This window comes from Butyricimonas sp. BSD2780061689_150309_C8 (assembly GCF_015560935.1).
Lineage (GTDB): Bacteria > Bacteroidota > Bacteroidia > Bacteroidales > Marinifilaceae > Butyricimonas > Butyricimonas paravirosa.
Map to the genome: position 1 here is coordinate 144,620 of NZ_JADMSV010000002.1, position 115,343 is coordinate 259,962.

Here is a 115,343-nt window from a genome sequence, read left to right on the forward strand (position 1 = left end):
ATCCCAAATAATGCCTCCCCTACTCCGCTCCTACCATAAATGCAAAATATTGTAATCAGATATTAGGTATTTATAAGTATATACCACCTGCTTTATAACATGGTCATAGTTATCTCGAATATAATATTCTCCCGATGAGTTAATTTGCAGATTCAGACCATTTTACTTTATCCCGCCATGCGATCCCGGTAACCCGTCCCGGAAACGAATACTCACGTGCGTCCCGTCACAGAAAGGTTTGTTCGATGACGCCCCGCAACGACATAGTGTAACCCGATTCCGAAGTTCGTACCTCACGCCCTCCGTGTCGTCAATCGGAATCCCGCCCCGTACGAACAAGGGACCGCTACAACGCTCCTGTGGGTCTTCCAACAGTACCAGTGATGGTTCCAGTTTATTTTCAATAAATTCCCCCTTATCCTTATCCCAAGCCTTCAAACGACCTGCCGGACAATAATTAGCCTCCCGGATCGTCAACTCCCTAGCCTCCGGATCATCGGACTCCTCCACGAGATTCCAAACCTTCCCGTAAGCATCACAAAAACGGGCAAAAGCACAATATTTCTCGTTATCCGTCAGTTCAAGCGTGGGCCCGTCAACCACATCGGCATCTTTCAATAAAGGAATATTATCGGCTGTCAGCGTGGGGTCCCAATTCGTGTTCAAGTGAGCCCCGTCGCAATACGGCTTATTGGCAGAAGCCCCGCAACGACATAAAGCCGTGGGTTCATCATTCATATCGTACTCAATCCCATCCCGGTATGACCATGAACTTCCCTCGTCATTCTGCACGATAAACTGTTGTTTTAAAAGCGGATGACCATACACCAAGTAAGGCCCTTTTCTATCAACTACAATGGAATACTTTTTATTGATTTCAGGTGTTCCCGGTTCTATCTCTCGTTCTTTCATAGTTAAATCAGATTAATTATTACGGTTAGATATACCTACAAAAAGTCTTTTTTGTTTCTTCCCGGACCAAATATTTTAGAAAAAGTTGCAGACTGGGAGGCAACATGAAATATGTACCTGCAACTCTTTCTGTTTTACTTCTTTATTCGGGTAAAGAAATAACGTTCCTCGTCCGAGAGATCAGCATTAAACGTGTACCCATCCCAGTTGAAAGCTTTCAACTCCTCGGGTTCCTCAACACGATTCATCACGATATATCTCGTCATCGTCCCCCGTGCAATCTTGGCATAAGTACGAACTGTTTCGTATTTACCATCCCGCCATTCCTGAAATTCCGGTGTAATCACTCTCACCTGTTTCCTCAACTCGTCCATTTTCAACGCTCCCTGAATATCCATACTGGCCAGATTCACCATAATCCCTCCAACCTTACGCACATCTTCCAATAATGGAGTCGTCAGCTTCGGAACCCAATAATCGTACAGGTTCGCCCCATCCAACTTCACGGCAAACGCGATCCGGTAGGCTTGGATCAAATCCAACGGACGCACCAAACCATAAAGCGTTGAGATAATCCGGACACGATCTTGAGCATACTTCAAGTCCTCTAAAGAAAAAGAATTCGGACCAATAGCTTTGAATACACTTCCGTTATAAGCCAACAATGCCTGTTTTCGAGGATTCGAAAGCGATCCGAACCTCTGATAACGTTCGTAATTCTCCGCCGCCAGCTTAGGACTGATCTTTAACATCTTTTCTAACTGGGATTCGGAAAAGCGGCGCATTTGCTCCGCCAGATATTCCGCCTCTGCCGTGTACTCCGGAGTGGTACCCGGAAACTCCTGTTCCACCACGGACATATCCATGGTCTTGGCCGGTGATAAAATAACTAACATCGTTTATCTGAACTCTTCAACTTTATACCCCGCGTTCTCAAACGCCTTCTTCACCGAGTGCGTATCTCCGGTCTTCAACATAACCGTCAGCACCTTGTCCGGATGTTGCAAATCCACGCTCCATTCCGTCACGTCTCTCAAACTATTCAAAAACGGAGTGACTTTCGATACGCAGCCACTGCATTTCAACGTTGTCTTAAATCTGAACTTTTTTTCCATGTTGCTTTCTTTTATTGGTTTATATAATAGCTACAATTTCTTCCATTTAATTCTCAAACTATTAGTCACCACGGACACCGAACTGAAAGCCATCGCGGCAGCCGCAATCATCGGGTTGAGTAAAAAACCGTTGATCCCGTACAACACCCCTGCCGCTAAAGGAATACCAATTATATTATAAATAAACGCCCAGAACAAATTTTGTCGAATCGCCCGCACCGTCTGATGCGAAAGCGCGATAGCACGGGGAATCACGTTCAGATCGGAAGTAATCAAAGTCACCTTTGCCACGTCCATGGCAATATCCGACCCTTTTCCCATGGCAATACTCACGTCAGCCTGTGCCAACGCCTGCGAATCGTTGATTCCGTCACCCACCATGGCCACCACTTTCCCTTCGTACTGCAAGGCCTCCACGAAATTAGCCTTCTCACCCGGCATCACTTCAGCCTTAAAATGACGAATACCCACCTGATCTGCCACAGCACGAGCCGTCAAGGCATTATCCCCGGTCAGCATATAGACATCAATTCCTTTTTCATGCAGCGTCGTAACCGCCTGACGAGAACTTTCCTTGATCTTATCGGCAATAGCAACCAATGCCAGCACCCGACCCTCTCCGGCAAAAAAGACAACCGTTTTGCCGTCGCCTTCCCACCGGACAGCAAGCTTCTCGTTATCATCATCTAAAATAACATGACTCACTTCCAGTAAAGCCCGGTTCCCAACAAGATATACCTTATCCCCGACTTTTGCAGTCACCCCTTTACCGGTCTGATTCTCGAAATCCGAAACCGATATTTCATTCACAACCTTCTCTTTAAACTTCTGCACCACGGCATCTGCCAGCGGATGTTCCGAACGCCGTTCGATCTCCAAGAGGATGGATGGATAACGCTCGTCTTCCGACCCCGGAGTCCAGTAAATATCCGTCACGACAGGTTTTCCCTCCGTGATCGTCCCCGTCTTATCCAGCACGATCGCATTCACCCGGTACATCAGCTCCAAGCTCTCGGCATCCTTGATCAGTATATTATGTTCCGCCCCTTTACCGATCCCGACCATGATCGCTGTCGGCGTCGCCAATCCCAGCGCACACGGGCAGGCAATAACCAGCACCGTGATGGACGTCAGCAATGCATGAGTGAAAGCAAGGTCTCCACCTATCAGCATCCACACGATAAACGTGATTACCGCAATCCCCATCACTACCGGAACAAAAATTCCGGCAATACGGTCCACCAGTTTCTGCACGGGAGCTTTACTTCCCTGTGCCTCCTGCACCATCCGAATAATATTGGCCAAAACGGTTTCTCCCCCAACCTTATCGGCACGGAAACGGAAACTTCCCTTCTCGTTTATTGTCCCGGCATACACGGGTTGTCCTTTCACCTTCTCCACGGGTATCGACTCCCCGGTAATCATACTCTCGTCGACAAAAGAAGCCCCTTCCGTCACTTCCCCATCCACCGGAATCTTTTCCCCCGGTTTCACGACCAGAACATCCCCTACCGCCACCTCACGGATAGGCACCTCCTCTTCGCTGCCGTCGGCAAGAATTTTAGTCACCGTTTTGGGTTGTAACCCCATCAATTTCTTTATCGCAGTCGAAGTACTGAACTTGGCCTTTGCCTCCAGCAAACGCCCCAACAAAATCAGAGCAATAATCACCGCAGCGGCCTCGTAGTACACGTGAGCCTCCAATCCCCGACTCGTCCAATATTCCGGCCAAATCGTGTTGAACAGACTGAACAAAAATGCCACTCCCGTACTGACGGCCACCAACGTGTCCATATTCGCACGTCCGTGTTTCAACTGCATATAGGCATGGACAAAAAAGTCCCGCCCGAAAAACGCCATCACCGGAATCGTAAAAGCCAGCATAATCCAATTACCATAGGGCATATGCATAAAAAACATACCAATCACGAACACGGGTATCGCCAAAACAATAGCCCCGATCGTCTTTCGTTTTAACGCGAGAAACTCTTCCCGCTGCAAACGATCCGCTTGATCCGTATCCTCCGTGTTTTCCACCACCAGTTCGTAACCGGCAGCCTCCACGGCCTTTTGAAGTTCCACGGGTGTAATCACCTGCGGATTATAATCCACTAAAACGGTTGAACCGGCAAAATTTACCTTTGCCTCGTAAACTCCCTCTTGAGCACCGAGTGTTGTTTCCACATTCAAAGCGCAGACAGCACAACTCATGCCCAAAACTTGGAAAGTCTCTTTCGTATGAATTTCTTTTCCTGACATTTCACATTGTTTGAATATATGTTTACGGAATATCGTAACGTTTAGTTACAATCTTACCACTAACAACCCTTAACTTGCATCAAATCTTATACCAGCGAACTGTTTTATTTTAACATTTTCACAAGAAATGATTGTATACTATTGACGAATTACGAGTATTTGACCTCCTTACTTACAAAAATAGCATCAAAATCACCTGTGCCATAATAACCCTCACGAACATCGTCAGCGGGTAAACCGTCGCGTAAGCCACCGAAGGCGTATCACTATCCACCGTGCTATTCACGTAATTCAACGCCATCGGGTTCGACATACTCCCGCACAACATCCCGGCCACCGAACCGAAATCAATCTTCATCCATTTAATAGACACGGCCGCAACAAGAATCACCGGAATCACCGTAATCGCAAATCCCAATCCGACCCACAACGCCCCTTCTGGACGAAACACGGTTTCAAAGAAATGAGTTCCCGCATCCAGTCCCAGACAAGCCAGATACATGGAAAGCCCCAGCGCCCGCAACATCAGATTGGCACTTATTGTCGTGTAAGTCACCATGTGAATCCGAGGACCGAAAGCCCCCACGAGAATCCCCATTACAATTGGTCCCCCGGCCAATCCCAACTTTACCGGAAAACTGATACCCGGAATCGTCAAAGGAATTGATCCCAGCAACAACCCCAATACCATCCCGATAAAAACGGCCACCAGATTCGGCTCATCCAAATCCTTCACGGCATTCCCCACCACGTTCTCCACCTTTGCGATAGCCGATTCCTCCCCGACCACCGTCAACCGATCACCCAACTGCAAGGTCAAATCCGGCGTGGGCAACAACACGATACCCGCCCGGTAAATGCGGGTTATATTTATCCCGTATTGATTTCTCAACCGCAACGCTCCTAACCGTTTCCCGTTAATCTCCGGTCGGGTAATCACGATCCGGTGGGACACCAATTGACTATCAATAGCATCCCAGTCAATATCTTCCTTATTCCAATCCCTCGTATCTCGCTTCCCGATCAACATCGTCAGCGCCTCCACGTCCCCTTCCGTCGTGATCATCAACAAACAATCCCCCTCTCTCACCACGGTATCGGACGCCGGGATAATCACCTTCTCATCCCGCCACAACCGGGAAACCACAAACTTCTTCGACGATTGCCGGGCGATCTCTTGGATGGTCTTACCGGACACACCGGGATTGCTCACGAGAAATCCCATAACCACCGTCTTCTTGTGGCTATCTTCATCACTTTTCTTGAAAAATATACTGGATGCGAAAAGTTTACGTACAAAAATAACAGCCAGAATCACACCCACCACCCCTAACGGATAAGCCACGGCACACCCCAATGCCAGATCTGATTGTTGAATAGCGGGATCATTCAATTGTTTCAACGTCTGTTGAGCCGCACCCAAAGCAGGCGTATTTGTCACCGCACCACTCAGAATTCCCACCATATCCGGCAACGACACTCCCGTGGACCAATGAAATCCCAAGGTCATCACGATTCCCAACAAAACCACCAACATGGCCAACATATTCAATTTCAGCCCTCCCTTTCCCAAGGAAGAGAAAAAACCGGGTCCCACCTGTACCCCCAAGGCATACACGAAAATAATCAACCCGAAACTCTCCGCGTAATTCAACATCTGCGGATCGATCGACAACCCGAAATGTCCTGCCATGATGCCCACGAAAAACACGAAAGTTACTCCCAACGACACGCCCCACATGCTGATTTTTCCTAAAGCCAGCCCCACCGCAGACACCAGTGAAACCACGATTACTGCCTGAATCACTGAATGTTCTGTTAATAAACTACTCAACCATTCCATAATCTTATCTTTGAACGCCAAAATTAATTAAAAAAACAGGAATACGTATCAGGAGCTATTTTGTTTTTAATTTCACTTTTCCTAACTTTGCAAACAACCAAAGCGGATTATGGAACGTGTGCAAGACAATAAACAAAGTAGCCTCGTGTTTGAACAATTATTCAAGCAACACTATCGTACCCTCTGTTTCCATGCCATGAGCTTGGTAAACGATCTGGATGCCTCCAAAGACATTGTACACGACGTGTTCCTCAGTTTATGGTATCACCGGGCCTCCATTGATTTCACCCGCCCCATATTTCCCTACCTGTTCAGCCTCACCCGTAACCGGGCGTTGAACTATTTGGAACATAAAAAAATCCAGAATAATCACGTACGTCAACACCTTGCAGACGACCCGACTTACACGCTATCGGATGATTCCGCCCGGGAAGAATTGTTGGAACGCATTCTGGCCCGCATAGAACTCCTCCCCGAACGTTGCTCGCAAGTGATGAAACTCAGTTTTATCGAATGTAAAAAGTATAAAGAAATTGCCGAAGAATTAAATATTTCGGTGAATACCGTGAAAACTCACATCACGACAGGCTTAAAAACCTTACGGGACGAATTTCCCGCTTCTCTCTTGTTGCTTCTGTTCTCACATCCGCACCGACGTTTCGACTGATCCGGCATCAGTCATTTTCCCCGTTATTAAACACTCTAAACCTTTCTTTTGCCTTATCCAACTCTCCCTCATCGACCTCAATACCCGGTATAAAGAAAGAAGACTCAACCCCTAATGCTTTCTTTTTAGTAGACTTATTCCAATTCCCAACAATCTTCCCGTTATACAAAATCACCGGGTAGAAAATTCCAAAAGTATTAAAAGCCTTCCTATAATATTCCGGCGCCAATGCCATCGAACGATCTTTATAACTAATAAGATATTCATCATACGAGGGTAACAAATGTATAACCCGCTTCGCCCGTACATTCCTTGCACACGAATGATGGATTAACCAGTCCGTCTCCCCAATCCTCTCCGTAATCAGTTCCGCATCAATCAACCCGACGGCCTGTTTTGCCTCCGTTATAGATAACCCCGACCACCAGATAAAATCCTGCAAGCTGGCAGGGGAATGACTTCTGAAATATTTGATCGCCAATTTTGCCAAAGCCTCTTCCTTGTGTAACTCTTTCATCGGGGGCACCCGTTCATCCAGCAAAGCATACGTACGTTTATTTCCCTTATCCACGCCATTACAGATGATACTGTCAACTTCCGCCCTTCCCAGAAAATACCCGACCAGATCATCCCCCACGATAACACCCGCTCGGTTCAACTCCTCTCCAATCTCCTGTCGGGTCAAGTAGCGATTCCCCTCCAAAGCCCTCACGATCACTTCAAGACTCTTGATATACAACTCTTCCGATATTCCATGATTTTTCCAATACGAATCGTACGCCAACTTCACCCGTCTGACAGACAATTTCAACATCCATCGAATATCCTCCGCCACCACCAGATGCCAAGTCGGGCGCAACACGTGAGTCCGCAATATCTCCCCTTTCTCCAAAGCCGCCTCCACCTTCCGGATGTCCGGTTTCTTCAACCGTAACCCCACGGCCCACTTCGCCATACTATACTCCTGCCCCTGCAAAGCCCCCATCCATGCCACAAGTTCCTTGGGATCATTAAAAGCCGGATTCACCAATTGCTGACTTCTCAAACGAATATCTGTAATCATATATTTGTATTTTTAGAACTACTTCGTTCATTTTTTCAAATATATAAAGAACTCTCTATAAAACAGCAGAACCGGGTAAAATAAAGTAAATATATCTTTCAATTAATATATCCTCACCCGTCTATCATTTTGATAAAACGTGCAGGAACACCGCCTACAATCGCATTCGCCGCCACATCTTTCGTAACGACCGCACCCGCACCGATAACAGCATTGTCACCAATGGTTACTCCTTGAAGAATTGTTGCGTTGGAACCTACCCACACATTTTTACCCAACACAATAGGAGCCGGATAAGTCGTTTTACGATCTTCCGGGGCTAACCCGTGGTTGAGCGTGGCGAAAACAACATTATGCCCAATTTGGCATCCATCGCCAATGGTCACCCCGCCATGATCTTGAAAATGACAACAGGCATTAATAAATACGTTCTCCCCAACAGTAATATTCTTTCCAAAATCCGCATAAAACGGAGGAAATACCCGAAGGGACGACGGCACTTGATAACCAAACAATTCGGAAAGCAACCCACGTACTTCGTCCGGTGTACGGTATGCCGTATTCAACAGGAATGTGATCCGTCTCGCCTCGTTACTCATGGCATCCATAAAACGATGTATTTCCTCTGTATTAAGCGCCTTACGCATCTTTACATACTCTTTAAATTCCTTCGTTGTCATATCTTTATTTCCTTTCAAATCTTATGGGTACATCCCCATAGTACAAAATTAAAGGACGTATTGTAATTACATACTACTTTACAGTCCATGAAGGTAATGCTTGTTTTCATACTCAAACTCCTCCGTCACTTCGTGCCACCTCCTCTATAAACAGAGGAGGAGCTGGTGACTCTTCCCGAAAATAGAGAGTATTTCAACGCTCCCTCTGTTTATAGAGGGAGTACCCCGAAGGGGGGAGGGAGTTGATGTACTGCAAATTCATGTATAAATTCCAATATTTATTATGCTTGGCATTCAATATTATAAAGTCGTTCCACTTCGGCCGGGGCGTGCAAATCAAGAATCGTGCTGCATCCCGTATCCATGGCATCAATTGCCGCCATATCCTCCACCGACAAAGTGAAATCTCCGATATTGAAATTCTCCTCCATCCGAGTCCGATGTACCGACTTCGGGATGGCAACAACACCACGTTGCAAATGCCAACGCAGTACGACCTGTGCTGCCGATTTACCATATTTACGACCGATTCCGGTCAATATTTCATCGGTAAACAGCCCGTTCCGTCCTTCGGCCAAAGGTCCCCATGCCTCCATCTGTACGCCAAGTTCCCCCATGATCCGCACCGCCTCACTCTGCCGGGTATAAGGATGCATTTCAATTTGATTGACTGCCGGGATAACGCTCGCATTGTGACACAAATCCGACAATCGATCCGGTTCGAAATTACAAACCCCGATGGCTCGTACACGGCCTGCCGAATAAAGTTCTTCCATTGCCCGCCACGCCCCGTAATAATCCCCGAAAGGCATATGTATCAGATAAAGATCAAGATAATCCAAACCTAAACGGGCTAACGAAACATCGAATGACCGTAACGTCTGTTCGTATCCCATCTCCGAGATCCACGCTTTGGTTGTAATAAACAACTCTTCCCGCAAAATACCGCTGTTGCGAATAGCCGCCCCGACAGCCCGTTCATTTCCATATACCGACGCCGTGTCGATAAGCCGGTAACCGGTAGCGAGAGCATCGGTAACGACTCTCTCGCACTCGGTTGCATCGGGTATTTGGAAGACACCGAAACCTTGCATCGGCATCTTCACCCCGTTATTCAATTCCCTGAAATCCATAGTTATACAGGAATAATTATTTAGTCTGTTCGAGCTTGTTGTACTCTTCATCCGTAACCGGTTCGAGCCATTCGTTGGAGGTTTTCTCTCCGGGAACCTCGAAGGCCAAATGAGCAAACCAACTATCAGCGGCTGCCCCGTGCCAATGTTTCACGTTCGCGGGAATATGGATGACCGTACCGGGCAGAATCTCCACGGGAGCCTTACCCTCTTCTTGATACCACCCCCGTCCGGCAACACCGATAAGCATTTGCCCGCCACCTTTCGTTGCACGATGGATATGCCAGTTATTGCGGCAACGCGGTTCAAACGTAACATTGGAAATCGCAACTTGCTCACGAGAAACCGGGGCGAGGTAGCTATTACCAATAAAATACTTCGCGTAGGCCGTATTCGGCTCGCCGATAGGGAAAATCATTTCACGTTGGAAAGCAGCCTTAGCATCATTACCTGTCGAATCTTCTGCCCACACTCCCTTGGCCAAATTAAATGCAGCCCACGCCTTCGGCCAACCGGCATAAAATCCTATATGGGTGATAATCTCGGCAATTTCAGTACGGGTAATTCCGTTCTTTTTTGCCGTCTGAAGATGATAAGTAAGCGAACTATCCGTAATACCCTGACTAATGAGGGAGGTAATGGTTACTAGACTACGGTCACGCAGACCCAGTTTATCCGTGCGGCTCCAAACTTCACCAAAAAGTACATCATCATTAAGTTCCGCAAATTTAGGGGCAAACTCTCCGAGTTGATTACGCCCAGCCGTCTGTACGATCTTTTCTTGTGCCATAACATTGAATGTTAAAATACTGAATACTGAAAATAAGAGAAATTTATTCATAGTCGTTTTGTTTATTGAATGAAGTTATTAATTTGATTTGCAGGATTAAGGGGCGTCTGGTCAGAAAGCGTCAGTCTCTTAACCATGTGCAACGTTCCCTGTTTGTACTTTTGAAAATGTTCCGATGCAATATGTAACTCGTAAGCCTTTTGACTGGCATAGGTTTCGAGAATCGTTACCATACAGGGATTCTCCTTTTCGCTGACAGCATACATAGTCAACACCCCCGGTTCGATGCGCAGGGAAACTTCGCCCACTTCCGTTGCGTATTTCATATACTCGTCAAGATACTCCGGATAAACCTCTATTTTCGACAGGCGCACAATACCATCAGCCGCCATCGGTTGTTTCGCACACATACCGGACTCCTCATCCAGATTCAGACACTTCCCGATCACCTCCCCCGTGGCAAGGTAAGAGTAAGTCGGAAATTCAAACAACACAGGCTTTAACCGGGTATAGTCGAGTTTACCGTTATGATCAAGTACATCGGGAAGCGCATAGGTATTAACCACGGTGCAGATGAAATTATCAAACCCCTCGGTTTCGTAAATATCCACCACGTTACACTCCATTGTCAAAGGCGACACGTCAATCACAGGCGTACCATTCTCCCCGATATGATAAGCGAACACGCTCGATTTATCAACCGTCTCCCCGCTCACACTACCCACATAATCCGCTTTAGGCAGCATCTCCCGGCTAACGAGATTAATGGAGAGTTTTTTCGATTGCTTGATTCCCTGATTGGAATAATGTTGTTTACTCATACTGACGAGTACGCGATCATGACCGATAACACCCGTATGTCCGACAACAAGCCAATTCACCTTTCCTTCCACCTTCGTACCAACAACTGTCATCGGCTTCGGATAGAGAGCCAACAGTTTGCCGAGATTTTTCTTTTCCACTTCCATTATATTGGGCTGGTCAGTATTCTCTTTCACTGTCGGGCTGCATGACAACATGGTAAGCAGCACAAAACTCGATACTGTTTTCAAAAGGTTTCTCCCATCCATAATTTGCTATCTTTTATTATTAAACTTCTGATGGCAAATTTACGGCAATGGAACAAGCGGGTTTGTATATGAATTACGGATATTCATACCCAAATTCCCGATTTTGTAATTACCCCCACGGGTGAATATGAATTTAAAAGGTGATCATGAATGATGTCCCCAAAGTAAGCGTATTCATGTATTCATTACTATTTTTACTATGCGACGGAAGTAAATTATAATCGAAGAAAAAGCGGACTCCATAATGTTCCTTTGCTTTGAATGTCAACGAAATGCCACTTCCGAAACAAAACCCGTTTCTTGCGGGAACCAATCGGTCGGTGAGTTTCAATTGCGGATAATGTACATATCCTCCCAAAAGTTTACTGCCTATCAACCATCGTGAAGATAACGGATATGAAAAATAACTTCCCCCACAAAGCGATAAGGCATCGAACGTGTTATTCTCCGCCCGATCTTTATTGACTATTATTGATGTATTGGAGACCGTGAAGCGCCCACCAATACCCACGTACGGGTTGAAGAAATATGCCCCCTCCACACCGGCCGAACTACCTGATGAAGTACGGAACTCCGTTTGCTCGTCAATATCGTACCCACTTAACGGGATATTCAGACCGAGATACAGACTCACGAAAGAAGGCTTATCCATGCGATCGAACATATCTTCATTTGCGAAACGATTAATCCCTCTTTCCTTGAATATCAAATCCGCTAGATAATAGCCTACCTCTGTTGAAAGTATACCAATACCCGCCCCGGTCAAGACATCACTCAACCAATGTTTGTTGTTTGCCATCCGCATCAATCCGGTAGCAGTAGCAACACCGTATGCCCCGATACCAACCCACGGACTCTTATGCCCGTATTCCTTATTAAACATGGTGGCAGTCATAAATGCCGTAGCGGTATGCCCGGAGGGAAAAGAGTGTTTATTTGACCCGTCCGGACGCTCAACATGAGTTGTTTGTTTCAATAAATTTACGACTCCCCCCATAAGAAAAATAGAAAAGGCATCGGAAACCAGCATCCTGCCCCATGAGCTACGACTTTGTACTCCAGCCACTTTCATGCCAAGCATTACCGCGGCAGGAGTATATTGTAGATAATCATCCAAATGCCGATCAAACTGCGGCAGATAAGTATTACGCAAACCCCGAAAATGGTCGTCTTCACTTTTCACGATCAAGCCACCAACCACTAACGGCACACCGATATACGTCATTTGGTAAAGCCGGGAAGATGAGAACCTGTCAAGCCTTTTACTAAAGTTACTTGTCGCAGGAACACGCAGACTATCCTCTTCTACTAAATTTTGAGCCGATAAGAAAGCAAAGCTACAAATGCCAATGATATATAGTACAATCCTTTTCATGCTGTCATAATCTTATTGAATTAGGACTGTAAAAATATCGGACGATTTTGAAGAAAATTTGAAGATTTACCAGAATCTTACCGTAAACCCATTGTTATTTATCTATGTTTCATCCATTCTTTTTATAAATTAACAACATCATACTCGGCAATACCAACAAAAGTAATGGTAAACCGACGATAAATCCCCCGATGACAGCCACCGCCAACGGTTGTTGCATTTGTGCGCCCAACCCAATTCCCAAAGCCAAAGGCATGAGAGCAAGTACCGCACCAATAGCCGTCATCAGTTTGGGACGAATACGTAGGGCTATGGCATAATCCACAGCTTCAAAAACATCTCCACCCGAATGGCGATTCATCTTGTACTGCCACACGGTGAAAATAGCATTCTCGGCAATAATACCTACCACCATAATAATACCCGTATAACTACTCACATTAAGGGGTACACCCGTCAACCACAATGCCAACAAGCAACCGCAGATGCCCAGCACGGAAATAAACAATACGGTCAACGATATACTCCATTCACGGAAAAGAAACATCAGAACGGCAAAAACCAACAACACAGCAAGCGCAAGAATCATCATCAATTCGCGGAATGACTGTTGTTGTTCAGAATAGGCCCCACCGTACGAGATACTGTACCCCTGAGGAAGGCGAAGTTGCGTATCAAGAGCCGCTTGCAAGTCGGCTATCGCACGGCCCAAGTCCCTGTTTTCCAATCGAGCGGTAAGAGTAATATTACTTTTCAAATCTTCACGCCGTTGCTCTATTTCTCCCGGAGTGACACGTACATCACAAAAGAAATTGAGTGGACGAGTGCTACCATCAGGCAAAAAAATAGGCTGATTCTCCAACCATTCAGGGGAATTATCTTTAAAATCCGTAAAACGGAGTAAGATTCGGCGCATTTGTTCCCCCTCCTGCACGGAACCAATCTGCAGTCCACCCGTCATGGCTGCCTGGGCAGGATTCGGCTCGATCATGTTGGAGGACTGGCAAAGAGGAATTCCACCCGTGTGTGCTGTAAGTTGTTCCTGAAAATCAGTCACCGAAATCCCAAATTGTGAAAGACGTTCTTGATTGGGGGTAAAGACCAATGAGGCTCCGGCAGGTACAAGACCGTTATCTATATCAACAATACCCGAAACAGCCTGCATAACTTTTTCCGCATCACCCGCCAACCGTTGTAAAACAGCATAGTCATCACCAAAAATTTTCACCTCGATAGGTTTGGGCGTACTCATCAAGTCGCCTAACAAGTCTGAAATACGTTGCCCGAAATCAATCGTCATCAACGGGACCGCAACAGAAATCTGCCGGCGCAGATCGCTGATCACCTCGGGTGTACTTACTTTTCGGTCGGTCTTCAATTGGATCAAGTAATCACCGAAATTACTGGGACGAGTCTTAAACGACATACCTAGAGCCGTGCGCCGTGAATAGGCCTGTACATCGGGATGAGCCATTATGATACGTTCCATCTGTCGACACAAACGATCAGTTTCCTCTATATCCGTTCCGACAGGAGAATGATAATCAAGTACAATCGTTCCTTCATCCAGATCAGGTAAAAAACCAGAAGGTAATCGAGAAGCGGTATACCAGCCCCCCATACCCAAGAGCAGGACGAATCCGGCAGCAATCAACGGTTTACGGTAAACTACCGTCAGGAAATGAACTTTCCGGATGGAATTTTCTTCCAGTTTCTTGACGTCCAAATCCTTCGGACGAAACTGTTTCTTATATCCTATAACGAGATGTAACACGGGCAGTAACAACCAAGTTACGAGAAACGATGCAACAAGCGTAAGTTGCATCGTATCGGACAGTTCCTTGAAAAAACTACCTGCCAACCCACTCATCAACCGGAACGGGAAATGAATGACAATCGTTGAAAGAGAAGAAGCCACCATGGCAGGAAAAAGGTTTCGAATGGCATGGCGTACCACCGTGAAACGGTCTATACCGGGCCGTTCTTCATGCTCCCGATAAATCTGTTCGATAACGACAATGGCATCGTCAATAATCAGCCCTACCGAAGCAGCCATCGCACCAAGTGACATGACATTAATGGTAATACCGGCCAAATAACAAAGCAGAATACTAAAAGCCACCGTAACGGGAATAGTCAGCATAACCACCAAACTAGACCGCCATGAACGAAGGAAAAGGACCATGACAATAAGAGCAAGGAACAAACCTTCATAGATCGTTTTCAGCACACTGTGAATACTATCGCCTACGAAAGCACTTTGATTATAATAAGGTTTAAGTTCATAACCCACCGGAAGTTGCTTTCTTATCTCATCAGCCTTATTTTCCACGTGTTTGGCGAAATCTATCAGATTCACCCCCGGCTGTTTCACCAAATCAACGAGTACGGCATCATTTCCATCCGCATTAATTTTCAAAAATTCTTGTTGCTCCTGAATCTCAACGGTTACTATATCACGTAAACGGATGATCCGCTTACCATCATTACGGATAATCACATTCCGTAACTCTTCCATATCATTGATTCGTGTATCAGTCAGTGTCAAATACAAACGACTATAATCTGCCACGTTACCATTCCCCAGTACAAAATTTGTTTGTGCAAAAGCTGTTTTTATCTGTGCTGGAGTGATACCGAGAGCTGTCATCTTTGAAGCATCGGGCTTGACAACAAACTCTTTCACCTTCCCCCCACGCACCACAACATTACTGATACCGTCCACTTGCGAGAACATCGGACGAACCACTAGATTTCCCACATCATGCAGGGCTATCCGGCCATGTGTCTTACTTTCCAACGTGAACCCATAAACCGGAAACAAAGACTGGTTCATCGCTTCGGTCGAAATAACCGTGCCATCAGGCAAAAAATTTTTAATCTCATTAATGCGACTTTCCAGTTGGGTCTTTAAGGCATAAATATCCAATCCCCAGTTGAAATAAACATCTATCACACAACTGCCCCGGCTTGTACTACTTTTGACAACAGTCGTACCCTGCACTTTCTTCACCGCACTCTCCAAAGGTTTGGTAACGGTTATCATCATGCGATCAACAGGCTGTTGCCCGGCATCGGCTATCACCGTAATGCGGGGAAACAACACCTCCGGAAACAAATTGGTCTGCATCCGCATATAACACCACACTCCCGCAAGCAACAAAAGCAATCCCACGAATAGAATCGGGCGGCAATACAGTTGATGGAGACCTTTTTTCTGTATCGTATTCATAATTCCTCCTCCCCTTTCACAATGAACACTTTTGCCCCGTCTTCCAAACCATAACCGCCAGTGAGGACAACACGATCTCGTGGAGACAAGGCGGACGATTTAATTTCAATTTCCAAAGCGTTGCTGTTACCAATTTCTACTGGAACTTTGATTGCCGTGCTATCGTCAGATAACTTCATAATCCAATGTTCAGTAAGCGTCTCATCGCTCTGTACAGCACCTTTGGGAAGTATCATACCATTACCCGACGACGAATCACTTACTGTAAACACAGCCTTAACATTCATCCCTTCAGGCAGGAAAAGTGTTTTTGCTCGTGCAATCACCCTCTCGGCCTGTGAAGTCGTATTCATCATTACCAATGGAGAATGAACCGTTGCCGTCAGTCGGGTTCCGTCAGGTAATTCCAGTATGCACTTATTCCCGGCACGCGCATACCGTTGTTGCTCGTAAGGAATATTAATCTCGAAGGCAAGGCTTTCTAATTCGGCGATAGAACAAAGTTCCGCACCTTCAGTGACATAACTTCCTACCTGTTGCTGTACGTCAAGAATAATACCGTCACGTTCCGCTTTTATGGGAATGGAGACATGATCTCCATTCCCTAAAGCGTGTTGTTCTTTACTCTCGATCTTGTAAAGAGTCTGCCCCATTTTCACCCTTGCTGCCGGGGTCACGAGAACTTCCGTAATGAAAGCAGGAATCGGTGCGCTGATAACCGACTTATTTTGAAAGACCGTGGTTGCAGAGAATACGATTTCTTTCTCGATTTTACCTAAAGTCACGTGAGTTAATGTAACAGAGGTCCGGGGTTCTTCTTCCTTTACATTTACCGTCGACGCATCCCTTTGTTTGCATCCATTAAGCCCCAGTACAAGCGATAATAAAATAATAAAATATTTCATAACCATAATGATTTAATATTACCAATTCCAATAATTATAGGCGGCTATAACAAGCTGTTTATTTGTCCGGAGCAACAAACGGTCTTTCTCCGTTTGAATCTTATTCCGAAGAACCGTGATATAATCTAACATTGATACCTGACCGACGCCCATCTCCTTGTTGTAATCGGACAGAACAGATTCATACTCAGCAACCTGATTTTCCAACATTCTTTCTCTTTCATCATATCTATTCAACTCGGACAGGCATTGTCGAATCTTCATACTTCTTTGATATTCTGAATTATCTTTATAAGCCTGAATACTATTCTGTTGTAACTGAGCTTGACGCTCTTTCCAGCGTTTCTGCCTGCCATCGAAAATTGTCCATGAAAATGTCAATCCGGCACTCCATCCGAAATGCCGATACCATCCGGTAAAATCACCAATTTGTATTCCCCCATTCACAAACAAATCTAGCCGGGGCTTGTATTGCAGGTTAAAGGAACGCAAAGATGCCACCGTATTTAGACTATCCAACCGGAATTGCTCGGTAAAAAAACTTTGCTCACCATCCGCCTGTAACCGGATGAACAGGTTTATATCTGGCAATACCACATCTGTCGTGTCATCAATGCCGCAAAGTAAATTTAAATCCATCAGATGGGTATGGTAAGACTGGCAAGCCGCAGCATACAATTCCCTATTTGCCTCCCGCTCAATGGCAAGCAGTTTCAGATCCGATTGTTTGGATAGTCCATTTTCAAGCAGCTTTTGAACAATCTCTATTCGACGATTAATCATGCCTCCAACGGAATCCGTAAAATCCATTTGTGCCCTGTCAAGGAGGCAAAGCAGATATTGTTCTGTGACAGAACGTTCCAACTGATGTTCCTCCATGCGGATACGATAGTCTGCCATATCCGTATTTATTTTTTCTTGCTCTTGCGCAACCTTGTATGAACCTCTGCCTAAAAGAGGTTGTGTCCAAGTCGCTCCGGCATGAAAGGAACCACTACTTTCACCCAAATCATACCCGTAATAATCCGTGGCAGAACGCGCATTCCATTTGAAAGCCGTTCGTCCGCCATCCTTTGAGATAATCGGTACAAACAAATAATCCCCGTTCAACTCCAACCGGGAATGTGTGTACATGGCTTTCAACCGTTCAAGTTCTGTTTGCTCTATCGCCCTTTGATTCCGGTAATCCGTTATCAGTGGGCTATTCTCTTTGGCAGTTTCTATATAATAATGTAGAGACCTACCATTTTCTTCCTGCCCATATGAATGCAGGCTGACCATGCCAAATGAAAGTAACAATAATAACCGATTCATATTCTATTCTATTTTTTGGGCGAAAATAGAATATGACTTTGGGGAAATTTTGGAGAAAATATGAAGCATGATATCAATTTGTACATTTGAAACCTTTCATTTATCTCTATCGCGAAAGAATCCTTGGGGATTAAATAAGGATTTTCTACTCTTAATCATGCAAATTACCAGGGAGTTACCAGACTATTGCCAGCCTGTTAGGCGCTCTCGCCGCATTGTCGCCGCCTTATCGCCCGATTATAGCCGCCATTTTAACAGATCATAAGTAAAGATAACATTTGCCTTATTTCTATTTCAACCTCTAACAAACAATCTACAAAGTAGCAAAAAGATTCATACACCCATATACTACCCCAAAGTAACCCTAGAATTAGGTATATCTATCGGAAGTAACAACATTTGTAATTTTCCTTTGAAAATATTTCATTTTTCACTCACCCATTTTTCAACCTCACCTGTGTATATAGTGTAAAAGATCAAACCAGAGACAAATGAAAGAAAAACTGGATAAAATAGAATTCATACTGGAACACCTCCGAGAACCGGAACGGCTACTGCAAGAAGAGTTCGTGAGCTGGTTGCAGGAAGAAGAGAATAAACACTTGTTCGAGGAAGTGACTACGAACCGGATGGCATTTTTGCAAAAAGAATACGGTCAACAAATAGAACCGGAACTGGAATGGCAAAAATTATGGCAACAAATGCAAAAGGATTCTCATACCCCCATTCCGGAAAAGAGAAAAATCAACCGAAGGGTATGGTATTCCGTGGCAGCAGGGGTATGCGTGCTGACGGCTTTAGCAGGAGGTTTGTTGTTACAACAAGGGAAAGAAAAAAAATCAGTTTCCCCTATGGTTCAAATTGAACACGTGGGAAAACGAAATGCCCAGTTGATCGTTTCCACGGGGGAAGTTCTTGATTTATCCCAAGAAAAAATTTACCAAAAAGCCGTGGACGGAACGTTGATCACGAATGACACGTTAAAACTACTCTCCTATCAAAGCAATGCAGGGGAAACATACACGACCGGAACCAATGCCCCGGAAAAGGTAAACAAAGAAACCGTGTATCACACATTACGTGTTCCGGCTGGTGCCGACTACCAAGTAACATTAGCAGACGGCACAAAAGTATGGTTGAATTGTGAATCGACGCTGCGGTATCCCGTAGAATTCGGGGATGAAAAACGGGAAGTATACCTAGATGGAGAAGGATATTTTGAAGTAAACAAAGCCGCAGAGTGGCCCTTTATCGTCAACACGGAACAAATGCAAGTAAAAGTCACCGGGACAAAATTCAACGTGAAATCTTACACCACCGAACCCATCGTGCATACGACTCTCGTCGAAGGTTCTGTATGGGCTTACACCGATCAGACACAAGTGCAATTAACCCCATCCGAGCAATTCCGATACGATAAGGAGACCGGAAAGACATCCGTACAAAAGGTTGACACGGAACTCTACACGGGATGGATTGAAGGTATGTTCGTGTTCCGGAATCAACGTCTGGAAGACGTGATGAATGACCTCGCACGCTGGTACAACATGACCATATTCTATTCCACGGCAGAAACCAAGGAAATCCGAATCTCCACGAATCTGAACAGGTACAAGAATATTGACGATCTATTGGAAATTATTAATGAAAGTGGTAAAGTGGTTGTCGCCCGCAAGGACAACACCATAACCATCCACGCCCGATAATAAGAAAGGATCGGGGCCTGCGCCAACATTTCCCGATCCTCTGTATTAATTAGTTATAATTAAAACATTTCAAAGGTATGAAAAAAAGATGGAAGAGTGATTTTCCGTTAGAGAGAAAATTGCAAAAAATTTTTAGATGTATGAAATTAACCTTTCTACTACTCACGTGTTTTGTCGTTCAGACTTTTGCTAGCCTGAATGCACAGACTGTCACGATCAAAAAACAAAACGCGTCACTGGAAGAAGTGATTTGGGAGTTAAAACAGCAGACCCGGTTCACGTTCATGTACAACAACGAAGACATCGCCCGGATAAAGGGGATCGATTTGAATGAAAAAGAAGTGGACGTGGAGAAGATTCTACAAAAATGTTTGAAAAACACGAATTTGGAATACGTCGTGTTAAACAATGCCATTGTCATAAAACTTAAAATGGACACGTTGGACGAGAAAAAGTCCGTCACGTTAAAAGGTTGGGTTTATGACAAGAAAAAAGAACCCATTCCGGGCGTGACGGTCAAACTGACCAATATTAACCTCGGAACAGCCACCAATAACAAGGGATGGTTTTCACTTTCACTCCCGCTAACCAAAGGGACATTGGAATTTTCTTTCGTGGGCTTTAAAACCCAAAAAGTAAATTTCACGGAAAAGACAGATACCCTCCGGATCACTCTGGAAGAAGATATTCAAACACTGGATGAAACAGTGGTTGTCGCCTATGGAACAACCACCCGCCGGAAATCGACAGGTGCCGTTTCCGTGGTAAAAGCAGAAGAATTCAGAGGGATTCCTTCCGGTAACATTGCCAATCTTTTACAAGGTCGTGTAGCCGGACTGGACATTACAAATCTTTCCGGGGCCCCCGGAGGCGGTGACGTGGCTATTACCGTAAGAGGATATAACTCATTGGATGTAGAAGCCGGACGGAGATTCTCAAATCCGCTATGGGTAATCGACGGAGTACCTTTAAACACGTTTACTTCCCCGATCACAGGAACCAACCTACTCTCCGACTTGAACCCGGATATGATCGAATCCATACAAATATTGAAAGATGCCTCTTCAGCCGCCATATACGGTTCAAGAGCGGCTAACGGGGTCATCATCGTTACCACGAAAAAAGGAAGACAAAACCAAGATGCCACCTTTTCCGTGAATTTTTCAGAAACATGGAGTACACTCCCGGAATACCCGGCCTTGACGACAGGACGGGCTGAAAGATTGTTACGCTTGAAAAGTACGGAAAACAATTTTAGAGCCTATCTGGACAAGAAAACCAACAGTTACAAATACCCCCAAAGTCTGGCAGAACAATATGAAAACACGCAAAGCTATTATAACGGTTTCTGGTACCCGGACAAAAACAGTATGCCGGAAGGAAACGGGAGTATATATCAAGATAGTCTGAACTCATTCTACAATCATTCCACAAACTATTTCCCAATTTATTTCGAGACGGGAAAAATCACGAATGCGAATATACAAGCGTATGGTGGAAGTGAACGAATCACATACGGCATCGGACTAGGATATTACAATGAAACAGGTGTTTTCAAAGGCACCGGATTCAAACGAATTGATTTAAATTCTAACATGAGTGTCATTCCTGTTCCCAAGCTAAGCGTTGACATTCGTTTCAACGCCTCGCTGGCACAAAAGAAAAGGGCATCATCCAGTGCCGACGACCACCTTCGTTTTAGTGGAGCTTTAGTCCCTATCGAAACCATTCCCGGAGAACCATATAAACTTTCATCTTTACTTCCCGGTGAAGAATCTGTCGTGTGGCAGGAAGTTCTAAAAGCATACAGAGGAACGAAAGAAACTAATCGAGCTATCCGTCTACGTAGTAATTTTCGTCTAGGGTACGATATTATTGACGGATTGAATATTTCCAGTTCTCTAGCCGCAGACTACGCTATAAGCCGAAGAAATTATTTCTCCCCTTCGTACATCGCAAGCGACAACAATTCAATCTCCATCGGGGAAACTGGGATCAACTTGATGGTGTTGAATGAAAACCTGTTAAGTTACAAAAAAACAATTCATGAAGATCATAATATTGAATTTATGGCAGGTTTTTCCTATCAATATGATCAAGAAGAATACAACGGAGGATCAGCCCGAAAATCCCCAAGTGATAAAATTTACTACGCTCCTTATGGTATGCCGGATTTAGAAACTGTAGGCTGGGGAGATTATGCGGAGATCCGGGCGCTTAAAGATTACCAGTCCGATATGCAGGAAAAAACACTAGTATCTTATTTTGCTCGCTTAGAATACGGTTTCCGGGAAAAATACCTCTTTTCTGCCAGTATTCGAAGAGATGGGAGTTCCACGTTCGGGAAAAACAACCGCTGGGGAACTTTCCCATCTGTAGCCGCAGCATGGAGTTTCTCGGAAGAGCCTTTCGTGAGAGACAATCTCGGGTGGGTATCTTTTGGAAAAATACGAGCCAGTTGGGGACGTTCCGGGATGCACTTTTCCCAAAATTACTTAGCATTAGGAATTATGAACGTGGGAAGTACATCTTACCTCGGAAATAGTTATATCGAACCCCAATGGGGTGACGGGCTTTATAATGACAAATTATCATGGGAAGAAACGGACCAGTATGATTTCGGGTTAGATTTGGATATGTTTGATCACCGTTTAGGTATCACGATTGATTATTACTACCGTTATACAGACAAATTATTAGACCGGGTTCGCTTACCTAGTGCCGGGATAAACACCGGGTATGGTAGTCAATGGCGCAATGCAGCAGCCGTTTCCAACGAAGGTTTGGAAGTCATGGTCAAATACGAAATATTCAGGAAGTCCGATTTATATTGGAAAATATCCGTGAACGCTGCCCGTAATTGGAATCGTTTCGAAAAATCATATACTGGAAAAGATTTAGACTTGGTTCGAGTAATCGGAAAATCACTAAATGGAATATACGCCTTGAAAACAGACGGGTATATCGACTATCAGGATGAAGTCCCCGTTTTTTACAACCAAATAGGTATAAAAGCCCCTTTAGCATCTGAAACGGGAAGCTCCACGTTTTACAAACCGGGAGACTACAAATTCATTGACGTGGATGGAAATCGTAAAATAAATGCTTTTGACGATGAGGTATATTGTGGAAGTGCTTTACCGAAAGTCTCCGGGGGAATCGTGAATGAATTCCAATGGAAAAATTTCGATGTGAATATCCTATTAAGTTTCCAATTAGGACGACACATGTTGAACATTACCCAAACGAGATGCCTATCTGGTTTTGGTGCTGCAGAATACCCGGCCATTGTCATGAACTTAAATAAAGTATCTTTCTGGGAGAAACCCGGCGATAATCCGGACTTCCCTAGATGGCAATTTGATTGGGACACTTATTTATGGGGTGGACGATATGTCGATCGAAGAGTTGAAAAGGTCAACTGGCTGAAAATAAAAACAGTATCTATCGGTTACACATTGCCCAAAGCATGGATGCAGAAATGCGGGCTGGACGAGTTGAGGATCTTTGCCAGCGGGGAAAATCTACACACGTTCACCAATTACTCCGGTATTGAACCTGAAATCGTGGACATCCGCAATGGTGAAGACGTGGGGAGTTCCTACCCCTTAGCTCGCAAATTAACATTAGGTTTAACATTGAAATTTTAAGCGATGAAAAAACGATACTTATTTTTAACGCTAATCGGGGCATTCATGATGTGTGCCTGTGAAGAGTGGGTCGAATTAAAACCGGAAAACTCGGTCACCTTTGAAAACGCCTTTGACACGGAAAAAGACATAGAGGCAGCCTTATTCGGGGCAGAACAAAGTTTACGGGTAAACATGACCTCGGCCCCGTATTCACCGGAAATGCGAGGAGAATATTCAGACTATCGCCATAGTAATTCCTATGACTTTTTAAGAGAAGAAGATCCCGAAGCGTATGTCGCACAATGGAATTGGAATTACAACGTAATTGCAGCAGCCAATGTTGCTTTACCCTATATTAACAAAGTCGATATGCCACAAGAAAGACGGGACTTTTACAGGGGTGAGATCGCTTTTTTCAAAGCATTCGTTTACCTAGATCTAGTCCGTCGCTGGGGGGATTGCGTGATGATACAGGATGAAGTGGAGCTAAAACCTATCGGTAAAACAAACTGGCCCAAAGTGACGGATTACGCAATATCATTAGCAAAAGAGGCCGTACGCCTTCTCCCGGAATGGAACGAACTGAAAGAATCCAGTGGAGCCTCCGTAACCCACAGGGCTCGCCCGTGCAAGGGAGCAGCCAACGCCGTACTGGCCCATCTATGCGCTTGGAAAGCCGGATGTAAATATATGGCACAACCGCAAGACCGGGACTATGATGAACAACTATTATGGCGTATGGTTGATACAGCTTGTACGGCAATTATCAATAGACCGGATATTTATGATTTAGAATCAACACCTGACGAAGTTTGTACCAAAACATTCGTGGACGGTGGCAAAGAATGTATTTTCGAAAGTGTATTTCGAGGATATTGGAATGAATTTGATGAAATGACAGAAAGTAACATGACCAACCTAGGCCGGCGCTACGAGGCTTACCCGGCTATTCCCGGTAAAAAAATCGGAGATAATAAAAAAACAGAGTACCGAATATTAAATTCAACCGTCCGGGAAATGTTTCAAGACTACACCGATGGAGGTACCCCTGTCACCGATTTACGCAGGGACGCTTGGTTTTACGAGTTCGAAACGATGGAACAAGAAGATGAAGAGATTACCGGCGGATACGCCTATCCTTACAAATGGCGCTATGCCCGAGTGGCCACGGACGGGTACATGGCCGGACAATTTATCAACTTCGACCAAAACAAAACATGGTGGAGACTGGCTGACATCTATCTATTACGTGCAGAATGTCGGGCCAGATTAAACGACCGGGCAGGAGCTATTGCAGACTTGAACAAAATACGCAATCGGGCAAAAGCTAAACGTTACAATGAATCCGAGTATGACGGCAATCTACGCTATGCCATATTCAAAGAACGAGAAAAAGAATTATTGATGGAAGGAACCCGCTATTTTGATGTATTACGGAACGGGTACTACAAAACGGAACTTTACGGAAACTTCCGAAATGTTTCTGACCAAGACGTGGTTGACGGAGTATTTTTCAATGCTTTGGAAAGCACCTTATACTGGGATAATCCATTAATGAGGCAGAATACCTATTGGCTAAAAAGACAATAAAAGAACACAAATAAAAATGAACATATCATGAAAATAGGAATAAATATATGGGTATACTTTCTGATTCTCGCGGGACTTTCCGCCTGTGATACAAAACAAGACTGGTTTGATTCCGGTATCAGTTCACCCTATCACGATTGCAGCATCATGGAATATTTACAGAAAGACACGGCCAACTGGAAATTAACCGTAGAATTAATTGAAAGGGCGGAACTCACCCAACTTTTCGAGGGGAAAGATCCAAATTACAAAGAAATCACGTTCTTTGCTCCCCCTTCCCTGTCCATTCTTCGTTACGTGTGGGATAAAGCTTCCGGAAAAGAACAATTTCCCGGAGAGCCTGAGCGTTGGAGAACGCTCTCAGAAGATGAAAAAAATCATCCGGAACATCTCGTTCAAGCACTCGACAAAGATTGGTGCCGGGAGATGGTATTGCGCCACGTTATTAAAGGTAAACATTTGAAAGACGGAATTGCTTTCCGGGACCGGGATTACGAAATTGAATCAGAAGAACAAACCGGAGGAACAGATTTTACCTGCGAAAGTGGGAACAAATTACGGGCTTACCGAGAAAAAACAGATTATGGTGGTGTTAAGGATGCCGGAGCAATTTTCATGTACTTATACTCGTTTGATGTCATGGAAATGGTTCCATTAGCCTCCCCAGATATTCAACCGCTAAACGGGGTAGTACACGCATTGAACTATAATTATGTACTAGGCAAAATCTAACATGGAACTTAAAATTTAAAAATCATGAAAAATCTAATCATATTGGGAATACTCGTTCTCGCAGCCTGCTTAGGATCAAGTTGCCAAGACGTAACGATCGGCTTTTTGCAAACAGAAGATGCCGGTTATAATCCCGACACGATGGTCGTTAAAAAAGAACTGGACACCACTCCCCCTCAATTAGAAGAAGTGGATAACCCGCTTTACTATGAATTACTGGCAGAAGACCCGAATTATTATACTCCGGAACTATTGATCAGTTGGGGTATCTTACCCACTCAAATTATAGAAGTCGGTGCCGGGGAAGATTATCAACGGGCCCAATGGGGTACGCCGTGGGTAAGTAACCCGATTGAAGGAGTGGACGGAACGACCCAGATATACGTTTCCATAAAAGACATCAAAACGACAACGGGAAATGCCGAGAAGATGTGGGAATATTTGAAAGTATATGGTGACGGGACCTTCGAAGTACCTTTAGAACATGATATTCCCACGGGACATTATTTAATTTCATTAAACTTCAAAAACGAGGGATATTCTAAAGACGTGAACGATTGTTTTACTATTATCGTGAAATAATCCTTCAAGTGTGTGTTTCAAGAATAGGTGGAAATTCTCCACCTATTCTCTTTTATACCTACATCACAAACTCGTCAAATAACTTATCAAAAGTAGCATCCGGATCAGTCAGAAAACCGGGATGCGGACGAGAGGTTTGGATAATCGTGCTACGAACGGCCGTCAGCCAACGAAAACGCTCCGGAATATCCAACCCGGCAATCGGTCCGCCATCACGAGAACCGGAACATATCCGATCGAAAATTTGCAGGTTCACCCGAATTTCTTCTATATCAATTTCCGGAAATAGCATCTTTAATTTTTCCTCGTGAAGCACGTACTTTGCCCGCAAAAATTTTTTCCGCTTGGAGAATAAAATGATCCCCACGTTAATAAATTCTTCCCGTTCCACCCGCGGGACAACCCGGATAACGGCATATTCATACAAGTATCTCTCTGGCATGTTCTGCTTCTTTTATAAATATTTCCGAATGTGCAACCCGTTCCGTTAAAAAACGAACATATGTCTCCCGTATTTCTTGATTTGTAATACCCAGATCATCCCAATTTAACCAATCCTCCGGGATCAACGCCACGATTTCCCTTATCTTTTCCGGGGTCAATCGAGCTTTCAATCCGGCATCGACTTCTGCCAGTTGACTTGCCCGAGGCAATAAAACATGATTCTTTATTTCCACAAAAGGACTCAAAGCGTGTTTCTGCCAATTTGTCCAGGAATAATGGAAATAGAGAGACGAACCGTGATCTATCAACCATAATTCCTTGTGCCACATCAACAGGTTCGTGTTACGAACCGTGCGATCAATATTCGTCAGTAAAGCATCCAACCAAACGATTTTCGAGGCCAGTTCCGCATCAATCACGTTTACCGTGGGGTCAAATGCGAGAGCCCCGGATAAAAAGTGCAACCCGAGATTTAATCCCCGGCTCGCTTTCAACAAATCCTGTATTTCCTCATCTCCCTCCGCCTGACCAAAAGCCTCATCCAGTTGTAGAAAAACCAGCTCCGGCACTCGTAACTCCAAAACACGAGCTATCTCCCCTCCGATCAGTTCGGCTATTAAAGCCTTCGTGCCATGCCCGGCACCCCGAAATTTCACCACGTACTTGAATTCATCCTCCGCCTCCGCCAATGCCGGTAATGAACCACCTTCGCGTAAAGGCATGATGTATCTTGTCACATTTTCTGTTCGTAATTCCATTTCTATCTCCTTTTTACTCGAACAAAGATAATCAATAAAATCACAACACGCTATCTACACCTCATGGGAATACACCCGGATAAATCCAATTCGCTCGACTAATGGAAGTATTGCGTCCCTACTCACGCAACACGTCCTACCGTTAACAAGGCCTGTTTATCCCCTATTAAATGAAATATACTAAATTTTCAACAAATATTATTCATACTTATATTATACCAACTCCCATTCAACTCCTATTCATTTCCAATTCAACTCCTATAAAAATAAGAAATAAGTTATAATTCTATAATAATTATAAAATCAATATTATGTCATTACTATATCATATAATCAATTTATAATACACACTCAGGTATTAAATCCCCATATTTACCCGGTGAATACCCACGGATTACAGGTCATAGACAAAAATATCGTCCACGACCTCACTTGAAAAAAGAACCAATATTGATTTAGTAATTCACGATCAAATGATTAAACCTTCACTTCCCCTTTCACAATCAACTGGATCGTAGGTTGACGGGGATCGTTACAAAAGAGAGTGATGACTTTACGCTGTTTACCGTTTCGCCCAGCAGAGTGAAAGATGACATTCAAGTCCATTTCTTTACCGGGCAGAAGAACACGTTGACTGGGGAGTACTGCGGTACAACCGCAAGTGGTTTCTATTTTACGGATGATCAAGTTACGTTCTCCAACATTTTGGATTTTAAAAATCATCTTAGCCTCCTCTCCTTCCCGAAGTGTTCCAAAATCACGTTCCGTCGAATCCACCATGAAATGAGGGGCTTGTGCTTTTTCCTCTTCGCTCCAATGTGCAAAATCCTCCCGTACAGGCACATCAATCATAAACCCATAATCGTAATCCACCTCCCCGTTTATCATGAAACGCATCACATTATAATAATTACCTAACATGGACTCATTCTTTAAACGTAACGTCACGATTAACGTGTCACAAGTTCCGGGTTCTACGGTATATCCTCCTAAATTCCAATCCTGCTCAGAGTGTCCGATCTTCCGACAAGTGATTTCCGGGAAATGATTAAAACCTTCCAGACGAATCCCCGCTTTCGTGGGATTGTACACCAGCACCGTGTCGGCATACTCCTTATCGATATATACCTCACTCCAACTTGCCTTTTCCTTACTGAAAAATAAATCTCCTGCCGGGTAAATACACTTTTTAGAAGGCTTGTCCGAAGAACAGGCACCCATCAAAAGAGCAATAATGATTAACCCATATATTTTCATCCTCATGTCATATATCATTCACAAATTCAAAATTACTATTTAATTCTATTTTTTCTTCTTATACATGAATTTTTAATGCTAAAACGTACTTTTGTCTTGAAAAACAACATCAATAACTGAAAAAAAGCAATAATTAATGATTTGTTAGCAGATTATTTATCGATCTGTTTACCCTTCGGGGATAAATTTGTTGATGGTAAAATGAATTAAAATCATTAATTATAAATATCAGTTCACTATGAAAACAAAACATCTATGCGTTGCATTCATTTTGTCCCTGCTCGCTTTTCAAGCCTGCACGACAGATGACGTATCATTTACCGAAGACTCTGGTCCGGATGACAAAAGCAATCTTTATACTATTAAAGATAACGCTTTCGGGGAGTATTTAAAATACCTGAAAGTGACAGGTGTTTATTCCCAAACCACGACGGAAGACGGAAATGCAGTGACCTCATACGTCATTGACACGGTAGAATCCAAAGAATTTACAGGAGATATTAATCTCAGTAAAACAGAGGCGTCTATCACAAAACTGCAAAAAGCCGGATTAACTACAGCCGCAGACAAGATTCAAGATGTTGATGGAATCCAATTCCTTACCGGACTTAATTCCCTTGCACTCACGTCCAATAATATCACGTCACTCGATATAAGTAAACTGGTTAATTTAACCGAACTGAAAATGAACTTTAATAAAGTAGGTTCTTTGGATTTAACCCATAACACGAAGCTCGTGACCTTCAATTATCGTGGTAGCGGTGAAGCGGCAGAAGGACAAAAACTGACCTCTATCGACCTATCAAAAAACACGGAATTAACCTCCCTCGATCTGCGTGTTCACGAATTAACAAATATAGATTTATCACAAAATAAAAAACTTACCTCGGTATCGTTATCAGATAATCCCGGTGCACCGTTTACAATTCCAGAAGAAATTTATAACAACCTAACGACAAAAGACGGTGTTGAAGGCGGTGATGTCCCAACACCCCCGGTAACTGACGAATACTATATTATTCCGAATAAAGTTTTGGGAGAATATTTAAATTATCGTCTCGAAGGTAAGGGTATCGTGGTTGAAGAAAACGGTTCTTATAAAATAGACAAGAAAAAAGCAGCCTCATATACGGGAGAACTAAATCTCTCCAAAAACGGGAAAATTCCAACTGAATTAGAGAATGCGGGATTAAGCACCGCCAAAGATAAATTAACTGATTTGGATGGAATACAATTCTTCACAGGGATTACGTCTTTAACGTTAGTAACTAATAACGTCACCGAAATAGATGTATCTACATTGATAAACTTGGAAACTTTAGATTTAAATAATAACAAAATAAGTTCTTTAGACGTCACAAAGAACACGAAACTAAAAACTTTAAGATGCAAAGCAAGCACACAAGCATCTGATTCCCAAAAATTAATCACGATAGACTTAAGTAAAAACCTAGAATTAACAACTCTTGATCTCATAAATAATAAACTGGAAAGTATCGATTTATCGAAGAATACTAAATTGACTTCCATAAAATTAAGTGAGAATCCGGGAACGCCGTTTACAATTCCGGCTGAAATATATGATAATTTATCTACCGCTGACGGAGTACAGAAATAATTACAATCATGATTTACATAGGAGCACTTATATCCATTCAATTCATCGCCTTGACAGCTTATTGGCTGTTTAAGAAGTATCATGCCCAAGCGGTATTACTTTTCAGTGGACTGGCCATGTTGACATTGGCCTTAATCTTGGGATTTGACATCCCGGAACTGAAAAATGCCACGGGACTAAAAGAGTTCGACCTTTTCAAGGTGATACAAGAAATATTCAGCGAGAAAGGTGCGGGCGTGGGACTGATGATTATGACCATCGGGGGATTCGTGGCTTACATGAAACAAATCAAAGCAAGTGATGCTCTGGTATATGTTTCCATGCAACCGCTATCCATCTTCCGGAAGTACCCCTATCTGGCAGCATCGCTAGTGATCCCTATCGGACAACTTCTGTTTATCTGTACCCCCTCGGCCACGGGCTTGGGGTTATTGTTAGTAGCATCCATCTACCCCGTACTGGTAAGCCTGGGAGTCAGTAAACTATCCGCCGTATCGGTGATTTCAGCCTGCACGGTATTCGACATGGGTCCGGCATCGGCCAACACGGCCCGGGCATCGGAACTCGTGGGAATGAATAACGTGATGTACTTTATAGAACATCAAATGCCGCTGACGATCCCTATGACGATACTGCTCATGATCGTGTATTATTTCAGTAATCGCTATTACGACAAAAAAGACGCTTTGAAGAAACAAACAGAAGAAGTGAAACAGGAAGATTTCAAGGTTGACGTTCCGTTAATCTATGCCATTCTCCCGGTATTACCTCTGATTCTGTTGATCGTGTTCTCCAAATATATCCAGCTATTCAGTTTTTCGGTAGAACTCGACACAACAACAGCCATGCTGATGTCATTCTTCGTTGCCATCGTTTTTGAATTCATTCGTCAACGCAATATCAAACAAGTATTTGCATCCATCAAAACGTTCTGGGACGGGATGGGAAAAGTATTTGCCACAGTCATCACGTTGATCGTGGCGGCAGAAGTCTTTTCCAGGGGATTAATCAGCCTAGGGTTTATCGATTCACTCGTGATGCTTTCACAACACATCGGTTTTTCCGGTGCAGGGATCGCCATATTAATGACATTACTCATCTTCGCAGCCTCCATGCTCATGGGAAGTGGTAACGCATCATTCTTCTCTTTCGGTCCACTCGTGCCGTCTATCGCGGCAAAAGTGGGAGTTGAAGGGGTTCACATGATCCTACCCATGCAGTTGGCCTCCAGTATGGGACGGGCTGCCTCCCCCATCGCGGGTGTGATCATTGCAATATCGGAAATCGCGGGTGTATCTTCGTTCGATCTGGCCCGCCGGAATCTGATCCCGTTATCATTCACGATGGTTGTCATGCTAATTTATCACTTTTTTATTGCTTAAAATATGAATATAACAATCATAAAGAACGCAAATATATATGCCCCTGAAAAATTGGGGATAAAAGATCTGCTCGTGTGTAACGGGAAAATCGTTATGATTGACGACCAGATTGATTTAACGGGTGTAAAACACTCTATGATCGATGCCGGGGGCTTGATCGTGACCCCCGGTTTCATCGATCAACATATGCACATTATCGGTGCTGGAGGGAAAAGCGGCTACTTTTCCATCACCCCGGAAGTACAACCGAGTGAACTGATTCGCTGTGGAACAACCACGGTTGTCGGTATGCTGGGAACAGATGGGATCACAAAAGAATTGACCACGCTCTACGCCAAGTGTAAATCGTTAGAGCAATACGGTATCGGGGCATATATGCTCACAAGCTATTTTGCAGTACCACCCAAAACCATCATGCAAAGCGTTGCGGAAGATATGTTGTTTATCGACAAGATTATCGGTTGTAAAGTAGCCATCAGCGACGAACGGTGTTCATTCCCCACAAAACAGGAGTTACTGCGCCTAATCAACCAAGTACACGTGGGCGGTTTGACTTCCGGCAAAGGAGGGGTTCTGCACATCCACCTAGGCGCCTTACCTTCCCGGATGCAGATTCTCCTAGAAATTGCACGGGAATACCCGACTTTGGTAAAGCACATCTCCCCGACTCACGTGGGACGAACGACAGCACTTTTCGAAGAGGCCATTGAATTTGCCTCTTTAGGAGGAATCATCGATATATCCACGGGTGGGACCAAGTTCGATGAACCGTACAAGATTCTATTACACGGGTTGGAAAAAGGCGTGTCAATCGAACAAATGACCTTCAGTAGTGACGGAAACGCGGGAATGAGTAAAAAAGCCCCGGAAACCGGAAATCTCATTTTCTACAAAGCTCCCTTACATCTGAATTTACAACAAGTACAGAAACTGGTAAAAGAAGGCGGTATGCCCATAGAGGATGCCATTCGCCCGGTTACAACGAATCCGGCTAAAAACATGACCCTACGGACGAAAGGACGTATCGCCCCGGATTACGATGCCGACCTGTGTTTCTTTGACAATGACTTGAACCTGCAAAATGTAATCGTGGGCGGTACCGTGTGGATGCAGGGAGGAAAATTAGTCAAGGCTGGAAATTTTGAATAGATAACTTGAAATTAAAAAGATGAAAAAATATAAGTTCATAGTCATGCTGTTCATCTTGATTCTGTGGTTCCCCGCTTTTTCTCAGGAAACGGATTCCGAAGATAGTGACACAGAAACTTTAACAGCAGATTCCGATGCAGCCAAGATCATCGTGAATAAATACCGTTTGGGAGACGGGATCACTTTCTCTGCCCCGGATGGTGGATATAATATAAACTTGAGAGGTTTCTTGCAAACCACGTTTGAAACCCGTAAATACGAGGGAGACGATCAGTTCTACTCCCGTTTTCGTATGAGACGTTTACGCCTACGCCTCTCCGGAGACGCGTGGGGTGGTAAAGTCAGCTACCGTTTACAAACCGACTTTGCACAAGCCAACGGGGGTGACGGTGAATTAAGCGGTATGTTACTGGATGCCTTTATTGCCTACAAACCCGTGAAAGGACTTACTTTAAGTTTCGGACAAAAATCCACGCCAACCGATAACCGCGAACTCGGAATCACTTCAAATACCTTACAACTCGTGGATCGCAGCAAACTATCCTCTTACTTCGGGTCCATCCGGGAAGTAGGTCTTTTCGTTGACGGATCATTCCGCATCGGTCATACGGCATACCTTCGTCCCTCTATTGTTATCACTGACGGTGACGGTAGTGCCACGTTTACCCGTCGTCACGGGGGACTCAAATACGGAGCCCGCATCAATTACCTGCCTTTCGGTTTATTCCGGGCATACGGGGAGAACCGGGGTGGAGACATGGCAAGGGAAGTTACCCCGAAACTCTCTGTCGGTACAACTTTTAGTTATAACGTGGGAATCAGTGACCGGAGAGGCCGGGAAAGCGGTTCCATTCTTTACCTGAATGACGAAAACAAGGAAGCCCTGCCGGATTACATCAAATTCGGTGCAGACTTCCATTTTAAATACATGGGTTTCTCCGTACTAGGAGAATTCGTGAAAACCTGGGCTCACGTTCCCAGTGAAATCACCCAGCGGGTGAGAAACGACGGGACCACGTCCACCGATTTCAGCGGAAACATGAAAGACTACGTGAAAGCCCGTATGATGCTGGGAGCCGGGTATAACATTCAAGCGGGGTATATGTTCCAAAACCGCTTGTCTATCGACGCCCGCTACACACATTTCGACCCGGATAAAAACTCTTTCCTGCACAACGAACTCTATTTTAACCGTAATAACTTCTACGAAGTCGGTGTTTCCAAATACCTGACCAAATCATACGCGGTGAAAGTACAGGCCTCCGTCGTGTTCGTGGATGCCGAACCGGGAAGCAAGAACGTGAATAGCATCGTAACGGAAGGTAACGAGACTTTATTACAAGCCATGATTCAATTCTCATTCTAAAAACTGCAAAAGATGAATACAATGATAAAATACTTATTTACATTATTGATTCTCCTACAAACAGGTGCTTTATGGGCCCAACAACCTGCCAAGGTGGCCAAAAAGTTCTTTGCCGATCCGGAGATGGATATTCACACGCCGTGGTTCCAGAAAGGGAATGTATGCACGACTTACGACGAAATGATGTCCTATATCAATAACTTGATTACCCGCCACCCGGAGACAGCAAGTTTGTCCTTTATCGGGAAAACCCAGAAAGGGGTAGAAATACCTGCCGTAAGAATTGCCGGAAAGACCCGAAATGTCAAATTACGAGTTTTATTTCTCGGCCGAGTACACGGTGACGAACCGGGAAGCACCGAAAGTATGCTCTACACAATGGATCGCCTATTAAACGATCCCGACTTGGCTTATTTGTTGGAACGCTTGGAAATCACCATTATTCCGATGGTAAACATCGACGGGGGAAGTCATTTGGAACGAGTGACAGCCAACACGCTGGACTTGAACCGGGATCAAAGTAAACTGGCTACACCCGAGGCTGTTGTATTGAGAAATTTCTACAATCAATATGCCCCTCAAGTCGTTATTGATTTTCATGAATTTCAACCACTTCGTGCCGACTACACGCTAATCAGCACGGACAACATCACGAATTCATTCGATGCCATGTTCCTCTACACGGGTAACTTGAATGTTCCCCAAGAGTTACGGAACCTGACAGCCCAGACATTTGTCGGTAACGCCCGCAAAGCACTGGACGCAAAACAACTGCGACACCACGACTATTTCACGACAGCCAAAAAGTTCGGAGAAATCGTTTTCAACGTGGGTGGAATCAATCCCCGGTCAACAGCAAATGCTTTCTCTCTTGGAAACTCCGTTGCTATTTTGATGGAATTGAGAGGTGTGAAAATAGGTAAGACCTCTTTAAAAAGAAGAGTCTGCACGGCATTCACGCTGGCAGAATCTTACTTGAAAACAGCCTACGACCATGCAGATGAAGTAATGCGCATCACCCGACAGGCCGCACAAACTCGGAATGACATTGTCGTTACCAGTTCTCCCAAGAGCGTGGATGACTACGTACTACCGTTTATCAGCATGAACACGAACCAAATGGTGAACGTGAAAGTATGCGCCAATCTATCTTTAGAGTCCACCCCTACTCTCGTTCGGAAACGCCCGGAGGCTTATTATATTTCAGCTCTCCAACCGGAGATCGCCCGGAAACTTCAGGAACTAGGAGTAAAGGTTGAAACATTGACCGTCCCCATGACGCTCAACGTTGAAACTTACACGGTAGATTCTTACAAAGAAGAATATTCACTATTTGAAAAATTCTACCCGGTAAAAGTAAAAACGACCGTGAACACGAAACAAGTCTTCTTCCCTGCCGGAACATTCGTGGTTCCCATGAACCAGAAAAATGGAAACGTGGCAGCCTCGGTTCTCGAACCGGAAGCCGCAAACGGATTTATCAATTACCGGATCTACGAAACAAAACAAGGAGAGGAATTACCGGTTTACCGAAAAATGAACAGTGACAAATAAGGGAATAACAGCATTATGAAAACATTATTTATAGCAATTATAACATTATTATCAGTAACCGCAACAATTGCACAGGATAATAAAAATACCGCCAAATTCGAATTAGGCAAAGGACTTGACATTAATTTGAATGGTGGCGAATATAACTTCAACCTAAACGGTTTTATCCAAGTTTACGGTGCCTACCGGAATGAAAAAGATGGCGAGGATGAATCATTATTCGGCGTGAAGAATGCCTTCTTCGGATTCAAAGGAGGTGCTTTACACAATAAATTCACGTTCATGCTGGAAGCCAATTTTGCCGACTCCAACCCTCTTATGGATGCTTGGGCTGCTTACAACCTAAAAGATTACCTGACCATTACCGTCGGGCAAAAACAAACATTCACCAATAACCGGGAAATGATCATGCACGAAAAGAACCTGAGCATGGCAGACCGTAGTATCGTGAGCCAGTACTTCTCAGGTACCGGACGTGAACTAGGACTCTTTTTTGAAAGCAAACTCTATCTTGGAAAAATAGCATTAAAACCTTCTATCGCCATTACCACGGGAGACGGAAGAAACTCTTTCGGTTCCAGTTCTATTGACGTCGATATGGGAGGTTTAAAATACGGGGGGCGTTTAGACGTACTTCCATTAGGAGAATTCAAATCAGGTAATGACGGTGTGGGAGCAGATTTTGCTCGTGAAGAATCACCGAGATTATTGGTTGGTGGAGCCATGAGTTACAATGACGGAGCAAGCAACAAAGTTGGTGAAGGACATGGAGATTTCGTTCTTTATGACAAAGACGGAGGCTCTAAATTCCCGGCACTTCGCAAAATCGCTGCCGACTTATTATTCAAATGGCAAGGTTGGAGTATTATGGCCGAATATGTCAACGCATCGGCTACTGACTTGAAAGGTATTTACACGAAAAGCACGGGAGACCAACCCCTGCAACCGGAAGAGATTGCCAATTACCTAAATCTTGGAAACGGGTATAACGTGCAGGTGGGCTACCTTTTGAAAAGCGGTTGGGGATTCGATGCCCGGTTCAGCAAAGTGAAACCGGAATTCAAAGAAACGGAGACCTCCCCGCTTTGGGAGACCAATGAGTATGCAGTAAGCGTGGCAAAATATTTTATCGACAACCGCTTGATGTGTCAAGGAGCTTTTACCTACCTGAAGAACCCGAACTTCAAAACGGCAAACGAAAAGCTTAGCGCAGAATTTTCAGTTCAAATTATCTTCTAATTTCAGATACGATGAAAACCAATTTAATCATATCATTATTCATCACCTTCTTCTTGTGCAGTTGTGAATGGAAAAGTGACGTGGACGACCCGGTTTTAAATAAACTGGGTACGGGCCACGGGATTGTAACCTACACGGATTACGAGCCCCTGAAAGCGAAACCGATCAACCTGCATTTCTACATTCCGGAAGGAGACATCAAGACCATGCCGATCGTGTTTATCCTACCCGGAACCGGAAGAAACGCCAACGATTACCTGGCAGCGTGGATGAAGAATTTTAGGAGCAAGGAAGTTATTGCCATTGCTTTGGAATTTCCACAGGAATATTATTCCACCAGTGAATATATCGAAGGCAACATGTTCAAAAAGAACGAGGCTCTTCCCGAAGAGCAATGGTCTTTTTCCGTGATCGAGGCTATATTCAGTTACGTGAAGGCTGAAACCGGGAACCAAGTCAACCAGTACAACCTGTTCGGTCATTCGGCCGGAGCTCAATTCGTACATCGTTTCGTGACCTTTAAACAGAACACGCATCTGAACAAGGCTGTTGCTGCTAATTCCGGCTGGTACACGGTTCCCGACGTACAGGTTGAATATCCCTACGGGTTGAAAAACTCTGGTTATACAGACAACACGACACTCTCCCACTTGTTCGGTTCGAGCCTCATTGTCGCATTGGGAGATCAGGACATTGATCCCAATGATAATTCCTTGCGGCATGACGAACAATCCGATGCCCAGGGATTGTATCGTTTTGCCCGCGGAGAATATTATTATAGCGAAGGCGAACGCATTAGTAAAGCCAACAATATGGTATTCAATTGGAAGAAAGTCATAGTCAAAGGTGTGGCACATGATTTTGAAGCTATGATGGTTCAAACCATAAACTATTTATTCTAGACTTTTTGCAACCAAAGTCTACTTGAGACTGCCCGACACCCCTCTATCTTTATTTGTCGGGCAGTCATTTTTTACTTTCGATTCTCGTCCGCAAATATTATATTTGCAGGGCATGAAAAAATCAAAGAAATATATAATTATAACAAACACCTATCTCGCACTATATAAACTATGCGTGAGCGTTTTAGTTATACTCCTGCTCGTTATTTCCAGTCAAGTCACTTTATTCGCACAAACAAACAATAGCGAAACAGAAAAGAACGACACGATCCCGGCAGACAAAAACCGTTATATTTATTTGAAAAAACGTCTGCTATTAGATTTTGATATTTTACTGCAACCTCGGCAACAAATTTATTTCGGGCCTATCTTACAGATCAAGTCCAATGAAAATGAATATTATAACGTATTTCTCGACTATCGCAGGGGAGAATTACAACAACTCATTGTTTATTCGAAAGAAAACCTAAGGAAACTTCCCATTCCCCAGTTTAAAACAACATCCGGAGAGCAGGAAATCAATATCAAGCTGACACTCTTTCAACAAAAGAAAGAGTTCATCATTCAACTCGGTGACACACTATACACCATCAACAACCTCGGTTTTAATCCCAAAGCCGGATATAAATTTACCTTTACCGCTGACAAGGAACAAGTGCTTGACCCGAGTGGAAATCCCGCTTTACAGATCAGCAATATCCGTTTCATTGAAACAACCGACAAACATATACCTAAAAGTATATGGTACTGGTTCGTGTTTATCTTGATTATCGATTTATTGATATTCAGCGGGGTTCATATCCGAAAGAAATTATTACGTCGGAAACAAACGGCCTCTGCTGTCCAACTGGAAAACGAACTGGAGACTATTCCTGATAGTCTCCCGGCCTACTCTCCCCGCACCACGAATGCCATCTACCTGTTTGGCGGGTTCCACATCTATGATGCGGAAGGAAATAATATTACCAAAAAATTCACCCCGCTCTTGAAAGAGCTGTTTTTATTGTTGGTGACCCACACTCCCGAAAAAGGAATCACCTCGGAACGCTTGAAAGAGATCCTTTGGTTTGATAAAACCGAACAAAGTGCCAAAAATAACCGGGCCGTCAACATTGGAAAGCTCCGGAGTATTTTGGACACCCTAGGAGAAAATGAAGTGAGTAATAAAACCGGAAGTTGGGAATTATTCTTAAACCCGGAAACCATCTATATCGATTATTATGACTACCTGATACTGTATAGCAAAGGAAAACTTTCCTCCCGGGAAGACATCTTGAAACTACTCCAACTCACCCGTCAAGGAGGTTTCCTCTCGGATACTGGATATGAATGGTTAGATCGTTTCAAAGCCACCGTGTCTGATTATATCATTGACACTCTTGTTAGTTACTCGACAACTTCCGTGAATACCATCATGGAACCGGATTTGGCATTACAAATCGCAGACTCCATATCCGTGTTTGACCAACTTAACGAACACGCACTTCAGTTGCGGATAAATGCCTATGCGGCTCTAGGGAAACACTCTTTGGCTAAAAAAAGTTACGAGAAGTTCACGAAAGAATATCTAAACGCATACGGGGAAAAATTCAACAAATCATTCACAGACTTCAGATAACACCTTGATTGACGCTTTTCTATTGGTATTCCCTATTTCTCGAAAAACTCAAGAAACACGGAGTGAAGGAAAGAAATCTTGAAAAAACGAAGGAAAGAGGCGGGATATAGATAAAAAAATCCTAATTTCGTGCCAATTTACATGACACAAAAATGCGTAATTACGATTATATCATTGTCGGGAGTGGTTTAGCGGGTCTTTACACGGCCTATCGTGCGTCTGCCTACGGGAAAGTTGCACTATTAACTAAATCAAACATCAGGGAAAGTAATTCTTATTTCGCCCAGGGAGGTATTGCGGCTGTCACCGGAGAAGATGACGCCCCGTTATTTCACTTTCAAGACACGATCACGGCAGGAAGAGGTCTATGTGACTATCCCGCAGTGAACGTACTGGTAAATGAAGGGCCTGCCCGCATACAGGAATTAATCAATGACGGTATGCACTTTGACACGGAAAACGGGGAGCTGGCTCTAGGGCTAGAAGGAGGCCATCACCAGAAACGAATTCTTCATGCCGGAGGTGATGCCACCGGAAGAATGATCACGAATTTCGTGATTGACAAAGTGGAGCATTGTCCTACCGTGGAAATATTCGATAATCATGCCGTCATCGCCCTGTTACAGGATGAACACGGATGTTACGGTGTCAGATGCTGGGATTTTAACGAGAACCGGGAAGAAATCTTCACGGGACACAACGTGTTCCTGACTTCCGGAGGGACCTCAGCCATCTATAAACGAACGACCAATCCTCACACGACCATTGGAGACGGTTTGGCTTTAACCTATAATGCGGGGTGCGAAATCGTGGACATGGAATTCATTCAATTCCACCCTTCCGCTATCTACACTCCTACCGGAGAGGCATATCTGGTGAGCGAGGCCGTACGCGGTGAAGGCGCACATCTACTGAACCAGCAAGGCGAACGCTTTATGGTGGGAAAACATGAATTGGCTGAACTTGCCCCGCGAGACATCGTGGCCCAGTCCATATTCCAACAAATGAAAGAACACCACGAGGACTACGTTTACTTGTCATTAAAACACCTTGACCCGGAAAAGATCAAGAAACGTTTCCCCAACATCTTCGAGAAATGTGCGGAATTAGGTATCGACATGACAGACCGTATTCCGGTGGCTCCTGCAGCACATTACACCGTGGGCGGGGTGAAAACGGATCTCACGGGACGTACCAATATCCCACACTTGTACGTATGCGGAGAACTCGCCTCATCCGGTATCATGGGAGCCAACAGACTGGCGTCTAACTCCCTGATCGAATGTTTGGTGTTCGGGAAACGCGCCGTGGAAGACTCCGTACGTAACCGACGGGAAGACCCGATTCCGGAAACCATACCTTCATTCTCCTTGGATCGAGAGAAACTAGATGCCTACCTGTCTTTAAAAAACAAGGTCGCCGACATCATGACTCAAGAAGCTGGTATCATCCGCACGGCAAACGGATTACAGGAAGGATTGGAAAACTTGCTCCGTTTGGAACAAACCGAAATATTTGAAGAGAACGAATACTATTCGCTGGTAAGTAAAAACCTACTTACCGTTGCCGAATTAATCATCCGTTCCGCTCTCTTCCGTAAAGAGAGTCGCGGAGGTCATTTTCGTTCCGACTACCCCACCCCGAATGATGACTATGTTTGCCATATCATTCAACAGAAGGGTAAAGAGATCAAAACAACACCGGTAATCCTGAACAATTGAAAATGGAAAATGGAGAATTGAAAATGAGAACTCCTCCGCCCTTCGGGCACCTCCTCTATAAACAGAGGAGGAGTTTAGTTACTCTTCAATCTCAAGATGGTATTTTTAACTCTCCCTTTGTTTATAGAGGGAGTACGGCGTAGCCGGGAGGGAGTTTAATTTAAAATCATAAATCAAGAAATTAGTTGAATTTAAAATCTAAAATTAATATATGTACGATTCGCTCATAGACAGACTCATCGACCTTGCGATAGAAGAAGACATCGCAACGGGAGATATTACGACCAATGCCATTATCCCGGTACACGCTAAAGCGGTTGCCGAAATGAAAGCAAAAGCCGACGGTGTTATTTCCGGACTGGAAATCGCGAAACAAGTATTTGAAAGATTTGAAAAAGATATAGTATGGGAGCCTCTCGTTACTGACGGGACTGCCGTAAAGAAAGGGGATATTATCCTGCGCATCGAAGCCAGCTACCGCACGTTACTTTGCGGGGAACGTCTATCATTGAATATCCTGCAACGAATGTCCGGTATCGCAACAGCTACCTCTCACTACATGAAAGAGCTGGCAGGAACGCATACCCAGCTATTGGACACCCGGAAAACAGCTCCTGGTTTGCGGGTATTGGACAAAATGGCCGTACACCACGGAGGGGGTTCCAATCACCGAATGGGACTTTACGACATGATCATGCTGAAAGACAACCATATCAAGATTGCAGGAGGTATTCCCAATGCAGTGAAAGCCGTGAAACAGAATCTTCCGTTAAGTATCAAAGTGGAAGTAGAAACCACCACCTTAGAAGAGGTACAACAAGCCATTGACGCAGGTGCAGACATTATCATGCTTGATAACATGAGTAATGAAACTATGGCCGAAGCAGTGAAACTTATTGCGGGCAGAGCAAAGACAGAGGCATCCGGAAACATGAGTATCCCCCGTCTCCAAGGTGTTGCCGCCACCGGAGTTGATTACATCAGTGTCGGTGCCCTCACCCACTCGGTTACAGCTTTGGATATTAGCATGAACATTAAGATGAACTAAAAGATTAAAACTAAAAGATAAAAATTGAGGATTATAAAACTTACTTTCGTAAGTTTCAATCTAAAATCATTAAATCTAAAATTATTATATCTTTGAAGTCTCAAAAAACAAGGTTATGACGCAGACAGAGATTATCGACAGGATAAAACAACTCAAGAAAGAGAAAAACGCCATCATTTTGGCGCACTACTATACTCGTCCTGAAGTACAAGACATCGCTGACTATTTGGGTGACTCTCTAGGACTTTCCCAGATGGCCGGAACCACAGAAGCCGATATTATCGTTTTTTGCGGTGTGCATTTCATGGCAGAAACAGCATCCATCATCTCCCCCAATAAGAAAGTGCTGATCCCCGCAGAAGGAGCCGGTTGCTCTTTAGCCGAGGGAGTAACCGGGTATGACTTGAGAGAATGGAAAAAAGCAAACCCGGATGGTCTCATTGTCAGCTACGTGAACACCACTGCTGAAGTCAAGGCTTACACGGACTATTGCTGCACGTCTTCCAATGCCTTGAAAATAGTGCAAAGCCTGCCGAAAGACAAAAAGTTACTTTTCGTGCCCGACAAGAATTTGGGTGCTTATATACAAAAAGTTACCGGAAGGGAAATGGAAATTTGGAATGGAGACTGTTGCGTACATGACAAAATTGACACCCAGATGGTATTGGATAAATTGGAAGAATATCCCGATGCTGACGTGCTGATTCATCCCGAATCCAGTTGTTCGCACGACGACCGGGTATTAAATCATCCCCGTGCCTTCATGTATTCCACGGCAGGGATTATCAAACATGCCAAGGAATCCCCGAAACAACGATTTATCATTGCCACGGAATTGGAAACCATCCATAAACTCCAAGCGGACAACCCGACCAAAGAGTTCATCCCCATTCACCCGAAAACGATATGCGGACAGATGAAGAAGGTAACTTTAGAAAAAGTACTCGAAGCTCTTGAAAAAGAGCAATACGAGGTACGGCTCCCGGAAGACTTGAGAGAGAAAGCTTGGTTACCCATTCAACGTATGTTAGACCTTAGTTAAAAGGATTCGGTGATTGACGATTTAAAGACTAGGTGATTAACCTATGGGGAAAAATCACAGAATCAAGAATCAATAAATCACTCAATAAATAGAATCTAAAATTTACAATCTAAAATCTAAAATTAAAATATGAACGTATCACTGAACTGGTTGAAAGACTATCTAAAGATCGACCAAAGCACTGAAGAGATTTGCAAAATTCTGACAAGTATCGGACTGGAAGTTGGCGGGTACGAAGAATTTGAGGCAATAAAAGGGGGATTAAAAGGATTGGTCATCGGTCATGTGTTAACTTGCGAGGCACATCCCGATTCGGACCATTTACACGTGACGACTGTTGATTTGGGAACGGGTGAACCGGAACAAATCGTTTGCGGGGCTCCTAACGTGGCTGCCGGACAGAAAGTAGTCGTTGCCACCGTAGGAACAACCCTTTACAAAGGTGATGAAGAGTTCGTGATCAAGAAATCAAAAATACGGGGTGTAGCCTCTAATGGTATGATCTGCGCCGAAGACGAAATCGGTGTCGGAACCGATCATGCCGGAATCATGGTATTACCCGAAAATACCCCGGTTGGAATACCGGCCGCAGACTATTTCAACGTTTACCGGGACACGGTTATCGAAGTCGATATTACCCCGAACCGGATTGACGGAGCCTCACACCTTGGTGTAGCTCGTGATTTAGCCGCTTATTTACAACAGACACAAGATATTCACTATACTCTTCCCTCCGTGGAAAATTTCCAACCGGACAGCACGGATGCTAAAATCACCGTACGAGTAGAACGTCCCGAGGCTTGCCGTCGGTACGCCGGAATATGTATCGAAGGAGTAACCGTTAAACCGTCTCCTGAATGGTTACAAAACCGGATGAAAGCTATCGGATTACACCCGATCAATAACATCGTGGACGTGACCAACTACATTCTTTTCGGCTTGGGACAACCTTTACACTCTTTCGATAAAGACAAAGTAAAAGGAAACGAAGTTATCGTGAAGAGTGTTGCCAAAGGAACTAAATTCACCACTTTAGACGGAGTAGAAAGAGAATTACACGAGGATGACCTGATGATCTGTAACACCGAGGCCCCCATGTGTATTGCCGGAGTATTTGGTGGACAGGAAAGCGGTATTTCGGACACAACAACAAACGTGTTCTTGGAAAGTGCTTGTTTCGACCCGGTATTTGTTCGCAAAACAGCTCGCCGTCATGGTTTGAACACGGATGCCTCTTTCCGTTATGAACGGGGAACAGACCCGAACATCGTGATCTACGCGCTGAAATTAGCCGCCATGATGATTAAAGAAGTTGCCGGAGGTAAGATTACTTGCGCTCCCATCGACATCTACCCGGAACCCGTGAAGGATTTCGAAGTGTCCATAAAATATGCTCACGTAGATCGATTGATCGGTAAAAAAATTGACCATGAGGTAATCAAAAACATCCTCCGTTCTCTTGAAATGAAAATCATGGAAGAGTGCGAAGAGGGTCTTTTATTGAACATACCCCCCTACCGTGTTGACGTGCAAAGAGAAGCTGACGTAATCGAGGATATTCTTCGCATCTACGGTTTCAACAACGTGGAAGTACCTGCCAGCGTAAGATCCACGCTAAGCTATTCCGAAAAGCCGGATGACTTCCAGTTGAAAAATATCATCTCAGACCTATTAGCAGCAAACGGATTCTGTGAAGTAATGAACAACTCATTGACGAAAGCTAGCTATTACGAGGACTTCAAGTGTTTCGATCCCACGCAGACGGTAATGTTATTCAACCCGCTTAGTGCAGACTTAGGAGCTATGCGTCAATCCCTGCTCTTCGGCGGACTGGAAAACATTGCTTACAACATCAACCGGAAAAACAACAACTTGAAATTATTCGAATTCGGTAAAGGCTACACCTTCAACAAAAAAGAAGGTATTGACAACCCGCAAAAACAATACAAAGAAGACAACTTGCTTTCTCTCTTCATCACAGGGAATAAAAACATGACCACCTGGAATGTCAAAGAGGCAAAAACTGACTTCTTCTATTTGAAAGCGTATTGCGAAATGATATTAACCCGTCTAGGACTTCACCCCGATAACTTGAAAATTGATGCCACTGACAAGGACATCTTCCGGGAAGGATTAACGTACAAAGCCGGGGATAAACATATCGTATCCATGGGTATCTTGAGTAAAGCCCCGCTGAAAAAAGCAGATGTTAATCAAGAAGTCTATTACGCTGAATTCTCGTGGGAAAACATTCTGAAAGCCATCAAAAACCTCAAGGTAACCTACACCCCGCTACCGAAATTTCCTTCTGTAAAACGGGATTTAGCCTTGTTGCTTGATAAGAAAGTCACTTTCAAGGAAATCAAAGAAACGGCGTTCCGTACAGAAAAATCATTACTGAAATCCGTCACGTTATTCGACGTGTACGAGGGAGAAAAACTCGGTGCAGACAAGAAGTCCTACGCCGTCAGTTTCACCCTTCTCGATGAAGAGAAGACCCTCACGGACAAACAGATCGACAAAATCATGAACAAGTTGATGGGTACCTACAAACACCTGTTCAACGCTGAAATCAGATAGTTACAAGTTTACAGGCTACAAGTGGAATGATAACTTGTAGCCTGCCTTTTAATTTTCAATTCTCAATTTTCAATTGTATGAAGTCCCTTCTCCCCTCCTTTATCCTTATTCTTCTATACTTCATTGCCGAAGAGTTTTTTGGTCCGAAAATCGGTTTGATAGCTGTAATCGTGTTAGGAGCCGGAGAGTTTTTCTATTCATGGATCAGGGAGAAACGTATCAACAAGATGACACTCTTCAACACCCTGTTCTTCATTGCCCTTGCGGCAGTCAGCGTGTTGCTCGAAGGAACTTCTTTTGAAAGGATACAACAGACCATCGTAGAGGCTGCCATGTGTGTGCTAATCGGGATATTTGCATTTTCGAAAGCGGACATGACTCAGACATTGCCCGAATCATACCGTAAGACATTACAAATCACCCCGGAACAGCAACAAGCCATGCACCGGATGCTACGCCTGCTATTTTACCTGCTCGTATTGCATACCGTCCTAGCTTTCACTTCTGCCTTTATCTTTGACGAAGAAATACATCAATTCATAGAAGGACCTCTATTGTATATTCTGATTGTCCTGTTCTTCCTCACGTTATTTGTTAAGAACAGACTACTTGCCAAAGCAGCCAGCCAGGACGAATGGTTACCTATCGTGAACGAGAAAGGCGAAGTCGTCGGCAAAGCTACCCGTAGAAGTTGTCATTCCGGCTCCATGCTCCTGCATCCCGTCGTGCATCTCCACCTTATCAACGAACAAGGGGACATTTACCTGCAAAAACGCAGCATGAAAAAGAACTTTCTTCCCGGAATGTGGGATACTGCCGTGGGCGGACACGTCGCACTGGGAGAGAAAATAGAAGATGCCTTAAAACGGGAAACTTTCGAAGAATTGGGTATCACGAAATTCAAGGCCCGTTTTCTCGGTTCCTACGTGTGGGAGAGTTCCTGCGAACGAGAACTCGTATTCCCTTTTCTTTGTACCTCTCATGACGCCATTCACATCAATAACGACGAAGTAGACGAGGGGCGTTTCTGGTCACGCAAAGAGATCGAACAAAATGCAGCCGCCAACATTTTCACCCCGAACTTTTTACACGAATACAATCGTCTGTTGAAAAAGATCAAATAATCGATCAGCGTCCTAACTCCTGCAATTTGGTCTTCGCCCGATCCATACCTCGATTGGCAGCCTTGTGATACCATTTCACGGCCTCCTCAATATTCTTTGTCACACCGTAACCATATTCATACAGTAATCCCACGTTAAACTCCCCATACATGTTACCTTGTGCGGCAGCCTTACGATACCATTCCATTGCCTTACCATAATCTTGTGAAATCACCTCCCCGTTATAATACAGGTTTCCAAGACTATTCTGGGCAGAATCAAATCCTTGGTTAGCCGATTTTTCGTACCATACTTTGGCCATAGACAGGTCTTTCGAAACACCTTTCGCATACTGATACATCCGTCCCAAATTATATTGAGCATATTTGTTTCCCTTATTTGCGGCATTCCGATACCACCTTACCGCCTCCGTTAAATTCTGACCTACCCCGTTCCCATTCTCGTACAGGATAGCCAACTCATTCATAGCGGAAATATTCCCTTGATTAGCTGCCTTCAAAAGCCATTTAGACGCCTCTCTGTAATTCTGTGTCGTCCCCTTGCCATTTTTATACAACCATCCGACCATGTATTGGGCATAGGCATCATCATAGTCAGCCACTACTAAATAATTTTTTAGAGCTTCCGTGTAATTTTGCTCGTTATAATACTTAGCCGCCCGACTAGAATACTCCTTGAGTGCCGCTTCTGAAAGAGTTGCCCTTTCACCTGATAACAACTTCAGTCTTTCAGTAGCTTGCTCGTACCCTAACTCCTCAGCTTTCTCGTATAATGCCTTAGCCATATCTTTATCTTTACCAACCCCAACTCCGGTTTCGTACATCACACCAAGATTAAACAAGCCCCTGTTATATTCTTGATCAGCTGCTTTACGATACCACTTAACGGCTTCGGCTACATCCTCTTCAACACCCGCTCCACACTGGTACATATATCCCAAACAGCACTGCCCTCTTGCATTCCCAAGCTCTGCCGATTTCCGATAACATTTCACAGCCTCAATCACATCCTTGACAACCCCTTTTCCCTCTTCATAAAGAAGACCTAGGTTACAATATGCTTCATCAAAATTCTGATCCGCCGCCTTACGAAACCACTTTGCAGCCTCCGCATAATTTTGAGCAATCCCCTCGCCATCCTTGTACATTAACCCCAAATTATTCTGCGCATAAAAATCACCGTTCAAAGCAGCCTTCCGATACCATTTCACCGCTTCCGCGTTATTCTCCGGCACACCTAATCCTAAATCATATAGCAATCCAACCATATTCTGAGCTTCCGTATTCCCAGCATCTGCTGCCAAGCGATAGTATTTCATCGCCTCCCCGTAATTCTCCTCGTCGTAATACTTCCCCGCTTGTTTCATCCAGTTTTGTACTCGCTCATCATCCTGTATGACCACACATCTTGCATGATTTTTACTTACATCATTTCCTGCCTCTCCGGCATATGAAACCGTGTTCACTCCCAGTAAGCACGACAACACACCTATCATACCTATTGTTCGATTTCCCATATCGTTCCAATTTTACACCTCTTTTTATATATTCTCTTAATTTATAACCACGTAAACCTGCCCGGCCTGGTATTTAACCACCCGTACCACTTTTCCTCTCTCAATAAAAGCACCCGTGTCTGACACGGCGTCATACACCTCGTTTCCGATCATTACCTTCCCTGCCGGACGTAAATCTGTGAATGTAGTTCCCACCTTACCAATCTCCTCCTTTGCCGCCATATCCACGCCCACGAAACCATCCTCCACTTTCTGTTCTGCATGAAGAGCAAAATTCAATCGCCGGGAACCAAACAATTTTCGGCTCAACCAAATACTCCCGAATAGTGAGAGTAACGAACAACTCACCACGAAAAACAATGAGCGAATAATAGCACTTGTAAAATCCGGCAAGAAATCAAACGTGAAATCATCAATCCCCGCCAATACCAGCGACGCCACCACGCAAACAATTCCCAGTACCCCAGTGACACCGAAACCCGGTATCACGAATATCTCCAGCAGCAACAGGATAATCCCCACCACAAAAAGGATCATCTCCACGTAATTTGCCATCCCTTCCAAATACAACGGGGCAAAATACAACAAACACGCTGTTATCGCTGCTACCAAGGGGAACCCAACTCCCGGAGTCTGTAACTCGAAATAAATTCCCCCGATAATAATCATGATCAAAATCCCTTGCACGATCGGGCTAATCAGAAACCCTATAAACCGATCCATCGTCGTCGGTTTATACTCGTGCAACTTGTAATTCGTAATTCCCTCTTTCTGTAACACTTCCACCACGCTCTCCGCAATTCCGTCACAGAACCCGTATTGTATCGCCTCATGCGGAGTAAACGTTACCACTTTCCCGCTATCCGTTACCCCCTCAACTACAACCCGTTCGTCCACCATAGCTTCGGCAATCCTCGGATCCCGTTTCCAACGAATCACCCTTTGCCCGTTCTCTATCACAGTATCCTTCCCGTGCGCCTGAGCCGTGGCCCGAATCATCGATCGCATATATGACTGGTACTTATCGGGCATGGCATCCCCCGTTTGGTTCACGACTGTTGCCGCACCTATATTCGCCCCCTCCCGCATATAAATACGGTCACAGGCAATAGAAATCAACGCCCCCGCGGAGGCTGCATTATTATCAATAAACACCCACACCGGTTTCGGATAATTCAATATCAAACTACGCAGAGAATCGGCATATACTACCATTCCCCCGTACGTGTTCATGTGTACCAAAATAACATCTGCATTTTCGTCCGTGGCCCGGTCAAAAGACCTTTTCACCAACCGCCATATACTAGGACCAATCTCGTCCTTAATATCCACCTTGTAAACCAGTTCCCGATTCTCCCCCGAATCATTTTTTTCCTCCCCGGCAAACATCTGCAGGCTTCCCACCAACAAAATCAAAACTACCAGCCACTTTCTCATCATGCAATATCTTTTATTTTATGAATATTCTCCTCCCCCAACTGTTCCTCGACCACTACCGTTCCCGCCACTACTGAAAGTAACGACACGAAACTGCAAACCACTATACTCCCCCACGGGATCATCAACGACAAGGCAAACACAGTCCCGATAGCCGTCACGCTTCCCGCATTATGTCGCATATAACGAACGCTCTCCTTTACCCGGAAACGCTTTCTCTCCACGGCATAATCCATAAAAGCGAACCCATAGAAATAAGCCCCCACTCCAAAGGTCAGTACAGGCATAACCAATCCGGCCAAAGGAATAAAAGAGCCGAAAAACAACACAATCATCACGAGTAATTGCAGGATCATACAACGTAACGAAATCGCAATACCTCGTCCGATTTCCCAAACCAATTGTTTCAGGTTAAACGGGTACTCCCGTCCCGACACGATCGCTTCCGTCCGTTCCGAAAGCCACGAGTAAACGGGCGACATCACCACCATTACCACGTATCCCCCGAACGAAATAAATAGTATATAATACAGGAAACGGGTTAACAACTTTACCAAGAATCCGGCCACTCCCGACACCCATTCCAACCACGATATACCCTCGATCCACTCCGTCATTTTCGCCTCGATCACACCGGAAAGTCCGTCCCCAAAATACCCCACGGCATAATTACCGGCCACGAACAACACGATGACAATTACCACCGGGAAAAGCATAAAATACCACAACTTACTAGAAAACAACAAACTTATCGCCTTCCCGTATGCTCGTATTCCTCTCGAAAAATCTCGTGCAAAACCCATAAACAGTGCATTAAATTTCCCGTAAACTTAAACATTTTTTCGCAAACATCAAGGCAACGACGTTGCCTTAGAGTTCATAAAGTTTGTAAAGTCGAATCTTCGATTCTGAAAGTTCATAAAGTCCAAAATCACGGGCGTCCTCCGGACAGTATCTGTCGGCAGTTCCTGCAGCCATAGACAAAACGCCCTACTAGGAGTCCACAGACTTTACGAACCTTACGAACTTTATAAACTTTCCACTACTTTATAAACTTTACGAACTATTTTGTACTTTCGCGTGAGAAAGTAAATTCCTTGATTTAACAATAACGTGAAAAACAAATAACATATGCAAGCATTAACAGCAATTTCGCCGATTGACGGCAGATACAGGGACAAAGTAGATAGCTTGGCAAACTACTTTTCCGAGAGTGCCCTGATTCGTTACAGGGTAATGGTAGAGGTTGAATACTTCATCGCTCTCTGCGAGTTACCGTTACCACAACTACGGGGATTCGACCATGCGCTGTTTGACAACTTGAAAGAAATATACCTGGACTTTACCGTCGAGGATGCCCAAAAGATCAAAGACATCGAGAAAGTAACCAACCACGACGTGAAAGCCGTGGAATACTTCATCAAGGAACGGTTCGACGCACTGAACCTCCACGAGTACAAAGAATTCATTCACTTCGGGTTGACTTCACAAGACATCAACAACACGGCAGTACCCTGTTCTTTCCGTGATGCCATTCACGACGTGTACTATCCCGTGATTGACGAACTGATCGCCAAACTCGAAGAGCTGGCCGAAGAGTGGAAGGATGTACCCATGCTGGCAAAAACCCACGGGCAACCGGCATCCCCGACCCGATTGGGTAAAGAGATCCGTGTATTCGTCTATCGTCTGACCAAACAACTGGAACTACTGAAAAAAGTAGCTTGTTCCGGTAAATTCGGAGGTGCCACCGGGAACTTCAACGCCCACAACGTGGCTTACCCGGAGATCGACTGGACGGCATTTGCCAACAAGTTCCTTACCGAAAAACTGAAAATAGAACGGGAACAATACACCACCCAAATATCCAACTACGACAACTTTGCCGCCGTGTTCGACAACCTGCGCCGCATCAACAACATCGTGGTGGACTTGGATCGTGACTTCTGGACGTATATCTCCATGGCCTACTTCAAACAAAAAATCAAGGCCGGAGAAGTTGGCTCGTCAGCCATGCCCCACAAGGTAAACCCGATCGACTTCGAGAACTCGGAAGGTAACCTGGGAATAGCAAATGCCGTACTTGACCACCTCAGCAACAAACTGCCGATCTCCCGTCTGCAACGTGACCTCACGGATTCCACCGTCTTACGTAACATCGGGGTACCCTTGGCCCACACGATCATCGCCTTCAAATCCACGCTGAAAGGATTGAACAAACTGATCATCAACAAGGCGGCCATCGAGGCAGACCTAGAGGATAACTGGGCCGTGGTAGCCGAGGCCATCCAGACCATACTTCGCCGCGAAGCTTACCCCAACCCGTACGAGGCGCTAAAAGCCCTTACCCGTACCAACAGCAAGGTAACACAAGCCTCCATTGCCGAGTTTATCGACACTCTTGACATATCTGCCGAGTTGAAAGAACAACTCAAACAAATCAGCCCGTCAAACTACACGGGAAAACTATAAAACAATTGAAAATTGAAAATGGAGAATTGAAAATGTATTCTATTCTCATTTTCAATTTTCAACTTTCAATTTTCAATTATTATGCGTGATTTCATACAAATTTTGAAGAGGTTTATCCCTCCTTACAAATCCAGACTCGGAAAAAACATCTTCTACAATATTCTTTCCGCTGCTTTCGGCTCTGTTTCGTTCGTGTTACTCGTACCCGTGCTAAACATCCTTTTCAACGTGACGGAAGAAGTAACAGAACTCGTTCCCTTCGAACTAAACAAGGAGAGCTTGATGACAAACTTCAACTATTACGTCACGCTATCAAAACAACATTTTTCCGCATCAACCACCTTACTATTTGCCGGTGGTTTCTTCGTACTGGCCGCATTATTCAAAACGGGATTCTCCTATCTCGCCTCCTACGAGATCGTGTTCATCCGGAATGGTGTCGTGCGGGATATTCGTCGGAAAATATACCAAAAGATATTATCATTGCCCCTTCCCTTCTTCTCCGAAGAACGCAAGGGTGACATCATCGCCCGAACCACGGGTGACGTACAGGAAGTGGAGAACTCCATCATGAACTCGTTGGAAATGTTCTTCCAGAACCCCATTATCATCCTGATCTACCTCTCCGGAATGATCTTCATGAGCTGGCAACTAACCCTGTTCGTGCTGGTACTACTGCCCATCATGGGTACCTTGATCGGTAAGGTGGGAAAGACCTTAAAAAAGCGCTCCAAGGAAGGGCAGGACAAGATGGGTGAAATCCTGTCCAACATCGAGGAAACCCTTTCCGGCCTCCGCGTGATCAAGGCATTCAACGCCGAGGATAAGATGGATAAGTTATTCACCTCGCATAATGAACAGTATCGCCAGATCATGAACCGCCTGATGTGGCGTCGTTCACTCGCTCACCCGATGAGTGAATTCCTCGGAACCATCGTCGTGGTAATCGTCGTGTGGTTCGGAGGCCTTCTTATTCTCGGGCAGACACCTCTCATGGATGCCTCAAGCTTTATCGCCTACATCGCCCTCTTCTACTCGATCATCAACCCGGCAAAACAATTCTCCACGGCACTATACAGCATCCAGAAAGGAGCCGCCGCCATGGACCGTATCGACCAGATACTAAATGCCGAATCAACCATACTGGAACCCGAACAACCGAAACCGTTAAACGGGTTCAATAAAGAGATCGAGTACCGCAACGTGAGTTTCGCTTACCGTCCGGACCGCATCGTCCTAAAGAACGTGAATGTCAAAATAGGAAAAGGACAGACCGTTGCCCTCGTCGGACAATCCGGCTCCGGGAAGAGTACCTTTGTCGATCTCTTGCCTCGTTTCTATGACGTGATCAAGGGTGAAATTCTGATCGACGGCATCAACATCAAGGACGTGTCGTTACACGGCTTACGTGAACTCATGGGGAACGTGAACCAAGACCCGATCCTCTTTAACGATACTATCTTTAATAACATCGCCTTCGGCGTCGAATCGGCCACCCGGGAAGAGGTCGAACGGGCAGCCCGAATTGCCAATGCCCACGAGTTCATCATGCAAACCGAGAAAGGATATGACACCTGTATCGGGGACCGCGGGGGCAAATTAAGCGGTGGACAACGCCAACGCTTGAGCATCGCCCGGGCCGTGTTGAAAAACCCGCCCATCATGATCCTCGACGAGGCGACCTCCGCACTGGACACCGAGTCGGAAAAGCTCGTGCAGGAGGCCCTCGATAACCTGATGAAAAACCGCACCTCCATCGTCGTGGCCCATCGTCTTTCAACGATCCGCAACGCCGACATGATCTGCGTTTTCCACGAGGGTAAAATCGTGGAACGGGGACGCCATGAAGAACTGTTAGCTCTGGATGGCATCTACACGAAATTATACAACATGCAAAACTTCTGATCATGAGTATTGAATCCAAAGTCCTCGGCCAACAAGTTGCCTACCCGACCGATTATTGCCCGTCAATTCTCGTTCCGGTCCCGCGTAGCCTGAACCGGGAGATTTACGATATTCATACCCCGGAAGAATTGTTCCTAGGATTCGACACCTGGCACGCCTACGAGGCCGGATTCTTGGCCCGAAACGGCTTACCCGTGTGCGGCGTTCTAAAACTGGTATACCCGGCCAACAGCCCATGTATCGTGGAAAGTAAATCGCTGAAACTATACTTGAACTCCTTAAACATGACCCGCCTCGGGGAAGACACTCCCTCGGGCATAGAAACATACCTCCAAACCGTAAAATCGGACCTCAAACAAATACTGCAAACCCGTGTAGAAGCCACGTTTTTCCGTCAAACCCCCGAAAAACCGTATTTCGATTTTCAAGATTACACGCTATTGGAAGCCACGCCCGGCATCGAACGGGAAACCTTCACCGAGTACAATGAAAACCCGGCATTACTGGAAAGCCGGACAACCGGAAGAGGGGAAATCAAGGTATGCAGCCACCTGTTACGGAGTAACTGCAAGATCACGAAACAACCCGATTGGGGTAGTATCTACATCCACATACAAGCCGACTGCCTGCCGGATCATACCTCCCTCTTGAAATACATCGTCTCCCTGCGAAACGAGAACCACTTCCACGAAGAGATATGTGAAATGACCTACAAACGCTTGTGGGACCTCTTCCACCCGGAGATTCTCGCAGTATCCTGTATCTACACCCGTCGCGGGGGCATCGACATCTGTCCCTCCCGGGCCAACCAAGCGGAATACCTCCCGGAACACCTCCAAGCCCCGGAAACATTAACCCGGAAATTATTAAGACAATAGCAAAAGGACTGCCTAAACGATATTTAGACAGTCCCTGCAACCAGTCCCCACTTTACGGGTCTGACAACCACTTTACACTATCATTTTTTGATTCGTTAAACGAAGGTTTATAGAGATCGTCCAAAATGACTTTTAGAAAGTCATGCTCGAAGAACAATTACTATCGTTTAACCATTGATTACAAACATATTAAACCTTATGACAACTTTTTTGGTAATTAAAAGAAAATAACTACATTTGTAATATCAAAAAAGGTTCGTTAAATAATACTCGAAACAAGCCCTAGTTTCATACCTAAATCACACCTTCCAAGCCTCAAAATCAGTCATATTAATTATTCCCGTTGACTTACAAGCAACAATACGATATTAAATAAAAAGACCGCACCTGAATATTCAAAGTGCGGTCTTTTCAGTAAAACTCATCTATCTCACGTCATGAAACTTACGAGTTTCTATATTCCACAGTAAACGCCTAGAATTTCCAACCGGCTGATAACTGGAACACCCGATTCTGGTTATTACCACCGAATTTATCTTTCTCGATCACGTTCGTCAACCCCAAATTGTAACGGGCAGAAACGACCAATCCCATGTTGAAATCGTAAGACAACCCCATAGCAAAACTCAAATCCACCGTGTTTAAATGATCAATATCCGTTTTCACTTCCGTTCCCCCGGATTTTGTTTTATTCTTACCATTCAAGGCAAAACCCAGTTGCGGCCCGAGATCAACGCTAACCCCTTCCCAAACATAAAATTTAGCCAAAACAGGAATATTTAAATAATTCACGCGGGCCCATGTCTTCACACCCCCGGACTTTCCTTTATCTCCTTGACGAGAATAGATCAACTCCGTCTGCAAACCGAAAAGATCATTAAATTTAAACTCGGCAAAAGCTCCTAGATGGAAACTAAACTTACTCTTGTTCAAACCGTCACTGATACTTGCCACGTTAAACCCGAACTTCGGACCAAAATAGAATTCCGTCCCGGTTAAACCTTCCACCTTGTTTTTAAACGACGTTTGGGCCTGCACGCTACCTAACATGACCATGGCAAGCACCACTAATAAAAACTTCTTCATTCCACTAAATTTAAGGTTAATATGGTAGAACTGAAAAACTCGTTTTTCAGTTCGGTTACAAGTTAACAGGTTACAAGTTACAGGTTAAAATACCCTATACACGCCATAACTGTTAACATTAATAAATATTTGCAACAAAAAACAGGCCAAAAGATCAAACTTAAAAACTCATTTTTTAGTTCGCTTACAAATTAACAGGTTACAAGTTGAGGCCCAAATATTCAAATCCCCGAAACCTGTAACCTGCCAACCTGCAACTTATCAAGTAACGTCCCGTTACTTGATAATCTTCCCATACGTCCCGTCATGCAATGCCTTCACGGCAGCTTTCAGTATCTTGTTCTCCTCGTTAGAGATTCGGTACAACTCGTTCATATTCCAAAGATCACGGGCGATCAGCGACTTCACGAACAACTTGATTTCCGACACGATCGGGGTGAAAAGTTTCTCGTCCTTCTTCACGCCTTGTTTCTCGCCGTTTTTCACGATCTCATCAATCATATCACTTGTCACCTGGAAATTCTTCTGGAACATCTCGAACTTCGGATATTTCTTTTTAAGCGACTCCCGGTTCTTGTCCACGTAATTCAACACATATTCATTGATCACGCCCTTTGCCAGCAAACGATTAAAGTAGCTGTAATTGATCCCCGTGTCAATCGGTACAAACACGTCAGGAATAATACCACCCCCACCGTAAACCAGACGATGATCCTTCTTCGTGTAATATTTCGTGGAATCCGTCAACTCGATACTATCGGCACTGAACATCTCGCCACTATTATACCGTTCGAACACCTCGGCCTGATAATCCTTCCCCTTGTAAGGTTTCTGGATGCACCGACCCGACGGCGTGAAGTAATGCGACACCGTCAGACGAACCATAGAACCGTCCGTCAACGGGAACTGCCGTTGCACGAGTCCCTTACCAAAAGAACGACGTCCCACGATCAACCCACGGTCCCAATCCTGCACCGCTCCCGACACGATTTCGCTGGCAGAGGCCGAGTTCCCGTCAATCAACACGACCACCCGGCCGTCTTGGAACAACCCGGCTGGTGTGGACGACTCGCCCATACGCCCGAAAGCGGGACTATCCGTGTACACGATCAACTTCTCCCCGTCAAGCAAATGATCGGCCAAACCGATAGCGGCACCCATGTAACCGCCCCCGTTTCCTTGCAGGTCGATAATCAGGTCTTTCATACCCTGCGCTTTCAATTCGGTCACGGCCTTTTCAAACTCTTCCACCGTGGTTGCGGCAAAACGGGCAATCTTGATATATCCAATATTCTTATCGATCATGTAAGAGGCATCAACGCTATAAATCGGAATCATGTCACGCGTGATATTGAAATCAATGATCTCACCGCCTCTCTTCACTTTTACCTTCACGATAGACCCTTTCTCGCCTTTCAACCGTTTCCGCACGTCTGTGTTGCTAATCCCGATTCCGGCGATATTCTCCCCGTCAACGGCAATAATCCGGTCTCCGGCCAGCAAACCCACCTTCTCGGAAGGTCCCCCGGCAACCACATCCACGACCAGCAACGTATCGTTAAGCACGTTAAACTGTATCCCGATCCCGAAAAAGCCCCCGTCCAGCGGTTCATTCGCTTCTTCAACCTCTTCTTTGGAAATATACACGGAATGAGGGTCCAAATCAGCCAGTACCTTCACGATGGCATCTTCCGTCAATTTCTTCAGATTCACGGTATCCACGTAAGCGGCATCAATCATTTGCATTAATCGCTGGTACTTAATCGCTTGTTCCTGCACCTCACGGGGCTTTCGTTGCGCGTCAGCATTTTCCCAACTCAAACAGGCGATTAGCAATGCAACCGCCGATAGTAATACTCTTTTCATACTTTATTATATACTTTATGTTCTTCCTATTCTACGTGTAATTTGCACAAATGTAACAAACAGAAAGCATTAAATGTCCTAACAGACTCTTAAATTATTTATTTTTCCAACTCGATCAATTCAAGGTTTTCAATCCGTTCCCCGTTAATCTCGAAACGGGCTGCAGTCCGTACCGTGTGGAACCCGAATTTCCCGGCTGCCCCCGGATTGATATGCAGGCATCCCAACGCCTGATCATACTTCACTTTCGCGATATGCGAGTGACCGCACACGAAAAGCTGCGGGCGTTCCCGCCGCAACGTCTCCGCGATCTTCCGGTCATAATGCCCCGGGTAACCTCCGATATGAGTGATGACCACTTTCACGTTCTCGCAATAAAACACCTCTTTTTCCGGGAATATCCGGCGCAATATACCCCCGTCAATATTCCCGTACACGGCGTGTAACGTGAACCGTTTCGCCAGTGCATCCGTAATCGCCACGTCCCCGATGTCCCCGCAATGCCACACTTCGTTACAATCCTTGAAAAACTCCACGATCTTCGGGTCCAACCACCCGTGAGTATCTGATAACAAACCGACCTTTACCATATTCAATTAAGTTTATAAAGTTCATAAGGTCCATAAAGTTAATAAAGTGACGGGTGTCCTTTGGACTGTGCTTATCGGCAGCTCAAGCTGCCGCCAGTAAAGCGCCCGCGGGGTCCATTAAACTTTATGAACCTTACAAACTTTACAAACCTTATGAACTCTTTCATTTTCAATTTTCAATTATCACCACGCTTCCCCTCTCCACCGTGTTCTCCACGAATAAACACGCCGGAACCTCCTGCTGCATTTCCTCGACATGAGAGATCAGCCCGACCACCCGGTTCTCGGCCCGCAAGGATTTCAAAGTTTCGAAGACGACACTCAACGACTCCCGGTCCAGCGAGCCGAATCCTTCATCCAAAAAGAAAAAGTTCTGGCTACTCCCTGTCAGATGGCGGATATTATCCGTCAATGCCAAAGCCAACGATAACGAGGCTTGGAACACCTGTCCCCCGGAAAGCGTGCGGGCGCTCCTCACCCGTCCCTCGTTCATGAAATCACGTACCACGAAATCATTTTCCTCGCTCAACTCCAGTTTCAAGCGCTGGCGGGTCATCCGGTAAAAACGCTCGTTCGCCGCGTTACAGAGATTCTGCAAGTAAATCGACGAAACGAACTTCACGAAATCATTTCCCCGGAACAACCCCTTCAACATCTGCAAATTCGTCAACCGCAACTCCAAACCTTCCAACTCCCGCCCGATCTTCTCCCGGGCCGCCACACGGGTTTCCATATCCTTGATCTGGTTTCCTAAAGCTCCCTGTTCTGCCAGCATTTCCCGTTCCCGTACCAGCGCTGCCTCCACCCGTTGACATAGCGCAGCGTGTTCTTCCTCGTTATAAGACACCCCGGCAAGCAACACCTCCAACTCCGCTTTCCGAACCTGCACGGCGTGAACCTGCTCCCGGTAACGGTTAATCTCTCCCCGCACCCCAGGCAAATCCAGCTTAGCGGCCAGCACCTCCCGAACCGCTGCCAGATCGGGATAGGCCGAATTTTTCAACAAACGTTCCAACTCCTGTATTTCCTCTTCCAATTCCTGCTGCAAACGGGTCACCTCCTTACTTTTTTCCTCCACGCTCCCTTCCCACTTCCGAAAGTCCGCCTCGATCACCTGCAACCGTGTGGCATCCCGTTGATAATCCCGCCCGACCTGCTCGAAACGCTGCCTACATCCTTCCAGCTCCTTACCGACTTCCGTGTCGGGCAACCCCTCGTACTCCTTTTCATCGAACCCGGCCTGCTGCTCCCGCAACAACTCGGCCTGTGAATCCCGCTGCACGATCTCCCGGCTGATTTCGTCAAGACGGGCGACGTACTTTTCAAGATTCACTCGTTTCTGCTCGATGCTCTTCTCCGTGTTCCCGCACACCGTCTCCCGCTCCCCTTTCTCCTTATTCAAGAATGCCACCCGGTTCATCTCATCTGTCAAGTGCTGCATATTATCGGGCGTAAACCCTTCCCATGCGAAACGGGTCAGATGCTCCCGTAACCGTTCCCGCACAACAGCCTGCTGTCGGGTGATTCGTTCTTTCCGTTCCCCTGCTGACCGCAACCGTTCCCCGATCACGGCCAGACGGGACACCATCCGTTCCAACACCTTCCCTTCTTCCTCCAAGCCCGCAACACGGTCGGCCTTCTCCTTCAACTCCCCCTCGACTTCCGTGGCGTGCAAGGGTGCGGGATGCGACAAGGCCCCGCAAAGGGGACAAGGTTCACCCTCCGACAACTCCCTCGCAAAATCCACCAATCGCTGGCGGGTACTTAAATGTAACCACTCCTCCCGCATCTTTTGCACGGTGGCGGCAAGTTGTTCCTGCCTCTCCCGGCAAGCCTCCTGCAACACCTCGTATGTCATGGCCTGTAACGCCCCAAACGCGGGATATTGCTCCTGCACCATCCGCACCTCCCCTTCCTCCCGGGCGATTTCCTTATCCACCCCGACTAACTCCTCCTGCCAACGGGTCAACTCTTCCCGGAGATGCTGTTGTATATTATACCATTCCCGAATGTCCGATAACATCTTCATATCGGGAATCGACTGGTTCAACTGTTCTAACCTCTCTTTCTGTTCTCGTAACCGCTCCTGTAACACCTCGATCTCCCGCCTCGTCGCCACCACGATTTCTTCACCCTTGCGATGTCGCTCTTTCAATTCATCCTGCTCCTTGCTTATCGTACGTAAATGCAGCAACCGTTCCAATTGTCCGGCACGCTCTTTCAACACATCCCGTCCCTCGTACGCCTGTTTCAATTGAGAGAATTGTCCGGAAAAACGGGTAAGCTCGGCCTGTTTAGCGGTCAGTTGCTCCCGGTAACCGGACAGCACCCGCACAGACTCTGCCAACCGCCGCCCCGTCTCGTCGTGGCGGCTCAACGGTTGCTGGAACTGTTGCAAACATCGCTCGTACTCGTCCACGCGAGCCTGCAAACCCGCCATCGCCTGCCGTCGTTCCAACAGCTTTCGTTCCTCTTCCTGTCGTGCCACCCGCTCGTCAGTGAGTTGTTTCACTTTCTTCCCCTTCTCCATTTGCTCCTGCCCCTCGTGAATCTCTTTTTTCACTCCGGCAATCTCTTCCTGCAAGGCCACGTAACGCTGTTTCCGCTCGGCCAACTGCTCTCCGTTCACCTCGCCCAATCCCGTGAGTTGTCCCCGCAAATCGATCACCCGCCGGGTCGTCTCCCCCTCCAGGTAAGCCACCCGCCCACCCAGATCGTAGCGCCGGAGTTCCCCGAAAAGCTCCATCATCATATCGGTACGCTCCTTGTCCCGCAACATCAGGAACTCCTGAAACTTCCCCTGCGGGATAATCACCACCCGCTTGAAATTCTGTGCCGTCAGCCCGATCGCCCCGACCACTTCTTCCCGCGTACAGGGCAACCACTCGTCGCCTTCCCACACGTGGTAAAGGTATTTCGGCGAACTCACGTCAGCGAACCTTTTCTTGTTCCGCCTACACTCCACCGTCGCCCGGTACAATCGTCCGTCCTCTCCCGCCCAGAACTCGAAGTCCACGAACAGGCGGTCGGATTGCAGGTTCATCACGTTATATTTCACGTCATTACTCAAACGGTCAATCGTACCGTAAATGGCATAGATCATCGCCTCCAATATCGTCGATTTTCCGCTCCCCACCGGACCGAATATCCCGAACAACCGGGCCTCCGTCAATCGAGTAAAATCTATCGTCTGGCGCTCCCGGTAGGAGTAAATACCTTCAAGGGTTAATTTAACGGGCAACATAGGAAATTGAAAATTAAAAATGATAGAACCTGTAACTTACCAAAGACAAACACGGGGGATAATTTAGAAAGTTTCATCTTTTAGTTTTTAACTTTTATCTTTTAACTGTCACTTTTCCTCAAATCGCCATCCATCGACAACGCCTCGCGGAAAAGTGACCTGATTTCTTCATTCGGTTCCTGTCCCTTGCGCTGGCGGAAGTACTCGGCAAAGAGGGCGTTAACGTCCGAGCGCAAGTCGTGGATAGAAGCCACTCGATCGTTCACGAGAGAAGCGTCACGCACATCCGGGATGATACAAACAATACCGTCATGCGCGGCGTGCAGGGATTTTAATTCTTGCGCCGTGAGGAAAGTATCCGTGGCAACGGTCAGTTCCACCCACGTATCGGGATGTTCCGCAAGCCATTGCAAGGCAGCCTCCACCCCCTCGAAACGACGACGCACCAAAGGACGCCCGCTCGTCAGCCGACGCTTCCTGATACGAGCCGGACATCCCGGTTCAAGGTCCACGAGCGTCACGTATTTATCCTGCTCGGCCTCGCTGAAACTGTAACTCAAGGGACTGCCGCTATATACTGCGGGACAAGGCTCCGTGTCCACGGTTTGCCAGCGATGCAGGTGTCCCAGCGCAGCGTACTGTATGGCGGTGGGAATCAACGAAGTATAGATGACATCGGCACCACCGATATTGATCGGTCGCTCGTCCTCCGGCTCTTCGGGCAACTCACCGCCCTCCCTCGCCATGAAAAGATGGGCCACCAACAGGTTCACCCCCTCCGTGTCGCAATACTTGTCGGCCAACCCTGCCCAGTGATCCCGCAGGAAAACCCGCAACTCCTCGTCGGCATCCTCTGCACCCATGTAGCGTTTGGCCCGTTGCCCGTTCGTGTAAGGGGTAAGTAGCACCCGCAACGGGTAATCGAACCCCGGTAAGCGGAACTCGGCAAACCCCTCGTCCGACCGAACCAACGTCACCCCGCCTTCCGTTCGCATCTCCCGCGACACAATCATCGGGTTCCCGGCAAAGAAAATCCCGCTCTCCCGTGCCAGCACGTCGGGCGAATCCACCCGGTCCGGTGAATCGTGATTCCCGGCAATAGCCACCACCAGACGCTGCCCGCCCCGTGCCAACCGATGCAACGTACGGTAGAGCAACTCGATCGCCTCCACGGGCGGGTTAAACGTGTCGAACAAGTCCCCCGCCACGATCACCGCGTCTGCGGCCTCCTCGTCAGCCACCCGCACGATCTCGTCCATCACGGCCACTTGCTCCCCAGCACGCTCTCGGTCATTCAACCGCTTTCCAAGGTGCCAGTCTGAAGTATGTAATATTTTCATCCTCTATTTAATTAGAGCCTCCACGTTCCGGAGTCCCTCGTCAATACTCTCTTTCACGCCGGGCAAATCCCTAGCGTACTCTTCCGCAATCCTGAAATACTCCCTCGCCCGGGTCAACACGGCCCGCGTCTTCCGGTTATAATTCAACAGGAAAACCGCCTCGTTATAGTACGTCACCGCCATCACCTCCTTGTTCCGCGGGTTAAAACGGTTCGCCCGCCGGGCAAAAAGCATCTGTCGTTCATCCCTCGGCAAGCGCCGGAAAGCCGCAATACTATCCGTGTAATTATAATAATCTCCCCGCTCGCCATCCGCCAAATTCCCCTCGATAAACGCGTCCATGGCGTACGGCCTATCGGTCAACTGCCACGCCGGATCAGCCGGCATGTGAGTGGTCAGAAATTGTTCACCCCGCATCAACACGTACTCCGGGTTCCAGTGCCGTCTGAACACCCATTCCCCCGCCGCATCTCTCCCCAACGCTCCCACGGCCCACATCATATCGACGTGCCACCACTCTCCCGCCACTCGCACAGCGTTCCACACGTGATTCGTCCGCTGACACGTTTCCCCACGTCCCCGGCCATCCTCGGCCACGTACCCTTCCACCCGCTCGTTCTCGATCCCCAGCCTGTTGCATAACTCCCCGAACAACCCCGTGAAATCCCCGCAAATTCCTTTCCTCTCCTTCAACACCTCGCGGTAATCTCCGTCCGGCCCTCCCGTGAGAAACTTCCCGGCGTCAATCGCCATATACTCACGGAACCATCCCGCCAGCACGACCACTTTCTCCCGTTCCGTCCGTCCCCACCGGGCCACGCTATCGACAAGTACCTCCACGCTCACCTCACCGGGGAGGCTCCCTCCTCGTTCAAGCATACCCTCTTCCCCCGGCAAGACTTGTGCCACGAGAGGCATCCCCGAAAGGACAACTACCGCTGTCAACAACCATTTCACAGACGCACGCACCGGTATCATTTCACGAAACCCTTCAACATCCGTATTTCCTCCGGCCACAACGCCTCGTCCGGCGTTTCCAGTATCAATGGAATACCGTCAAAGCGTTCGTCCTCCATGATCCACTTGAAAGGCTCTATGCCCAACGTTCCTTTTCCCAAACTATCGTGGCGGTCCACCCGTGAACCCAGCTCTTTTTTGGCATCGTTCAGGTGCATACCCCGCAGGTACTTGAACCCGATCACGTTGTCGAAATGCTCGAACGTCTCGGTGAATCCTCCCGATGTCGCCAAATCGTAACCCGCAGCAAAAGAATGACAGGTATCAATGCAGACGCCCACCCGGCTCTTGTCCTCCACCCGGTCGATAATATAGGCGATCTGCTCGAACGTATAGCCGAGATTCGATCCCTGTCCCGCCGTGTTCTCGATCACCGCCGTCACGCCGCGGGTCTTATCCAGCGTCAGGTTGATCGACTCCGCGATCAGCGCCAGACATTCCTCGTCGCTGATCTTCTTCAACGTGCTGCCGGGGTGAAAATTCAACCGATCCAGCCCCAACTGCTCGCAGCGCTGCATCTCGTCGAGGAAAGCCTCCCGCGACTTCTCCAGCGCATCCGCATCCGGGTTACCGAGATTAATCAAATAACTGTCGTGCGGCAATATCTGTCGAGGCGTGTACCCGAATTCCTCGCAGCGTTCTTTGAACAGTGCGATACTCTCCGCCGTCAGCGGTGCCGCCTTCCACTGCCGCTGGTTCTTCGTGAACAAGGCAAAAGCCGTCGCCCCGATTTCGCAGGCGTTCAACGGCGCATTCTCCACTCCTCCCGATGCACTCACGTGCGCTCCTATATACTTTTCCATAGCTTACTTTTTATATTATATGCAAAGCTACGATAAAGAATTGAAAGTAAAAATTCACTCCTGCCAAATTTTGGGTTACAAGTTGATACCTATCTCCTCCAGAATGAAGTACCCCTTGAAATTGGAGGAAGTGTAGCTTGTAGCCACTTCATAAGACTTGTTAGGCAACTTCTTTTTACAAAGAATCAAATAAAAAATAGCAATCGTTGTACCCTGTTTTCTCTATTTATTCGTTTTAAAAGAAGATTGTAATTTTATCATGATAATATAAACCAATAACTATGAAAAAATCATTATTCTTTTGTTACTACCGTGGGTATTTTCATGTTCCAATGAAAATTCATTCCCCTTCGAAGAAGAAATTATAGAAGAAAACGATGAAAGTCTATCTCGGTCTTTTCCTATATATTGGGATATTTCAGATGCTTGTGAATTAGCTCTTCAAGAACCTATAAATGAAATTCTTTCTGAAATGGTAAACACTTATGAATATGAATGTATGCATGACTTAATACTTATGAAAAAACACAAAAATAAACTATATTTATATATACCAAGACAACCATAATTCTGTTGCCGCTTACGAACCTAAATTCAAAATGATGTATTTCCGAGATGAATATGTTGTTCATGACGCTTTTCCTGAAGAATTCATACATTTTATACAAGATTTAGCTTACGATGGTATTTACGGGAGATCTAAAGCTGACATCGAATTTGAAGCAAAATTCTTCCAAGACTGCTTAGGTTTAAATGACGGTATTCCTTTGAGAGGAATAGGTGCTCAATACGGAAAATTGTACATGGACTGGCTATTAAAAATCTTTGATCAATTCTACGTAACGGCACGTGTTTACGATACCATAATGGAAGGAATATCTGGCCTCACTTATGACGATTTTCTTGAAGACTTTGCCACAAAAAACTCTTCTTATGGGATACCAGAGCATTGCGGGGCTCGATTATTAGAATATTTATACAATTAATAAATTACATATTATGAAAAAGACGATTCTACTACTTGCCATTCTTACGATTTGTGCATCCGTTCTAGCACAGAAAAACCGCATGGAACAGGAATTCGGTAAACGTTCAAAAGTAAAAATAGAGAACACGATTTACACGTACGACCGCACTCTACAAATCGTAGAAGACTCGACAAACAATGAGGCTCGCTGGGCCATGAAATGTCGCGAACATTCCAACTTAGAACTAGCTAAAGACCGCTTGGATTTCTTCCGTTCCGTGTTTACCACCGAGCGAATCAAGGAATTGAAAGGGAATCGCGTACATATCATGCTATTGCTTGATGATAAAGGCAACATCCTCGAATTTAGGTTTTTCCTGAGGAATGCACCGGATGTCACCCTCAAAGACCTGCACGCACTAGCAAAAGCCTTGAAAAAAACGAAACTCTTCAAGACACGTCGTGACACGGGCGCAGAGGAAGGCGGCGAGATCTGGACCCTCCCTCTTGTCTTTAGTGATCTGTAACAGGATACAAACGGTTCACGTTATCCCGGGTCTCCTAGTCCCGGGACAACTCTAGTTAATTTAAATAACTATACATAAATACTTTATATCCGTCGTGAACCCCATAGACTTTATTCCCGAGCGTTATAAACTTTCCGAAAAAAAAACTATCTTTGCACCCGCTAAAAAAAACACGTAATAAGCATGGGTTTCAAGGAAGAAATATTAAAACGACGCACGTTCGGTATCATCAGTCACCCCGACGCGGGTAAAACGACCTTAACGGAGAAATTATTGCTTTTCGGTGGCGCCATACACGTGGCAGGAGCCGTGAAGTCGAACAAGATCAAGAAAACGGCCACCTCCGACTTCATGGAGATCGAGCGCCAGAGAGGGATCTCCGTGGCCACCTCCGTCATGGGTTTCGAGTACAAGGACGTGAAGATCAACATTCTTGACACCCCTGGCCACCAGGACTTCGCCGAGGACACGTTCCGCGTGCTGACGGCCTGCGACAGCGTGATCATCGTCGTTGACTCGGCGAAAGGCGTGGAGACGCAGACCCGCAAGCTGATGCAAGTGTGCCGGATGCGCCGGACCCCGGTCATCGTGTTCATCAACAAGCTCGACCGCCCCGGTCAGGACCCGTTCGACCTGCTGGACGAGATCGAGAAAGAGCTGCAAATACAAGTCACCCCGTTAAGCTGGCCTATCGGTAACGGCGACCAGTTCAAGGGCATTTACAACATACACCGCGAGAACCTTTGCCTCTACTCGGCAAGCGTGCAGACCATTCAGGATGGCATCGAGATCAACGACATCAATGCCGACGAACTCGACGAGCATATCGGCGAGCGCTCGGCCGATAAGCTGCGGGAAGACCTCGAACTCGTTCGGGAAGTGTACCCCGCCATCGACCGGGAGGCATACCTTGACGGGCAACTGGCCCCCGTGTTCTTCGGATCGGCGCTGAACAACTTCGGTATCCGCGAGATGCTGGATTGTTTCATCGAGATCGCTCCCAGCCCGCTTCCCCGTGAGACGGACGAGCGTCTCGTGCAACCGGACGAGGAAAAATTCACCGGTTTTGTCTTCAAGATCCACGCCAACATGGACCCCAACCACCGCGACCGTATCGCTTTCGTGAAAGTGTGTTCCGGCGTGTTCCGGCGTAACACCAACTACCTGCACGTCGGCCTGGGCAAGAACCTCAAGTTCTCCACCCCCACGGCGTTCATGGCATCCAAGAAATCCATTATCGACGAGGCGTACCCCGGTGACATCGTGGGTCTTCACGACACGGGTAACTTCAAGATCGGTGACACGCTGACGGAAGGTGAGAAACTTCATTTCAAGGGTATTCCCAGTTTCTCCCCGGAACTCTTCAAATACATCGAGAACGCTGACCCCATGAAATCCAAGCAACTGGCCAAGGGTATCGACCAGCTCATGGACGAGGGGGTGGCCCAATTATTCACGAACCAGTTCAACAATCGTAAGATTATTGGAACCGTAGGTGCGCTCCAGTTCGAGGTTATCGAGTACCGTTTGCTGCACGAGTACAGCGCCGCCTGTCGCTGGGAAAATATCAATCTTTACAAGGCTTGCTGGATCGAGGCTCTCGACCCGAAGGAACTGGAAGATTTCCGTCTCCATAAGGCGCAGTACATGGCCAAGGACAAGTGGGGGCGTGACGTATTCCTCGCCGAATCACAGTACATGCTGCAAATGGCACAAATGAATTACAAGAAACTGGTGTTTCATTTCACGTCGGAGTTTTAGAGGTCGTAAATATTCATAAAGTCTATAAAGTTCATGGACTCCTGCGGGCGTTTCGCCTAAGTCAGCTTGTATGCCGTTAAATATTCTCCGAAGGACTCCCGTAGTTTTTGACGTTACGGACCTTATGAACGTATAGACTTTATGAATTTACAAACCTTATAACTAAAAAAAGCCGGCTTAAGCCGGCTTTTCCCTACTCCGTGGGATACAAACAAATGGATGGTGAAGCTTTTTTCTTCGTACGGGTTCCCGCAAAGGTATAAATGAAGATATTATCCTTATCCCACCAATCGGGTACGATGAAAGTAGTAACACCGTTTTCACTCCGATCCCGCAACGTTATGAATTCGGCATCTTCATTCTTTCCATCAATAATAAGCGCATAAATCTTGTCGTCCGGATTGGCACGAGTTCCTCCCCGTTGGTCCGCCTCCTGCGTGAAGGTCAAGGTCCCGGTGGCCTTTTCAAACGTCACGGCCACGTTAGGCCGAAGAAGATTCCCGGCGGCCACCACCATTAGTTTAAAGCTATAAACACGTGTCATATTCCCCTGTTCGTCTTTCTCTGACTTACACAGCACCTTGGCATTGTACTGCATGAATTTTCCCATGGGTTGTTCACCTCGCTTTTCCCGCGGGAAGCCAATCTTGATTGCGTCATTCACGACTGCCGAGAAATGACTGCTACCGCCATACCCTTTCATACGCGTGTCACGCTTCTCCTTGTCCTTCTTGTCCATGAAAGTCGGTTCTTTCGAGGGCGGGGTCACCACGATTTTACCTGTCGCAAGGGTACGATACAATTTGTCCCCAATTTTCCCATGGAGTTCACTTGCTAAATCTGATTTAATTTCAGCCATAATACTTTTTTTAAAATTGTTCTTATTATAATTGCCCACCCCAAGAAAAAAAAGGGGATCGTTAGTAGTAATTCAATAATGATAATTATGTCATTATTTACATATGCAATATTACAACATTATCATCCCGTAAACAAGGAAAAAGCAATAATTTTTTAAAATATTTTAATATTAGATTACATATATTACAAACTTAGTATCCACTTTTTAACAACACTCGACAAGGTATCGTTTAACATATCATCATTTCAAAGCCCTTTTGCTATATCCTAAGCCCCGCCTGCCTTGAAGTAAGCTATATCCTTACTTAACCTCTTCCTTCTCCACCACTCTTCCACCTGTTCATGACCACTCCTCCACCTGTCTGTTAATGGTAGAGAGATCGTGTTACAATTGTTAATAAATAAAAATATAATAAGAGCATGAAATAGTATTCCAATAATAGACTATAAGTCATAAGAATACTACGTAATAATTCAGACTACAATATAGCTACATAGCTATCACATGGAAATATTAACACTTATTTCTTTGAAAAAGATGGTAATAGTCATACATTTGTGAAAATCAAAAGCCCATGAACCTATCTCTAATCCACCAGTTACTCACGAGCGGCGTGAAAAGCATACGCGTCGGTAACATCATTTTCTTCCTCAGAATGGGAAAAGTTTGCCAGCGTGTGTTAAACGGTGCAAACTCCGGAAAGAACTGGAAACGCACGGAAAAACGAGTCGAATCAAACGAACAGTTCGCCGGGGACAGACGCATGAGTTCACACATGAAGGATGTTTACGAAATGCTTCCCGTGTGGCAACACGCGGCGGCCTACCGAACCGGGAACACCAAAACCTCCGATAGCTACCGCCACCGGGTGAATCACGGTTTCATCACCCCACAGGGTGAGGTGAAAGATTTCAAGCATTTCGTGGTCAGCGACGGGGCGTTACTACTCCCCCTCCACATGTCGATGACCCGCGAGAATAACGCCATTACCCTCACGTGGGACAACCAAAGCCACTCGGCATCGGCACGGGCAACGGACATTATTCACGTGATCGTGATCGGCAGTACCCGACCCGACGCACTGATGCTCCTCCATGGCCCGGTTGTCACGAGAGCCGAGGGCACAGCCACCTTCGAGGTCGAAGCTGAAAAAGGCGAGATTCTCCACGTCTACCCGTTCTTCGGTAATGCCGAAAACAACACCTTCTCCCCGAACGAGTATTTCGAGGCCCTCGCTAACATTGAAGCCTCCGCGTGAGATTCCCGTTACATTCCCTATCTTTAGAGATTGTGTAGTCTGTCTCCAAGCGCTAGAGCGTTTCAAGTAATTTGATAAGACGTTCAGCGTGCGCTACCGATACATTTTTTTGTTGCTCGATAAGTTCCGGGGTGGTACGGTTGCCATAACTTACGCCACAGGTATAAATACTACCGCTATATTCCATTTGCGTCAGGCGGCAAGTAGCTTTGTAGCAAGGCAAAAACTCATCGATCGTGTAGCCCATAGCCCCCTCATGACTATACAGCGCTTCGGGTGCTCCGGTTGTGAAAGAAAGAACGAGTTTCTTGCCTTTGAGCTTGTCCCCGGTGCTTCCGTGCGAGAAACCGTGACGGAAAGTCTCTTCCATCCAGCGTTCCAATATGGAGGGTGCGGAGTACCAGAAAAGGGGGAACTGCAACACGATGATGTCTGCCCGGAGCAATTTCTGCTGTTCGGCTTCCACGTCGATTTTGAAGTCGGGATAGAGTTCGTCAAGCTTCACGATTTCGGCTTCCGGCAGTCGTTCGTTCAAGGTTTCGAGAATCGTTTTATTAGCCACGGATGCGGCAAGGTCTGTATGACCGCTGATAATCAATACATTTTTCATGTTCATTCTTTTTATTGTTATTTATTTTATGCACCTACACCGCCGTTCACTTTATAGTCGGCCCCGGTTACAAGAGCTGTTTTTATGATTTAATGATGGATATATATTTCTCATTGATTTTGTTGATTTTAGTTTACTATCTCTCCGCCTTGGCCACTGTCTGCTGATGCCCTTCGATAGTCCCCAACTTGGCAATATCCTCGTCCGTGCGATTTCCGTGTATGGTAATATGACTTAGAGCTTCGTTCATGGCGGCATATTCATCAGCCGTAATAGTTACTTCCGCGGCACCCAAGTTTTCAAGAATACGGGCATCGCTACGCATACCGGGTATAGGGACAATATGACCGGAATACATCACCCAAGCCAAAGAAATTTGCGCGGCGGTACAATGCTTCTCTTCCGCATAGCGATTGATAAGATCGAGCAAGACTTGATTGGCACGCATATTTTCTTCGGAATAACGAGTAATCACGCGCCTTACATCATCTCCCTTAAATTCAGTTGCGGAGTGGTATTTACCGCTTAAAAAGCCGCCTGCCATAGGCGAATAGGCAATAAAGCCAATGCCTTCAGCCTTGCAATAGGGAATGACGTCCGCCTCCCACTTGCGTTCCATCAGCGAGTATTCGCTCTGCACGGCTGTTATAGGTGTAACGGCATGGGCCGCCTTGAGTTGTTCGAGGGTAGGTTCAGACTGTCCCCATGCACGGATTTTCCCCTCTTTGATCAATTCCCCCATCCAATAGGCAACCTCCGCGGGATCATTCTCTTTGGGTACACGGTGTTCCATGTAAAGGTCTATATAGTCGGTTTGCAAACGCCGTAAAGAACCTTCGACGGCTTGTCGGATACCGACACGACTAAGTTTGCCTTCCGGATTCTCTTGACCGGGTAGGACTGCCGGAGTGAATTTCGTAGAGATTGTTATTTCATGCCGGAAAGGTTTTAATGCCTTTCCCACGAGTTCTTCATTCTTATAACAACTATATATTTCAGCCGTATCGAAAAAAGTGCAGCCTTCGTCATGGGCTTTACGGATAAGACGAATGGATTCCTCTTCACTCGGACAAGTCCCGTAACCGTGCGTGAACCCCATACAGCCAAGACCGACAGCCGAGATTTCCAATGTCCCGAATTTTCTTGTTTTCATCATTCTGTATCTTTTATTTGTTTATCTTACGAGTTTTATGCCCCAATCCATATTCCCGGTAGCACTAAGCGCGGCTACCCAGAACGCGCCGAGCATTTCAGTGTAGCGGGAATTTCATACTTTTATTTCTTATTGTCCGGGTTAAATTGCTTGTCGTAATTCAGAAGGAATTTTACGAGTTCGGGGTTACGGTGCGACCAGCGGAAATCGGCAGGTTTATCGAGCGGACGGATGCTTTCCATATCTTCCGGTGTAAGCGCGAAATCGAATACATCCAGATTTTGTTTCATACGCTCGATACGCGTGCTTTTCGGAATGGCGATGATGCCGCGTTGTACCAAGTAACGCAGGGCAACTTGCTGTACCGTTTTATTGTATCGCCCGGCCAAGGACGTTAGTACGGTATTGGTCAGAAGGTCGGGGTCGCCTTGTGCCAGTGGCCCCCAAGCCATGATACGTGTGTCATAGGGCTTCATTTCAGCTTCAGCGTCCCACTGCTGACTGAACACATTGGTTTTTAGCTGGTTCACGGCGGGTTTGATTTCGGCACATTCGGCCATGTCCACGAAACGGTCGGGATAGAAGTTCGAGAGTCCGATGGCACGGACTTTTCCGGCCTTTACCGCATTCTCCATCGCCCGCCACGTGCCCGGATAGTCGCAGAACGGCTGGTGGATAAGCAATAGGTCTATGTAGTCGGTGCGCAACTTACGGAGCGATTCGTCGATGCCGCGAGTTGCTTTTTCCTCTCCGGCATTGGTAATCCAGACTTTGGTGGTGAGAAAAAGTTCATCACGGGACACACCGCATTTGGCGACGGCATTACCCACGCCCTCCTCGTTATAATAAGCCTGCGCCGTGTCTATCAACCGATAGCCCACGCTGATGGCATCGAGCACGCAACGCTCGCACTCTTCGGGCGATACCTGAAATACACCGTATCCTAATAGCGGCATTTCGATGCCGTTGTTTAATTTCACAGTCTGCATATCATTCTGTTTTAATGGTTTATATTCTATTTGAGTGATATCATTTCTTTTTTACAAATTATTCGTGTATGCGATGTAACCCGATACCTTTTACCGTGGGCAAGTCCATGTCGTCGTAGATGGGGCTTTTTCCCGTCTCCAACATTGCGATGGCATCCATTTCCTCTTTAGACAACGTAAAATCGAGGATATTGAAGTTCTCGATCATCCGTTCCTTGTGTACGGATTTCGGGATAACCACGATGTTACGCTGATTCAGCCAGCGAAGGATCACGGCCCCGACGCCCTTATCGTGTTCCTCGGCTATCGCTTTCAATGTAGGATGATTGAATATATCATTCTGCCCTTCGGCAAAAGGTGCCCATGCCTCGTGCTGGATGCCTTCCTGCTGCAAGAAAGCATTGGCAGCCTGCTGTTGGAAAAACGGATGTGTTTCAAGCTGGTTAACAACAGGTTTTATTTCGTTATGCAGGAAAAGGTCTTGCAAGCGTTCGTTGGAGAAACTCGTAACCCCGATAGCCCGGATACGCCCCTCTTTATAGAGCCGCTCCATCGCCCGCCACGCGGCATAGTAATTCCCGTAGGGCTTGTGCATCAGATAGAGGTCGAGATAGTCCAATCCGAGCTTTTTTATCGAGAGATCGAAAGCCCGCAGGGCATCGTCGTACTCGTAGTCCTGCACCCACAATTTGGTGGTTATGAAAAACTCTTCACGTTTGATGCCGCTTTGCCGGATGGCATTCCCCAACTGTTCCTCGTTGAAATAAGCCGCGGCAGTATCGAATTTCCGATAACCGACCTCAATAGCATCATTCACGACTCGTTCCGTTTCGTTTTCAGGAATCTGAAAGACACCGAACCCGATGGCAGGCATCATCACTCCATTGCTTAGTCTTACATTTTTCATATCCTTTATGGTTTTTAATTCTGATACAAAGTTACAGGGTTCCTATCATTTTATTGTTACATTATTCGGGGAGGAATTTTCACTATTCGTGGTTTTTCGTTATTTTTGCGAGAAATGAAAGAACAAATGAGACACACGGACTTCGACGGGATTATTTTCGCTGATACATTGCAGGAGTTTAATGCCTTACGATATGCAGGAAGAGTAATCCATATTCTTTGCAGTGGGGGAAATATGGGTTTCACGTTTCAAGATACCCGTTATAACATCGCGGCTGGGGATTATGTAATTCTACCCAACGCCACGCTCGTGTCGGAATTTTCGGATTCCGAAGACTTTCAAGGTATCCTGATGAACCTTTCGGATGCGTTCGTTTCCTCGATTGCTATTCGCAGCAATTACGGTATTATCGGGTACCTGTCGCTTTTGCAGAATCCGGTCATGAAACTTTCAACCCGTGATTTCCAAGTATGCGAGCAAGCGATGCAGTGTATCCGGCAACGTCTGGAAGATAGAGAGCATCTGTTTCGAGAGGAGTTGATGGGAAGCCTGCTTACCGCACACATCCTCGACCTTTACGATATTCATGCACGCAGTCAGAATAACATACAGGTGTCAGAGCATATTACAGCCTTATTGCGAAATTTCATAGAACTATTATATAACGGTGAATATATTCAAAACCGGGATCTTGATTTTTATGCTTCCCGACTTTGCATTACTCCTCATTACCTATCGGAGATATGTAAAAAGGTAAGCGGTAAACCTGCCACGTATTGGATCGACCGCTTTACTCTTCAGGAAATAACCCGCTTGCTGCGACAAAAAGAACTTTCCTTGACAGCGATTGCCGAGAAGATGAATTTCTCCTCTGTTTCTTATTTCAGTCGATATGTACAGAAGAGGATAAAGATAACACCGTCGGAATATAGAAAGGATATATATATTCGTTAATTTTTATGGCATTCGATATAGAATCACAATAAAGTAGCTGTCTCAAAATTTCTTCTAGATCCTTTGTTTACAACCTTCTTGCACTAATCCGCTTCCATTTTCGTTTTTTATTTTTATCTTTACCTCAAAGATAAAAGACCCATGGACGAGGTGTTACAACAATTTTTCAGTGAAGTGTACGAGATCACCCGGCAGATCCCGCGGGGAAAAGTACTCACCTATGGCAGGATCGCCGCGCTGGCGGGACGACCGCAACACGCCCGATGGGTAGGCCGGGCAATGGCACAATCCCCGGACGACAAGACGCTCCCCTGCCATCGTGTCGTGAACAGTGCCGGACAGACCGCACCGGGATGGACCGAACAACGGACGCTACTCGAAAACGAAGGGGTCACCTTCCGTCCCAACGGCCACGTGGACATGAAAAAACATTTGTGGGAAATCCTATCAGCCGATGAAGTCACAAGTTAAGGGGTAGCATCTCCTGTAACTTTTTAATACTTGTCGTTGCAGGTATTAAAATTTATCCGTAGCTTTGCCATGAGATATTCTGAAGGGGTGCCTAAGAAGCGAGGGATTTTCCCGACACTTCTACCTGCCGCGAGAAGGCAGGGTAATACAACGGGCTGAGATTATACCCATGAACCTGATCCGGGTAATGCCGGCGGAGGGAAAGAGTTATAATACAAGCTGGATTTCATTGTAGACTTCCCGGAGGATTGAAAAAAGTTTAGAATTTAGAGTTTAAAATTTAGAGTGGACTACCCCCTCTAACTCCCCTTTGCACAGGGGGAGAAACGGACGTGAGAAACGCCACAATGTTACAATGTAGCGTGTCCTCCCTCTGTGTAAGGGGGAGCTAGAGGGGGTAGTTGGAAATTAAAAATTTATATACAATGCAAGTATTTATAAACGATAAATCCTTCGAATGTGCCCCTGGCACGACACTCCCCGAAGTACTGGAAGCCAACGCCATCCCGACGGGCAACATTGCCATCGCCGTAGACTTCAACGTCATTCCCCGTCCCGACTGGGGTAAAACCGTGCTTCAAGATGGTAGCAAAATTATCATCATCAAGGCAGTACAGGGAGGATAAAGAAAAGATAAAAGTTAAAAACTAAAAGTTGAAAGATAAAATTAGTAAATTAATTAAGATATGAGCCAAGAATTTACCATTTCAAGCGGCCCGCTACCCGGGTCGGAAAAGATTTACGTGAAGGGCGAGATGTTCGACATCGAGGTGCCGATGCGCCGGATTAACCTCACGCCCACGGTTGACACGGACGGGACGAAGATCGAAAACGAACCTGTCGTGGTTTACGATACATCGGGACCCTACACGGACCCGAACTACACGGTGGACCTGCACAAGGGACTGCCCAAGATCCGGGAACAATGGATTGCCGACCGGAATGACACCGTGAAACTGGAAGGACTGAGTTCCGAGTACGGCCGGGCGCGCCAAAATGATCGCTCGCTCGATGCCTTGCGTTTCGAACACGTGAACACCACGCCGAGAGTGGCGAAACCGGGACACCGCGTGTCGCAGATGTACTACGCCCGTCAGGGAATCATCACCCCGGAAATGGAATACATCGCCATCCGCGAGAACCAGATGGTCGACAAGATCCGGGAGGCCTACAAGAAAGAGAAAGGCGAGCCGCTGGGCGCGAACTTCCCGGAATATATTACCCCGGAATTCGTGCGTCAGGAAGTGGCCGCCGGACGGGCCATCATCCCCGCGAATATCAATCACCCGGAGAGCGAGCCGATGATCATCGGGCGCAACTTCCTCGTGAAGATCAACGCCAACATCGGGAACTCCCCCATCACCTCGTCTATTTCCGAGGAAGTGGAAAAAGCCGTGTGGGCTTTCCGCTGGGGAGCCGACACGATCATGGACCTGTCGACCGGGAAAAACATACACGAGACACGCGAATGGATCATCCGTAACTCGCCCGTACCCGTGGGAACCGTGCCATTGTACCAAGCACTGGAAAAGGTGCGGGGCAAGGTGGAAGACCTCACGTGGGAGATTTACCGCGACACGCTCATCGAGCAAGCCGAGCAAGGCGTGGACTACTTCACGATCCATGCCGGGTTGCGCTGGCACCACGTGCCGCTGACACTGAAACGCCTCACGGGAATCGTGTCACGCGGGGGAGCCATCATGGCACACTGGTGTACGACCCACAAGCGGGAAAGTTTCTTGTACGAGCATTTCGAGGACATCTGCGAGATTCTCGCCAAATATGACGTCGGGGTATCCATCGGTGACGGGTTGCGTCCCGGTTGCATCGCCGACTCGAACGACGAGGCACAGCTTGCCGAGTTGAAAACGCTGGGAGAACTGGCCCGGGTAGCTTCCAAGCATGACGTGCAAGTGATCATCGAGGGACCGGGACACGTGCCGATGCAGAAAATCCGGGAAAATATGCGACTGGAACAGGAATGGTGTGACGAGGCCCCGTTCTACACCCTCGGACCGCTCGTGACGGACATCGCCCCCGGCTACGACCACATCACCTCCGCCATCGGTGGTGCCATGATCGGCTGGTTCGGGACATCCATGCTCTGCTACGTGACCCAGAAGGAACACCTCGGGCTGCCGAACCGGGACGACGTGAAAGAAGGCGTGATTACCTTCAAACTCGCCGCCCATGCCGCCGACCTTGCCAAGGGACACCCCGCCGCTTACTATCGGGATTATGCCATGAGCAAGGCACGCTTCGAGTTCCGATGGAAAGACCAGTTCCATCTCGCGCTGGATTCTGAAAAAGCCTTGCGTTTCCACGACGAGACATTACCCGCCGAGGGACACAAAGAGGCTCATTTCTGCTCCATGTGCGGGGAACATTTCTGCTCCATGCGTGCCAGCGAGAAGTTGAGGAAAAAGATAAATGAACAAGAAGGATAGAGTTCAAACCACATACACATGATCGTAATCATCACCCCTCCCCACACCCTGCCTGACGAAGAGCATATCGTGAACAGACTCTTTGAAAGCGGCTTACACTTGCTGCACCTGCGAAAGCCGGGAGCAGACCGGGACACGCTGGAACATTACATCCGGGGTATCCGGCCGCATTTCCGGGAACGTGTCGTCCTGCACGACCACTTCGAACTGGCTGAAGAGTACGGGTTAAGAGGGATTCACCTGAAATACAACGAGGCACGGACGTTCACCGGACGGGATCGACTCGCCCACGTGAGCGTGTCGTGTCACTCCTTCGAAGAAATCGACGCCTTGCCTTTCGAGCCGAACTACGTCTTTCTCAGCCCGGTATTTGACAGTATTTCCAAACCCGGATACCCGTCGGCCTTCGCCCCGGAATACCTAAAGGAAAACTTGCAAAAGAGACGCGTACCCGTGATCGCCTTGGGAGGTATCACCGCGGAAAAAGTCGCGGAATGCCGGAAAATGGGATTCCGCGGGGTCGCCTTGCTGGGACACGTGTGGGAACAGCCGTCGGAGGCCGTTGCCCGTTTCACCAATATCTTGCCCGACGAGGTGCTAAGTATTGCCGGATTCGACCAAAGTTCCGGGGCCGGGGTGACGGCTGACATCAAGACGTTCGAAAGTTGCCGGGTATATGGACTTGGAACGAGCAGTTCCATCACCTTCCAGAATCAAAACACGTACCTCGGGACGAAGTGGCTCACGCCGGACGAGATCATCCGGCAATGCGAAGTCCTGTTCCGGGAGTTCAGCCCCGCTTACGTCAAGATCGGGTTGATCGAAAGTTTCGACACGCTGGAACAAGTGGTGAACTATCTCCGGACGGCTCTCCCCAAGGTAAGGATTATCTGGGACCCGATACTGAAAGCCAGCGCCGGGTTCCAGTTCCATGACGGGGAGAATCTAACTCAGTTGCAGGATATACTTCGAAAGATATACCTGATCACCCCAAACACGGACGAGCTGAAAACACTTTTCGGGAATCACCCGGACGTGGAAAGCCTGCAAGCGCTGGCCCGCAGCCTGAACCTCAATATCCTCTGGAAAGGCGGTCATAACGACGGGGCGCTGGCCTCCGATCGACTGGTCACCCCGGACAAGGTGTACACCTTCTCGGTGACACGGGCAAGGCACGGGAAACACGGGACGGGATGCGTTCTCTCCTCGGCCATCGCCTCGTATCTCACGCTCGGCTATCCCCTCTCCGACGCTTGTCGGCTGGGGCAGCACTACGTGGCGGGATTTATCCGCTCCAACGACACGAACCTGGGGATGCATAACCGTATGGAAAGCACCGCCCCGGAAGTTGACTTGTACCGGATTCCTTTGCAATACATCACCGACCACAAGGAGGGAGTTTCTATTCCCGAACAGGTGGAGGCCGTGTGCAAGGGAGGATGTCGATGGGTGCAACTACGGATGAAAGAGGCTGACCGGGAAGAATTTATCCGTGTCGGACGTACCGTGAAAGAGATTTGCAAACGTCACGGAGCCTTATTCCTTGTCAATGACAACGTGGATATCGCCCTTGAACTGGATGCCGACGGGGTACACTTGGGAAAAGAGGACATGGATCCCCTCGAAGCACGACGGATTCTCGGTTACTCGAAGATTATCGGGGGAACGTGCAACACGTTTGAAGATGTGGTGACCCGTTTTCGTCAACAGGTAGACTACATCGGTCTGGGACCATTCACGTACACCTCGACGAAAAAGCGTCTCAGCCCGGTCCTCGGTCTCGAAGGCTACCGAAAGATCATGGAGGCCTGCCGGGAAGAGGGTATCTATCTCCCCGTCCACGCCATCGGAGGCATCCGGGAGGACGACATTCAACCGATACTAAACACGGGAGTAACGGGCATCGCCCTCTCTTCCCTGCTTAAAAACAGTGAGGATATAACGGGAAAGACGAGAGAAATGGTGGAACAATTGAAAATAAAAGAACTCCCTCCCCCCTTCGGGGTACTCCCTCTATAAACAGAGGGAGAGTTGAGTTACTCTTCATTTTTGGGAAGAGTCACCAGCTCCTCCTCTGTTTATAGAGGAGGTGGCAGCGAAGCTGACGGAGGAGTTCAATCTAAAATTTAAAATCTAAAATCTAAAATTAGTATGGCTTTAAAAATAGCAGACAAAGAATTTACCTCACGCCTATTCACCGGAACCGGTAAATTCGCATCGAATCAACTGATGGAAGATGCCATTCTGGCATCTGAATCACAACTTGTAACCGTTGCGCTGAAACGCGTGAACATGGACGGTAAGGACGATGATATTCTGGCTCACCTGAAAGCACCTCATATCACCTTGTTACCCAATACTTCCGGCGTGAGAACCGCCAAAGAGGCCGTGTTCGCCGCACAACTAGCGAGAGAGGCTCTCGGCACGAACTGGCTGAAACTGGAAATACATCCCGATCCCAAGTACTTGTTGCCCGACCCGATTGAAACCCTGAAAGCGACCGAGGAACTGGCAAAGCTGGGATTCGTGGTGTTACCCTACATTCAAGCCGATCCGGTACTTTGTAAACACTTGGAAAATGCCGGGGCCGCCACCGTGATGCCGTTAGGTGCACCGATCGGCACTAACAAAGGGCTGGTGACCCGCGACCTGCTGGAGATCATCATTGAACAGAGTAATATCCCGGTAATCGTGGATGCCGGAATCGGGGCCCCCTCCCACGCCGCCGCTGCCATGGAAATGGGTGCTGCCGCAGTGCTGGTGAATACCGCTATTGCCGTATCGCCTAACCCGGTAGAAATGGGGCGGGCATTTAAACTGGCCGTGGAGGCCGGACGCATGGCATTCGAGGCAAAACTTGCCAAACAATACCGCCACGCACAAGCCAGCTCCCCGTTAACGGCATTTTTGGATTAAATGAGTTCATCAGGTTTATAAGGTTCGTAAAGTGACGGGTGTCCTTCGGACAGTGTTTTAACGGCAACTTATGTTACCGATAAAGATTAAACAACCCCCTCTGGCTCCCCCTTACACAGGGGGAGAAACGAACGCAAGAAGTCGCTTCAATATTTCAATGTAGCGCATCCTCCCCCTGTGTAAGGGGGAGTTAGAGGGGGTTGTTAACACACGAAACAAAACCTTATAAACCTTATGAACTTTACAAACTTTTAAACATCATGTAAATGACTTCATTTTACGATACCTTGAAAACCTACGACTGGGACGATGTGAAACAGAACATCATGGATAAGTCGAAAAACGATGCTATCGCAGCAATCAATAACCCGCATCGCACGTTAGATGATTTTATGGCGTTGATCTCCCCGGCGGCAACACCGTTGCTGGAGGACATGGCTGTGGAGGCTAACCGTCTGACCCTGGAAAGATTCGGGAACACGATCCAGTTGTACATTCCCCTGTACGTTTCCAATTACTGCACGAATTTCTGCGTGTACTGCGGTTTCAACCACGATAACGATATTCACCGGAAAATGCTTACTCTCGAAGAGGTACAGGCTGAAACCGACGTCATTACCGGGTGGGGATTCAAGCATCTGCTGCTCGTGTCGGGCGAGGCGCCTGCCGTGACCACGGTGGACTACTACGAGAAAGTGATCCGTGCGGTACGGGACAAGTTCTCGCAAATCGCCCTTGAAGTGCAACCTCTCGACACGGACGACTACGCCCGGTTACACGAGGCCGGGTTGAGTTTCGTGTGCGTGTACCAAGAAACGTATAACGAACAACAATATCCCAAGTACCACCCCAAGGGACGGAAGGCAAATTACCGCTACCGTTTGGAAACTCCCGACAGGGTATGCACGGCCGGGGTTCAGAAAATGGGTATCGGGGCATTGCTCGGTCTGGAAGACTGGCGCACCGACTCGTTCTTCACGGCCCTGCATTTGAAATACCTGGAAAGAACCTACTGGCGTTCCAAGTACTCGATCTCTCTTCCCCGCCTGCGGCCACACGCCGGGGCCTTCATGCCGAAAGACCCGATCAACGACAAGCAGATGGTGCAACTGATATGCGCCTACCGTTTGCTCGACCAGCAGGCCGAAATCTCCGTATCCACGCGGGAAAGCCGGGAGTTCCGGGATCACGTGATGCACTTGGGAGCCACGTCCATGAGTGCCGGGTCAAGCACGGAGCCGGGCGGGTACGTCGTTCCCCACAAGGAACTGGAACAATTTGCCATCAACGATAACCGTACCCCGCAAGAAATGGTCGAGGCCATCAAAGCACAAGGGTATGAACCCGTGTGGAAAGATTGGGACGCTTGGATGTAGTTAACAATAATAGGGTTTGGTAGCCGCCAAACCTTATTATTATATGTTTGATAACTTCTTTTAACTTTTGAAAAACAATAAATATTCTTCTCCTTTTGTTACGTTTGTCTTTTTAATACTCTAAAATCATTTTAATTATGGTAGTTGCATATTTGCGAGTCAGCACAAACAAACAACATTTGGAAAACCAGCAGGAGGAGATCAAGAAATTTGCAGCCCACCGGGGACTTGATATTGACAAGTGGTATCATGACGTTGTCAGTGGAAAAGTACACAGTAATGACCGAAAACTAGGCGATCTTCTGGAATCTTTGCAGGAAGGTGATTGCCTTATCGTCACGGAAGTTTCGCGATTGAGCAGGACATTGATTGACATCATGAATATCATCAATACCTGTATTCAACGTAAAATTGTTCTTCATAGCACGAAAGAAGGATACACTTTCGAGAATAACCTGAATAGTAAAATCCTGGGATTCGCGTTCGGGCTAGTCGCGGAAATCGAACGTAATCTTATATCCATCCGGACAAGAGAGGCTCTCGCGGTAAGAAAGGCCGAGGGAAAAAAACTGGGGCGCCCGTATGGCAGTTGTCCGCAGTTGAACGTGTTGATACAAAACAAGGAGAAGATTATCGAACTCATGGATAACAGCGTACCTTACAAGAAAATAGCCAAGAAATACAAAGTATCCATCTGCACCGTCAACCGATTTGTCAAACAACACATTAACGAAAGCAAGTAACAAGAGTAGAATAAATTAGAATTTTCATTACCGATGCCACTGACCAATCAAGAACAAGAACGTTATAATCGACACATTATCCTACACGACATTAGAATTCAAGGACAAGAAAAAATTAAAGAAACGAGCATACTGGTCGTAGGAGCCGGGGGATTAGGCTCACCTATATTATATTACCTCACGGCAGCAGGAATCGGCCATATCGGCATCATGGACGACGATGTTGTTTCGGAATCCAACCTGCAACGCCAAATATTATACGACACGACTCACGTGGGAACTCCGAAAGTCACCGTCGCCGCCACGAAATTAAAACAATTAAATCCATTCACCCGGATTACACCATATTTTACCCGGTTATCACTGGATAACGCACTGGAAATCATTTCCGAATACGATATTGTCATGGACGCGACAGATAATCTCCACGCCCGTTACCTGATTAATGACGCTTGCGTGAAGCTGGGAAAACCGTTCGTTTACGGCAGCATTTGCGAGTTCAGCGGGCAAGTGTCCGTGTTTAATTACCAGAACGGCCCCACTTACCGGGATCTTTTCGAGTACAATGACGAGATCGAGAATTTCTCGCAACCGCTGGGTGTCATCGGGGCATTACCGGGAATTGTCGGTTCCCTTCAAGCGAACGAGGCAATTAAAATCATACTGGAGAAACCCGGCGTACTTTCCGGGAAATTACTGACTATTGATATATTGAATAACACGTACCTTACTTTTGCCATCCGGAAGAAGGAACGAGGGGAGGAATCCCTGTTTAAATAAGTTTATAAGGTTTGTAAGGTAATGGACCCCTGGCGGGGCGCTTTGTCAATGTCAGCACGCGCTGACATTAAAACTACCCCCTCTAACTCCCCCTTACACAGGGGGAGAACACGTTCCATTGTAACATTGTAGCCTTTTTACCTGTTTCCTGCATCGTACCCCCTTCCCGGAGAACACGTTCCATTGTAACATTGTAGCACCTTCTCGCGTTTGTCTCTCCCCCTGTGCAAGGGGGAGCCGGTGGGGGTAGTCCTTACAAACCTTATGAACTTTATAAACCTTTTATTTCTTCTCGTACCCCGGCTTACCCAGCAGCATGAACATATTGTTCTTGTAGGCCTCCACGCCCGGCTGGTCGAAGGTGTTCACCCCGAGGATACCGCCGGAGATGCCGCAAGCCAGTTCGTAGAAATAGAATAGCTGACCCAAGTAGTACTCCGTCAGTTCCGGGATAATGACCCGGATATTCGGTACCCCACCATCCACGTGGGCGAGTTGGGTTCCTAGTTCGGCCATCTTGTTTACCTCATCAACGCGTTTACCAGCCAGATAATTTAGTTTATCAAGGTCATGGGCATCACAAGGTACTTGCAAGCTGTATTTCGTTTTATCGATGGAAAGAACCGTCTCAAACAGATTGCGACGTCCTTCCTGTATATACTGTCCCATGGAGTGCAAATCTGTCGTGAAGTCAACACTGGCGGGGAATATACCCTTATTCTCTTTGCCCTCACTTTCCCCGTAAAGCTGCTTCCACCATTCGGCAACGTAATGCAGTTTCGGATTGAAGTTCACCGTGATCTCAATCACATACCCTTTTTCGTAGAGGGCATTCCGAACAGCAGCGTATGTAGAGGAAAGCTCTGCCCCGTTACCTTTGCTGTACGCCCGCATATCCACGGCCCCTTTGAGTAAAGCCCGGACGTCAAACCCAGCAATAGCCACGGGAAGCAATCCCACCGGGGTCAGCACGGAGTAGCGTCCCCCAACATTGTCCGGGATAACAAAAGTCTCGTACCCTTCCCGGTCCGACATCGTTCGCAAGGCCCCCTTTTTCTCGTCGGTAATGGCCACGATTCTCTCCCTTGCCACGGCAACTCCCTCTTGCTCGATCAATTGATCCTTCAGTAAACGGAAAGCCACGGCAGGTTCGGTCGTGGTTCCCGATTTGGAAATCACGCATATACCGAATTCCTTATCTTTGAGGAACGCCTGTAACTCGTATAGATAGTCCTCGCTCACGTTATTTCCCGCAAAAACAACTTTCGTACCGGAATAAGCATCAAAACTACCGGACATGGCCTTGATCACCGCTTTGGCTCCTAGGTAAGACCCCCCGATACCCACGATGACAACAACATCGGTTTGTTCCCTTAACTTATTGGCACAAGCGGAAATACGATTCAATTCATCATCCGTGATATGGACGGGCAGATCGAGCCAACCCAAAAAGTCACTCCCTTTACAAGTTCCATCTTCCAAGTCCTTTAGAGCTTTTGTTGCTTTTTCTCGTTGCACGGTGATCTCTTCTTCCCCTACAAACGATAACACCTTCGAGTAGTCAAGTTTTATGCGATCCATTGTTTTCATGTTTTATATATTATTCCTCCTTCCTGGCTTTCAGCATATCCCTGAAGCGAGAGGCACTCTCGTAATCCTCGTTCTTCACGGCCTCATCCAGTAAACGGGTTAATTCTTCTATCGTGAAATTATACTCGGTTGTTCCGGATTTCTCCGGTTCAACAGGCTTTTGCCCGCTAAATTCTCCCGCGGCAAGATCGGAGATCGGGATGGCTGTCTTGGCAATCACGCTGGCCGCAATGTAAATCGGACAATTATAGCGCAAGGCAAGGGCGACGGCATCAGAAGTACGCGAATCAATCTTCAGCAGTTCCTCGCCATTCCTGAAACGCAGTTCTGAGTAAAAGATGCCGGATTCCCAACGATATATATAAACCTCTTCCAGAACCACTCCCAGACTATCCGCCAGACTCTTCATCAAATCGTGCGTCAAGGGACGCTGCGAGTGCAGGTGTTCCATCTGTATGGCAATGGATTGAGCCTCCGCAATCCCGATAATGATGGGGATGCGGAAGGCATCGTTCTCTTCCGCCAGAATCAGCGCGTACGCTCCGGTTTGTGACATACTCTGATAGGATAACCCGAAAACTTTTAACTTAATCCTGTCCATAAGCCTTGTATAACTTTAGGTCTACGATTTTCTATTCTTAGTTGTTACAATTAATGTACCATTCCGGCTCGTCAGCCCCGAATTCAACGCTACGATTTTTTCAACGGAGCCCTGTATATACGGGCCAGACCACCGAGACTTGTCTCGCGATACTTGGCCTGCATGTCGCAACCCGTCTGCATCATGGTCTCCACCACGTCGTCAAAAGACACCTTGTGCCGGCCATCCGAGAACAAAGAATAGATCGCACACTCCCGCGCTTTCTGCGAGATAAAGGCATTTCGCTCGATGCAGGGAATTTGCACGTAACCACCCACGGGATCGCACGTCAAACCTAAGTTATGCTCGAATCCCATTTCCGCGGCGTACTCGATCTGCATCGGGGAACCTCCCAGAATCTGGGCCGCCGCACCGGCTGCCATAGCGCAAGCCGTTCCCAGCTCTCCCTGGCATCCTACCTCGGCACCGGAAATGGAACCGTTGGTTTTCACGATGTTACCAATCAACCCGGCCGTGGCCAGACCTTTTATAATTCGTTTATCACTAATCTCCTGATCATGTTTCAAAAAGAACAACACGGAAGGTACGACCCCAGCCGACCCGCACGTGGGAGCCGTCACGATCTTACCTCCTGCCGCATTCTCTTCGGCAACCGCCAAAGCGGCAGCAAATACCATTCCCATGTGGCGTAGCGTACCCGCCGATTGCTGGGCCCGTACGTGGTAGGAACAAGCCTTGCGTGCCAACCGTAGGTTACCGGGTAACACACCCTCATTTTCCAAGCCGTTATGAATACTTGTAACCATCACTTTCCAAACCTCTTCGAGATAGTCAAAGATTTCCGGTCCCTCGTGCAGTTCCACGTACTCCACGAAAGAGCGTCCCTCGGCCTTGCACCAGTCCAGTATATCCGTCATTTTCGTGTCGGGATAGACATCTTCCTCCTTGAAGGTTCCCAGTTCATCCCATAAAGCACCACCACCAACACTGTATACCTCCCAACGATCCACGACTTCCCCGTTTCTTAAAGCCTCGAACAACATCCCATTCGGATGATGGGGCAGAGATTTCGTAGACTCCCATATAATTTCCGTGTCGTCCGGCCGATCGATCATCTTCTGGATGGCAACATCCGTTCCGTGCCCCACTCCCGTCAATGCCAGACTCCCGTACAAGGTCACCCGATAGCGCTCGGCATCCGGATTCTTTTCCTTGAAATAATACGCCGCCCGTCCCGGTCCCATCGTGTGACTGGAAGAAGGCCCGTACCCAATTCTAAATATTTCTCTGATTGATTTCACGTCCTAATTATTGTTATAGATTTTATTAATTTCCTGATTTATGATTTTAGATCAAGTGATTTCCACCTTATACCAATGTTTTTCTGAATCATAAATCGTAGTTCATAAATTGCGAATTAATCGGTTTTCAATAAAAAAAAGGCAGGCCTGTAAGCCGGGTTCTGTACCTTGCGGTTTCTATCATTTATCTACTCCGCGGATCACTCCGCAGCTCTAGCGACCTACCCCCTGGCATCGGTCGGGCAAACCTAAGCGCCAGTGTACATGGTCTTGCAACTCGTGAGGTGTACGGCTACCCCGATCACCCGGGATACCGGTGGGCTCTTACCTCACCTTTTCACCCTTATTCCGCAAACGGAACGGTTATTTTCTGTTACACTACTGCCCCCTCTCGGAGACCTTCCCGTTAAGAAGCACGATGCCCTGCGTTGCCCGGACTTTCCTCTCTCCCTCGCGGGACAGCGATAGAACGGCCTGCCTTTATATTTTAGATTTAATGATTTTAGATTTTAGATTCCAACCACACAAGGCCAACGCTTTAACTACCCCCTCTAACTCCCCCTTACACAGGGGGAGAACACACCACAATGTCACATTGTAGCGCCTTCTTGCGTTCGCCTCTCCCCCTGTATAAGGGGGAGCCGGTAGGGATAGTCCCCTCTAATCTCCAAACTCATCAAATCGTCTTCATTTTCAATTGTCAATTCTCAATTTTCAATTAATTAAGAATCGGGTCTTCCGGGAAATTCGCCCACAGCTTGTATCTTCCCCCCAGAGAACTCATGGCTTGTTCCCATAATCCCTCGTTCGGGATGGTAAACAACGTGTCGGTAGGAATCGTCCCCACCATCCAAGAATTCTCCTTCAATTCATTCTCCAACTGGCTATCTGTCCAGCCACTATACCCTGCAAAGAAACGAATCTCTCCTTCCAATACCTTTCCGGCTTTCAACATCTCCGTCAAAGCCTTAAAATCACCTCCCCAGTATATCCCCTTCGCAATCTCTTCCGAGTCCGGTATGTCATTTCGCCGATGGATGTAATACAACTGATTACGCTCCACGGGACCACCAATGTACACGGGGAAATGTACGCCTTCGAGTTCTTTTACCAACTCGGAAGTCGTGTAAGGTAACGGCTTATTCAATACAAAACCCACGCTCCCGCTCGGATCATGTTCCACCATGTAGACCACGGAACGGTTAAAATATTTACCTTCCAGAAAAGGTTCTGCAATCAACACCTTTCCCACCTCAACACGGTCATCATTGTGACGTATCTGAAACAGATCCTGAAATTCCTTTTCCACTAATTAATATTTTTACAAGTCAAATATATCTACTAACTTTGTATTGATAAAGCGTTAATGCAAAGATATAAAAATGTGCAAAATATTTATCATATCACTCCTATCTTTATTTATTAACAGCTTTGCAACAGCGCAGAGTGTTGTCCCGTCCGTGATTATGGGCAGGGACACCGTGCCCCATGTTCTTCTCCATGAAGTAGATGTCGTCGCCCGATTGAAGAATCCCCGGAAATACGCTCTCCAGCAACAACGGAATCAAAGGATGGTTTATAACGTGAGAAAGGTGTTCCCGTACGCGAAAATAGCTGCCGCCAAGATCAACGAGATTGAAAATAAACTAGCGCAAACGGATTCCGAGGCAAAACGGAAGCAGATTATCAAGAAAGAGTACAAGGAACTCATGCACACGTTCAAACAACCGTTGATGAAACTGACCGTCACGCAAGGGAAAATTCTCGTTCGCCTGATCTACCGAGAGACAAACAACACGTCGTTCAATCACATCAAGGAGTACAAGGGTACGGTGAATGCCTATTTCTGGCAATCGCTGGCCCTGTTGTTCGGGAATAACCTGAAAGCCGATTACGAACCGAACGGGCGGGACCGGGAAATCGAGCAGATCGTGCGCTCGATCGAAAAAGGGGGCCCTTCTCACATCACCCGGCGATAAATCCTGTTCTTGGCACTAAAATTACCACTCTTTGATATGATCGGAATTTAAAGTTTATTACTTTTGCCTTATGAAATACGAAGAGATAGTTGCAGATTTAAAAGCAGGGAAATATGCCCCGATTTACTTTCTATCGGGGGAAGAGTCCTATTTTTTGGACGATATAGCGACACGCATCGAGAAAAACGCCCTCACGGAGGACGAGAAGGCGTTTAACCAAACGATATTGTACGGGAACGATGTCTCCATGACCACCGTGACCGACACGGCCCGCCGCTTTCCCATGATGTCACAACGTCAGGTTGTCATAGTCAAGGAGGCCCAGAATATCCGGGATTTCGAGAATTTACTGCCTTATATTGATCATCTTCAACCGACAACGATCCTCGTGTTTCTCTATAAAAACAAGAAACCGGACAAGCGTAAAGGAGTTTTCAAAAAATTAAGCAGTTCTTCGCATTGCATCTATTTCGAGTCGGCCAAACTTTACGACAATAAGATCCCGGACTGGATTATCTCGTACTGCAAAGACAAGAAGTACATGATTTCGTTGAAAGCCGCAGGTATTCTCGCAGAAAGTCTGGGAAACGATTTGAGCAAGGTGGCCAACGAACTGGACAAGCTCATGCTCCTACTTCCCGGTGGCGGTGAAATCAAGGAGAATCTGGTGGAAGAACACACGGGGATCAGCAAGGAATTCAACACATTCGAACTCACGGCGGCTATCATACAGATGGATCACCTGAAAGCAAACCGTATCGTGAATTATTTCGAGGCTAATCCCAAGAACAACCCGCTGGTTCTCACGATCAGCATGTTGTTCCGGTACTTTCTGAACCTACTGACGTACCACTACCAGAAGAAAAGTACCCCAAACCAGCAAGAAATGGCCCGGTTACTGGGTATCAATCCCTATTTTCTGAAAGATTACACGGAAGGAGCGAAACGATATAACGCCATGAAATGTGCCAATATTATCTCTTGGTTACGGGAGTATGACCTCAAATCAAAAGGTGTTGGTAACGCTAACATTTCTGACGGCGAGCTTTTGAAGGAGTTAATATTTAAGATAATGCATTGAAATTCGCCACAGGTGAATTTCTGGTTACAAGTTGACAAGTTACAAGTTGGAAAGATAAAATCTAAAATGAACAAGGCTATATTTCTGGATCGGGACGGGACCATTAATTCTGATGAAGGTCATTATTACATATATAAGGTTGAAAACTTCGTTTTCAATCCCGGTGTTATCGACGGAATTCGTCGACTGAACGAGGCGGGTTATTTGATTATCGTGGTTACCAATCAAGGCGGGGTCGCTAAAGGGGAGTACACGATCGAAGATGTGGACAACCTTCACGTTCATATGTGCAAGGAGTTGGAAAAGCACGGGGCGCACGTGGATAAAATATACTACTGCCCTCATCACAGCAGCATTGCCCCCTGTAAATGCCGCAAACCATCGCCTTACATGATCGAACAGGCTATCCGGGAGTTTGACATCGACAAATCTGCCTCGTGGTTAATCGGGGACGGTTCACGGGACATCGAGGCGGCAGAGGCTGCCGGAATCCGGGGAATTAAAATACCTAAAAACAGCGACTTAACCCCGGTTATAGACTCCATCCTCAAGCAATAAGAAAGTTAACGATACGTCATGTTCGCAATCTTATTTGCCTTACTGCCAATGGTTATACTGATCATATCCATGGGGATATGCAAGTGGCCCGGAGATAAGAGTAGCCTGCTTACCCTTGTTATTACCGTTATGTTGGCCACTTTCGCCTTTGGTATACCCGCGCAAGAGATCGGTTTCACTTTAATAAACAGTACCACACGTGCTTGTATCACCATTCTTTCCGTTATCTGGATGGCCGTGTTTAGCTATAATATTCTACTGGATTCCGGCAAGATTAAAGTGTTAAAAGACCAACTGGCAACGATTTCCACGGACAGGAGTGTACAGGTATTACTGATCACGTGGGGGTTCGGGGGGCTACTGGAAGGAATGGCCGGCTACGGGACCTCGGTCGCCATCCCGGCAGCCATACTCGTAACGCTGGGATTTCGCCCGTTGTTCGCCGTCCTCGTGAGCCTCATCGCCAACAGTGAACCCACAACCTTCGGGGCCGTCGGTATCGCGGAAACCGTTCTCATGGAAGAGACCGGCTGCCCGTTACCTGAATTGTGTAAGGCTACCATTCAACAATTATATCCTTTTATATTCTTGATCCCGATAACTTTGGCTATATTGGCTGACAGACGCCGCCAAGCTTTACTCAAGAACATCTTGCTCGGTACGATTGTCGGGGGCGTATCCTTCCTAGCACAATACGCCACGGCCGTATATCTCGGCCCGGAGATGCCAGCCATTCTAGGCAGTATTTGTTCCATCATTATTATTATCGCATGGAGTAAATGGAACAAAAAAAGTGACACAATTCCCACGAAACACTCGCCTCGGCAAATATACCAAGCGTGGAGTGTCTACGGCCTTATCATTTTCTTTATATTACTGGCTATTCCCTTCAATTTCAAGGCAACGAGTTTATTGCTTTTTGCCGGAGCTTTTATCGGGGGACAAATACAGGGTATAACGACAAGCAGACAATTCACGTTACTAGGCCAAACTCTCGTACAAATCCGCAGTACCATTATTATGGTTATCGCCTTGGTCAGTATATCCGCACTCATGGAAATATCCGGCATGGTGCAATTACTGGCCAACACACTCACTTCCATCTCCGGGAAGTATTACGCTTTCTGGTCCCCTCTGGTCGGGGAAATAGGAACATTTATCACGGGTAGTGGTACTTCGGCAAACATTCTTTTCGGGAAGTTGCAAGCAGGAATCGCCGCAAACATGGACATCGCTCCTTCTTGGCTTGCCGCCGCCAACACCACAGGCACTACTGCCGGGAAAATTATCTCACCCCAGAGTATTGCCATTGCCGCCTCCGCATGTCAATTACAAGGCCAAGAAGGGGAAATCTTGAAACGAGCTTTTCCCTATGCACTGGTGTATGGAGTATTATTAGGAATTATAGTCTTTATAGGGTAATTAGAAAGCAGCCATCAATAAATCAATATCCCTGGAAACCAAGCCATAGCGATCGGCAATCACCCGTTTTGTCAACACACCGTTATAAACATACACGCCATGCCGTAATCCCGCATCATTTTTTATGGCAGTATTAAAACCACCCGCCCGGGAAATCTTATCAAATAAAGGAGTGAATAAATTACTATAAGCGATAGATGCCGTGCGAGCTACTCTCGACGGGACATTCGGGACACAATAGTGGATTACCCCGTTATATACATACGTCGGGTTCTCATGAGTCGTTGGCCCTGATGTTTCAATACATCCACCATGTTCAATGGACATATCCACGATCACCGCCCCCTGTTTCATCAACCTTACCTGTTCTTCGGACACGGTAATCCCGAAATCATCATCGAAGAAACGCAAAGCCCCGATCAGCACGTCGGCAGACAACAACGCCCTTTCCAAAACCGGCTTATGAAAAACAGAAGTATATACCCGTTGTCCCAGACAATGATTTATCCGGCGTAGACGCTCCAGCGAATGATCGAACACTTTCACCTCAGCCCCCAAAGCCAACGCCGTGCGAGCCGCATATTCCCCCAAAGTTCCGGCTCCCAAGATAACCACCTCGGCTGGAGTGATTCCCGTCACCCCTCCCAGCAAGATACCTTTCCCTTCCCGAGAATTGCTCAAGTACTCGCTGGCAATCATGATTGCCGAACTTCCAGAAATCTCACTCATCATCTGCACCACGGGATAAACCCCGTTCTCGTCTTTCAGAATATCGAACCCGACAGCCGTCACTTTCTTCTGCATCATCTCCACGACAGCCTCTTTTCGTAACTCGAAAAGCTCGATCGGTGACAGTATAACCTGCCGATCATGCATCATCTCCACGTCTGCCTGCATCACCGGAGTCGGTTTCAGTATAATATCCGCCGTGTACACTTCCTCGCAGGTATCCAACATCTGGGCGCCCGCATCGGCGTACTCCCGGTCATGGTAATGTGCAGCCTCTCCAGCTCCTCGTTGTATCATTATCGTATGCCCCATATCAACCATCATGGCCACGGCCTCCGGGGTTAAACACACCCGGTTTTCCCGTCGCTCGGTCTCGTTCGGTAAACCGATTGTCAATCGCTTCTGCCGGTATTCCCCAAATACCTCCTTTTCCTGGTATAGAAACCACTCCCGATTAATTTGGGCTCCCAATAATTTACCCGAGTTATCCATAACCTACACTTTAAAGTTTTTCTTCAATCACCAATTCTCTCCGGCCATCTGCCAGTTCGGAAAACTTGCATATCAACGTGTTTTCCGGTAACAGAGGCTCCACCATCTCCGGCCACTCGATAAAACAACGATTCCCGCTATAAAAATATTCCTCGTAACCGAAGTCCATGGCCTCCTCAATATTCTTCACCCGATAGAAATCGAAATGAAAAACCGAGTCTCCCGTGGCCGTCAGATACTCGTTTACGATAGCGAACGTCGGGGAATTCACATCATCCTCTATCCCCAAACACCCGGCTACCGCTTTCACGAAAGTGGTCTTTCCCACTCCCATCGGCCCGTACAGGGCATATATTGTGTTATTTCCGGTCCTTTCCAAAAACTCTTTTGCTACCCGATTCAAATCATCAACACCGTCAATTATCCAGCGCATAAACTTTCCTCTATTTTATGAATTGATTAATTACCTTTGTCATATACCCGATTGGAGTATACCACAAAGGTAATTATTAGTAAACGAAAAAACGAAACTAAAAGTTAGAATCTCCCCTACTTCTCAACTTCTTCAACGATCTCATCCTGTTGTCCGGCATCCGTGGTTTTCTCTTCCGTGGCGGCACCTTTCAGGAAAGTCGGTAGATTCAGCCCGGCCATGTTAAACAAATCATTCAACGGGGGAACCGATTTCATCATCCCCGAGATGAAGTTCGCCGTGGAGGTATTCCCGTTCCCGGCATTATTGCCATCCCAAACGGTAACCTTATCGATCTTGATATTCTTAACAGCCTCCACTTGTGTTCTCACCAGCTCCGGCAACTTATCGGTAATCAACATCATCACCGCCTTGTCGGGATCTCCGGCGGCGGCTTTCACGATTTGGGCATATCCTTCCGCCTGTTTTGTCAGCACCTCGTATAAACCTCGTGCCTCGGCATCCATCTTGGCAAAAATGGCATCAGCCTCTCCTTTCGCCAACCGGCGCAAACGTTCCGCCTCGGCCTCAGCATCTATAATCGCTTTCTCTTTGTCAATCTGTGCGGGAACCACGATATTAGCCGCTTGTGTGGCTTTTTCTCTTTCGGCACGAGCAATCTCGGCCTCTTTCTCTGCCATGTACGCCTCTTCCAAAGCCTTTGCAGCCTGCACTTTCTCTGCCGCGATAGCTTTACGGGCAGCCTCGGCCTCTCTCTCCCGACGGATTGCATCCGAATCGGCAATTAAAATCTTGGCATTGTTTTCTCCCTCCACCGCGGTTGCATTAGCCTCGGCCGTCCGGATACGAGTGTCCCGCACGGTTTCCGCGATACGAATATCTTTATCCCGATCTGCCTCGGCTTTACCGATCTCTCCAAATCGATTCTGCTCGGCCACGCTCTTCTTGGCATCATTGATCGCTTTCGCTGCTGCTTCTTTTCCCAAAGCCTCGATATACCCGGACTCATCCCGCAAGTCGGTCACGTTCACGTTGATCAGTTTCAAACCGATCTTCCGTAACTCGGCCTCCACGTTAGCACTCACGTTAGCCAAGAATTTATCCCGGTCGGAATTGATTTCCTCAATATCCATCGTGGCAATCACCAAACGTAACTGCCCGAAAAGAATATCCTTGGCCAAATCCTGAATATTTTCCTGCCGTTGCCCCAACAAACGCTCTGCCGCGTTCGTCATGCTATCCGGTTCGGTAGAAATACCCACCGTAAAACGACAGGGCACATCTACCCGTATATTCTGTTTACTTAAAGCGTTCGTCAAATTACACTCGATAGAGATCGGAGTCAAGTCCAGAAATGAAAAACTCTGGAACACCGGCCAGATAAAAGCCGCCCCTCCATGAATACAACGTGCGGAACTCACACCCCCGGTCGCATTCTTACCGGTCCGCCCGTACACGACAAGAATCTTGTCTGACGGACAACGTTTATAACGGGACAATATCGCCGCAAACGTAACAAATAACACCGCCACGATGGCGACAATCAAATACAAACTACCTTCCATACTTTCCATATATTCCTAAGATTAATAATAAATAGTCATTTAAAAACGCTCCACCAGTAAGGTGTTGTCGTTTATCACTTCCACGACCCGAATCGGGGCTCCCGTCTCCAATTCCTCGCCTGCTGTCAGGGCATCAAATTCCCGGATGGCTCCCTGTATCGAGATTTGTACTTTCCCTTCTCCCTGTTTTTCTCCCGGAATCTTTAGGTACACGTTCCCTTTGCACCCCACGGCATTTGCCATGTTGATCGTCCCGCTTTGTTCCATACGGCTCATGAATCTGAAAATAGCCATCACGGCCACCACTAGCAACACTCCGATCACGGCCGACACGAGAATCAACACAAACTGGTTTTCTATCGCTTTTTCAAAAGAGATGATCGACCAACCGAACCCCAGTAGGAAATTGATGAAATTACGGAAAGTAAATAACTGGAAAGGACCGCTATCCCCGTCTGTCGCTGTATCCGCACTCACGTCAACATCCATCCCCCCATCCGTATCCATCCCGATAAAAGTCATGATCGTTTGGATAACAAATACCAAACTGGCAAATAGCGTGATGCACCACACCGATTGCATAAATAACCCCAGAGAACTCCACCATTCTTCCATTACATTCAATTTAAATTAGACGATATTCACTAACTTCCCCACAAGCACACTACTACACAAATATAGACATTTTTACAGGACTTCCTACCCTCCATTAAAATTAAATATACATTCTACCGATCCGGGTAAAATACAAGATTAAATATCTAAAAATAAAAGAATAACAAATCAAAACTAGAGTTTAAAGTTTATTAACTATAAAAATTAGTTTTAAAACTAAATATTTTAGTTCTTTGTTGCAAAAGAAATAAACCATGAAAGGATTAACTAGCAAAGAAGAAGAAATCATGGGCTTTTTCTGGGAGAAAGGCCCTCTATTCGTGAAACAGATGCTTGCATTTTACGAAGACCCGAAACCGCATTTCAACACGTTATCCACCATCGTGCGCGGGCTGGAAGAAAAAGGTTATCTCGCTCACGAAGTTTACGGGAACACCTATCAATATTACGCGATCATTAGTGAGGAAGAGTTCCGCAAAGGCACCTTGAAAAACGTGATCAGCAAATACTTCAACAACTCGTACCTCAGTGCCGTATCTTCACTCGTGCAGGAAGAGGACATTTCATTGGAAGAATTGAAACAACTCATTTCCGAAGTAGAAAAAGCACACGATAAATAAACAACTTATGGGTACTTTCTTTGTCTATATACTAAAAACATCCATCTGTTTAACGGGATTCTACTTGTTTTACAGATTATTACTCAGCAAAGAGACTTTCCATCGTTTCAACCGGGTAGCATTACTGGGTATTCTACTGTTGTCCCTGCTTATCCCGTTCTGTGAAATAACCGTTCCCAAAGAATCGGAAGTACAACAAACATTAGTAACCATTGAACAGATTCTCACCCTGGCAGACCACGTTCCACAAACAGAAGTACAAGCCCTCCCTTCATCCATCCCGTTGTGGCTTCCCGTCCTGCTGTGTATTTATTTGCTGGGAATTCTTTTCTTCCTCGGACGTAATCTTTATTCACTGTTTCATATGCTCCGACTATTACATGGCGGAAGGCAGGAAAAGTTAGAAAAAGGTATTACACTCATCATCCATGACAAGAATATCGCTCCCTTCAGTTGGATGAAATACGTGGTCATTTCCGAGAAAGATTTGCAGGAAAATAGCAAGGAAATTCTCATCCATGAAATGGCTCACGTACATAATCGACATTCCATCGACCTGTTGATCAGCGATATTTGTATCATTTTCCAATGGTTCAACCCTGCATCCTGGCTCTTGAAACAGGAATTACAGAATATTCATGAATACGAGGCCGATGAAACGGTTATCCGTCAAGGCGTCAACGCGAAACAATATCAATTATTATTAATAAAAAAAGCTGTCGGCACAAGGCTCTACTCTATGGCCAACAGCTTTAATCACAGTAAACTTAAAAAACGAATAACTATGATGTTAAAAGAAAAATCCAGTCCTTGGGCCCGGATGAAGTACCTCTACGTACTTCCCGTTGCGGCAATCACATTAACCGCTTTCGCCCGTCCCGAAATCTCGAACGAACTAAACGAGATTTCAACTATCAAAGTTAATGATATTACTTCAATTCTCGATGCAAAAGAAGTAAATAATTCCCTTTTAATAGCCGATACCACCCAAAAAGTAGAAGTTAAAACATCTATGACCATATTTGAGGAAGTAGAGGAAAGTAGGCCAAGTACTCCCCGATACACTAAAATCAAGGTAAAAAAAGACACTACAAATTTGAAAGAATACCAAATTTCAATAACCAAAGCTATTGATGTTGCAACAGACACATCACTCTTAACGCAAGCAATATTAGCTGCTCCCAGTCTATTCATTGTAAATGGTCACGAAGTTTCTGTCGATTCTGTAAAAATGATCAATCCGAATAAAATCGAAACAGTTACTATTCTAAAAGATAAATATGCTAGCATTCTATATGGAAATAAAGGAAAAGATGGTGTTGTTTCAATTACTTACACTTCCGGGAGTCCGGACAAAAAAGTAACCTCTTATAAACTGGCAGACGGCACCACAGTCTATTTAGAATCAGAAACGTCAACAACCGGTTCTTACGCGATCATCCACTCTAAAGATACGTCCAGCCTTAGAACCGTGAAACTAAAAGGTGAAGCTCGATTCAAGATTGTCGAAAAAGATTCCATCATCGAGTATCAAGTCACCAGTGACACGTTAAAATACGGTATTCAAAAGAAAAAAGAGAAGTAGTATCGTACTTTCTTCTTGTACTGAGAATGTGAATTACCAAACAGTTTTTCATTTAAGGAAAGAACAGGGGAAAGTTATCTTTCTCCTGTTCAATCAGATAAAACGGTATATCCATATTACCTTTTAATCCTCTATCCGTGAAAACCTGTATGAAAGCGTGTAATTCCCTTTCATGGGTATATTCTTGTCAAAATTTCGATCTCCGGTATAGAACGGATCACTGACATAATCATAAGTTTCTTGCAAAAAGTCCAGGGGAATATATTGAACAATTCTCACTTCCAAAATATCACCATCTTCCAAAATTCGAAAATCTACCTCTGCCGGGGCATAATTCTGGTAGTCCGGGGAAAAATTCAGGTTTACCTTGCTGAAATCCGTTCTTAAAACAGAACGATGTAATCCCCATTCATTCATTTCCGATGGTAGATAGATTTGTTCATTCACAATATCTCGAACTGTCACCTCTGCCCCATCACAAAAATAGTTAACCAAATCACCCGTGAGTTTATTCGTCCGGATAACGTTCTTCCCCCCGGTATTCTCGAATACTAAAATATCGGTCGCTACACATTCGGGCAGATTTTTCACACCCTCCGTATCCCCGGCCATACTAGCTGTACTTGTCACGTAGTCCTTGCTCGAAAACTCCTTGAATTTCCATGATCCGACAAGATCATCAAAATTAACAGGCCCATTTATCGTGATATATGCCCGGTTATTAGAAAGTGAAATCATAAAATTATCTGTTTCCACGAGGCGAAGAACAACTTTATTTTTTCCTTCCTCTTTCTTTAAGAACTTCAGTTTCACCCGAGCCATATAGTCATCCTTCTGGTAAATAAACTGTTTTTCCCCTCCTTCTATTTCATAATGGGTTCCCAATACAGCCGTGGAGGCCGGATCAATTTCGAAAGGGATGGAAATATCGTAAGAAGGACTCGTGTACTCGCGTCCTCCGATATGCAACAAAGCAGCGACCTCCATTTCCGTGTATAAATTATACTCCGTGGAGAGAAAAGACGACGTGAATGGACTTTTAGTTTCAATCGGAATCATCGTTTGCCTGTAAATACCGGGTACATATCCGGTAACCTCTTGCAATGTCAAATGAATTTCCCTTCCCTCGGTCATGTTCGTCACCGGGGTTATCGTTATGATGGCCGAATCTAACCCGGCCTGCACGACAAATTCATGAGCTGAAAGCGAATAATCAATTCCTTCCTCCCCGGTTCCCGCCACGGTAAAAGGAACGGTAATATCTGCCGGTGCGGGTTCAGACAAACGAATCTCTACATTCAAAGATTCACTGGCTGGGAGAATATAATAGGGCCTTCTAAAAGAAACATCCGGGCCTTTATTATCATCGTCCGAGCAACCTGCCATTCCAACCCAGCAACTAATAACTATCAATATAAACAATATTTTTCGCATGACTTTCTGTTTTATAAATTCACAATTATTCTTCATCCGCCCGATCTGCCACGGCTTGGTTGAAAATTGCTCTTTCTACCTCAAGAGCGTCTTGTTCCTCGTAAGTTAATCGTGAAGTAGGAATAACGATACTTGTATCAATCACATCCTCTATACGGGGTGTCAACTCATCGCTATTATCACAAGCCGATAATAAAAGAGAAAACAAGAAAATGCATAATATATATTTCATACCTTATAATTTTTAAATTATTCATAACCTTCATTCTGCACCAAATTCGGATTAACACGTAAATCCTGTTTCCATAGAGGGAACGTGTACAGGTATTTCCATGTCGTGGATTTTATCCCGTTATATCCTACCCAAAACTCCGGACGTCCGTTCCGTTTCAGTTCAAACCAACGATCACCCTCCATGTACAACTCCTTGCGCCGTTCATTCAATATCGAGGCCATCAGAGGAGTCAAAGCCTTACCTTCCGCATCAACCGTCACTAAAGCAGAATTGTCAACTGCCGGCAAAGAAGACATCGTCAAAGGCACGTAATCCGTGATCCGTTTCGCCCGCAAACTATTCAAATACAACAAAGCATTATCCTCATCCTGTAAATGAGCGTAACTTTCCGCCATGATCAAACACATTTCCGCGGAACGAATTTGCATATTCAATCTCTTGGTGTTCAAAAATGTCTTATCAAAGAATAATTTGTAACGAATATCCTTTTCTTTCTCCTTAAACAGTTCCGCAAATTTAAGACTCACGGGCCGACGACGTGAATCCGTGGAATAACGGGTTTTGAAAGCCGTAGACAAAGTTCCCCTGTTGTATGAACATAAAATCACGTTTCCCGGTTTCGTCGTGAAAGGCGGTGTTGACTGGATCATAGCCTCATACTCCTCTCCTTCAATCAACGGGTATTTATCTAAAAGTTCTTTGGCCGTCGCCACTGCATTTTTCCAATCTTGCGCCCAGAAATAAGTTCTTGCCAAATAAGCCTTGGCCACGTCAACCGTGAATATATATTCCTCGTCGATCTGATTCAAAGAGATGCCCTTTTCAAATCTTCAATGATAAAATCCACGGTTTCCTGTATATTCCCTCGCCCCGGTTTTGCCTCCATATCGAAATGATCCACGATCGGGACACCCATGATTTCGGTTGCCCTTTGTTTTTCGTAAGGCTCGCACAATTCCCGCATCATATTATAATACAACACCGCACGCAAGGTGTAGGCTACTGCCGTGATCTTTTTATCCAACTCCGAATCCTTTTCTTTTACATTATCCAGCACGACATTCGCATCCCTCACGACTTGGAATAAATTATTAAACCGGTATATGGCAGAACCGATATAAGACCCCACGTAAATCGGAGTATACGAATTACTAACCGATTTAGAAAGGCTGGCATTCAGATTATCGGAAAAACATTCCCAGCGAAGTACATCATTAAAATTCCCCAGAATCTTATCGGATGTACTGGCCTCTATGTTATACAAATGCGTGTGTATCAAAGACGCGTAATCCTCCGTCGTCTCCGGTAATATCTCCCCGTAAGTCTTCGTTTCCAGATATTCATCACAGGACACGCAAAACCCGGAAAAAATCAGTAAAATATAAACAATATATCTTTTCATAACCTGCTATTTTTAAAAACCGATATTAATTCCCAATGCTATCGAACGCGTGATCGGATAAGTCGTTCCGGGAGTCTCCGGGTCAATACCCGAATAATTCGTGAACGTGAAGAAATTACTCATCATGAACGAAAAGCCCAACGACGATACCCCCACGTGGGTTAACCAGCGTTTCGGTAAGTTATAACTCAATGAAATATCCCGGATTCTCAAATAAGAAACATCTTCCAAGAAACTACCAAGTGTAACACTTGATGATGTCGGGTTATATTGATCCAGGTATAATTTATTCCCGAAAGGATCAATAATTCTGGGATACTTGGCATCAATATTATTCTTTGTCCAGCGATCCGTCATCTCCTTTCTCACGTTCAAGTGATTTCGATACAGATCACTATAAGCCGTCTGTGGTTTCTCCTGCGCATCATATGAACCGGAAACACTCTCGTAGCTCACGGGAGAAGAAATCTGGTTGTTAATCTTTGCCCCGAAAGAATAGGAACCTCCGACACTGCATGACAAATTCTTATAACTGAAACGTAGAGTAAACCCGCCCGTGATCGGGGCTATGGATGTCCCCAAATAATAACGGTAATTTACAAGAGATTTTAAATCAGAAGCCTCATTCACCACGGCGTCCGGACGCAATTTATACATATAAATCCCGTCATAGGGATCAATCCCCAGTTCTTTTCCACCAAAAATAGATTCCAACGGGTAACCGACATATTTCCCTTCACTAACGGTTCCCGATGGAGAAGAAAATTTTGACAACACGTTTCTGTTCCAAGCTATATTTCCAGAGAAACTCAACTTATAATCCCGACGATCGATAACCTTCACGCCTAAAGTCGCTTCCACCCCTTTATTCTCTATATCCGATGCGTTATAACTCTGAGCATTATACCCAGTTGAAGAAACGACCCGTACACGTGAAATTACATCCGTACTCTTCCGCCAGTACCCCTCAACTAACCCGGTAACACGGTCATCAAACAAACCAAAATCCAAAGCCACCTTCATATCCCTTGTCTTCTCCCAACGCAAATGGGGATTCGGGGCCTTATTAATTGATCCCATGATCAGATTATTCCAATATCTACTAGTGTTATACTTGATCACAAGTTCCTTCAACGTTCCCTGCACGACATTTCCGGTAAATCCGGTTGCCACCCGAAGAGTCAACCGGCTTAACACCGGATGTAAAGATTGCATAAAATTCTCATCATCCACGTGCCAAGCAAATCCTAATGACCATGTCGGGTTAAACTGTTCCTTACTACCGAAATTATTCGAACCATCCGTACGGAAAGAGGCATTCAGTATATAACGTCCCAGGTAGGCATATTCTGTGGATGCGTAAAAAGAAGCATACTTATTCTCCGACCGGGACATTCCGGACAATCCATCGATCAAACTCGTGTACCAGCTCGATCCATAAGTATTATCATCTTCCGGTGGTTCAGGCATACTCGCCAATCCCGTTTTCTCATCATACCCGTAACGTTTCACCGCGACACGTTTACTTTTAGAACCACGTAACTCGGCCCCGGCTAACACGTTAAGATAATGATCCTCAAACGTATTCGTGTATGAAAAATGTCCGCGTACGTTATATTGTTCCCCGTCCGTAGTAGACTGGGATATAGAACCGTATAGATTCTGGGTATTATTATTCTTGTCAAAACTCAACCGATCCTCGAAAGCGGCATACGACTCACGTCCCAAAATACTTTCCTCCCGGTTATTCGTGTAGCCATAAGAAGCCAACCCGGAAAAAGTCAATGTTTTAAGAATTTCAACATCCAGGCTAAATTGTCCGGATACAGAGAATTTCTTTCCTTCACTGGAAGTTTCCTCCATCTCCCGCAATATATTAAACCCGGCCGTGGGTTGATTTTCCGGTGTTTTCGTACCTTCATTAATAGAAGTCAGATTAAAATAAGTCATATCAGGCCGAAAACTACCATCTTCGTTATATGGACGCTCGTACGGATTAGCAAAATAAGCGTATTTAAACGGATCAACATTCATACTGGGCCCATCAGATACAAGATTCGATACCCGTAAGCCCATTCCCATCTTTACCCGTGTCGATGGAGATGCATTAATTTTCAAATTCACCGTGTACCGGTCATAACTATCCTCTTTCAACAAACCATCTTGATGAGCGTACCCTACCGAGGCATAATAAGCAAGCATATTTCCACCCCCGGAAAAAGAAAAATTATGCGTCATATCAAAAGAATTTCTGAATATAACGTCAAACCAATCCGTGGAATGAGATGCCAAATCACGGATATACGCATCTTGCTCGCTCGCCGTCATCGGTTCGAAATCCTCATCGGTCCATAACGTCCCGTTACGTCCGAGTTTGTTGGAACGTAACATCCCGACAATACCGACTACCGGGTAGTGAGCCGCATCAGACGCGTATCGATCTGCCGCAAACTCATCCCATAACTCCTGTTCCCACGCCAACTTTTCCGAGGCGTTCATCAATCCGGCATCCCGTTGAGGTTTCAAGCCGAGTCCGAAATGAGCCGAATAATTCATTCTCATTTTTCCCGGAGTCCCCTGTTTCGTCGTTACGACAATGACACCTCCCGCAGCCCGTGAACCGTAAATAGCGGCAGCGGCAGCATCTTTCAAGAACGTGATATTCTCAATATCATTCGGGTTAATACCCGCTATTCCATTCACGAAAATCTCGTTAAAGTTTTCTGACTTCACTTGATCCAACGAGATTTCAGGTAACTCATCCTGCACGGGAACCCCGTCAATTACCCACAAGGGTTCCGCGTTACCGGTAATCGTATTTGTTCCCCGAATCCTAACTTTAGCTGACGAGCCGGGACGTCCCGAACTTGCCGTCACGGCCACCCCGGCAACCAGACCTTGTAATAAATTATCCACGGATGTCGGAATCCGATTTTCCAGATCCTCTCTTCCCAACACGGCCACGGACCCCGCCGCACGTCGCTTGGTCGTCGTCCCGTAACCCGTGATAACAACCTCCTCCAATTCGTCCACTTTCTCTTCCATCACAACACGTACTTCTTTACGGACATCATTAACAGCAACCTCCTGGGACTTCATTCCGACAAAAGAAAATACAAGGACAACACTCTTCCGGTTCATAACAGGCAAGGTGAAACGTCCTGCCGTATCCGTCACGACACCCGAAGTCGTTCCCTTGATCAACACGGTCACTCCCGGTAAAACATTCCCGCAGGTATCCTGCACGATACCCTTTAGTAATTCCTGTTCAACGGTTTGACGACTTTCTCCCTTCACCCGCACAATGGCGATAACATCATTCACCAACTCGTAAGTATACCCGCTACCTTGCAATATACTTGTTAATAAATCACCTAAACTGACATTTTTCAAATGCAGGGAAACATTACCCACTCGTTCCAAATCATTTCCATTGTAAAGGAAACCTTTTCCTGTCAACTGTTCCACCTTCTTAATGCACGTTTTCAAATTGGCATTTTCCACCCTATACTCAGCGACTTGTTGAGCTTTTATCCCGGAAAACCCATTCAAATGAAACGCAAAAAGAAAAATCAGTAAATACTTCATGGCAAGAAATGTCCGATTTCCTCTCAAAGGAATGACTAATTCCCTACACCTTGTCTTTTTTTTCATAACTTTGTAGAGTTTACTTTGTTAAACATTACATGAGATTGGCAGAGGGTTGTGGTAAGCTATTCTGCCTTTCTCTCTTATTTATCTATATAAATTACTTTTCCATCCACTGTAATTTTCAAATCGGAAACCCGTTTTATTAAATCAATGATAATCATCATATTATCAAACCGAGGTAATTTACCAGTAAAAACTTCCTGCCTAGCCTCGGTATTAGCATAAAAAACCTGTACATTATACCATCTTTGTAATATCATAAAAACTTCCTCCACCGTGTGATTATCAAACTGGAAAAAGCCCTCACGCCAAGAAACGAACACATCGGTATCCACGTTCCGAATTTCCATTTTTCGGCTCCCCCGGTGAAACAATAACTGTTCACCCGGTAAAAGATCCTGCTCGTTTTCCGAATTCATACAGTCTGTCAACCGCACTTGCCCGCTGCAAAGCGTGGTTAGCGCTAACGGAGAATCCGCATAAGCCGAAATATTAAAAGAAGTTCCTAGTACACGTACGTTAAACTCATCCGTTCTCACGATAAACGGTTTATTTTTATTTTCCGCCACTTCGAAATAAGCTTCCCCTCTCAACTCGACTTCTCGCAAATCGCCACCGAAAGCCACCGGATAACGTAATTCAGACATTGCATTCAGCCAAACCTTCGTACCATCTGATAACGTCAAAGAATATTCTCCTCCTAACGGGGTTCGAATCATGTTATATTCGTCGATTGTCACACTATCTTTTTTCTCTTCGTAATAAACCACATTCCCCTTTACTTGGATATTGGAACTTCTTTCCCGCAATTTCATTTCCATCCCCTCATGCAGATCTACTTTTTGGCCATTTGCCAAAATCAATTCCGCGTGTTTCCCCCCGGCCGACAAAACAACCGGTATCTCTTCCCGAACTTCCCCCGTATGATTCACCAATAAACAAATAAATACCCCGAACAAAAACAACACGGCAGCAACATATGGCAGATTCTTTTTCATTCTTCGATTCAAATCATTCTGATACAAACGGTGTTGATTTCGCCTAAAAGCTTCCTCAACATCCACGCTCTTGTATTGCTCGTATTTATGTTTCAACTCAATAGCAGAAGACAATTTCTGATAAAGAACTCGATTCTGGTCATTTCCCCGCAACCATTCTTGCAAGACAAGGTTTTCCCCTTCTGTCAAAGTCCCCAAAACAGACTTAACAATTATACTCCTAATCTTCTCGTTATCCACATTCATACCATCTTATATTTTTCATACATACACACGAAACGAGAAAACGTGCAAATCATTTCCCTATTTTTTCTGAAAAAATAATCTTCATTATTCACTACAACAATTAAAATTCTGATCTACAACGAAATAAATCCTAAATCTATACAATAACACATTATTCCCACAAATTCTATAATTACAACACATCAAGTGTAATAAAATGTTATAAAATTATGATCAAATTCTTATCATCATGTTACCCGCTCCCATTCCGCTCCCATTCCCGTCCTACTCCGCTCCTATTATTATAACAATATATTATACTTACATAGCAAATATTAACATGATAATAAGTATATAATAATAATTTGATGACATGATAAACACGACTTGTAAACTTTGACAAAATAGTCCGGACATTTATCTTTTTATGAACCTTCAATAAAAAAAAATGAACTCACAAATCACACCAATAACATATTACCCCCAAAACATAAAAACTGATAACATTATTTTGTAGTAACTCTTTACCTCTTCTCAACTGACTCCTGACGGTTTCCTCTGATATCTGAAGCTTATCAGCAATTTTTTGATTTTCTTCCCCGTCCAGTTTCAATAAAAAAATTTGGCGACAACGTTCAGGCAGTTTCTGAATAGCAGCATACAACTCTCTATACACCTCTTCTTCCATCATCTCCCGCAAGAAATCCTCATCAGATTGTTTTTCAAAACCCTCGATAGAAACAGAACGGGAATCTCTTAAATAATTTAACGAACGATTCCGCACAGAACTATAAATATAAGCATGAAAGGACTTGTCATTTATCAACCTCTTACGATCCTCCCACAAACGACAAAAAAAATCCTGAATAATATCTTCTGAGGCCTCCCGGTTCTTCGTGAATTTTATGGAATAAAATAATAAAGGTGTGTAAAATTCATGAAACAAAGTCGCATACGCCTTTCTATCACCATTTGACACTTGTTTCACTAATATTTTCATGGACTTCATCATAACCTTTTATTAAAATATCACACCCATCACCAAGACAATATCTGTCTAAAACCTCCAAATTTTTCTCTTGATATTAACAATTTTCGGATGCAAATATCAAATTTATTAATAAAAATGACAATCCCTATATATAATGAAAAAAGAAAGTCCACTCACAAACAATAGGGAAAACTCCTTCTTGTTATATAAAACAACGAACCACCCCTTACGGAGTGGTTCGTAATCTTTTTCATTTACCTGAATAAATCAATACTCGTCCTCGTTAAAGAAAAAGTCATCTTTACTCGGATAGTCTGGCCAAATATCTTCAATACTTTCAAATATTTCCTCATCATCCTCGATATCCTGAAGATTTTCGATCACTTCCATAGGTGCCCCGGAACGAATGGCGTAGTCTATCAACTCATCTTTTGATGCTGGCCAAGGCGCATCTTCCAATTTTGAGGCAAGTTCTAGTGTCCAATACATAGTTATATCGTTTTTAATGTAATTTCTTATTTTTGCCGCGAATATATAGTTTATTTCTAATAATACAACTTCTTTTTCCTAATAAGAAGTTATTTAGACACATTAAATCTAATGTGTCGCCATAAATAACGCAAAACGATTTAAATTGTTACACTAAAAACTATTCATCATCGGAGAAATGAATCAACACTTTTCGATACGTGTTGAATATCTTCGCTTTAGAAACAAAACCAATATATTTATGATCTTGAAGGACGGGTAGATTCCACGCTTTTGAATCCTCGAATTTCTTCATAACAACCTCCATCGAGTCGTTGATGTCAATCACCACGGAAGGCGTTGTCATGAAATCCCGCACGTAAGTTTTCGAATACAATTCTTGATTAAACATCACTTTACGAATGTCATCCAGCAAAACAATCCCCAGCAATTGCTGGTTGGAATTCAAAACAGGGAATAAATTCCGGCTCGATTTGGAAACCACCTTTACCAGATCACCTAATGTCGCGTCCACCTCGATCGTCTTGAAATCCGTTTCCACCACCTTGTTCAATTTCATCAAAGTCAACACGGCTTTATCCTTATTATGAGTCAACAGGTCTCCCTGCATGGCTAAACGACGGGCATAAATAGAATAAGGTTCCATCCCTTGACTGGTCAGGTAAGAAATAACCGAGGTCAGCATCAAAGGTAGGAATAAGGCATAACCTCCCGAAATCTCGGCAATCAAGAACATGGCTGTTAACGGGGCCTTCATGACCCCGGACATCGTTCCCGCCATTCCCGCCAAGACGAAATGACTGGGTTCCACGATACGGATTCCGCTCATATTAATCAACATCGCCAACAAATACCCGGCAACACCACCCGTGAACAAACTCGGAGCAAAAACACCACCAACACCCCCACTACCATTGGTTAAGGCCGTGGCAATCACTTTTACGAATATCAACCCGACCACGAAAAGAATCATCATCCAGGCACTATCCCGAAAACCGAAGAAATAGGTATTATTCAATAATTTATCGGAATGTCCGGCCATCATGTCATCCAAAGCCGTGTAACCTTCACCGTATAGAGGGGGAAACACGAAAATAATGACACCTAACAAGGCTCCACCAATAGCTATTCTTTTCCATGTATGCTTGATACGCCCTAAGAATTGTTCTACCCGGAGATTCATCCGAACGAAATACACGGACAACACCCCGGCAAAGATTCCCAGTATAACGTAGTAAGGGAAATTGGCCATCACGAATTTATCCGTGATCTGGTAGGAAAACACGAAACCATCCCCCATGAGGAAGAATGTAACCACGTACGAGGTAATAGCCGTGAACATCAACGGCACCAACGAGGCCATCGTCAAATCAAGCATCAACACCTCCATCGTGAATACAATCCCGGCAATCGGAGCTTTAAAGATTCCGGCAATGGCACCTGCCGCACCACAACCGATCATCAAGGTCATCACCTTGTAGTTCATCCGAAACAAGCGTGCCAGATTCGAACCAATGGACGCCCCGGTCAACACGATGGTAGCCTCCGTCCCGACCGATCCACCAAAACCGATGGTCAGGGTACTGGCAATCATCGAGGTATAGTTGTTGTGTGGCTTGATCATACTATTGCGACGGGAAATAGCATACAATACCTTTGTCACACCATGACTGATTCCCTCTTTCACGAAAAATTTCACAAATAATGTCGTCAGCAATATTCCGATAAAAGGGTATATAAAGAAAAGTAAGTTACCACTGTCCACCTGCATTCGTTCCGTGAAAAACATATGAGTAAAATGTACCATATTTTTCAGCACAACTCCCGCCAAGCCGGTAACAATACCAACCAGAATACTCAACATGACAATAAATTGCTTCTCTTTGATATAACGGACCCGCCACACCAAAAATTTCCCCAATAACCCCTTTTCGTTAATCGCCGCCATGATCTAAAAGTGTATCAAACTATTTTTTCATTATACCTTTTATAGAACCATATTGCGGGTAGAAATCAATAGAAATACCTTCGTTATTGATGACATCCAAAGGGAATTGCTTGATGAATCCGAGTTGTGGTATAACACACCGAACAGTCATCACGGTCTCTTTTCCTTTCAGCAAACACAAATCGGCAACAGCCGGTTCTCGATAAGAGAGAGACGGAACCGGACGGGAATTCCCTGCCTGTTGGGCATCTTTTTTCGGAACATAGATATTTTTCAATTCAACAATATAAGGGATAGCAGACACGTTATTTCTTGCCGTGATCCCGTCGTTCGCAGAAAAACGGAACAAAACAATCGATTCATCGGCTTTTTCCGGAACAAAAGAGATGGTTTTAACCACTTCACGGGTTTCCCTTTTTCCCATGAACAAACTCATGTAATTTGCCTCAAGTTCATCCAGAGCTTTTAAAGCTTCTGACGTGGCCGAACCTCCGGCCAGTAATTCCAATCTCTTTTTACGAATATTGAATATCTCTGACGTGATCTCATCCACGTAATCTTTATTTTCTTTTAACACATGCCGTTCTATCGGGTCCCATACCCGGCGCATCTCACCTTCAACTTCCATCTCCGTGAAATTGGAATCAAGAACTTCCTTCTGGGTGGAACGAATACCGAAATACACGTAATTAATACCTGTTCCCACGCTTTTCTCCTTTTCCTCGTAAACAATCTCTTCGTCACGAGTTTGGTTCGTGATGCCACTTCCCACACCGGCTAAAAAGCCTTCAGGAGTTACATTCAATAAAATAGAGTTATATTCTCCGACAGCATTCACAGTATAAGAAGCTTTCGGATCAGGCAAGGCCCGCGGAATAAATTTGATGTTTTTAATCATCCATTCTTCGCCTTCACTCGTGATTTCCGGAGAAACACCTAACTGTTGTTCGGCATATTGTCGGAAAGGCCCCGGAATCAAACGACTACATTCCATCGTAACAACCACGTCGTAACTGATCTTTGGTAAAGTATAATCAACTGACACCTGCGTGGTCAATTCTCTCTTTTTCTGTCCCGAAACAGACAGGGATACTAATCCCACTAACCCGATTATAAAAAATAACTTTTTCATCTTTCTATCGCTGTTTAGCCATATTATATGTTTCCATCTTTTTCCACACCCAACCCAGTTTATCGGCAATGTCCCCGGCACGTGTACCTCTCATTCCCTGCTCTTCCGCAACCAAATCACCAGCCCAACCGTGGGCATATACCCCGATTATCGCCGCATCCAATGACGAATGTCCACTTGCCAGTAAAGCTGCAATAATACCCGTCAACACGTCTCCTGCTCCCCCTTTAGCCATTCCCGGGTTACCTGTCATGTTAAAGTAACATTCACCCTCCGGGGTAGCTATTATTGTATGCGCACCTTTCAGCACGACATACACTTGGTGTAGACGTGCAAAGGTGCTTAATTTATTTAATCTATCAAAATCATTTACACTTTTTCCTGCTAATCTTTCAAATTCTTTCGGGTGAGGAGTCAGCACTGCTCCATCCGGAAGAAGTTCCAGTAATCCTGAATCCGCTGCCAACAAATTCAAGGCATCTGCATCCAACACGATCTTTCCTCGCCACACGGATAATAGTTGACGAATTCCTTCTGCCGTGACAGGTGAAGTCCCGATTCCCGAACCAATCCCAACCGCTTGGATACGGGAAAGATTGTCTACACCGGAAAAACAAAATTCATTCCGATCCACTTCAACTAATGCCTCCGGCACGGAGAGATGAATCATTTCTTTCAACTTACGGGGAACATGCACGGAAAGCAGTCCCGTTCCGGACCGAATAGCCCCCTTGGCTGCTAACACGGCTGCCCCCATCATGGAATAAGAGCCTACTATTAATAAGGTATTACCCAAAGTCCCCTTGTGAGAGAACTTTCCCGGGATCAATAACCGGGATGCAACCACTTCTTCTGTCAGATAATAATAAGCAGCAGGATACTCCCGCAAGATAATCGGGTGTAAACGAATATCCAGCACTTCCCAATGTCCCACGTAAACTACATTTTCCGGGAACATAAAGGCTAATTTAGGAAATTGAAAAGTGAACGTGTAATCGGCCTTTATGATCGCCCCGTTATTTTCCCCGTTATCCTCTCCCATCAAACCGGATGGCATATCTATTGCTACAACCGGATGGGACAAACAATTTATCCGGTGAATTATATCTCCCAAAAATCCCGTTACCGGACGATTTAATCCGGCCCCGAAAATGGCATCCACCAGCACACTATTTTCGTCCGGCTGCAAATTATCCGGATTTTTCACCTCAATATAACATCCTCCCATATCAATGAAACGTTTCCTGTTCACGGCACAATCCGGAGAGAGACAATCGTTTTCATGCAAACCGAAAGCCTTGACATTCAATCCTTTTTGATGTAACAATCTTGCCACAACATACCCGTCTCCCCCGTTATTTCCAGAACCGGCCAGAATGTTAAAAATATGACTATTGGGAAAAAAAATCAATAATTTTTCTGTAAAAACAGTAGCCGCCCTCTCCATCAAATCTAATGATGTTACCGGCTCATTCTCAATCGTATATTTATCCAATTTTTGTAAATCCGATATCTTGAAAATTTTATTATTCTTCAACATGACGATAGGTTTCAAACGTTTTCAATGACTAAAGATAAAAAAATAATTTATATTTGCAGACTATTAGCGTGAACGAAAAAATTTAATTATTTACCAATACAAATTAAAAACAAAAGTTATGTTCAAAAATCATCCTAAAGGGTTGCTCACCGCGGCTCTAAGTAATATGGGAGAACGTTTCGGCTATTACATCATGAATGCCGTGCTAGTGTTGTTCCTATGTTCTAAATTTGGTTTGAGCGAAGCCGCCAGTGGTACCATTTATTCCTTTTTTTACGCCGGCATATACATTTTAAGCCTTGTCGGAGGTCTTATTGCTGACCGCACGCAAAACTACAAAGGAACCATTAAGACGGGTCTTGTAGTTATGGCAATAGGGTACATTATCCTATCTGTTCCAATCCTCGCGACATCGCAAAATACAACTTGGTTATTAACTCTTACTTGTGTTGCTTTGTTCTTGATTGCATTCGGTAACGGTTTATTCAAAGGTAACTTGCAGGCAATTGTAGGTCAAATGTATGATAATTTTGAAGCCGAGGCTGCAAAACAAGGGCCAGAAGCTCTCAAAATTGCAAAAGACAAGAGAGATTCAGGTTTCCAGATTTTCTACGTATTCATCAACGTGGGTGGTCTAATTGCTCCGTTCATCGCTCCGGTTTTACGCCAATGGTGGTTGGGAGTAAACGGATTATCTTATAACGCACAGCTTCCTGCCCTTTGCCACGAGTACATTAATAATGCTGCAAACATGGCTCCCGAAGCTCTTGCTAACTTACAGCAACTTATGACTGCTGCCGGAGGAGCTATCACCGATATGACAGCCTCTTGTCTCCAATATCTGCAAATTTTCAATGAAGGTATTCACTACTCATTCATTGCTTCTGTTGCAGCCATGCTTATTTCTCTTGTAATTTTCTTTGTTTCGCAAAAAACATTCCCGAATCCGGCAAAGAAAGCCGTAACACAGAGTGTAACCTACACGGCAGAGGAAAAAGCTGCTATGGCTAAAGAGATTAAACAAAGAATGTATGCATTATTTGCTGTTTTAGGCATCGTTATCTTCTTCTGGTTCTCATTCCACCAGAACGGTATGTCCCTTTCATTCTTTGCCCGCGACTTCGTAGATTCTTCTGCAGTTGCTCCTGAAGTATGGCAAGCTATCAACCCGTTCTTTGTTATTGTCCTTACTCCAATGATTATGGCAATTTTCGGATTCCTTGCAAGACGCGGTAAAGAGATTTCAACCCCAAGAAAGATTGCCATCGGTATGTTCATTGCAGGTTTGGCATTCTTGTTCCTTGCCGTTTTCTCAATCATGAAAGGTTATCCTTCCGCAGACGCATTCAGAGGTCTTCCTATTGCAGAACAAATGGCAGCAAAAGCTCATTGGTGGGTTCTTATCGTTACTTACTTCTTCTTAACAGTTGCTGAGTTATTTATCTCACCTCTAGGATTATCATTTGTATCAAAAGTTGCTCCCAAAAGTATGCTTGGCTTGTGTCAAGGTTTGTGGCTTGCTGCTACCGCTCTTGGTAACCTTCTACTTTGGATTGGTCCTCTCATGTACAACTCATGGCCGATCTGGCAATGCTGGTCAGTATTCTTGATCGTATGCCTTGTATCTATGGGTGTTATGCTTGGTATGGTGAAATGGCTTGAAAGAGTGACAAAATAACCTTATTTATCAACATATAAAAAAAGGGTTCAGAAATTCTGAACCCTTTTTTTATATCAAAATCAGCTCTTAGAAATTTATCTGAAGTCCCACTCCCAACACTTCCTTAAACTGTACTCTCGGACCCGCGGTACCGTCTTCTTGGGCGATCTTTACATCATTGTCATATAACAAATTTGTTGACAAAGTCGTTGAAAACCATTTATTAATCGCCATATTTAATTGTACCTCCCAGCGAACATCCACGTTCTGAGGATCTTCCAGATAATTGGAATATAATTCCAAACGAGAATAAACCTTCATGTTAGGCAAAAACTCGTAATTCACCTCTGCTTTCAAGTTTGCACCAAACTCGGATAATAGATGTTTTCCTTTATCCACACCGAAAGCCCCTTCATCTGCCAAACGACTGTCGGCAACAATAGTTCCCCTCCAAGAGGCCGGAGTGAAAGTGGCAGTGAATATCTTATTCGGACTCCAAGTAACACCGGTACCAATCATCAAGTATCCCGGAGCCATAAACTTTGAGATAAAGTCAGAATCCTCGATGTTGTAATCGTATCCTTTCGCAAACTGTGTGTTGAAGTTCAATAAAGCACTCCAGTAAAGTGTCTTGTAAATCTGATACCCATAAGTCGAGGCGAAGTATATCTTATCGTTTGTTTTCCGGGCACTCTTGCCATCATTTTTCGTCAAACCGTATCCCAGTTCCAAACGATTTTGCCACAACTGACGATCTCGTTTAAAATCGGCACTATATGTTATCTGGCTA

The 115,343-nt window shown here is 45.7% G+C and carries 94 protein-coding genes, 1 other RNA gene and 1 riboswitch (1 of these 96 cut by a window edge); of the genes, 42 read left to right on the forward strand and 53 right to left on the reverse strand.

Annotated features, from left to right (window positions below):
- Positions 1-162: 162 nt before the first annotated feature.
- The 5 genes from I2I33_RS03200 to I2I33_RS03220 all read right to left on the reverse strand — a co-directional run bounded on the left by I2I33_RS03200 (position 163) and on the right by I2I33_RS03220 (position 6,129).
- A complete protein-coding gene (locus I2I33_RS03200; RefSeq protein WP_087420021.1) occupies positions 163-912 on the reverse strand; it encodes a CDGSH iron-sulfur domain-containing protein in 750 nt (249 codons plus the stop codon).
- Between the two features lie 134 nt (positions 913-1,046).
- Positions 1,047-1,808, reverse strand: a complete 762-nt coding sequence (locus tag I2I33_RS03205) for a YaaA family protein (RefSeq protein ID WP_087420020.1) — start codon at positions 1,806-1,808, stop codon at positions 1,047-1,049.
- Between the two features lie 3 nt (positions 1,809-1,811).
- Complete coding sequence (locus I2I33_RS03210; protein ID WP_027202647.1) at positions 1,812-2,027, reverse strand: heavy-metal-associated domain-containing protein; 216 nt, start codon at positions 2,025-2,027, stop codon at positions 1,812-1,814.
- A 30-nt stretch (positions 2,028-2,057) separates the two neighbouring features.
- The gene (locus tag I2I33_RS03215; RefSeq protein ID WP_195666730.1) at positions 2,058-4,286 is read right to left on the reverse strand and encodes a heavy metal translocating P-type ATPase; all 2,229 of its coding nucleotides are present in this window, start codon (positions 4,284-4,286) and stop codon (positions 2,058-2,060) included.
- Positions 4,287-4,458: 172 nt separating this feature from the next.
- Positions 4,459-6,129 (reverse strand): putative transporter, encoded by a 1,671-nt coding sequence (locus tag I2I33_RS03220; protein WP_087420018.1) that lies wholly within the window; start codon positions 6,127-6,129, stop codon positions 4,459-4,461.
- Between the two features lie 109 nt (positions 6,130-6,238).
- Between I2I33_RS03220 and I2I33_RS03225 the strand changes: the two genes are divergently transcribed.
- Positions 6,239-6,796, forward strand: coding sequence for an RNA polymerase sigma-70 factor (locus I2I33_RS03225; RefSeq protein ID WP_087420017.1), 558 nt, complete (start codon positions 6,239-6,241; stop codon positions 6,794-6,796).
- A 7-nt stretch (positions 6,797-6,803) separates the two neighbouring features.
- Here the strand turns inward: I2I33_RS03225 and I2I33_RS03230 are convergent, their stop codons facing one another.
- The 9 genes from I2I33_RS03230 to I2I33_RS03270 all read right to left on the reverse strand — a co-directional run bounded on the left by I2I33_RS03230 (position 6,804) and on the right by I2I33_RS03270 (position 18,358).
- Complete coding sequence (locus tag I2I33_RS03230) at positions 6,804-7,859, reverse strand: winged helix DNA-binding domain-containing protein (RefSeq protein WP_087420016.1); 1,056 nt, start codon at positions 7,857-7,859, stop codon at positions 6,804-6,806.
- Positions 7,860-7,972: 113 nt separating this feature from the next.
- Complete coding sequence (locus tag I2I33_RS03235; protein WP_087420015.1) at positions 7,973-8,539, reverse strand: sugar O-acetyltransferase; 567 nt, start codon at positions 8,537-8,539, stop codon at positions 7,973-7,975.
- Between the two features lie 281 nt (positions 8,540-8,820).
- Positions 8,821-9,672, reverse strand: coding sequence for an aldo/keto reductase (locus I2I33_RS03240; protein WP_087420014.1), 852 nt, complete (start codon positions 9,670-9,672; stop codon positions 8,821-8,823).
- 16 nt (positions 9,673-9,688) lie between these two features.
- A complete protein-coding gene (locus tag I2I33_RS03245; protein WP_087420013.1) occupies positions 9,689-10,513 on the reverse strand; it encodes a carboxymuconolactone decarboxylase family protein in 825 nt (274 codons plus the stop codon).
- Positions 10,514-10,524: 11 nt separating this feature from the next.
- Positions 10,525-11,532 (reverse strand): flavin reductase, encoded by a 1,008-nt coding sequence (locus tag I2I33_RS03250; protein WP_087420012.1) that lies wholly within the window; start codon positions 11,530-11,532, stop codon positions 10,525-10,527.
- Positions 11,533-11,665: 133 nt separating this feature from the next.
- Positions 11,666-12,907 carry a phosphatase PAP2 family protein gene (locus I2I33_RS03255; protein WP_087420011.1) on the reverse strand — a complete coding sequence of 414 codons (1,242 nt, stop codon included), beginning with the start codon at positions 12,905-12,907 and terminating at the stop codon, positions 11,666-11,668.
- A 109-nt stretch (positions 12,908-13,016) separates the two neighbouring features.
- Entirely contained in the window at positions 13,017-16,139 is a 3,123-nt protein-coding gene (locus I2I33_RS03260) for an efflux RND transporter permease subunit (protein WP_087420010.1), read from the reverse strand.
- Entirely contained in the window at positions 16,136-17,044 is a 909-nt protein-coding gene (locus I2I33_RS03265) for an efflux RND transporter periplasmic adaptor subunit (RefSeq protein ID WP_087420620.1), read from the reverse strand. Before I2I33_RS03265 ends, I2I33_RS03260 begins: the two co-directional genes overlap by 4 nt.
- Positions 17,045-17,062: 18 nt before the next feature.
- A complete protein-coding gene (locus tag I2I33_RS03270; protein WP_087420009.1) occupies positions 17,063-18,358 on the reverse strand; it encodes a TolC family protein in 1,296 nt (431 codons plus the stop codon).
- 491 nt (positions 18,359-18,849) lie between these two features.
- Here I2I33_RS03270 and I2I33_RS03275 point away from each other — a divergent pair, with 491 nt between their 5' ends.
- From I2I33_RS03275 to I2I33_RS03295, 5 genes are all read left to right on the forward strand, one after another.
- Positions 18,850-20,064 (forward strand): FecR family protein, encoded by a 1,215-nt coding sequence (locus I2I33_RS03275; protein ID WP_087420008.1) that lies wholly within the window; start codon positions 18,850-18,852, stop codon positions 20,062-20,064.
- Between the two features lie 140 nt (positions 20,065-20,204).
- A complete protein-coding gene (locus I2I33_RS03280) occupies positions 20,205-23,714 on the forward strand; it encodes a TonB-dependent receptor (protein WP_195666731.1) in 3,510 nt (1,169 codons plus the stop codon).
- A gap of 3 nt (positions 23,715-23,717) precedes the next feature.
- Entirely contained in the window at positions 23,718-25,286 is a 1,569-nt protein-coding gene (locus I2I33_RS03285; RefSeq protein WP_087420007.1) for a RagB/SusD family nutrient uptake outer membrane protein, read from the forward strand.
- A gap of 27 nt (positions 25,287-25,313) precedes the next feature.
- A complete protein-coding gene (locus I2I33_RS03290; protein ID WP_087420006.1) occupies positions 25,314-26,018 on the forward strand; it encodes a hypothetical protein in 705 nt (234 codons plus the stop codon).
- 24 nt (positions 26,019-26,042) lie between these two features.
- Positions 26,043-26,600 (forward strand): hypothetical protein, encoded by a 558-nt coding sequence (locus tag I2I33_RS03295; protein ID WP_087420005.1) that lies wholly within the window; start codon positions 26,043-26,045, stop codon positions 26,598-26,600.
- Positions 26,601-26,658: 58 nt separating this feature from the next.
- Here I2I33_RS03295 and I2I33_RS03300 read toward each other — a convergent pair whose 3' ends face one another.
- The 3 genes from I2I33_RS03300 to I2I33_RS03310 all read right to left on the reverse strand — a co-directional run bounded on the left by I2I33_RS03300 (position 26,659) and on the right by I2I33_RS03310 (position 29,065).
- Positions 26,659-27,042 (reverse strand): DUF3037 domain-containing protein, encoded by a 384-nt coding sequence (locus I2I33_RS03300; protein WP_087420004.1) that lies wholly within the window; start codon positions 27,040-27,042, stop codon positions 26,659-26,661.
- The gene (locus I2I33_RS03305; RefSeq protein ID WP_087420003.1) at positions 27,020-27,802 is read right to left on the reverse strand and encodes a HipA family kinase; all 783 of its coding nucleotides are present in this window, start codon (positions 27,800-27,802) and stop codon (positions 27,020-27,022) included. The genes I2I33_RS03300 and I2I33_RS03305 overlap by 23 nt, the downstream gene beginning before the upstream one ends.
- 477 nt (positions 27,803-28,279) lie before the next feature.
- Positions 28,280-29,065 carry a DUF1573 domain-containing protein gene (locus I2I33_RS03310; RefSeq protein ID WP_118302743.1) on the reverse strand — a complete coding sequence of 262 codons (786 nt, stop codon included), beginning with the start codon at positions 29,063-29,065 and terminating at the stop codon, positions 28,280-28,282.
- 232 nt (positions 29,066-29,297) lie between these two features.
- Here I2I33_RS03310 and I2I33_RS03315 point away from each other — a divergent pair, with 232 nt between their 5' ends.
- From I2I33_RS03315 to I2I33_RS20460, 13 genes are all read left to right on the forward strand, one after another.
- Positions 29,298-30,677: a hypothetical protein gene (locus I2I33_RS03315; RefSeq protein ID WP_087420001.1), complete on the forward strand. Its 1,380-nt coding sequence runs from the start codon at positions 29,298-29,300 to the stop codon at positions 30,675-30,677.
- Between the two features lie 8 nt (positions 30,678-30,685).
- Positions 30,686-32,059, forward strand: a complete 1,374-nt coding sequence (gene dcuC, locus I2I33_RS03320) for a C4-dicarboxylate transporter DcuC (RefSeq protein WP_087420000.1) — start codon at positions 30,686-30,688, stop codon at positions 32,057-32,059.
- A gap of 3 nt (positions 32,060-32,062) precedes the next feature.
- Complete coding sequence (gene iadA / locus I2I33_RS03325) at positions 32,063-33,208, forward strand: beta-aspartyl-peptidase (protein WP_087419999.1); 1,146 nt, start codon at positions 32,063-32,065, stop codon at positions 33,206-33,208.
- A 19-nt stretch (positions 33,209-33,227) separates the two neighbouring features.
- Positions 33,228-34,574 carry a porin gene (locus I2I33_RS03330; RefSeq protein ID WP_087419998.1) on the forward strand — a complete coding sequence of 449 codons (1,347 nt, stop codon included), beginning with the start codon at positions 33,228-33,230 and terminating at the stop codon, positions 34,572-34,574.
- A 12-nt stretch (positions 34,575-34,586) separates the two neighbouring features.
- Complete coding sequence (locus I2I33_RS03335; protein ID WP_087419997.1) at positions 34,587-36,128, forward strand: M14 family metallocarboxypeptidase; 1,542 nt, start codon at positions 34,587-34,589, stop codon at positions 36,126-36,128.
- 15 nt (positions 36,129-36,143) lie between these two features.
- Positions 36,144-37,367, forward strand: coding sequence for a porin (locus I2I33_RS03340; RefSeq protein ID WP_087419996.1), 1,224 nt, complete (start codon positions 36,144-36,146; stop codon positions 37,365-37,367).
- An 11-nt stretch (positions 37,368-37,378) separates the two neighbouring features.
- Positions 37,379-38,269 (forward strand): hypothetical protein, encoded by an 891-nt coding sequence (locus I2I33_RS03345; RefSeq protein ID WP_087419995.1) that lies wholly within the window; start codon positions 37,379-37,381, stop codon positions 38,267-38,269.
- Positions 38,270-38,381: 112 nt separating this feature from the next.
- The gene (locus tag I2I33_RS03350; RefSeq protein ID WP_087419994.1) at positions 38,382-39,887 is read left to right on the forward strand and encodes a hypothetical protein; all 1,506 of its coding nucleotides are present in this window, start codon (positions 38,382-38,384) and stop codon (positions 39,885-39,887) included.
- 152 nt (positions 39,888-40,039) lie between these two features.
- Positions 40,040-41,608: an L-aspartate oxidase gene (gene nadB / locus I2I33_RS03355; protein ID WP_087419993.1), complete on the forward strand. Its 1,569-nt coding sequence runs from the start codon at positions 40,040-40,042 to the stop codon at positions 41,606-41,608.
- Between the two features lie 211 nt (positions 41,609-41,819).
- Complete coding sequence (gene nadC, locus I2I33_RS03360; RefSeq protein ID WP_087419992.1) at positions 41,820-42,656, forward strand: carboxylating nicotinate-nucleotide diphosphorylase; 837 nt, start codon at positions 41,820-41,822, stop codon at positions 42,654-42,656.
- A gap of 115 nt (positions 42,657-42,771) precedes the next feature.
- Positions 42,772-43,698 (forward strand): quinolinate synthase NadA, encoded by a 927-nt coding sequence (nadA, locus tag I2I33_RS03365; RefSeq protein ID WP_087419991.1) that lies wholly within the window; start codon positions 42,772-42,774, stop codon positions 43,696-43,698.
- A gap of 129 nt (positions 43,699-43,827) precedes the next feature.
- Entirely contained in the window at positions 43,828-46,278 is a 2,451-nt protein-coding gene (pheT, locus tag I2I33_RS03370) for a phenylalanine--tRNA ligase subunit beta (RefSeq protein ID WP_087419990.1), read from the forward strand.
- A 77-nt stretch (positions 46,279-46,355) separates the two neighbouring features.
- Complete coding sequence (locus I2I33_RS20460) at positions 46,356-47,402, forward strand: NUDIX domain-containing protein (protein WP_317193310.1); 1,047 nt, start codon at positions 46,356-46,358, stop codon at positions 47,400-47,402.
- A 4-nt stretch (positions 47,403-47,406) separates the two neighbouring features.
- Here the strand turns inward: I2I33_RS20460 and I2I33_RS03380 are convergent, their stop codons facing one another.
- From I2I33_RS03380 to I2I33_RS03390, 3 genes are read right to left on the reverse strand one after another with little or no spacing between them, the layout of a single operon-like run.
- Positions 47,407-48,918 (reverse strand): tetratricopeptide repeat protein, encoded by a 1,512-nt coding sequence (locus tag I2I33_RS03380; protein WP_087419989.1) that lies wholly within the window; start codon positions 48,916-48,918, stop codon positions 47,407-47,409.
- Positions 48,919-48,954: 36 nt separating this feature from the next.
- Positions 48,955-50,355 (reverse strand): NfeD family protein, encoded by a 1,401-nt coding sequence (locus tag I2I33_RS03385; RefSeq protein ID WP_087420617.1) that lies wholly within the window; start codon positions 50,353-50,355, stop codon positions 48,955-48,957.
- On the reverse strand, positions 50,355-51,158 hold the full coding sequence (locus tag I2I33_RS03390) for an EI24 domain-containing protein (RefSeq protein ID WP_087419988.1): 804 nt from the start codon (positions 51,156-51,158) through the stop codon (positions 50,355-50,357). Before I2I33_RS03390 ends, I2I33_RS03385 begins: the two co-directional genes overlap by 1 nt.
- Before the next feature lie 328 nt (positions 51,159-51,486).
- Here I2I33_RS03390 and purB point away from each other — a divergent pair, with 328 nt between their 5' ends.
- The 3 genes from purB to I2I33_RS03405 all read left to right on the forward strand — a co-directional run bounded on the left by purB (position 51,487) and on the right by I2I33_RS03405 (position 55,610).
- Complete coding sequence (gene purB / locus I2I33_RS03395; RefSeq protein ID WP_087419987.1) at positions 51,487-52,827, forward strand: adenylosuccinate lyase; 1,341 nt, start codon at positions 51,487-51,489, stop codon at positions 52,825-52,827.
- An 81-nt stretch (positions 52,828-52,908) separates the two neighbouring features.
- On the forward strand, positions 52,909-54,732 hold the full coding sequence (locus I2I33_RS03400; protein WP_087419986.1) for an ABC transporter ATP-binding protein: 1,824 nt from the start codon (positions 52,909-52,911) through the stop codon (positions 54,730-54,732).
- A 2-nt stretch (positions 54,733-54,734) separates the two neighbouring features.
- Complete coding sequence (locus I2I33_RS03405) at positions 54,735-55,610, forward strand: NADPH-dependent 7-cyano-7-deazaguanine reductase QueF (RefSeq protein WP_087419985.1); 876 nt, start codon at positions 54,735-54,737, stop codon at positions 55,608-55,610.
- A gap of 474 nt (positions 55,611-56,084) precedes the next feature.
- Here the strand turns inward: I2I33_RS03405 and I2I33_RS03410 are convergent, their stop codons facing one another.
- The 7 genes from I2I33_RS03410 to nfo all read right to left on the reverse strand — a co-directional run bounded on the left by I2I33_RS03410 (position 56,085) and on the right by nfo (position 65,556).
- Positions 56,085-56,696, reverse strand: coding sequence for a porin family protein (locus I2I33_RS03410; RefSeq protein ID WP_087419984.1), 612 nt, complete (start codon positions 56,694-56,696; stop codon positions 56,085-56,087).
- A gap of 276 nt (positions 56,697-56,972) precedes the next feature.
- Positions 56,973-58,562 carry a S41 family peptidase gene (locus tag I2I33_RS03415; RefSeq protein WP_087419983.1) on the reverse strand — a complete coding sequence of 530 codons (1,590 nt, stop codon included), beginning with the start codon at positions 58,560-58,562 and terminating at the stop codon, positions 56,973-56,975.
- A 98-nt stretch (positions 58,563-58,660) separates the two neighbouring features.
- Complete coding sequence (locus tag I2I33_RS03420; RefSeq protein WP_087419982.1) at positions 58,661-59,152, reverse strand: metallophosphoesterase family protein; 492 nt, start codon at positions 59,150-59,152, stop codon at positions 58,661-58,663.
- Between the two features lie 169 nt (positions 59,153-59,321).
- Positions 59,322-62,396, reverse strand: coding sequence for an AAA family ATPase (locus I2I33_RS03425; RefSeq protein WP_087419981.1), 3,075 nt, complete (start codon positions 62,394-62,396; stop codon positions 59,322-59,324).
- A 101-nt stretch (positions 62,397-62,497) separates the two neighbouring features.
- On the reverse strand, positions 62,498-63,736 hold the full coding sequence (locus tag I2I33_RS03430; RefSeq protein ID WP_087419980.1) for an exonuclease SbcCD subunit D: 1,239 nt from the start codon (positions 63,734-63,736) through the stop codon (positions 62,498-62,500).
- A 3-nt stretch (positions 63,737-63,739) separates the two neighbouring features.
- On the reverse strand, positions 63,740-64,714 hold the full coding sequence (locus tag I2I33_RS03435) for a transglutaminase domain-containing protein (RefSeq protein ID WP_087419979.1): 975 nt from the start codon (positions 64,712-64,714) through the stop codon (positions 63,740-63,742).
- On the reverse strand, positions 64,711-65,556 hold the full coding sequence (gene nfo, locus I2I33_RS03440; RefSeq protein ID WP_087419978.1) for a deoxyribonuclease IV: 846 nt from the start codon (positions 65,554-65,556) through the stop codon (positions 64,711-64,713). The genes I2I33_RS03435 and nfo overlap by 4 nt, the downstream gene beginning before the upstream one ends.
- A 599-nt stretch (positions 65,557-66,155) precedes the next feature.
- On the opposite strand from nfo, the gene I2I33_RS03445 reads away from it, so the two are divergent.
- The 3 genes from I2I33_RS03445 (at position 66,156) to I2I33_RS03455 (ending at position 68,811) form a co-directional block, all read left to right on the forward strand.
- Positions 66,156-66,542 carry a hypothetical protein gene (locus I2I33_RS03445; RefSeq protein ID WP_162613716.1) on the forward strand — a complete coding sequence of 129 codons (387 nt, stop codon included), beginning with the start codon at positions 66,156-66,158 and terminating at the stop codon, positions 66,540-66,542.
- A gap of 13 nt (positions 66,543-66,555) precedes the next feature.
- Positions 66,556-67,050 carry a hypothetical protein gene (locus I2I33_RS03450; protein ID WP_087419976.1) on the forward strand — a complete coding sequence of 165 codons (495 nt, stop codon included), beginning with the start codon at positions 66,556-66,558 and terminating at the stop codon, positions 67,048-67,050.
- Between the two features lie 183 nt (positions 67,051-67,233).
- Positions 67,234-68,811, forward strand: a complete 1,578-nt coding sequence (locus I2I33_RS03455) for a peptide chain release factor 3 (protein ID WP_087419975.1) — start codon at positions 67,234-67,236, stop codon at positions 68,809-68,811.
- Between the two features lie 193 nt (positions 68,812-69,004).
- Here the strand turns inward: I2I33_RS03455 and I2I33_RS03460 are convergent, their stop codons facing one another.
- Positions 69,005-69,670, reverse strand: coding sequence for a hypothetical protein (locus I2I33_RS03460; RefSeq protein ID WP_087419974.1), 666 nt, complete (start codon positions 69,668-69,670; stop codon positions 69,005-69,007).
- 577 nt (positions 69,671-70,247) lie between these two features.
- On the opposite strand from I2I33_RS03460, the gene I2I33_RS03465 reads away from it, so the two are divergent.
- Positions 70,248-70,931, forward strand: coding sequence for a DUF6266 family protein (locus I2I33_RS03465; protein ID WP_087419973.1), 684 nt, complete (start codon positions 70,248-70,250; stop codon positions 70,929-70,931).
- 52 nt (positions 70,932-70,983) lie between these two features.
- Here the strand turns inward: I2I33_RS03465 and I2I33_RS03470 are convergent, their stop codons facing one another.
- The 4 genes from I2I33_RS03470 to I2I33_RS03485 all read right to left on the reverse strand — a co-directional run bounded on the left by I2I33_RS03470 (position 70,984) and on the right by I2I33_RS03485 (position 74,590).
- Positions 70,984-71,541 carry an NAD(P)H-dependent oxidoreductase gene (locus I2I33_RS03470; protein WP_087419972.1) on the reverse strand — a complete coding sequence of 186 codons (558 nt, stop codon included), beginning with the start codon at positions 71,539-71,541 and terminating at the stop codon, positions 70,984-70,986.
- A 136-nt stretch (positions 71,542-71,677) separates the two neighbouring features.
- On the reverse strand, positions 71,678-72,694 hold the full coding sequence (locus tag I2I33_RS03475; RefSeq protein WP_087420616.1) for an aldo/keto reductase: 1,017 nt from the start codon (positions 72,692-72,694) through the stop codon (positions 71,678-71,680).
- Positions 72,695-72,816: 122 nt separating this feature from the next.
- Positions 72,817-73,683 carry an aldo/keto reductase gene (locus tag I2I33_RS03480; RefSeq protein ID WP_087419971.1) on the reverse strand — a complete coding sequence of 289 codons (867 nt, stop codon included), beginning with the start codon at positions 73,681-73,683 and terminating at the stop codon, positions 72,817-72,819.
- Between the two features lie 58 nt (positions 73,684-73,741).
- Positions 73,742-74,590: an aldo/keto reductase gene (locus tag I2I33_RS03485; protein ID WP_087419970.1), complete on the reverse strand. Its 849-nt coding sequence runs from the start codon at positions 74,588-74,590 to the stop codon at positions 73,742-73,744.
- Between the two features lie 126 nt (positions 74,591-74,716).
- Between I2I33_RS03485 and I2I33_RS03490 the strand changes: the two genes are divergently transcribed.
- The 9 genes from I2I33_RS03490 (at position 74,717) to I2I33_RS03530 (ending at position 84,277) form a co-directional block, all read left to right on the forward strand.
- Positions 74,717-75,544 (forward strand): helix-turn-helix domain-containing protein, encoded by an 828-nt coding sequence (locus I2I33_RS03490; RefSeq protein WP_087420615.1) that lies wholly within the window; start codon positions 74,717-74,719, stop codon positions 75,542-75,544.
- A gap of 141 nt (positions 75,545-75,685) precedes the next feature.
- Positions 75,686-76,015 (forward strand): MGMT family protein, encoded by a 330-nt coding sequence (locus tag I2I33_RS03495; RefSeq protein WP_087419969.1) that lies wholly within the window; start codon positions 75,686-75,688, stop codon positions 76,013-76,015.
- A gap of 73 nt (positions 76,016-76,088) precedes the next feature.
- A riboswitch (TPP riboswitch) is annotated at positions 76,089-76,235 on the forward strand.
- 205 nt (positions 76,236-76,440) lie between these two features.
- Positions 76,441-76,641 carry a sulfur carrier protein ThiS gene (gene thiS, locus I2I33_RS03500; RefSeq protein ID WP_087419968.1) on the forward strand — a complete coding sequence of 67 codons (201 nt, stop codon included), beginning with the start codon at positions 76,441-76,443 and terminating at the stop codon, positions 76,639-76,641.
- A gap of 60 nt (positions 76,642-76,701) precedes the next feature.
- Positions 76,702-78,462, forward strand: coding sequence for a phosphomethylpyrimidine synthase ThiC (thiC, locus tag I2I33_RS03505; protein WP_087419967.1), 1,761 nt, complete (start codon positions 76,702-76,704; stop codon positions 78,460-78,462).
- Positions 78,463-78,480: 18 nt separating this feature from the next.
- Positions 78,481-80,481, forward strand: a complete 2,001-nt coding sequence (locus tag I2I33_RS03510) for a thiamine phosphate synthase (RefSeq protein ID WP_087419966.1) — start codon at positions 78,481-78,483, stop codon at positions 80,479-80,481.
- A 132-nt stretch (positions 80,482-80,613) separates the two neighbouring features.
- Entirely contained in the window at positions 80,614-81,378 is a 765-nt protein-coding gene (locus tag I2I33_RS03515; protein WP_087419965.1) for a thiazole synthase, read from the forward strand.
- Positions 81,379-81,644: 266 nt separating this feature from the next.
- Positions 81,645-82,754: a 2-iminoacetate synthase ThiH gene (thiH, locus tag I2I33_RS03520; protein WP_087419964.1), complete on the forward strand. Its 1,110-nt coding sequence runs from the start codon at positions 81,645-81,647 to the stop codon at positions 82,752-82,754.
- Positions 82,755-82,891: 137 nt separating this feature from the next.
- Entirely contained in the window at positions 82,892-83,497 is a 606-nt protein-coding gene (locus tag I2I33_RS03525) for a recombinase family protein (RefSeq protein ID WP_027202688.1), read from the forward strand.
- A gap of 33 nt (positions 83,498-83,530) precedes the next feature.
- Positions 83,531-84,277: a HesA/MoeB/ThiF family protein gene (locus I2I33_RS03530; RefSeq protein ID WP_087419963.1), complete on the forward strand. Its 747-nt coding sequence runs from the start codon at positions 83,531-83,533 to the stop codon at positions 84,275-84,277.
- Between the two features lie 282 nt (positions 84,278-84,559).
- Here I2I33_RS03530 and I2I33_RS03535 read toward each other — a convergent pair whose 3' ends face one another.
- The 5 genes from I2I33_RS03535 to I2I33_RS03555 form a co-directional block, all read right to left on the reverse strand.
- Positions 84,560-85,858, reverse strand: a complete 1,299-nt coding sequence (locus tag I2I33_RS03535) for a glucose-6-phosphate isomerase (protein WP_195666732.1) — start codon at positions 85,856-85,858, stop codon at positions 84,560-84,562.
- Between the two features lie 19 nt (positions 85,859-85,877).
- A complete protein-coding gene (locus I2I33_RS03540) occupies positions 85,878-86,468 on the reverse strand; it encodes a bifunctional nuclease family protein (RefSeq protein ID WP_087419961.1) in 591 nt (196 codons plus the stop codon).
- Between the two features lie 89 nt (positions 86,469-86,557).
- A complete protein-coding gene (locus I2I33_RS03545) occupies positions 86,558-87,769 on the reverse strand; it encodes an L-serine ammonia-lyase (protein ID WP_087419960.1) in 1,212 nt (403 codons plus the stop codon).
- Positions 87,770-87,903: 134 nt separating this feature from the next.
- Positions 87,904-88,250: RNase P RNA component class A (gene rnpB / locus I2I33_RS03550), an RNA gene on the reverse strand.
- Positions 88,251-88,487: 237 nt separating this feature from the next.
- Positions 88,488-89,078 (reverse strand): YqgE/AlgH family protein, encoded by a 591-nt coding sequence (locus I2I33_RS03555; RefSeq protein WP_087419959.1) that lies wholly within the window; start codon positions 89,076-89,078, stop codon positions 88,488-88,490.
- Between the two features lie 73 nt (positions 89,079-89,151).
- On the opposite strand from I2I33_RS03555, the gene I2I33_RS03560 reads away from it, so the two are divergent.
- The 4 genes from I2I33_RS03560 to I2I33_RS03575 all read left to right on the forward strand — a co-directional run bounded on the left by I2I33_RS03560 (position 89,152) and on the right by I2I33_RS03575 (position 92,809).
- A complete protein-coding gene (locus I2I33_RS03560) occupies positions 89,152-89,748 on the forward strand; it encodes a DUF4294 domain-containing protein (protein ID WP_087419958.1) in 597 nt (198 codons plus the stop codon).
- Between the two features lie 70 nt (positions 89,749-89,818).
- Positions 89,819-90,829, forward strand: coding sequence for a DNA polymerase III subunit delta (holA, locus tag I2I33_RS03565; RefSeq protein WP_087419957.1), 1,011 nt, complete (start codon positions 89,819-89,821; stop codon positions 90,827-90,829).
- A gap of 12 nt (positions 90,830-90,841) precedes the next feature.
- Positions 90,842-91,387: an HAD family hydrolase gene (locus I2I33_RS03570; RefSeq protein ID WP_317193311.1), complete on the forward strand. Its 546-nt coding sequence runs from the start codon at positions 90,842-90,844 to the stop codon at positions 91,385-91,387.
- Positions 91,388-91,405: 18 nt separating this feature from the next.
- Positions 91,406-92,809, forward strand: a complete 1,404-nt coding sequence (locus tag I2I33_RS03575; protein ID WP_087419956.1) for an L-lactate permease — start codon at positions 91,406-91,408, stop codon at positions 92,807-92,809.
- Here the strand turns inward: I2I33_RS03575 and I2I33_RS03580 are convergent, their stop codons facing one another.
- The 4 genes from I2I33_RS03580 to I2I33_RS03595 form a co-directional block, all read right to left on the reverse strand.
- Positions 92,810-94,030, reverse strand: a complete 1,221-nt coding sequence (locus I2I33_RS03580; protein ID WP_087419955.1) for an alanine dehydrogenase — start codon at positions 94,028-94,030, stop codon at positions 92,810-92,812.
- Positions 94,031-94,040: 10 nt separating this feature from the next.
- Complete coding sequence (tsaE, locus tag I2I33_RS03585; RefSeq protein ID WP_087419954.1) at positions 94,041-94,463, reverse strand: tRNA (adenosine(37)-N6)-threonylcarbamoyltransferase complex ATPase subunit type 1 TsaE; 423 nt, start codon at positions 94,461-94,463, stop codon at positions 94,041-94,043.
- A gap of 116 nt (positions 94,464-94,579) precedes the next feature.
- Entirely contained in the window at positions 94,580-96,028 is a 1,449-nt protein-coding gene (locus I2I33_RS03590; protein WP_087420613.1) for a flotillin family protein, read from the reverse strand.
- A gap of 39 nt (positions 96,029-96,067) precedes the next feature.
- Positions 96,068-96,643 carry an NfeD family protein gene (locus I2I33_RS03595; protein ID WP_087419953.1) on the reverse strand — a complete coding sequence of 192 codons (576 nt, stop codon included), beginning with the start codon at positions 96,641-96,643 and terminating at the stop codon, positions 96,068-96,070.
- Positions 96,644-96,897: 254 nt separating this feature from the next.
- Between I2I33_RS03595 and I2I33_RS03600 the strand changes: the two genes are divergently transcribed.
- A complete protein-coding gene (locus I2I33_RS03600; protein WP_027202699.1) occupies positions 96,898-97,263 on the forward strand; it encodes a BlaI/MecI/CopY family transcriptional regulator in 366 nt (121 codons plus the stop codon).
- A 7-nt stretch (positions 97,264-97,270) separates the two neighbouring features.
- The gene (locus tag I2I33_RS03605; RefSeq protein ID WP_087419952.1) at positions 97,271-98,848 is read left to right on the forward strand and encodes a M56 family metallopeptidase; all 1,578 of its coding nucleotides are present in this window, start codon (positions 97,271-97,273) and stop codon (positions 98,846-98,848) included.
- A gap of 123 nt (positions 98,849-98,971) precedes the next feature.
- On the opposite strand, the gene I2I33_RS03610 is transcribed toward I2I33_RS03605, so the two are convergent.
- The 11 genes from I2I33_RS03610 to I2I33_RS03655 form a co-directional block, all read right to left on the reverse strand.
- Positions 98,972-100,282 (reverse strand): hypothetical protein, encoded by a 1,311-nt coding sequence (locus I2I33_RS03610; protein WP_195666733.1) that lies wholly within the window; start codon positions 100,280-100,282, stop codon positions 98,972-98,974.
- A gap of 25 nt (positions 100,283-100,307) precedes the next feature.
- Entirely contained in the window at positions 100,308-100,514 is a 207-nt protein-coding gene (locus I2I33_RS03615; RefSeq protein ID WP_087419950.1) for a hypothetical protein, read from the reverse strand.
- A 17-nt stretch (positions 100,515-100,531) separates the two neighbouring features.
- Positions 100,532-101,326 carry a RagB/SusD family nutrient uptake outer membrane protein gene (locus I2I33_RS20250; protein WP_229128175.1) on the reverse strand — a complete coding sequence of 265 codons (795 nt, stop codon included), beginning with the start codon at positions 101,324-101,326 and terminating at the stop codon, positions 100,532-100,534.
- The gene (locus tag I2I33_RS20255) at positions 101,323-101,919 is read right to left on the reverse strand and encodes a RagB/SusD family nutrient uptake outer membrane protein (RefSeq protein WP_229128176.1); all 597 of its coding nucleotides are present in this window, start codon (positions 101,917-101,919) and stop codon (positions 101,323-101,325) included. Before I2I33_RS20255 ends, I2I33_RS20250 begins: the two co-directional genes overlap by 4 nt.
- A 12-nt stretch (positions 101,920-101,931) precedes the next feature.
- Positions 101,932-105,573 carry a SusC/RagA family TonB-linked outer membrane protein gene (locus tag I2I33_RS03625; RefSeq protein ID WP_229128177.1) on the reverse strand — a complete coding sequence of 1,214 codons (3,642 nt, stop codon included), beginning with the start codon at positions 105,571-105,573 and terminating at the stop codon, positions 101,932-101,934.
- A 77-nt stretch (positions 105,574-105,650) separates the two neighbouring features.
- A complete protein-coding gene (locus I2I33_RS03630; protein ID WP_087419947.1) occupies positions 105,651-106,814 on the reverse strand; it encodes a FecR family protein in 1,164 nt (387 codons plus the stop codon).
- Between the two features lie 433 nt (positions 106,815-107,247).
- Positions 107,248-107,805, reverse strand: coding sequence for an RNA polymerase sigma factor (locus I2I33_RS03635; RefSeq protein ID WP_087419946.1), 558 nt, complete (start codon positions 107,803-107,805; stop codon positions 107,248-107,250).
- Between the two features lie 246 nt (positions 107,806-108,051).
- Positions 108,052-108,273 (reverse strand): DUF2795 domain-containing protein, encoded by a 222-nt coding sequence (locus tag I2I33_RS03640; RefSeq protein WP_009135471.1) that lies wholly within the window; start codon positions 108,271-108,273, stop codon positions 108,052-108,054.
- Positions 108,274-108,433: 160 nt separating this feature from the next.
- On the reverse strand, positions 108,434-110,221 hold the full coding sequence (locus tag I2I33_RS03645) for a chloride channel protein (RefSeq protein ID WP_087419945.1): 1,788 nt from the start codon (positions 110,219-110,221) through the stop codon (positions 108,434-108,436).
- 19 nt (positions 110,222-110,240) lie between these two features.
- On the reverse strand, positions 110,241-111,353 hold the full coding sequence (locus tag I2I33_RS03650; protein WP_087419944.1) for a DUF4831 family protein: 1,113 nt from the start codon (positions 111,351-111,353) through the stop codon (positions 110,241-110,243).
- Positions 111,354-111,357: 4 nt separating this feature from the next.
- Positions 111,358-112,893 carry an NAD(P)H-hydrate dehydratase gene (locus I2I33_RS03655; RefSeq protein WP_229128178.1) on the reverse strand — a complete coding sequence of 512 codons (1,536 nt, stop codon included), beginning with the start codon at positions 112,891-112,893 and terminating at the stop codon, positions 111,358-111,360.
- Positions 112,894-113,011: 118 nt separating this feature from the next.
- Between I2I33_RS03655 and I2I33_RS03660 the strand changes: the two genes are divergently transcribed.
- Entirely contained in the window at positions 113,012-114,571 is a 1,560-nt protein-coding gene (locus I2I33_RS03660; RefSeq protein WP_087419943.1) for a peptide MFS transporter, read from the forward strand.
- Positions 114,572-114,640: 69 nt separating this feature from the next.
- On the opposite strand, the gene I2I33_RS03665 is transcribed toward I2I33_RS03660, so the two are convergent.
- Positions 114,641-115,343, reverse strand: the 3' portion of a protein-coding gene (locus I2I33_RS03665) for a DUF3078 domain-containing protein (RefSeq protein WP_162613745.1). The gene runs 167 nt beyond the window's last position; only the last 703 of its 870 coding nucleotides appear in the window; its start codon lies beyond the right edge, outside the window; the stop codon is at positions 114,641-114,643.

Excerpts from the sequence above, each read along its gene's own strand:
- I2I33_RS03215 (WP_195666730.1), bottom strand. The coding sequence starts at position 4,286 with ATGTCAGGAAAAGAAATTCATACGAAAGAGACTTTCCAAGTTTTGGGC.
- pheT (WP_087419990.1), top strand. The coding sequence starts at position 43,828 with ATGAACGTATCACTGAACTGGTTGAAAGACTATCTAAAGATCGACCAA.
- I2I33_RS03575 (WP_087419956.1), top strand. The coding sequence starts at position 91,406 with ATGTTCGCAATCTTATTTGCCTTACTGCCAATGGTTATACTGATCATA.
- I2I33_RS03210 (WP_027202647.1), bottom strand. The coding sequence starts at position 2,027 with ATGGAAAAAAAGTTCAGATTTAAGACAACGTTGAAATGCAGTGGCTGC.
- I2I33_RS03290 (WP_087420006.1), top strand. The coding sequence starts at position 25,314 with ATGAAAATAGGAATAAATATATGGGTATACTTTCTGATTCTCGCGGGA.
- I2I33_RS03445 (WP_162613716.1), top strand. The coding sequence starts at position 66,156 with ATGATGTATTTCCGAGATGAATATGTTGTTCATGACGCTTTTCCTGAA.
- thiS (WP_087419968.1), top strand. The coding sequence starts at position 76,441 with ATGCAAGTATTTATAAACGATAAATCCTTCGAATGTGCCCCTGGCACG.
- I2I33_RS03390 (WP_087419988.1), bottom strand. The coding sequence starts at position 51,158 with ATGGGTTTTGCACGAGATTTTTCGAGAGGAATACGAGCATACGGGAAG.
- I2I33_RS03660 (WP_087419943.1), top strand. The coding sequence starts at position 113,012 with ATGTTCAAAAATCATCCTAAAGGGTTGCTCACCGCGGCTCTAAGTAAT.
- I2I33_RS03590 (WP_087420613.1), bottom strand. The coding sequence starts at position 96,028 with ATGGAAGGTAGTTTGTATTTGATTGTCGCCATCGTGGCGGTGTTATTT.
- I2I33_RS03380 (WP_087419989.1), bottom strand. The coding sequence starts at position 48,918 with ATGGGAAATCGAACAATAGGTATGATAGGTGTGTTGTCGTGCTTACTG.
- I2I33_RS03310 (WP_118302743.1), bottom strand. The coding sequence starts at position 29,065 with ATGAGGATGAAAATATATGGGTTAATCATTATTGCTCTTTTGATGGGT.
- thiC (WP_087419967.1), top strand. The coding sequence starts at position 76,702 with ATGAGCCAAGAATTTACCATTTCAAGCGGCCCGCTACCCGGGTCGGAA.
- I2I33_RS03450 (WP_087419976.1), top strand. The coding sequence starts at position 66,556 with ATGAAAAAGACGATTCTACTACTTGCCATTCTTACGATTTGTGCATCC.
- I2I33_RS03470 (WP_087419972.1), bottom strand. The coding sequence starts at position 71,541 with ATGAAAAATGTATTGATTATCAGCGGTCATACAGACCTTGCCGCATCC.
- I2I33_RS03385 (WP_087420617.1), bottom strand. The coding sequence starts at position 50,355 with ATGAGAAAGTGGCTGGTAGTTTTGATTTTGTTGGTGGGAAGCCTGCAG.
- I2I33_RS03410 (WP_087419984.1), bottom strand. The coding sequence starts at position 56,696 with ATGAAGAAGTTTTTATTAGTGGTGCTTGCCATGGTCATGTTAGGTAGC.
- I2I33_RS03490 (WP_087420615.1), top strand. The coding sequence starts at position 74,717 with ATGAGACACACGGACTTCGACGGGATTATTTTCGCTGATACATTGCAG.
- I2I33_RS03540 (WP_087419961.1), bottom strand. The coding sequence starts at position 86,468 with ATGGACAGGATTAAGTTAAAAGTTTTCGGGTTATCCTATCAGAGTATG.
- I2I33_RS03200 (WP_087420021.1), bottom strand. The coding sequence starts at position 912 with ATGAAAGAACGAGAGATAGAACCGGGAACACCTGAAATCAATAAAAAG.
- I2I33_RS03300 (WP_087420004.1), bottom strand. The coding sequence starts at position 27,042 with ATGCCAGAGAGATACTTGTATGAATATGCCGTTATCCGGGTTGTCCCG.
- I2I33_RS03630 (WP_087419947.1), bottom strand. The coding sequence starts at position 106,814 with ATGAATGTGGATAACGAGAAGATTAGGAGTATAATTGTTAAGTCTGTT.
- I2I33_RS03340 (WP_087419996.1), top strand. The coding sequence starts at position 36,144 with ATGAAAACATTATTTATAGCAATTATAACATTATTATCAGTAACCGCA.
- I2I33_RS03275 (WP_087420008.1), top strand. The coding sequence starts at position 18,850 with ATGAAAGAAAAACTGGATAAAATAGAATTCATACTGGAACACCTCCGA.
- I2I33_RS03415 (WP_087419983.1), bottom strand. The coding sequence starts at position 58,562 with ATGAAAAGAGTATTACTATCGGCGGTTGCATTGCTAATCGCCTGTTTG.
- I2I33_RS03280 (WP_195666731.1), top strand. The coding sequence starts at position 20,205 with ATGAAATTAACCTTTCTACTACTCACGTGTTTTGTCGTTCAGACTTTT.
- I2I33_RS03430 (WP_087419980.1), bottom strand. The coding sequence starts at position 63,736 with ATGAAAATATTACATACTTCAGACTGGCACCTTGGAAAGCGGTTGAAT.
- I2I33_RS20255 (WP_229128176.1), bottom strand. The coding sequence starts at position 101,919 with ATGAAAAGATATATTGTTTATATTTTACTGATTTTTTCCGGGTTTTGC.
- iadA (WP_087419999.1), top strand. The coding sequence starts at position 32,063 with ATGAATATAACAATCATAAAGAACGCAAATATATATGCCCCTGAAAAA.
- I2I33_RS03600 (WP_027202699.1), top strand. The coding sequence starts at position 96,898 with ATGAAAGGATTAACTAGCAAAGAAGAAGAAATCATGGGCTTTTTCTGG.
- I2I33_RS03245 (WP_087420013.1), bottom strand. The coding sequence starts at position 10,513 with ATGAATAAATTTCTCTTATTTTCAGTATTCAGTATTTTAACATTCAAT.
- I2I33_RS03315 (WP_087420001.1), top strand. The coding sequence starts at position 29,298 with ATGAAAACAAAACATCTATGCGTTGCATTCATTTTGTCCCTGCTCGCT.
- I2I33_RS03655 (WP_229128178.1), bottom strand. The coding sequence starts at position 112,893 with ATGTTGAAGAATAATAAAATTTTCAAGATATCGGATTTACAAAAATTG.
- I2I33_RS03530 (WP_087419963.1), top strand. The coding sequence starts at position 83,531 with ATGCCACTGACCAATCAAGAACAAGAACGTTATAATCGACACATTATC.
- I2I33_RS03640 (WP_009135471.1), bottom strand. The coding sequence starts at position 108,273 with ATGTATTGGACACTAGAACTTGCCTCAAAATTGGAAGATGCGCCTTGG.
- nadB (WP_087419993.1), top strand. The coding sequence starts at position 40,040 with ATGCGTAATTACGATTATATCATTGTCGGGAGTGGTTTAGCGGGTCTT.
- I2I33_RS03460 (WP_087419974.1), bottom strand. The coding sequence starts at position 69,670 with ATGGCTGAAATTAAATCAGATTTAGCAAGTGAACTCCATGGGAAAATT.
- I2I33_RS03465 (WP_087419973.1), top strand. The coding sequence starts at position 70,248 with ATGAACCTATCTCTAATCCACCAGTTACTCACGAGCGGCGTGAAAAGC.
- I2I33_RS03475 (WP_087420616.1), bottom strand. The coding sequence starts at position 72,694 with ATGAAAACAAGAAAATTCGGGACATTGGAAATCTCGGCTGTCGGTCTT.
- I2I33_RS03205 (WP_087420020.1), bottom strand. The coding sequence starts at position 1,808 with ATGTTAGTTATTTTATCACCGGCCAAGACCATGGATATGTCCGTGGTG.
- I2I33_RS03250 (WP_087420012.1), bottom strand. The coding sequence starts at position 11,532 with ATGGATGGGAGAAACCTTTTGAAAACAGTATCGAGTTTTGTGCTGCTT.
- I2I33_RS03420 (WP_087419982.1), bottom strand. The coding sequence starts at position 59,152 with ATGGTAAAGGTCGGTTTGTTATCAGATACTCACGGGTGGTTGGACCCG.
- I2I33_RS03305 (WP_087420003.1), bottom strand. The coding sequence starts at position 27,802 with ATGGAATTACGAACAGAAAATGTGACAAGATACATCATGCCTTTACGC.
- I2I33_RS03330 (WP_087419998.1), top strand. The coding sequence starts at position 33,228 with ATGAAAAAATATAAGTTCATAGTCATGCTGTTCATCTTGATTCTGTGG.
- I2I33_RS03285 (WP_087420007.1), top strand. The coding sequence starts at position 23,718 with ATGAAAAAACGATACTTATTTTTAACGCTAATCGGGGCATTCATGATG.
- I2I33_RS03255 (WP_087420011.1), bottom strand. The coding sequence starts at position 12,907 with ATGAAAAGGATTGTACTATATATCATTGGCATTTGTAGCTTTGCTTTC.
- I2I33_RS03435 (WP_087419979.1), bottom strand. The coding sequence starts at position 64,714 with ATGATACCGGTGCGTGCGTCTGTGAAATGGTTGTTGACAGCGGTAGTT.
- I2I33_RS03265 (WP_087420620.1), bottom strand. The coding sequence starts at position 17,044 with ATGAAATATTTTATTATTTTATTATCGCTTGTACTGGGGCTTAATGGA.
- I2I33_RS03270 (WP_087420009.1), bottom strand. The coding sequence starts at position 18,358 with ATGAATCGGTTATTATTGTTACTTTCATTTGGCATGGTCAGCCTGCAT.
- I2I33_RS03235 (WP_087420015.1), bottom strand. The coding sequence starts at position 8,539 with ATGACAACGAAGGAATTTAAAGAGTATGTAAAGATGCGTAAGGCGCTT.
- tsaE (WP_087419954.1), bottom strand. The coding sequence starts at position 94,463 with ATGCGCTGGATAATTGACGGTGTTGATGATTTGAATCGGGTAGCAAAA.
- I2I33_RS03230 (WP_087420016.1), bottom strand. The coding sequence starts at position 7,859 with ATGATTACAGATATTCGTTTGAGAAGTCAGCAATTGGTGAATCCGGCT.
- I2I33_RS03650 (WP_087419944.1), bottom strand. The coding sequence starts at position 111,353 with ATGAAAAAGTTATTTTTTATAATCGGGTTAGTGGGATTAGTATCCCTG.
- I2I33_RS03610 (WP_195666733.1), bottom strand. The coding sequence starts at position 100,282 with ATGCGAAAAATATTGTTTATATTGATAGTTATTAGTTGCTGGGTTGGA.
- purB (WP_087419987.1), top strand. The coding sequence starts at position 51,487 with ATGCAAGCATTAACAGCAATTTCGCCGATTGACGGCAGATACAGGGAC.
- I2I33_RS03605 (WP_087419952.1), top strand. The coding sequence starts at position 97,271 with ATGGGTACTTTCTTTGTCTATATACTAAAAACATCCATCTGTTTAACG.
- I2I33_RS03405 (WP_087419985.1), top strand. The coding sequence starts at position 54,735 with ATGAGTATTGAATCCAAAGTCCTCGGCCAACAAGTTGCCTACCCGACC.
- I2I33_RS03335 (WP_087419997.1), top strand. The coding sequence starts at position 34,587 with ATGAATACAATGATAAAATACTTATTTACATTATTGATTCTCCTACAA.
- holA (WP_087419957.1), top strand. The coding sequence starts at position 89,819 with ATGAAATACGAAGAGATAGTTGCAGATTTAAAAGCAGGGAAATATGCC.
- I2I33_RS03220 (WP_087420018.1), bottom strand. The coding sequence starts at position 6,129 with ATGGAATGGTTGAGTAGTTTATTAACAGAACATTCAGTGATTCAGGCA.
- I2I33_RS03580 (WP_087419955.1), bottom strand. The coding sequence starts at position 94,030 with ATGGATAACTCGGGTAAATTATTGGGAGCCCAAATTAATCGGGAGTGG.
- I2I33_RS03560 (WP_087419958.1), top strand. The coding sequence starts at position 89,152 with ATGTGCAAAATATTTATCATATCACTCCTATCTTTATTTATTAACAGC.
- dcuC (WP_087420000.1), top strand. The coding sequence starts at position 30,686 with ATGATTTACATAGGAGCACTTATATCCATTCAATTCATCGCCTTGACA.
- I2I33_RS03615 (WP_087419950.1), bottom strand. The coding sequence starts at position 100,514 with ATGAAATATATATTATGCATTTTCTTGTTTTCTCTTTTATTATCGGCT.
- I2I33_RS03535 (WP_195666732.1), bottom strand. The coding sequence starts at position 85,858 with ATGGATCGCATAAAACTTGACTACTCGAAGGTGTTATCGTTTGTAGGG.
- I2I33_RS03485 (WP_087419970.1), bottom strand. The coding sequence starts at position 74,590 with ATGAAAAATGTAAGACTAAGCAATGGAGTGATGATGCCTGCCATCGGG.
- I2I33_RS03225 (WP_087420017.1), top strand. The coding sequence starts at position 6,239 with ATGGAACGTGTGCAAGACAATAAACAAAGTAGCCTCGTGTTTGAACAA.
- I2I33_RS03645 (WP_087419945.1), bottom strand. The coding sequence starts at position 110,221 with ATGGCGGCGATTAACGAAAAGGGGTTATTGGGGAAATTTTTGGTGTGG.
- nfo (WP_087419978.1), bottom strand. The coding sequence starts at position 65,556 with ATGGAAAAGTATATAGGAGCGCACGTGAGTGCATCGGGAGGAGTGGAG.
- I2I33_RS03350 (WP_087419994.1), top strand. The coding sequence starts at position 38,382 with ATGAAAAAATCAAAGAAATATATAATTATAACAAACACCTATCTCGCA.
- I2I33_RS03625 (WP_229128177.1), bottom strand. The coding sequence starts at position 105,573 with ATGAAAAAAAAGACAAGGTGTAGGGAATTAGTCATTCCTTTGAGAGGA.
- I2I33_RS03295 (WP_087420005.1), top strand. The coding sequence starts at position 26,043 with ATGAAAAATCTAATCATATTGGGAATACTCGTTCTCGCAGCCTGCTTA.
- I2I33_RS03425 (WP_087419981.1), bottom strand. The coding sequence starts at position 62,396 with ATGTTGCCCGTTAAATTAACCCTTGAAGGTATTTACTCCTACCGGGAG.
- I2I33_RS03260 (WP_087420010.1), bottom strand. The coding sequence starts at position 16,139 with ATGAATACGATACAGAAAAAAGGTCTCCATCAACTGTATTGCCGCCCG.
- I2I33_RS20460 (WP_317193310.1), top strand. The coding sequence starts at position 46,356 with ATGAAGTCCCTTCTCCCCTCCTTTATCCTTATTCTTCTATACTTCATT.
- thiH (WP_087419964.1), top strand. The coding sequence starts at position 81,645 with ATGACTTCATTTTACGATACCTTGAAAACCTACGACTGGGACGATGTG.
- nadA (WP_087419991.1), top strand. The coding sequence starts at position 42,772 with ATGACGCAGACAGAGATTATCGACAGGATAAAACAACTCAAGAAAGAG.
- I2I33_RS03515 (WP_087419965.1), top strand. The coding sequence starts at position 80,614 with ATGGCTTTAAAAATAGCAGACAAAGAATTTACCTCACGCCTATTCACC.
- I2I33_RS03240 (WP_087420014.1), bottom strand. The coding sequence starts at position 9,672 with ATGGATTTCAGGGAATTGAATAACGGGGTGAAGATGCCGATGCAAGGT.
- I2I33_RS03480 (WP_087419971.1), bottom strand. The coding sequence starts at position 73,683 with ATGCAGACTGTGAAATTAAACAACGGCATCGAAATGCCGCTATTAGGA.
- I2I33_RS03455 (WP_087419975.1), top strand. The coding sequence starts at position 67,234 with ATGGGTTTCAAGGAAGAAATATTAAAACGACGCACGTTCGGTATCATC.
- I2I33_RS03510 (WP_087419966.1), top strand. The coding sequence starts at position 78,481 with ATGATCGTAATCATCACCCCTCCCCACACCCTGCCTGACGAAGAGCAT.
- I2I33_RS03345 (WP_087419995.1), top strand. The coding sequence starts at position 37,379 with ATGAAAACCAATTTAATCATATCATTATTCATCACCTTCTTCTTGTGC.
- I2I33_RS03635 (WP_087419946.1), bottom strand. The coding sequence starts at position 107,805 with ATGATGAAGTCCATGAAAATATTAGTGAAACAAGTGTCAAATGGTGAT.
- I2I33_RS03495 (WP_087419969.1), top strand. The coding sequence starts at position 75,686 with ATGGACGAGGTGTTACAACAATTTTTCAGTGAAGTGTACGAGATCACC.
- I2I33_RS03525 (WP_027202688.1), top strand. The coding sequence starts at position 82,892 with ATGGTAGTTGCATATTTGCGAGTCAGCACAAACAAACAACATTTGGAA.
- I2I33_RS03400 (WP_087419986.1), top strand. The coding sequence starts at position 52,909 with ATGCGTGATTTCATACAAATTTTGAAGAGGTTTATCCCTCCTTACAAA.
- I2I33_RS03595 (WP_087419953.1), bottom strand. The coding sequence starts at position 96,643 with ATGGAAGAATGGTGGAGTTCTCTGGGGTTATTTATGCAATCGGTGTGG.
- nadC (WP_087419992.1), top strand. The coding sequence starts at position 41,820 with ATGTACGATTCGCTCATAGACAGACTCATCGACCTTGCGATAGAAGAA.